The following is a 114,236-nucleotide window of genomic DNA, read 5'->3' on the forward strand; positions in this document are numbered from 1 at the left end:
CGGCGCAAGGCCGGGGCGACCCCGGTGGCCGCCGGTGCCGGCGCGCCGGGCGGCAAGGGCAAGCAGGCGGCGACGTACATCATCGCGGCCGTGGTCGCGGCGGCGGTCGTCGGTGCGATGTCCTTCCTGCACAACGGCTCGTCCTCGTCGACGACCCAGAAGGTGGGCCTGTCGCTGTCGACCCTGAACAACCCCTTCTTCGTCCAGATCAAGGCGGGCGCTCAGCAGGAGGCCAAGAAGCTGGGCGTGGACCTGACCGTCACCGACGCGCAGAACGACGCCTCGCAGCAGGCCAACCAGCTGCAGAACTTCACCAGCTCGGGCCTCGGTTCGATCATCGTCAACCCGGTGGACTCGGACGCGGCGGGCCCGGCGGTCCGCGCGGCGAACAAGGCCGACATCCCCGTCGTCGGCGTCGACCGCGGGGTGAACAAGGCGGACACGGCCGCACTCGTCGCCTCCGACAACGTCGCGGGCGGCGAGCTGGGCGCCAAGGCGCTCGCCGAGAAGCTGGGCGGCAAGGGCAAGATCGTGATCCTGCAGGGCCTGGCCGGTACGTCCGCGAGCCGCGAGCGCGGCGCGGGCTTCGCCGAGGGCCTGAAGGCCTACCCCGGCATCCAGGTCGTCGCCCAGCAGCCCGCGGACTTCGACCGCACCAAGGGTCTCGACGTGATGACGAACCTGCTCCAGGCGCACCCCGACATCCAGGGCGTCTTCGCCGAGAACGACGAGATGGCGCTCGGCGCGATCAAGGCGCTCGGCTCCAAGGCGGGCAAGTCGGTCTCCGTCATCGGCTTCGACGGCACCCCCGACGGTCTGAAGGCGGTTGAGGCGGGCACCCTGTACGCGTCCGTCGCCCAGCAGCCCAAGGAGCTCGGCCGGATCGCGGTGGACAACGCGCTGAAGGCCGCCGAGGGCAAGAAGGTCCAGGAGACGGTGAAGGTGCCGGTGAAGGTGGTCACCAAGGAGAACGTGGCCGGGTTCGGCGGCTGACCGTCGCCGCCCGGCGGACGGCAGGCGGTACGGGCGGATCCCGACGGGATCCGCCCGTACCCGCGCACCAACTCACCTATACAGGGAGACAGTTCATGTACGACTACGACCTTCTGGTCGTGGGATCGGCCAACGCCGACCTGGTGATCGGGGTCGAGCGGAGGCCCGCGGCCGGGGAGACGGTGCTCGGCTCCGACCTCGCCGTCCACCCCGGCGGCAAGGGCGCCAACCAGGCGGTCGCCGCCGCCCGCCTCGGGGCCCGTACGGCCCTGCTGGCCCGGGTCGGCGACGACGCGCACGGCCGGCTGCTGCTCGACTCGCAGCGGGAGGCCGGCGTCGACACCGTGGGCGTGCTGGTCGGCGGGGCGCCCACCGGGGTCGCGCTGATCACGGTGGACCCGTCCGGGGACAACAGCATCGTGGTCTCGCCGGGGGCCAACGGCCGGCTCACCCCGGACGACGTGCGGGCCGCCGGAAGCCTCTTCCAGGCCTCCCGGGTGGTCTCGGCGCAGCTGGAGATCCCGCTGGAGACGGTCGTGGAAGTCGTACGGAATCTGGCTCCCGACAGCCGCTTCGTACTGAACCCCTCGCCGCCGCGCCCACTGCCCGCCGAGGTCCTCGCGGCCTGCGACCCGCTGATCGTGAACGAGCACGAGGCACGAGTGATCGTCGGCACGGCTCTCGGGGACTCCCCCGAGGACTGGGCGACGGCCCTGCTGGCCCTCGGCCCGCGCTCGGTGGTCGTCACGCTCGGCGCGGAGGGCGCGCTCGTGGCCTCCGCGGACGGCGTCGCCCGAGTGCCGTCGGTGAAGGTCGAGGCAGTGGACACGACAGGGGCGGGCGACGCGTTCACGGCGGCGCTGGCCTGGCGGCTGGGGCGGTCGGAGTCCCTGTCCGACGCCGCCGCGTACGCCGCCCGGGTCGGGGCCGCCGCCGTCACCCGCCCCGGCGCCCAGGAGTCCTTCCCCACCGCCGAGGCGGTCGTGTCCCTGTGAAGAAGGCCGGAATCCTGAACCGTCATCTCGCGGGCGCCCTCGCCGAACTGGGGCACGGGCACGAGGTCCTGGTGTGCGACGCGGGGATGCCGATACCGGCGGGGCCGCGTGTGGTGGATCTGGCCTTCCGGGCCGGGGTGCCGTCCTTCGCCGAGGTGCTCGACGGGCTGCTGGACGAACTGGTGGTGGAGGGCGCGACGGCCGCCACCGAGGTCCGTGACGCGAACCCGCGGGCAACGGCGCTGCTGGAGGGACATTTCCCCACCCTGGAGCTGGTCCCGCACGAGAAACTGAAGGCGCTGTCGGCACACGCGCGCCTGATCGTCCGCACCGGCGAGGCGCGGCCGTACGCGAACGTACTGCTGCGCTGCGGAGTGTTCTTCTGAGCCGCCGCCGAACGGCCTGCAAAAAACTTCGAGGGGCCCGGTCCGTCGACCGGGCCCCTCGGCTTTCCCCTCCGTATCAGAACCCCCGCGATCCCCCCAGATCCCCCTCCAGAAGTCCTGATGCCAAGTACGACCCGCGAGGTGGGGGAAGGGTTGCACGGTCTTCTGAGAAATTTTTCCGACCCTCGGACGGCGTGCCCAGGTCCTCCGACGGCGTGCCACCGACCTCAGGCGGCGTGTCCGAGGAACCGGTCCACCGTCTCCGCCAGAACCTCCCGCCCGTCCCGAGCCCACAGCGCGTCGTTGAAGAGCTCGACCTCGATCGGGCCGTCGTAGCCCGCCGCCTCCACGTAGGAGCGCCACTCGCGCATGTCGATGGAGCCGTCGCCGAGCTGGCCGCGGCCGTTGAGAACGCCCTCGGGCAGTGGGGTGGTCCAGTCGGCCAGCTGGAAGGTGTGGATACGGCCGGAGGTGCCCGCGCGGGCGATCTGGGCGGGGGCCGTGTCGTCCCACCAGATGTGGTACGTGTCGACGGTGACGCCCACCTGATCCGCGGGGAAGCGTTCCGCGAGGTCCAGGGCCTGGGCCAGGGTCGATACGACGCAGCGGTCGGCGGCGTACATGGGGTGGAGGGGTTCGATGGCCAGGCGTACGGCGCGCTCGGCCGCGTAGGGGCCCAGCTCGGCCAGTGCGTCGGCGATGCGCTCCCGGGCGCCGTGCAGGTCCTTGGAGCCGGCCGGCAGACCGCCCGAGACCAGGACCAGGGTGTCCGTGCCGAGGGTCGCCGCCTCGTCGATCGCCGCCCGGTTGTCGTCCAGGGCACGGGCGCGCTCGGCCGGGTCGATCGCCGTGAAGAAGCCTCCCCGGCACAGGGTCGTCACCGCGAGGCCCGCGTCGCGGACCAGCTTGGCGGTCGCCTCGACGCCGTACGACTGGACGGGCTCGCGCCAGAGACCGACGCCCGGTACGCCCAACTCCAGGCAGGCTTCGACCAGTTCGGGCATCGACAGCTGCTTGACCGTCATCTGGTTGATGGAGAAGCGGGCGAGACTCATGGGGTCACTCCGTACAGGGCGAGCAGGGTCTTCATGCGCGCTTCGGCCAGCTCCGGGTTCGGGAACAGGCCCAGGCCGTCGGCCAGTTCGTAGGCACGTGCGAAGTGCGGGAGCGAGCGGGCCGACTGCAGCCCGCCGACCATGGTGAAGTGTTCCTGGTGTCCGGCCAGCCAGGCCAGGAGGACGACGCCCGTCTTGTAGAAGCGGGTCGGGGTCTGGAAGAGGTGGCGGGACAACTCGACCGTGGGGTCGAGGAGTTCGCGAAAGCCCTTGGCGTCGCCCGTGTCCAGGACCCGTACCGCCTGCGCGGCCAGCGGGCCCAGCGGGTCGAAGATGCCGAGCAGGGCGTGGCTGAAGCCCTGCTCGTCGCCCGCGATCAGCTCGGGGTAGTGGAAGTCGTCGCCCGTGTAGCAGCGCACGCCGTGCGGGAGCCTGCGGCGCAGGTCGATCTCCCGCTGGGCGTCCAGCAGGGAGACCTTGATGCCGTCGACCTTGTCCGGGTGGGCGGCGATGACCTGCAAGAACACCTCCGTGGCCGCGTCCAGGTCGCTCGACCCCCAGTAGCCCTCGAGGGCCGGGTCGAACATCGGGCCCAGCCAGTGCAGGATCACCGGGTCGGCGGCCTGGCGGAGCAGATGGCCGTAGACGTCGAGGTAGTCCTCGGGGCCGGAGGCAGCCGCCGTCAGGGCCCGCGAGGCCATGAGGATCGCCTGCGCGCCCGACTCCTCGACGAGGGCGAGCTGCTCCTCGTACGCGGCCCGGACCTGCGCCAGGGACGCCGGGCCCACCAGCTGGTCCGTGCCGACGCCGCACGCGATGCGGCCGCCGACCGCCTTCGCCTCGGCGGCGGACCGGCGGATCAGCTCCGCCGCGCCCGCCCAGTCCAGGCCCATCCCGCGCTGCGCGGTGTCCATGGCCTCGGCCACGCCCAGCCCGTGGGACCACAGGTGGCGGCGGAAGGCGAGGGTCGCGTCCCAGTCGACGGCGGCGGGCGCGTCGGGCGAGACGTCCGCGTACGGATCGGCGACGACGTGCGCGGCCGAGAAGACCGTGCGGGAGGTGAAGGGCGCGCCGGTGGTGAGGGCGAGCGGGGCGATGCGCGGCTCGTACGACCGCAGTCGGCCCGTCGCGTCCGGGAGTTGGATGGTCACAGGGCGATCTCCGGTACGTCGAGACGGCGGCCCTCCGCCGAGGACTTCAGGCCCAGTTCGGCGAGCTGGACGCCGCGGGCGCCGGCGAGGAGGTCCCAGTGGTAGGGGGCGTCGGCGTAGACGTGGCGCAGGAAGAGTTCCCACTGGGCCTTGAAGCCGTTGTCGAACTCGGCGTTGTCGGGGACCTCCTGCCACTGGTCGCGGAAGGAATAGGTGGCCGGGATGTCCGGGTTCCAGACCGGCTTGGGCGTGGAACTGCGGTGCTGGACACGGCAGTTGCGCAGCCCGGCGACGGCCGAGCCCTCCGTGCCGTCGACCTGGAATTCGACCAGCTCGTCGCGGTTGACGCGTACGGCCCAGGAGGAGTTGATCTGGGCGATGGCGCCGCCCTCCAGCTCGAAGATGCCGTACGCGGCGTCGTCGGCCGTGGCGTCGTACGGCTTGTCCTGCTCGTCCCAGCGCTGCGGGATGTGGGTGGCGGTGAGCGCCTGGACGGAGGTGACGCGGCCGAACAGCTCGTGCAGGACGTACTCCCAGTGCGGGAACATGTCGACGACGATGCCGCCGCCGTCCTCGGCGCGGTAGTTCCAGGAGGGGCGTTGGGCCTGCTGCCAGTCGCCCTCGAAGACCCAGTAGCCGAACTCCCCGCGGATGGAGAGGATCCGGCCGAAGAAGCCGCCGTCGATGAGGCGCTTGAGCTTGAGCAGCCCGGGGAGGAAGAGCTTGTCCTGGACGACGCCGTGCTTGATGCCGGCGGCGTGCGCGAGCCGGGCCAGCTCCAGGGCGCCGTCGAGGCCGGTCGCGGTCGGCTTCTCGGTGTAGACGTGCTTGCCGGCGGCGATGGCCTTCTTGATCGCCTCCTCGCGGGCGGAGGTGACCTGCGCGTCGAAGTAGAGGTCGACGCTCGGGTCGGCGAGGACCGCGTCCACGTCCGTCGACCAGTGCTCCAGGCCGTGCCGCTCGGCGAGCGCCTTCAGGGCGTGCTCGCGGCGGCCCACGAGGACGGGTTCGGGCCACAGCACGGTGCCGTCGCCCAGGTCGAGGCCGCCCTGGTCGCGCAGGGCGAGGATCGAGCGGACGAGGTGCTGGCGGTAGCCCATGCGTCCCGTCACGCCGTTCATGGCGATACGCACCGTCTTGCGTGTCACGTCATTCCCTTCGTACGCGGGTTCCGCGCCGCGTACGCCCCACGGTGAGCGTGAGTCCCACGGTAAGTGTGAGGCTCCACTGGTGAGCGCGACAGCAAGCGCTTTCTATCCAAGAAGAAGCTAGCCTCTGTCCAGCCGATTGGACAAGACCATGCGGGCGACGAGATGTTCGACCCTCCGGACGGCTGGACGCGGGGGGCGTACGCGCGGTCGGATGTACCCGCATATGACAGCCGAGCTCGAGGACGTACGACGGCCATGCTTGAGGACGTATGGCAGCCGTCCTTGGGGATGTACGACAGCCGTGCTCGAGGACGTATGACAGCCGTCCTTGAGGACGAGACAACGAGATGCGTGACCGGAGGACGACGAGATGACCGTGACCCTGGCGGACGTGGCGGCGCGTGCGCAGGTCTCGCCCGCGACCGTGTCCCGGGTGCTGAACGGGAACTATCCCGTCGCGGCGTCCACGCGTGAGCGGGTACTGCGCGCGGTGGACGAGCTGGACTATGTACTGAACGGGCCCGCGAGTTCGCTGGCCGCGGCGACGTCCGACCTCGTCGGGATCCTCGTCAACGACATCGCCGACCCCTTCTTCGGGATCATGGCGGCCGCGATCCAGTCGGAGATCGGCGGCCCCGGGGGGCGCGCGGGCGGGGAACGGCTCGGAGTCGTGTGCAACACCGGCGGCTCCCCGGAGCGTGAACTCACCTACCTCACGCTCCTTCAGCGCCAGCGCGCCGCCGCGGTCGTCCTGACCGGCGGCGCCGTCGAGGACACCTCGCACGCCTCCGCCGTCGCCGCGAAGCTGCGCAAGCTGGCCGAGGCGGGCACCCGGGTCGTCCTGTGCGGACGGCCGCCCGCGCCCGAGGCCGTCGACGCGATCGCGCTCACCTTCGACAACCGCGGGGGCGGTCAGCAGCTCACCGAGCATCTGATCGGGCTCGGACACCGGCGGCTCGGCTACATCGCGGGACCCGAGGAGCGGACGACGACCCGGCACCGGCTGGAGGGGCACCGGGCCGCGCTGGCCGCGCACGGCATCGAGGACGATCCGCAGCACACCGTGTACGGCCGCTACGACCGCCGTTCCGGCTACGAGGCGACCCTCGAACTCCTCCGCCGGGACCCGTCGTTGACGGCCGTCGTCGCCGCGAACGACACGGTGGCGCTCGGCGCCTGCGCCGCGCTGCGCGACTCCGGCCTGCGCATCCCGGACGACGTCTCCGTCGCGGGCTTCGACGACCTGCCCTTCAGCATCGACGCCGTGCCCGCGCTCACCACGGTGCGGCTACCCCTCTCCGAGGCGGGCGCCCGCGCCGGGCGGATCGCCATGGGACGCGAGGAGCCGCCGCCGGGCGGGATCGCCACGGTGCGGGGGGAGTTGATGGTGCGGGGGTCCACTGGGGGACCGCGCGCCTGACCGCGCACCCCCGGGCCGACGGGCCCAAACGTTTTCTTCGCCCCCTCCGCCCCTGCTCTCTCTCTCCCCCCCCCCGCTCTCGGCTTCGCTCGAGCGGGGGACCCCCATCGTCCCTGGGGGCTGCCGCCCCCAGACCCCGCCAGAAGATTGCGCAGTTCCCCGTGAAGGGGCGCGGGGAACTGCGCCCGTCCCTTGACCTCAAGTCCGCTTGAGCTGCGAGGGTCGGCCCATGACCACGCAGACCCAGCCCGCGGAAACCTCCCACGCAGAGATCCGCACCCTCATCCACCAGCTCTTCCGCACCCTCGACGAGCGCAAGTTCGCCGCAGCCTGGATCCTCGACTTCGTCACCGAGGACGTACGCATGGAGACCCCCCTCGGCGCCACCGAGGGCCCCGACGCCGCCCGCGCCACGGAGGAGGCGCTGGCGCGTTACGACCGTACCCAGCACATGGCCGCCGGGATCCTCACCGACGTCGACACCGAGGCCGGACGGGCCATCGCCTCCTGGAACGCGCTGATGACCCACGTCCACCACGACGCCACCCTCCGGGAGCGTGGCGCGGACGCCGACCCGTTGTTCACGGTCGGCGGCCACTACGAGGCCGACCTGCGCCGCACCCCCGCCGGCTGGCGCTTCAGCCGGGTCGCGATCCGGGCGATCTGGACGAAGGGGCAGCCGCCGCTGGGCATCAACGACTGACGAAAGAATCCGGGCGAAAGATCCAGACGGAAGATCCAGAGGGAAGACCTGGACGGAAGACCTGGACGGAAGATCTGCACGCGGGAGCGATGATTTCCGCACCCTGCGCCGGTCTTCTCTGCCGTAATCGCCCGCGCGACGAACAGGAGCACCTCCCATGCGCATCGTGGTCAGCGAATTCATCAGCATCGACGGCGTCGTACAGGCACCCGGCGGCCCTCAGGAGGACACCGACGGCGGCTTCGCGCACGGCGGCTGGACGCACCCGTACTTCGACCCGGAGGTCGTCGGCGGTGCCTTCGCCGACGGTCTGGGCAGGGCCGAGGCGCTGCTGTTCGGGCGGCGTACCTGGCAGACGATGGCCGCGGCCTGGCCCGAGCGGGCGGGCGATCCGTTCGCGGACCTGATGAACTCCCTCCCCAAGTACGTGGTCTCCACGACGCTCGGCGAAGGCGACGTGACGAGCTGGAGCAACACCACGCTCATCCCCGGCGACGAGGCCGTCGCCCGCGTCCGGGAACTGCGCGCGGCCGACGGCGGCGACCTGGCGATGATGGGCAGCCCCACGCTCGTGCGCACCCTCCTGCGCGAGGGCCTGGTCGACGAGCTGCAGCTCATCCGGATGCCGGTCATCCTCGGCGGCGGCAAGACGATCTTCCCCGAGGACGGCGTGAAGCGTCCGCTCGAACGGGTCTCCACGGTCGCCGGCAAGACGGGGGTGGAGGTGTGTGTCTACCGGCCGGCCGACGAGGCGTAGAGGGGTAGGCGGCGCGCTGGTGTCCGTTCTATGCTCGGAGCAACGGTATCTCTGACTGAGTCAACCATCCGGGTCGACCCTCCGGACCGACCAGCTGGAGCCCCGACCATCAGAGCCGACCTTCCGGGGCCGATCATGACTGTCCAGGACATCCGCTCCTTCAACCGCTTCTACACGAACGTCATCGGCGCGCTCGACTACGGCCGTCACCTCTACGCCCCGTACACGCTCACGGAGTCCCGCGTCCTCTACGAGCTCGCGCACTCCCCGCGAACGGACGCGGTCGACCTGCGTACCGAACTCTCGCTGGATTCGGGCTACTTGAGCCGCATCCTCAACAAGTTCGAGCAGGACGGGCTGGTCGAGCGGGCCCCGTCCGAGAAGGACCCGCGCCGCCGTCGGATCACCCTCACCGCGCGCGGCCGCGACGCCGCCGACCTGCTCGACGAGCGTGCCCGGGAAACCGTCGGTTCGCTGCTCGCCTCCGTGACCCCCGCCGACCGGGAGCGGCTCGCCGAGGCGATGCGCACGGTGCGGACGATCCTGGGCGACGGCCGGGTCCCCCGCCCGGAGGACGTCGTGCTGCGCGAGCCCGGCCCCGGTGACCTCGGCTGGATCGTGCAGCGCAACGCCGCGCTGTACGGGGCCGAGTACGGGTGGAACACCGACTACGAGGGCCTGGTCGCGAGGATCGTCGCCGACTTCGCCGAGGATCACGATCCGCATCTGGAGCGGGTGTGGATCGCCGAGCTCGACGGACGGGCCGTGGGGTGCGTGATGTGCGTACGGGACGACGCGCCCGGCACCGCCCGGCTCCGCCTGCTCCTTGTCGAGCCGGACGCGCGCGGGCTCGGCATCGGCGACCGGCTCGTCGAGGCCGTCGTCGACTTCGCGCGCGGAGTCGGCTATCGCGACCTCGTCCTGTGGACCAACGACGTCCTCTCCGCCGCCCGCCGTATCTACCAGCGCCACGGCTTCGTCCTCGTGTCCGAGAAACCGCACCGCTCCTTCGGCGCGGATCTCGTGGGCCAGGACTGGCGGCTGGATCTGCACGGCACGCACGAGTGACGAGTAGGGTCCCTGATCATGAAGCTGGCGTTCTCCACCCTCGGTGTGCCCGGGCTCCCCATCCCCGACGTCGTACGACTCGCCGCCACGCACGGCTATCACGGCGTGGAGCTGCGGGCGCATCCGGAGGAGCCCGTGCACGCGGGCATCGGTGCGGCCGAACGGGCCGACGTGGCGGCGGAGTTCAAGGCGGGCGGGATCGAGGTGCTGGGGCTCGCGGGGTACGCGCGGGTCGCGGCGCCGGGGGACGACGAGCCCGTGATCGACGAGATCCGTCGGCTTCTGGACCTCGCACGCGACGTGGACGCCCCGTTCGTACGGGTCTTCCCCGGCGCCGGCACGGACCAGAGCCCGGAAGAGGCCGACGCGACGGCCGCTCGCCGCCTCGGCACGGCCGCCGAGTACGCCGCCGACCTGGGCGTACGGATCCTGCTGGAGACCCACGACTCGCACCGCACAGGCGCCGACGCGATCAGGGTCCTGGGCCTGGTCGGCCACCATCACGTGGGCTCGCTCTGGGACGTGATGCACACCTGGCTGGGCGGCGAGCAGCCGTCGTCGACGTATGCCGCGCTGTCCCCGTACCTCGGATACGTACAGGTCAAGGACATCGCATCCGCCGAGGACACGACCCCGCTGCCGCTGGGCACCGGTGTCCTGCCGCTCGCCGAGTGCGTCGAGGTCCTCTCCCGCCACGGCTGGGACGGCTGGCTGTGCTGGGAGTACGAGAAGCGGTGGTACGAGGCGGCGGCGCCGCTTCCCGGGCTGCTGGGCGCCGGGCGCGAGCACCTCTGCCGTCTGCTGAACGACGCCGCGTGAACCAAAAGCATCACAGAGTTAACTCGAAAACCGTCGGTAGGGGATTGCTCACGCAACCCCGGCGCGAGACCTTTCTCCCTCAAGTAGCCATAACTCTGGGGGGAGTTGGCATATGCAGGGCACTGTCGACGGATTCAGATACGGCGCGGTCACTCCTGTGGCGGCCTATCTCATCGCGTGCCTGGGGAGCGCTCTGGGGCTGCGTTGTGTCGTCCGGTCCGTGCACAACGAGCAGTCGTGGAAACCCGGCTGGCTCGCGCTCGGGGCGACATCGATCGGCTGCGGCATCTGGACGATGCACTTCATCGCCATGATCGGCTTCCGGGTCGAGGAGAGCCGCACCCGGTACGACGTCCGTCTGACGGTGCTGAGCCTCGTCGTGGCGATCGTCGTCGTCGGCGTAGGCGTCTTCGCCGTGGGGTATCGCGGCGCCGACGGCGCCACCCTGGCCACCGCGGGCATCGTCACCGGTCTCGGCGTGGCCGCCATGCACTACATGGGCATGGCGGCGCTCCAGCTGAACGGCTACATCCAGTACGACATGGTCACGGTCGCTCTCTCCGTGGTGATCGCGATCGTCGCCGCGACCGCCGCGCTGTGGGCGGCCGTCTCGATCCGGGGATTCCTCGCGGCCCTGGGAGCCAGTCTGGTCATGGGCATCGCCGTGTCCGGCATGCACTACACCGGCATGGCCGCCGTCGGAGTCCACCTCCACAACACGACCGGTGGGTCGTACGTCGGCGACTCGCCCACCTCACTCCTGCTCCCCATGCTCATCGGCCCGATCGCCTTCCTGATCCTGGCCGGAGTGGTGGTGATGTTCGACCCCCTGCTGGTCCTGGGCGACGGGGAGTGGAGTCGCCCCACCCCGCGACAGTGCGCCGGGGCCGGCGGGGCCGAGCCCCCCGTATCGCACTCCGCATCACTCTTCGAGCCCTCGACCAACCGTGTCCGGCGCCTCCCGGGCCGACGCGAGGCCGACCCGCGCATCGAGGAGTGGTGAGCCCTAAGAGCCCCACGAGCCCTACGCCGGGCGAGCCGTGAGCGGCGCCGTCCCGTCGAGGCACCAGTCCAGCACAGCGGGCCAGGAGCCGTAACCGGCATCCAGGTCCAGGTGCGCGGCCCCGGGGATGATCTCGGTCGGTACGCCCAGGGGGTCGCCGTAGACGGTGCGGGCGCCTTCCGGACAGTACGGGTCGTCGTCGCCGGCGACGAGCCGTGTGGGCCCGGGCAGCTGGATGCCGTCGAGCGGCGGTGGGGCGAACTCCGCGATCTCCGGGTGCCGTACGAGGACGGATGGGGACGGCGGGGCCACGAGGAGCGCCCGGTCGACGTCGAGGCCGGGCACACCGCGCGCGGCGGCGTGCAGCCACAGCACGGCGGACGCGCTGTGGGCGAGTACGACACGCTCGGCGCCGGTCGGCCGGTCGAGGTGACGGGCCAGTTCGCCGAGCCACACCTCCAGGTCGGGGTCGTCGGGATCAGGCAGCTGCGGGTACGTGACGTGATGGCCCAACTCCGTCAGCCGGTCGGCCAGCCAGTGCTGCCAGTGGTCCTTCGGGCGGTGGTTCTGCCAGCCATGGAGGATCAGGAAGTGCTTGGTGGTCATGAGGCGATGGTTTCCGATCACCGGCACACAGGTCCAGTTAATCTTTCCGCGTGGAACAGATAAGTGAGACCTTCACTGTCGATCTGCGCCGCCTGACCGTCCTGCGCGAACTCCGGCGTCGCGGCAGCCTGGCGCGAACGGCAGAGGCCCTGCATCTGACCCCCTCCGCGGTCTCCCAGCAGATCGCCGCGCTGGCCCGCGAGGCGGGCGTACCGCTGACGGAGCGCGACGGCAGAGGCGTACGGCTGACCGGACAGGCGCGCGTCCTGCTGGCCCACGCCGATCTGATCGCCGCCCAACTGGAGCGGGCGCGGGCCGACTTGGCGGCGTACGGGGAGGGCGGGCGCGGGTCGGTCACCATCGGCTGCTTCTCCAGCGGGATACTCGGTCTGCTCCCCGACGCTCTGCGCACGCTGGCCGCGCGACTGCCTCACGTCCGCGTCGACGTCGTCGAGGCCGAGCCGCCGGACCTGTTCACCGCGCTCGACTCGGGCCAGGTCGACGTCGCCGTGGCCGTCGACTTCGCCGCCGCGCCGCCGCACACCGACCGGCGCTACACCCGCACCGACCTGTTCGCCGACGTCCTGGACCTCGCCGTCCCGGCGGATCACCGCCTCGCGGGCCGCGACCGGGTGACTCTGCGCGACCTCGCCACCGACGCCTGGATCGTCGGGGACGCGCGCAGCTGCTGCGGCGCCGTCACCCGTTCCGTCTGCGCGGCCGCCGGGTTCACGCCGGACATCCGGCACGCCGTCAACGACTGGGGTGCGCTCGCCGCGCTCGTCGAGGCGGGCCAGGGGGTCGCGCTGATCCCCCGCCTGGTCCAGCCGCTGTACGCCCATCGCCGCCTCGCGCTGCTGTCCACCGAGGGTGCGCCGCCGTCCCGGAACGTCTTCGTGGCCGTACGCACAGGGTCGGAGCGCGATCCTGTGCTGGCCGCCGTTCGGGATCAACTACGCACCACGGCCGCCGACTTGGTCGGCTGAGCACCCAGGCCCCGACGGTGGCGTTGAGCTCCGGCCAGGGGGCCGACCCGACAGCCCCCGTGACAAGCCCCCGGCGGCTCATCGCTACGTGCGGGACAGGAACCCGCCCACCCGCTGCTCCAACCGCCCCCGGCACTCCGGCCACTCCTCCGCCGTAATCGAATAGATCGCGGAGTCACGCAACAGGCCCTCCTCGCCCGGGGCCCAGGAGCGGGACCAGTTGCGCAGGACGCCCTCGAAGCGGGCGCCCGTGCGCTCGATCGCGGCGCGGGAACGGCGGTTGCGCGCGTCGGTCTTGAGGTCGACGCGGGCCACGCCCCACTGCTCGAAGGCGTGGCCGAAGAGCAGCAGCTTGGACTCGGCGTTCGCGCCGGTGCCCTGGGCCGAGCGGGCGAGCCAGGTGAAGCCGACCTCGATGGCGTCGAGGCGGTCGTCGCCACGCCAGGAGCGGGGCTCCCAGTAGGACGTGGCGCCGATGGCGCGTCCCGTGGACGTCAACACCTGGGCATACGGAGCTAGTTGACCCCTCGCGGCGCGGGCGAGCTGCGCGTCGATGTACTGCCCGACCTCGGCGGCCCGGGGCACCCAGGTGAACTCGTACGAACCCCTGTCCTCCTCGGCCGCGACGGCCAGGTCGGCGGCATGACGATGGCCCAGCGGCTCCAGACGTACGAGCTCGCCTTCCAGGACCGGTCCCTCGAGATGGAAAGTCACCGGCCGAAGTGTTCCGTACGAGATCGTGGCCGTCGAACGAAATTCCCGGCGCCTCGAGCCTCCGGATTCAGCGGCACCAGCCGAGGACGAGATCCTCGAAACCGGGGAACTCCCGCCCGGCCGCCGCGACGACATCCGTCGCCGACTCCCGTGCCCCCGGCGCGTACCGTTCGGCGACGGCGAGCAGCGCCGGGTCGGGGGCCGCGCTCTGCCCCGGGTAGTCGACCGCTTCCATGGGACCGACCCCGTCGGCGAGGACCCGCAAGTAGCCCGCCAGGTCGCTCGCCACCACGCCCAGACTGCCCTCGGAGCCGAAGAAGACGACCGGCTGGTCGACGAGTTCGCGCTCCGGGCGGACACGCCAGAACGCCGCGTAGCCGCCGGTCCCGTCCTGTCCGAACACCCGGAACGCGTCCCCGTCCAGCTCGGAGTTCCCGGTCCAGGCCCGCAGCCAGTCGGTGGTCTCCTCGGCGGTCAGGAAGTCGCCCCACGGCTCGTAGTCGATGCCGTTGCCGTCGTCGTAGTCGAACGCGGCCTCGCTCAGGGCGGCGAGCGCGGGCGGGAAGCGGCGGTCGCCGGTGGGGCTCATGTGTTCCGTCGTCGCGCCGTCCCGGCAGTACACGTCCGCCTCCTTGACCGCGGGGCCCTGCGGGCGGCCGTCGACGTGCCAGGTGTCCGGGGTCCGCCCGACGCGATACCCGAGCCGGGTCAGGCCCTCCGCGAAACCCTCGGTGTCGTCCGAGCGGAGCGGGCGCAGCAGGGTGGTGACCCCGTCGGCCGCCGCCGCCAGGAAGAGGGCGCGGGCGGTGATGGACTTGGAACCGGGGATGTCGACTACGGCCATGCCCTCATGCTGGCTCCCTGACCTGCTCCCTCGCCGGAACGTCCGCCAAGTGGACCTTCGGTGCGGACGCTCCAGGGGCACTGGTCCTCGGTGTCGGAGCACGGCTGAGGCCGGCTGGAGCCGAGGTCGGGGCAGGCGGCTCACCATCCCCGCCCGAAACCCCCGTCCCAACTTCCGGAGTTACCCGGAAACCGGGGAACCCGGAGCAGCTGCCCTTCGTCCAATCCGCATGCTGTCGGATGAGTCTCCGCAGTGCGGTGTCGGCCTCGCTGCTGGCTGCGAACGCTGACCACCCTCTCCGCCGCCTGCGGCCGGCAGCACGCCGTCACCGGCGCGCCCCCCTCCAACTGCGCCGGTGGCGGCCCCAACGCGGGTTACTGTGCACACTCTTGACTGGAAGAAACTTCCCGGATATTCGTGACTCCTCGGAAGTTTCCTTCATGAGGGAAGGAGCGCTCGTGCGCGACTCCAGCACGGGAAGCACCGCAAGACCGTCGAGACCGGCCGGGCCATCCCGACGTACCGTTCTCGCCGCCACCGCCGGCGCCACCGCGGGCGTCACCGCCGCCCTCGCCGCCGGCGGAAGCGCGTACGCCGGCGACGACGTCGACCGGCACGACGACAAGGAACTCCGCGCCCTGATCTCCCGTATGACGCTGGAGGAGAAGGTCGGCCAGCTCTTCGTCATGCGGGTGTACGGCCATTCGGCCACCGCGCCCGACCAGGCCGACATCGACGCCAACCTCAAGGAGATCGGCGTCAGGACGGCCGCCGAGCTGATCGCCAAGTACCGCGTCGGCGGGATCATCTACTTCGCCTGGGCGCACAACACCCGCAATCCGCACCAGATCGCGGATCTGTCGAACGGGATTCAGAAGGTCAGCCTGGACCAGCCGCGCGGGCTGCCCGTCCTCATCTCCACCGACCAGGAGCACGGGATAGTGGCTCGCGTGGGCAAGCCCGCGACGCTGTTCCCGGGCGCCATGGCGCTGGGTGCGGGAGGTTCGCGGGAGGACGCCCGCACGGTGGGCCGCATCGGCGGCGCCGAGCTGCACGCCCTCGGCATCCGCCAGGACTACTCCCCGGTCGCCGACGTGAACGTCAACCCGGCCAACCCGGTCATCGGCGTGCGCTCCTTCGGCGCCGACCCGGACGCGGTGGCCGGCCTGGTGGCGGCCGAGGTGAAGGGGTATCAGGCGTCCGGGGTCGCGGCGACCGCCAAGCACTTCCCGGGGCACGGCGACACGGCCGTGGACAGCCACTTCGGCTTCCCGGTCATCACGCACAGCCGGGAGCTGTGGTCGACCCTCGACGCCGTGCCCTTCCGGGCGGCCATCCGCGCAGGCATCGACTCGATCATGACCGCGCACATCATGGTCCCGGCACTCGACCCGTCCGGCGACCCGGCCACGCTCTCCCGCCCGATCCTCACCGGCATCCTGCGCGAGGAGCTCGGCTACGACGGAGTCGTGGTGACGGACTCGCTCGGCATGGAGGGCGTACGGCAGAAGTACGGCGACGACCGCGTCCCCGTGCTCGCCCTCAAGGCCGGTGTCGACCAGCTCCTCAACCCGCCCTCCCTGGACATCGCGTGGAACGCGGTGCTGAATGCCGTGCGCGGCGGCGAGCTGACCGAGGCCCGCCTCGAGGAGTCGATCCTGCGGGTGCTCCGCCTCAAGGCGAAGCTGGGGCTGCTGAGCGACCCTTACGTCACCGACGGCGGCGTCGACCGCGCTGTCGGCATCCCGGCGCACCTCAGGGCGGCCGACCGGATCGCCGAGCGCACGACGACCCTGTTGGTCAACAAGGAGGGCCTGCTGCCGCTGTCCCGCCGGCGCACCCCGAAGGTGCTCGTCGTCGGCGCCGACCCCGCCTCCCCGTCGCTCTCCGACGGACCGCCCACCACCGTCCTCGCCGGCGCCCTGACCGAGCTGGGCTTCACGGCGACGGCCCTGTCCACCGGCACCGCACCCTCGACGGCGACGATCGCCCGGGCGGTCGCGGCGGCGAAGGACGCGGACGCGGTGGTCGTCGGGACGTACAACGTGACGGCGACCGGTTCCCAGAAGACCCTCGTGGAGCAGCTCGTCGCCACGGGTGTCCCGGTCGTCGCGATCGCCATTCGCAACCCGTACGACGTGGCTCAACTCCCCTCCGTGGGCGCCTACGTGGCGACGTACTCCTGGACGGACGTGGAACTGCGCGCGGCCGCCCGGGCGATCGCGGGCCGCGTCGACCCGCACGGCAGGCTGCCGGTACCGGTGCAGCGGGCGGACGATCCGACGAAGGTGCTGTACCCGATCGGGTACGGGTTGACGTACTAGCAAGTGCTGTAGCCGATCGGGTACGGGTTGACGTACGAGACGTACGTCGCACACCCGGCGCACCACCCCCAAGTAGCGCAAAGCACCCCGCACGTCTGGCGTGTGCCCGCTGTGGCGGGTCACGCTGGACCGGGGTATCGGGGGGAAGCCATGCGAGCCAGCGCGTCGGGTCGGCGTTCCATCGGGGCGCTGTGCGCGCTTCTGCTTGCTCTGGCCGTGCTCTGCGGTTGTCAGCGCTGGTCGTCCGGCTCCGATTCCGGGGACGGCGCGCCCAGCGCTGGAGCGACACCGACGCGGCCCTCCGGCTACGGCGCGGTGTTCCTCGGCGTCGACGAGTGCAGCTCCTTCGGGACGACCAGCTTCACGGAGGTGCCCTGCACGAGCGAACGGGCCGCCGCACGGGTGATCGCCCGCTACGACGGCAAGGTCGCGGACGGCCCGTCCTGCCCCGCGACGACGGACTTCGTCCTGCACATCAGCCAGACCGCACCCGCCTCGGACGAGGACGGCGACGGCGCGGTCCCCCAGGGCTACGCCTGCATGCGCAAGCTCGAACCCCCGCACCCCGGCGACCCGGGCGGCGGCGGAGGCCCCCGCACCATCGTCGGCGACTGCGTCTACAGCGCGGGCAGCGGCCAGGTGCGCGAGACGGCCTGCGACGGCAAGGGCAAGAAGCCCCCGGAGTACAAGGTGACGTCAGCGGTCACCGCCCGGGCGAAATGCCCGGCGTCCACGGCCCTGTACGTCCAACTGGGCGGCAGCAAACCCGTGGGCTGCGCGCGCCCGGTGTGACCCTCGGGGCGGGACATCACTCAGCGGGCTCATTCGCACAGCCCACTCCGGGATGCGGCATATGCCAGAAATGAGCATGCTGGTCAAGATCCCGGACGACTGAACACGAGAGGCAGAGGAGGCGTTTTGGCACCTCTGACTCGGATTCCGTTGGAAGGCGGGGGCTGCGTACTGGTCGAGTCACCGGCCGGCCCGGAGGGGCCGGTGAAGGCCGGTCGCATCAGCGATGCCGTTCACGAACTGCCGGGGACTCTGCAGGAGTCCCTGGAGCCGGTCACGGAAGCGGCCCGGGCCACGCTCGACCAACTGCGCAAGGCTCGGCCCGACGCGATCACGGTCGAGTTCGGTGTCGATCTCGCGGTCGAGGCCGGGGCCGTGATCACCAAGAGCCGCGCCAACTGCCACTTGCAGGTGACCGTGTCGTGGAAGAGGGAGAGCCCCGACCGCTCTCGTGCGGACGGGAGTGCGGGCTGATGGCTGATCCCGTGGACAGCACCGAGAGCCCGGCGGGCGGCGGCCTTGCGTCGGACCTCCTCGCTGCGGTGGCCCAGATCCTCGGACCGGACGGGAGGGTGGCCGGCGCCGGTTTCCTGGTGGACGAGGGCGTCCTGGTCACCTGTGCGCACGTCGTCCAGGCGGCGGGGGGCGGCCCGGGAGAGCAGGTGCGGCTGTCCTTCCCGCATGTGGAGGGTGCGGACGGGGTGGAGGGGCATGTCCTGGACGAGCTGTGGCGGGCCCCGGACGACGAGGACGTGGCCTTCATCCGGCTGAGCGGTGCGTCGGCGGGCATGAGGACTCTGCCGCTGGGCTCCGCGGAGGGGTCCCGGGGCCACCAGGTGCGCTCGTTCGGGTTTCCCGCCCAGGCCCCGCCCGACGGCCACTTCGGCTTCGGCGTGGCCGGAGCCCTGTTGCCGGCCTCGGACGGCACGGGCGCGCATCTGCAGCTGACCGCCGCCAATGACCTCACCACCGGGTTCAGTGGCGGGCCCGTCCTCGACGAGGTGACCGGCCTGGTCATCGGGATGCTCACCGAGATCGCCGCTCCCGACGAATACGAGCGGGGGCAGGGCATCGCGTACGTCACCCCTACGCAGGTGCTGCGGGAGATCCTGCCGGAGCTTGCCGAGCAGGATGTGTGCCCCTACCGGGGACTGGAGCCGTTCACTGCGGAGCAGGCCCGGTGGTTCGAAGGCCGCAAGGACGCGGTACGGCAGGTCGTGACGAACCTGGCTCTGCAACGGCGGCTGACGCTGCTGCTCGGGCCGTCCGGGTCGGGCAAGTCGTCCTTGATCCAGGCGGGTGTGCTGCGGGCGCTGACCGCGGGCGCGCTGCCGGGCAGTGACCTGTGGCTGCCGGTGCTCGCCCGGCCCAGGCAGGACCTGCTGGCGGAGATCGAGCGGGCGGGGCTGCCCGGGGCCATCACCGACGGGATCGCCGCGGCGGTCACCCGTCGATTCGCGGCCGAACCCGCCCACCAGCGCATCCTGCTGATCATCGACCAGTTCGAGGAGCTCTTCACCCAGACCACCAATGGCCACCGGCGGAGCCTCACGGCAGTCGCGGACCAGATCGCCACTGCGGTCGAGTCGCACGCCGACCTCAGTGTGATCCTGGTCATGCGCGACGACTTCTACCCCCAACTAGCCGCTCTGGCACCCAGGTTGCTGGACGCGGCGATGCCAGGCCTCCTCAACGTGCCCGGCACCCTGAGCCAGCAGGACCTGCACGACATCATCACCCTGCCCGCCCAGGACGTGGGCCTCCATTTCCAACCAGGGCTGCCGGAGCGGATCATCACCGACGTCCTGGCCATCACTCCGGAGGCAGCAACGACGCGGCAGGCACCCGTCACCGTGCTGCCCCTGTTGGAGCTGACGCTCAGCCAGCTATGGCTTCGGCGGCAGGACGGATACCTCACCCATGAGGCGTACCGTCGCATCGGAGCGGTCAGCGGCAGCCTGACCACGTGGTGCGACAGCGCCCTCGATGACCTGTCTGACGATCAACGGCGCATCGCACGGCGCACCCTGACCTCCCTGGTACACCCCGCCGACCGCAGCCGCCGCATCCCGGCCGTCCGCGCGCAGGTCCCCCTCGACGAACTCCGCGACCTGGCAGCCGACCCCGGCGACTCCCCCGACGGTGACGTCGACGCCGTCATGGACACCCTCACATGCCATCGCATCATCACCACCCAGACGCTCCGCGACCCCCAACGCCCCGACGCCCCTCCCGGCGAGCCGGTGGCCGAACTGATCCATGACGCGCTCGTCCGTGACTGGGGCACACTGCGCGAGTGGGTCAGGCAGGATCATCGTTTCCACGAATGGCTGGACCGCACGCACGAACGGAGTGCCCGCTGGGCGGAGAAGAACGACGCCGGTGACCTGCTCGGGGGGACGGCACTCGAGGAGGGCCTCGAATGGTCGCGGCGGCGCCGGCTGCCGGGCGACATCACGGCCTTTCTCCGCGCCAGCAAGCAGCGCCAACAGGCGGCCATCCGGCGCAGCAGGCGCCTCAACACCATCCTTGCGGCACTGCTGGTACTCGCGCTCCTCGCCGCAGGGGGCACCCTCTGGCAGTGGCGGACGGCGGTCGACGAACGGCAAGCAGCACTGTCCCGGCAGCTCGCCGCCCAGTCCGACACGCTCATCGGCGCAAACCCTGAACTCGCCTCGCTGTTGGCCGTCCAGGCGTACCGCACCAGCCACACTCCCGAGTCCATCGAAGGCTTGCGAACCGCTGCGGCCCTCCCATTGCATCGGCGTCTGGCCGGCCACACCAAGACGGTGTGGTCGGTGGCGTTCAGCCCCGACGGCCACACCCTCGCCACCGCCGGTGGCGACCACACCGTACGGCTGTGGAACGTTGCCACCGGCAAAACCCGCACCACCCTGATTGGCCACACCGGCGAGGTGACTTCGCTGGCGTTCAGCCCCGACGGCCACACCCTCGCCACCGCCAGCTCCGATGGCCCTGTGCAGTTGTGGAACGTCGCCAGTGGCAAGATCCGCACCACCCTGACCGGACACACCAGCGCGGTGTGGTCTGTGGCATTCAGCCCCGACGGCCACACCCTCGCCACCGCCAGCACCGACCACACCGTACGACTATGGAACCTCGCCACCGGCAAGACCCGCACCACCCTGACCGGACACACCGGCGAAGTGTGGTCTGTGGCATTCAGCCCCGACGGCCACACCCTCGCCACCGCCAGCGCCGACAAGACTGCCCGACTGTGGGACGTCACCGCCGGCAAGACCCGCACCATCCTGACCGGACACACCGGCACGGTGTGGTTGGTGGCGTTCAGCCCCGACGGCCACACCCTCGCCACCGGCAGCGCTGACTTGACCGCGCGGCTGTGGAACGTCTCCACCGGCAAGACCCGCACCACCCTGATCGGCCACACCAACACGGTGGCGTCGGTGGCGTTCAGCCCCGACGGCCACACCCTCGCCACCGGCAGCGGCGACCACACCGTACGGCTGTGGGACGTCACCACCGGTGCCACCCGCACGTCCCTGATCGGCCACACCAACCAGGTGGAGTCGGTGGCGTTCAGCCCCGACGGCCACACCCTCGCCACCGCCGGCGACGACCACACCGTACGGCTGTGGGACGTCACCACCGGTGCCACCCGCACGTCCCTGATCGGCCACACCAACACGGTGTATTCGGTGGCATTCAGCCCCGACGGCCACACCCTCGCCACCGCCAGCGCCGACAAGACTGCCCGACTGTGGGACGTCACCACCGGCAAAACCCGCGCCACCCTGACCGGACACACCGGCGAGGTGACTTCGGTGGCGTTCAGCCCCGACGGCCACACCCTCGCCACCGCCGGCGCCGACAAGAGTGCCCGACTGTGGGACGTCACCGCCGGCAAAACCCGCACCACCCTGACCGGACACACCGACGCGGTGCAGTCGGTGGCGTTCAGCCCCGACGGCCACACCCTCGCCACCGCCAGCATCGACTACACCGTACGACTGTGGGACGTCACCACCGGCAAGACCCGCACCACCCTGACTGAGCACGCTGGCCCAGTGTATTCAGTGGCGTTCAGCCCCGACGGCCACACCCTCGCCACCGCCAGCGGCGACTACACCGCGCGACTGTGGAACGTCGCCACCGGCAAAACCCGCACCACCCTGACCGGACATACCGACACGGTGTGGTCGGTGGCGTTCAGCCCCGACGGCCACACCCTCACCACTGCCAGCGCCGACTACACCGCGCGACTGTGGAACGTCGCCACCGGCAAGACCCGCACCACCCTGACCGGACACACCGGCGAGGTGACTTCGGTGGCATTCAGCCCCGACAGCCACACCCTCGCCACCACCAGTGCGGACACGACTGTCCGGCTGTGGGACGTAGCCACCGGCAAAACCCGCACCACCCTGATCGGACACACCGACACGCTGCAATCGGCGGCGTTCAGCCCGGACGGCCACACCCTCGCCACCACCAGTGCGGACAAAACAGCGCGCGTGTGGGACGTCACCCTCCCCAAACCTTCCGCAGCGATCCAGAAAATCTGCCGCGCCGTCAACCGCGACCTCACCCCACAGGAACGGACGGCCTACCTCCCTGGCCAATCAGTAGGCCCCGTATGCCCGTCACACCACTAGGCCAGCCACTGGCGGCGGAGTCCGGCGATGCCGACCCCGCCGCCAGTGGCTGTCGAACCGGCGTTACGGACGCAGCGCGGGCTCGCGTTCCACGTCCCGCACGTCCAGCTTCGCGTCATACCGCGCCAGCGGCTTCGCCGCCGACGGATCCGACTGGACCGCGGTGGAAGCGACGCCCGCCCACTCCAGGACGCGGGCGGTGGCGAGCGCCTTCTCGTCGGCGACCAGGCCGGCGACATTCGCGCCGTGGTTCAGACCCGGCGCCGTGAAGACGTACGAGTCGCGTGCTCCCGAGCCGAGGCGGAAGCGCTCCGCGCCCCACGGGTCGTTCTGGCCGTAGACGAAGAGCATGTGGTTCGCGTGGTGGCGGACCCAGGTGTCCACGTCGCGCATCGCCCACGGCTGGAACTTCATCGGGATGGAGCGCGGGACGAAGTTCCGCGGCGGCTGGTAGCCGTACTTGATGTACTTCTTCTCGATGTAAGGGAAGTGGATCGTGGGAGCTCCGAGCTGGGTGCCCGCCTGGTAGTAGTACGGCGTGTACGTCTCCAGGCCCTGGTCGGTGTAGGCCGAGAAGCCGGAGATCGTGTCCACCGAGTCCCAGATCTGATCGTCCGTCGCGTGCGCCGCGTCCGCCGGGATCGCGTCGCAGTCCGTGAGCAGGCTGTACTGCCAGAAGCCCCACACGTAGTCGAGCACGACCGCCTCGTACGCCTTGTCGAGGCTGCCGATGGTCGTGAACGTGTAGCCGTTGTCGGCCGCGTACGCCTCGTACTTCTTCTCCAGCGGCTCCCGGCGTACGAGCGCCTCGCGCTGGACCGCGTTCAGCTTGTCGCGGCACTCCTTGGTGCCGACCTGTCCGAAGAAGCGGTCGTACGCCGAGTCCTCGTCGTTCACCACGTCGTTGGGGGCGACGTACGCGACGACGCCGTCCATGTCCCGCGGGTAGAAGCGCTCGTAGTACGTGGCGGTCATGCCGCCCTTGGAGCCGCCCGTGGAGACCCACTTCTGGTGGTAGATCGGCTTGAGGGCCTCGAAGATACGGTGCTGGTCGCTGGCCGCCTGCCAGATGTCGAGCTTGGACCAGTCGGCCGGGTCGGGCCGGGACGGAGTGAAGAAGCGGTACTCCATCGAGACCTGGTTGCCGTCCACGATCTGGGTCGGCTCGCGGCGGCTGGGGTTCGTGGAGACGTTGTAGCCGCCGGTGTAGAAGACCGTCGGGCGCGAAGTGTCCTTGTGCAGCACGGTGATCCGCTGCTGGAACGTGCCCTTGGACGGGTGCCGGTGGTCGATCGGCTGGGTGTAGTTGAGGACGAAGAACCGGTAGCCGGTGTACGGCTTCTCCTGGATCAGGCTCATGCCCGGTATCGCGAGGAGCCGGTCCTTGATGTCGACGTCACTGCTTGCGGTGCCGGTGGTGGCCTCCGGCTGGGCGGCGGTGGCCGCCCCGGCCGTGCTCAACGTGCCTATGAGCACCGTGAGCGCCAGCAGCCATCTGAGCGCCTTGCGCATGCACCCTCCCCTGGGAATACGCAGATGTCCGCCGGAACCTAGCGGAGCAACTGCCGTGACACCAGGGGAGGTTGGGCAATCCTGTGAATTTGCCCTGATCCGGTCCGGGACTCAGCAGAGAATCCAGCCCGTGCTCACCGAGCCCGAGCCGACCGAACCCTTGATCCAGACGCAGCGGTGGCCGGCGTGCACGGTCACCGGGCCCGCGTGATGCGTGAAGCGCCCCGAGTCGACCACCGGCCGGCTGCCGCGCGCCTGCACGCTGACGGACATCGACTTGCGGCCCCCCTGAGTCTTGGGGAAGGTCACGGCGCAGACGTAACCGCTGCGCTTGTAGACCTGCACGTACCCGGTCGAGAAGGGCAGCGTGCGGACCTTGTGTCCCGAGCAGTAGGAGGTCGCCGCCTGCGCGCTGCCGGGGCTCGCGAGCGCGAACAGCCCGGACGCGGCCAGCACGGCCACGCCGAGCGCCAACCGTCGGCGTATCGCACCACTGTCCACTGTCGTCCCTCCCGCAGCAATCAGCGTACTGGTGTACGGACGCACGACGTACGTCGGATGGTTGCGTTCACCCTCGGCTCATCCGGGAGAGTTTTTTCCGTGTTTGGGGCAACCGTGCATGTTTACCCGGTGTCCAACTGGTCACAGGCGAAAGGCGGTAGTCCATGTCCGGCACGAAGCCCGCACGCACGAAGCTCTCCCGTAAGCCCTCCCGTACGACCATCCGCGTACTCGTCGCGGCGGCCCTCCTCACCGCGGCTGGCGCCTCCGTACCGGCGGTCGCCAGCTCCACCAGCCCGCCCCCGGCCCGCAGCGGCGCCAACGGTCCCGTCTACGACCGGGTGGCCGACTTCTACGGCGCCTACATCGACGCGGTGACCGACTCGGGATCCGGTCACCTCGACTCCCAGCTGCGCACCTTCTACCTGACCTCCGACCTCCGGTCGCGCCTGGCCAAGTGGGAGAACCGCGCGCACGCCGACGGTGTGCTGCGCGCCCAGGACGTGCCGCGTGCCTGGAAGGTGACGGCCGGGGACAGCGGAATGGGGCACACCTGGTCGACAGTGCGGCTGACGTGGGGCTCCGCCCAGCATCCGACGTACACGTATCTGACCGTTCAGTCGGACCTGGCGACGAAGAAGATCTCCGACATCAAGGCGAAGTCCTGACGGCGGTCGCGCGGTAGACCGCGGTCGCGCGGTAGACCGACGGACCTCAGGCGGTAGAAGCCACCGGTTCCTCCTGCTCCGGCGTCCCCACAAACGTCCGCCACAACTCGGCGTAATGTCCGTCCAGTTGGAGCAGCTCGTCGTGGGTGCCGTCCTCCGCCACCCGGCCGTGGTCCATGACCACGACCCGGTCCGCGCGAGCCGCCGTCGTCAGGCGGTGGGCGACCACCAGCGTGGTACGGCGGCCCGCCACGCGGTCGGTGGCCTGGTTGACCAGGGCCTCCGTCGCCAGGTCCAGCGCGGCGGTGGCCTCGTCGAGGAGCAGGACGTCCGGGTCGACGAGCTCGGCGCGGGCCAGGGCGATCAGCTGGCGCTGGCCCGCGGAGAGGTTGCGGCCGCGCTCGGCGACCTCGTGGAGGTAGCCGCCGTCCAGCGTGGCGATCATGTCGTGCGCGCCGACCGCGCGGGCCGCGGCCTCCACCTCGGCGTCGGTGGCGGCGGGGCGGCCGTAGGCGATGGCGTCACGGACCGTGCCCTGGAAGAGGTACGCCTCCTGGGGGACGACCCCGAGCCGGTGCCGGTACGAGGTCAGCTCAAGCGACCGCAGATCCGTACCGTCGACCGTCACCCGGCCGCCCGTCGGGTCGTAGAACCGGGCGACCAGCTTCACGAGGGTCGACTTGCCCGCGCCGGTCTCCCCGACGAAGGCGACGGTCTGCCCGGCGGGGATGTGCAACGACACGCCGCTGAGGGCCTCTTCGGCCTCGTCCGCGGATCCGTACGCGAAGTCGACGTCCTCGAAGGCGATTTCGCCCCGAAGGGAGAGGACCTCGAGCGGCTCCTCGGCGGCCTTCGTCGAGGTCGGCTCCTGGAGCAGCTCCTGGATGCGGCCGAGCGAGACGGTGGCCTGCTGGTAGCCGTCGAAGACCTGCGAGAGCTGCTGCACGGGCGCGAAGAAGAGGTCGATGTAGAGGAGGTACGCCACGAGGGCGCCGGTCGTCAGGGTGCCGGAGTCCACCCGGTGGGCGCCCACGATCAGCACGGCCGCCGCGGCCACCGACGACAGCAGCTGCACGAACGGGAAGTAGACGGATATCAGCCACTGCCCGCGGATGCGCGCCTGGCGGTAGCTGTCGCTGCCCTCCGCGAATCGTCGCCCGCCCGAGCGCTCACGCCGGAACGCCTGCAGGATCAGCAGCCCGGACACCGATTCCTGGAGGTCGGCGTTGACCACCGACACGCGCTCGCGGGCGAGTTCGTACGCCTTCACGCTCGCCCGGCGGAAGAAGAACGTGCCGATGATCAGCGGCGGCAGCGTCACGAAGACGACCAGCGCCAGCTGTACGTCGATCACCAGCAGCGCGCCCATGATGCCGAAGAAGGTGACGACGGAGACGAACGCGGTGACCAGGCCGGTCTGCAGGAAGGTCGACAGCGCGTCGACATCGGTCGTCATCCGGGTCATGATCCGACCCGTCAACTCCCGCTCGTAGTAGTCGAGTCCGAGGCGCTGCAGCTGGGCGAAGATCTTCAGGCGGAGCGAGTACAGGACCCGCTCCCCCGTCCGTCCCGTCATCCGCGTCTCGCCGATCTGCGCCGCCCACTGGACGAGCACGGTGACCAGCCCGAGCGCGGCCGCGGCCCACACCGCGCCGAGCGCCATCTGGGTGACGCCCTTGTCGATGCCGTGCCGGATCAGCACGGGCAGCAGCAGGCTCATGCCCGCGTCGACGGCGACGAGGCCCAGGCTCACCAGGAGGGGAAGTCCGAAGCCGCGCAGCAGCCGCCGCAGTCCGTACGAGTCCTCCGGCGTGACCGCGCGCGCCTCGTCGATGCCGGGGGCGTCGGTGGCCGGCGGCAACGCCTCGACCTGGGCCAGGAGTTCGGGGGTGGCGGGCATCCCGGCGAGCGCGTTGTCCTTCGGCTCCCGGTCGCCGGTCCACAGATGCGGCGTGACACCGCGCTCGGCGTCGAACTCGGCGTCCAGTTCGTCCCGTACGGAGGTGTCCTCCTGCGGTGCCGTCGGATGAGCGTGTCCCGGGGAGACCCCGCCCAGCTCGTCCGGGTCGGTGAGCAGCCGCCGGTACAGCGGGGACCGCTGCTGGAGCTCTTCGTGGGTGCCGATGGCGGCGAGGCGCCCGCCGTCGAGCACGGCGATGCGGTCGGCGAGGTTGAGCGTGGAGCGCCGGTGCGCGATCAGGAGGGTGGTGCGGCCCTCCATGACCCCCTTGAGGGCCTCGTGGATCTCGTGCTCGACGCGGGCGTCCACGGCGGAGGTGGCGTCGTCGAGGACGAGCAGCCGCGGGTCGGTGAGGATCGCGCGGGCGAGGGCGACGCGCTGCCGCTGGCCGCCGGAGAGGGTGAGGCCGTGCTCGCCGACCTTGGTGTCGTAGCCCTCGGGCAGCTCGGCGATGAACCGGTCGGCCTGGGCGGCGCGGGCGGCGGTCTCGATCTCCTCCTGGGTCGCCTCGGGGCGGCCGTACGCGATGTTGGCGCGCACGGTGTCGGAGAAGAGGAAGGAGTCCTCGGGGACGAGCCCGATCGCGGCGCGCAGCGAATCCTGCGTCAGCTCGCGCACATCGTGGCCGCCGACGAGGACGGCGCCGTGCGTGACGTCGTAGAAGCGCGGGAGGAGGAGGGAGACCGTGGACTTCCCGGAGCCGGAGGAGCCGACGACGGCGAGGGTCTCGCCGGGCCGGATCTCGAACGACAGCCCGTCCAGTACGGGCCGCCCCGCCTCGTAACCGAACGACACGTCGTCGAACTCGACGGTCGCGGGCGCGTCGGCGGGCAGCGTCTTCGTCCCGTTCTGGATCGACGGCTCGGTGTCGATGAGTTCGAGCACGCGCTCGGCACCGGCGCGGGCCTGCTGCCCGACCGTGAGGACGACGGCGAGCATCCGGACGGGCCCGACGAGCTGTGCGAGATACGAGGAGAACGCCACGAACGTACCGAGCGTGATCTGCCCGCGCACGGCGAGCCAGCCGCCCAGCGCGAGCATCGCGACCTGACCGACGGCGGGGACGGCCTGGAGGGCCGGGGTGTACTTGGCGTTGAGCCGGATGGTCCGCAGCCGCCCCGCGAAGAGCCGCCGCCCGACCTCCCTGAGCTTCCCGGTCTCCTGCTCCTCCTGCCCGAAGCCCTTCACCACGCGTACGCCGCTGACGGCGCCGTCGACCACGCCCGCGACGGCGGCGGCCTGCGCCTGCGCGTACCAGGTGGCGGGGTGCAGCTTGGAGCGGCTGCGCTTGGCGACGAACCAGAGGGCGGGGGCGACGGCGAGCGCCACGAGGGTGAGCGGGAGCGACAGCGCGGCCATGATCCCGAGCGAGATCAGGAAGAGGAGGATGTTCCCGATCGTCATCGGGAGCATGAAGAGCAGGCCCTGGATCAGCTGAAGGTCGCTGGTGGCGCGGCCGACGACCTGTCCCGTGGACAGCTCGTCCTGGCGCCTGCCGTCGAGCCGGGTGATCGTCTCGTACATCTCCGTACGAAGATCGTGCTGGACGTCGAGGGCGAGGCGGCCGCCGTAGTAGCGGCGGATGTAGGTGAGGACGTAGACGACGACGGCGGCGGCTATGAGGGCGCCCGCCCAGACAGCCATGCTCCGGGTGTGATCCCCGACCACGTCATCGATGATCACCTTCGTGATCAGCGGGACCAGCGCCATGACGGCCATGCCGGCCAGCGACGAGCCGAGCGCGAGGACGACGTCCTTCGGGTACCGCCATGCGTAGCCGGCCAGTCGCCGTGCCCAGCCGGCTCCCTGTTCCCGCCGCGCCCGGCCCCGCATTTCCCCCTGCTGCGCTGCCACGCCGGTGCCTTCCGTAGATCTCACTCCGCCGGAAGGCACCAACGCCAAATGAAGCGGATTTCATCCCTCCGCAATATTCGCCCCCCTACGGCAGCCGGACCCGCAGGGAGTAGAAGCGGGTGATCTGGACCGGGTTCTGGTTGTCGTCGCTGACCAGGAGGAGGTTCAGACGGCCGTGGGTGCGGCCGGTGACCGCCAGGCCCTCGATGTTGTCGAGGAGTGGATTGGGCTGGGGCTGCTTGGCCTGGGCGCCCAGTGAAGGACAGTTCACGAGGTCGGCGAGGAGGGTCTTGCGGGCGAGCCGTACGCCGTCCTGACCGGTGAGGGTGTCGACGCCGCTGGTGTCCGTGGCGTGCCGCGGGTCCGCCAGGTAGAGCCGGACCGTGTTGCCGACGCCCGACGTGAAGCCGCGCTCTAGGACGAGGAGGCGCCCGTCGGGGGTGGCGGTGACCTCGGAGACGCCGAGACCGCTGTCGGTGCGGTAGCCGTACTGGGCGGACAGGCGGAAGTCCTCGCGGACGGTGTGCCGGTCCCAGGTCTGGAAGCGGACGATGCCGGTGGTGTCGCCGGACAGCGCGCCCTCCATGGCTGCGAGCAGCCTGTGCCCGCCGGGCAGCAGGGTCAGCCCCTCGAAGGTCTGGTTCGAGGTGGCGCGGCCCGCGGGAGCGACCTTGAGGGCGTCCGGCACGGGGAGGCTGCCGACCAAGGTGCCGTCCGGCTCGTAGCGGCGTACGGACGGCTCGGTCTCGGAGGTGACGAGACGGGTGCCGATGGGGGTCCCCCCGCTCGAGCGGAGCCGAGAGTGGGGGAGGTCGACGACCAGCCCCTCGGAGTCGAGCGCGGCGCCCTTCTCGTCGGCGAGCGGGACGACACCGGTGGGCCGGAGGGTCCTGCGGTCCAGCGTGAAGAGCGAGGACCGGTCGGACAGCGCGGCTATCCGCCCGTCGCGGTCCACGGCGAGCGCGGAGAGGTTGCCGACGAACGTGCCCTCGTACGTCGTCTTGTCGAGCGCGTCGGAGAAGCTCTCGATGGAGACGGAGGGCGAACAGGCGTTGCCCGCAAGGGCGTTGACCGGAGTGGCGGCGGACAGACAAGTGGCCGCCGCCAGCCCGGCGCTGACGGTCGCGAGTACGGATCTCAGGCGCATGGCCGTCACCGTAGAGCGAGTTGATGCCGTCGAGATGGATTCCCCGTGAAGCGTCAGCCGCCGGACGGCACCGCCGGGAACGCCTCCTGCGGCGTGGCCGTCGGCGTGTACCGCTGGGCGCTCGTGGTCACCGGCACGAGGTCCTTGTGGATGGCCCTGGCGACGCCCTGGATGGTGGCGACGCCGTAGTCCATGGTGCTGTTCCCGTGCGTGAGCACGGAGATCATGTAGTCGTGGCCACCACCGTTGAAGGTGCCGATGCTGTGCACCCGCCAGCCGTGCGTGGACCGCGACAGCCAGCCGTTCTTGACGTGCACGGAGACGGAGGAGGGCGCCCCGGCGGGCGTGCCCCACCTCTGGGAGGAGATGACGTTCCCCATCAACTTCAGGATGTACGCGCGGGAGTTGTCGCTCAGCACGGTGTTCTTGGCGGTGACGAGGGCGAGCAGCTTCTGCTCGTCGCGGACGGTGATCTGGGTGAGACCCCAGTAGCCGTTCGCGCCCGGCACGGTCTGGGTCATCCCGGCGGCGGCGATGAATCCCTTGATCTTGGTCATGCCGAGCTGGCGCCACAGGGTGGTGGTCGCGTTGTTGTCGGACTTGGTGATCATGGCGGTGGCGAGGGTCGCCTCGCGATCCGTGAGATACCGATTGTGCTTCTTGGCGTCCCACAGCAGCGTGGCGAGAACGGTCACCTTCACGACACTGGCCGAGTCGAAGGCGGTGCTGCTCCGCAGGGAGCACGTGGTCTTGGTCGTCCGGTCGTAAAGACCGACGGCGATCGTCCCCCTGCGGTTCGCGAGCGCCGCGGTGATGTCCCTCTGCAGCTTCGTGGCCAGGCCCGCCTGGGCCGACGTACAGCTGACCGTCGGTGTCGTCGCGGCGGCGGCGGGCGTGGCGGCTGCCACGAGCGGCACGATCACTCCGGCGCCGAGGCTCGCTGCGAGCACACGGGTACCCCGGGATTTCCGGTGAGTCATGAAGGCTTCCCATCCCCTTGAACCGATACGAATGCGCCAAGGGCGCACTCGCCTCCCTTGACTCACAGGGCCGGCCGAAAGTTGTACGTGCGTTCCCGGGGCGGGGGTTCGGACCGCTCGGACTTATCGGGGCCACCGGGTGGGGCCACCGGGGCGGCCGCTCTCTTACCCGTATCTCACCCACGCACAGCTCACCCCCAGGCAGAGCACAGCCCGCGCCCATCGGGCGTATGCATGGTGCACTGGTGACATCTGCCACCGACCCACTGTCCCCGGCCCCCGGCCGCTCCGTGGCCCCCGGCGTACCGACCGCCGCGCCGCCCCAGGGGCCGTCCCCCACACCCACCGCACCCCGCTGGTCGCTCCCCGCGCTGATCGCGATCACGGTGCTGGCCGGAGTCCTGTACTCCTGGAACCTCTCCTCCTCCAGCCTGAACAGCTTCTACAGCGCGGCCGTGCTCAGCGGTACGCACAGCTGGAAGGCGTGGTTCTTCGGCTCGCTCGACGCGGGCAACTTCATGACCGTCGACAAGCCACCGCTCGTGCTCATGGTCATGGGCCTGTCCTGCCGGGTGTTCGGCTACGGCACCTGGCAGATGATGCTGCCGCTGATCGGGGCCGCGCTCGGCACGATCTGGATCCTGCACGCGTCCGTGAAGCGGGTGTTCGGACACGCCGCCGCGGCGATCGCCTCGCTCGTGCTCGCGCTCACCCCGATCACCGTCGCCATCAACCGCGACAACAACCCCGACTCGCTGCTGGTCCTGCTGATGGTCGGCGGCGCGGCGCTCGCGCTGCGCGCCGTGCAGAACGACAAGCTGCTGCCGCTGATCGGCTCGGCGGTCTGCTTCGGACTCGCCTTCAACACCAAGATGCTCCAGGGCTACATCGCCCTGCCCGCCGTCTTCGCGGTGTACCTGTACGCGTCCCGGCTCGGCCTGGTGAAGCGGATCGTGAACCTGCTGCTCGCGGGCGTCGCCCTGGCCGTCTCCAGCTTCTGGTGGGCGGCGGCCGTGTCGCTGGTGCCCGCGTCCGAGCGGCCGTACATCGGCGGTTCGACGGACGGATCCGCCTGGAACCTGATCATGGGCTACAACGGCCTGGGCCGGGTCTTCGGCGGCGAGGGCAACGGCGGAGGCGGCGGGGGCGGGGGCGGCGGTTTCTCCGGGACCGCCGGCCTCGGCCGGATGTTCAACGACATCCTGGGCGGCCAGATTTCGTGGCTGCTGCCCTTCGCGGGCATCGCGCTCGTGGGCGGTCTGGTGCTGTGCGGGCGGGCGCCGCGCACCGACCTGACGCGTGCCGCGCTGGTGCTCTGGGGCGGCTGGACCGCGCTGCACTATCTGACCTTCGCCATGGCCGAAGGCACCATGCACCCGTACTACACGACCGCCCTCGCGCCCGGTGTCGCGGTGCTGTGCGGAGGCGGCGGCGTCATGCTGCTGCGCGCCTTCCGTGCCGACAAGCGGTGGGTGTGGGTGCTGCCCGTCGCCCTGGGCGCCACCGGCATCTGGTCGATCGTGCTGCTGCGCCGGGCCTCCGGCTGGAACACCTGGCTGTGGCCGACGATCGCGGTGGTCATGGCGCTGGCGATCGCGGGTCTGCTGGTCTTCCGCTCCGGCCGGCGCGTCCAGTTGTTCACGGCCTCCGTGGCCGCAGCCGTCGTCGCGTCCGTCGCCGGTCCGGCCGCGTACGCCGCTTCGGTGCCCTCGGGCTCGGGCGGCGGCATGATGGGCGGCACCAACCCGACGGCCGGGCCGACCACGGGCAGCGGCGGTTTCGGCGGCGGCCGGGGCGGCTTCGGCGGCGGAAACGGCGGTCCCGGTGGCGGTGAGATGCCGGGCGGCACCCAGCAGGGCGCCCAACAGGACGGCGCGAACGGTCAGATGGGTACGCCGCCGAGCGGTGCCCCCGGCGGCGCTCAGCAGGGCGGCGGCGAGCTGCCCGGCGACGGCGAGAACGGTGCCTTCCCCGGCGGCGGGCAGGGGGGCGGCGAGACGGGTACGCCCCCGAACGGCACCGGCGGGACCAGCGGCACCACCGGCCAACGCGGCGGCTTCGGCGGCGGTATGGGCGCAGGCATGGGCGGCGGCGCGAACAGCGAGCTGATCACGTACCTGAAGAAGCACCGGGACGGCGCCAAGTGGCTGCTCGCGGTGTCAGGTTCGCAGAGTGCCGCGCAGCTGATCGTGAGCAGCGGGCAGCCCGTCATCTCCATGTGGGGCTGGACCGGCACCGACAAGGCGATGACACTCGCCAAGCTCAAGGAGCTGGTGAAGAAGGGCGAGTTGCACTACATCCAGCTCGGCGGCGGCATGGGCGGCGGTGGCATGGGCCAGGGCGCCTCGGACAGCGTCAGCTCCGAGGTCACGGCCTGGGTGCAGAAGCACGGTACGGCGGTGAAGGAGAGCGCGTACAGCAAGAGCACGACCTCCTCGACCGGCTCCGACTCCGGCTCCGGCTCCGGCTCCGAGTCCGACTCGCAGACGCAGAACGGCCAGTCGTCGTCGCTCTACCGCCTGGACCCGTCGGACCTCGACTGAGCCAGACCGAACCCCCGTTCACACTGCGGCCCTTGACCGATCAGCCCTCGGTCAGGGGCCGCATTGGTATCCCAAATCACGCGCGCTACGCGCGACTTGCCGGATCCCGACACACAACCGACCCCTCCCGTTCATTCACGGAAACACATGTCCATGTCACGCTCCGGTTGGCCGCTCATTCAACCCGCGTAGAACGGACGCCCCCACATGCCCGCCACGCACATACGCCGCTGGAAGACGCTGGCGCTGACCACCTCCGCCGTGCTCGTCGGCCTCACCATGCCGGCGGTGACCGCCACTCCGGCGAGCGCCACGACGACCGCGTACGACACCACGTACTACAAGAACGCGGTCGGCAAGACCGGCACGAGCCTCAAGTCCTCGCTGCACACCATCATCAGCAGCCAGTCGAAGCTCTCCTACTCGGCGCTCTGGGACGCGCTGAAGGTCACGGACCAGGACCCGAACAACAGCGGCAACGTGATCCTGCTGTACTCCGGCCTCTCCCGCAGCAAGACCCTCAACGGCGGCGACGTCGGCGACTGGAACCGCGAGCACGTGTGGGCGATCTCGCACGGCGACCTCACCACCTCGACGGGCCCCGGCACCGACCTCCACCACATCCGCCCCGAGGACGTGCAGGTCAACGGCATCCGCGGCAACAAGGATTTCGACGAGGGCGGCAGCGCCTTCACCAACGCCGGCGGCAGCCTCACCGACTCCGACTCCTTCGAGCCGCGCGACGCGGTCAAGGGTGACGTGGCCCGGATGATCCTCTACATGGCGGTCCGCTACGAGGGCGACGACGCCTTCGCCGACCTGGAGCCCGACGACAAGGTCGCCAACGGCAGCACCCCGTACATCGGCAGGCTCTCGGTCCTCAAGCAGTGGAACGACGAGGACCCGCCGGACAGCTTCGAGGAGCACCGCAACCAGGTCATCTACGACACCTACCAGCACAACCGCAACCCGTTCATCGACCACCCGGAGTGGGTGGAGGCGATCTGGTAGACCGCCACCACCGGTGGCCGGGCCTCAGTCCAGGTGGGTCGGGGCGAACATCCGCAGTACGGCCGGGAGCAGCACCACCGAAGGCCCGGGCGTGGCAAGCGCCTTCGCCAGGTCCTGCTCCAGCGTCCCGGGGGTCGTACGGACCCCCGGGACGCCGAACGACTCCGCGAGGGCGACGTAGTCCGGGCGGGCCAGCTCCGTCGCCGTCGCCTGGCCGAACGTGTCGGTCATGTACTCGCGCAGGATGCCGTAGCCGCCGTCGTCGACGATCAGCCAGGTGACGTTCAGGTCGTACTGCTTCGCCGTCGCCAGCTCGGCGATCGAGTACAGCGCGCCGCCGTCGCCGGAGACCGCGAGGACCGGGCGGGTGGGGTCGGCGGCGGCCGCCCCGAGCGCGGCGGGGAAGCCGTAGCCGAGGCCGCCCGCGCCCTGGGCGGAGTGCATGGTGTTCGCGCCGCGCGCGTCGAAGGCGGACCACGCCCAGTACGCGAGGATCGTCATGTCCCAGAAGGACGGGGAGTCGTCCGGGAGGGCCCGGCGTACCGACGCCAACACGTCCTGTTCCAGGGTGAGTTCCTGGGATGCGATGCGCTCGGCGACGTTCCCCAGCACCGTGCGTACCCGGTCCGCCGCCGTCGGGTCCGTCCGCTCCTCCACCGTCTCCAGCAGCGCCGACAGCGCGAGGCGCGCGTCCGCGTGGATGCCCAGCGCCGGGTGGTTGGACTCCAGCTTGCCGAGGTCGGCCTCGATCTGGATGACCCGGCCGCGGGGCTTGAACGTGTGGTAGTTCGAGGAGAGTTCGCCGAGGCCCGAGCCCACCACCAGGAGGACGTCCGCGTCCTCCAGGAAGTCGGTGGTGTGGCGGTCCTCCAGCCAGGACTGGAGGGAGAGCGGGTGGTTCCAGGGGAAGGCGCCCTTGCCGCCGAAGGTGGTGACGACGGGGGCGCTCAGCCTTTCGGCGAGCTGACGGAGCTTTCCGGACGCGTCCGCGCGTACGACACCGCCGCCCGCGATGATCGCGGGGCGCGAGGCACGCGAGAGCAAGTCGGCGGCCACCGCGGTCAGTTCGGGGCGCGGGACCACGTCCTCCGGGGTCGCGTCCATCGCGGTCACCACCGGCAGGCGGGTCTCGGCGAGGAGGACGTCCTGCGGGATCTCCAGCCACACCGGGCCGTGCGGAGCGGTCAGCGCCGACTCCCAGGCGGCCGCGATGGCGGACGGGATCTGCGACTGCGTCCGAACGGTGTGAACCGACTTCACCACACCCCTGAACGACGCCTGCTGGTCCGGGAGTTCATGCAGATAGCCGTGGCGGCCGCCGCCGAGTCCCGCGGTGGGGATCTGGCTGCTGATCGCGAGGACGGGGGCGGAGGCCGCCGCCGCTTCCTGGAGCGCGGCCAGCGAGGTCAGCGCCCCGGGGCCGGTGGAGAGCAGCAGCGGGGCCGCCTCACCGGTGATCCGCCCGTACGCGTCCGCCGCGAACCCCGCGTTGTTCTCGACGCGCAGGCCGACGTACTGCAACGAGGACCTGCGCAGCGCGTCGAACATGCCCAGCGCGTGCTGGCCGGGCAGACCGAAGACCGTCGTCGCGCCGAGACCGGCGAGGGTCTCCACGACCAGGTCTCCGCCGTTGCGGCCGGGGGGAGGGTTCAGCGCGGCCTCCGTCTGTGCCGCCGACGGACGGAGAACCAGGTCGTGGTCGTGAGTCACTTCGCGCGGGCCTCGGCAATCTGGCGGGACATGATGGTGGTCAGTTCGTACGCGGTGTGCGACGCGGCCACCGCCGTGATCTCGGCGTGGTCGTACGCGGGCGCGACCTCGACGACGTCGGCCGAGACCAGGTTGCAGGACGCCAGCCCGCGCAGGATCTCCAGGAGCTCGCGGGAGGTCATGCCGCCCGCCTCCGGCGTGCCCGTGCCGGGCGCGTGCGCCGGGTCGAGGCAGTCGATGTCGATGGAGATGTAGAGCGGGCGGTCGCCGATGCGCTGGCGCAGCTGGTCGGCGACCTCGTCGGCGCCGCGGCGGTAGATGTCCGCCGAGGTGACGATGCCGAAGCCCATCTTCTCGTCGTCGGTGAGGTCCTGCTTGCCGTAGAGCGGACCGCGGGTGCCGACGTGCGAGAGGGCGGAGGTGTCGAGGATGCCCTCCTCGACGGCGCGACGGAACGGGGTGCCGTGGGTGTACTCGGCGCCGAAGTACGTGTCCCAGGTGTCGAGGTGCGCGTCGAAGTGGAGCAGCGCGACCGGGCCGTGCTTCTTGGCGACCGAGCGGAGCAGCGGCAGCGCGATGGTGTGGTCGCCGCCGAGGGTCATCAGGCGGGCGCCGGTGCCGAGCAGTTCGTCGGCGGCGGCCTCCACCGTCTCCACGGCCTCGTTGATGTTGAACGGGTTCGCCGCGATGTCACCGGCGTCCGCGACCTGCGCGAGGGCGAAGGGGGAGGCGTCCTGCGCCGGGTTGTAGGGGCGCAGCAGCCGGGACGCCTCGCGGATCGCGTTGCCGCCGAAGCGGGCGCCCGGCCGGTACGAGACGCCGGAGTCGAACGGCACACCGACCACGGCGACATCGGCGGTGCCGACCTCGTCGAGGCGCGGCAGCCGGGCGAAGGTCGCGGGGCCCGCGTACCGCGGGATGCGGGACGAGTCGACGGGGCCGCGGGGCGTCTCGTTGCTGCTCATGGAATTGCCTTCTTTCCTACGCTTCGTCGCGTATGTACAACTGATACGACTCTACTGGTGAACCGGGGCCGGTTCGGACACGGGTTCGGCGGCGACCCGGCCCGCGAGCCGCTCCCGCCAGGCCGCCAGCACCGCCGCGTCGGTCGCGGGCGTGGCCAGCGAGACGACGACGTACACGGCCAGCGAGGACAGCAGCCCGTAGTAGACGGGCTCGTTCGCGAGGATGCCGTAGGTCGCCATCAGGCCGATGACCGCGAGGCCGCCGACGACGACGGAGGCGAGCGCGCCCTGCGCCGTGCCGCGCTTCCACAGCAGTCCGCCGAGGATCGGCACGAGCAGACCGCCGACGAGCAGGTTGTACGCGACGGTCAGGGCCTCGACGACGTTGTTGAGCGCGATCGCCGTACAGATCACCGCGACGCCCATGATCAGGATGAAGGCGCGGTTGCCCCTGACCTCGTCGTGGTCCTCGCCGTCGCGCTTCACGGCCCCGCGCAGTCGCGACCAGATGTCGTTGTTGGCGACGGTGGCGCAGGCGATGAGGGCGCCGGAGGAGGTGGACATCACCGCGGCGAGGGCGGCGGCGAGCACCAACCCCCTTACGCCGACCGGGAGTTCGTCCTTGACGATGGTCGCGAAGGCGGTGTCGGCGCTGGGCAGCTTCGGGTAGAGCACCTTGGCGGCCGTACCGATGACGGCGCCGGCGAGTGCGTACACCAGGCAGTAGGTGCCGGCGACGGTGCCGCCCCACTTCGCCGTGGTGTCGCTGCGGGCGGTGAACACGCGCTGCCAGATGTCCTGGCCGATCAGCATGCCGAACGTGTAGATCAGCACGTATGTGAAGATCGTCTCGCCGCCGATGCCCAGCGGGTCGAAGTACTCGGTGGGCAGCTTGGCCTTCATCTCACTGAACCCGCCGGCCTTGATGACGGCGATGGGAAGCAGGAGCAGCAGCACACCGACGGTCTTGACGACGAACTGCACCATGTCGGTGAGGGTGATCGACCACATGCCGCCGAGCGTCGAGTACGCGACGACGATCGAGCCACCGAGGACGATCGCGAGCGTCCGGTTCATGTCGAAGAGGACGTCGAAGATCGTGGCGTACGCGATGGTCGAGGTGACCGCGAGCATGAGGGTGTACGCCCACATGACGACACCGGAGATGACACCGGCCCGGCCGCCGTAGCGGAGGTCCAGCATCTCGGAGACGGTGTAGACCTTCAGACGGGCTATGCGGGCGGAGAAGAAGACGGAGAGGGCGAGGAGCCCGAGGCCGATGGTGAACACCATCCAGGCGCCCGAGAGCCCGTACTGGTACCCCAGCCCGACGCCACCGATGGTGGACGCGCCGCCGAGGACGATGGCGGCCATGGTCCCGGAGTACATGGCGGGCCCGAGCCGCCGCCCTGCCACGAGGAACTCACTCTTGGACTTGGCGCGGCGCATGCCCCACCAGCCCATGGCCAGCATGCCGGCCAGATAGACGACGATCACTGTGTAGTCGACGGCCATGTGGGGCCCTCCTTCGCGCACTCTCGGTGGCGTGTCGTGCAGATGGATCCGGGGACGCGGCCGGGAGCGTTGCTGTCCGGCCGGGAGACCGGCAGCGGATCGCGGGGACATACGCCCGTACCCGCGGCTGCCGACGGCACTGACCCTAGGTGGCCGGAAAGCGACTCTGAAGTGTACGTTTCATCCACTGCCGCTGAACCGGATGGAGGGAACGTCCACCATGCCGGACACATCTGCCCCACCTGTCCCCCCGACCCCACCGGTCCCCCTTTCCGCTCTCCTGGCCCGGGAGGATCTGGGCCTGCGCCAGATCGCCGGCCCGCTGGACGAGGCGACGGTGATCCACTGGGCGCACACCTCGGAGATGGCCGACCCGTACCCGTATCTGCTGGGCGGCGAGCTGCTCCTGACCGCCGGGGTCCACATCCCCGAGGCGGCGGGCTCGGGCACGTACTTCGACGACTATGTGTCCCGCATCGTCGCGGCGGGCGGCGCGGCCCTCGGCTTCGGCCTGGCCCCGGTCCACGACACGGTCCCGCGGGCGCTGGTCGCGGCCTGCGACGCGTACGGCCTGCCCCTCCTGGAGGTCCCGCCCCAGACCACCTTCTCCGGCGTGGCCCGCGCGGTCTGGCAGCTCATGGCCCAGGCCCGCCTGGCGGAACTGCGCCGTGTGACGGAGGCCCAGCAGAGCCTGGCGGCGGCCGCGGCCCGCCCGGACCCGGTACCGGCGGTGCTGCGTCAGCTGGCCCAGCGGGTGGGAGGCTGGGCTGTGCTGTACGGGCCGGACGGGGTGGAGCTGGCCGGCGCGGGGAGGGTGGCTGAGGCGGCCCCGCCCGGGAGTACCCCCGTAGCGCGGACGCTCGCCGAGCTGGCCGCTGTCGTGCGACCCGGGGAGGGGAGAACCGCTCCCTCCTCGGCCACCGACACCGTCGGCGGTGTCCATCTCGCCGCCTACGCCCTCGGGGCCGGGCAGGGCTTCGTGCTCGGCGTCGGGGCTCCGCACCGTGAATCCGGGGACCACACCATCGCCTCCGTCGCGGCGGTGCTGCTCTCGCTGCTCACGGGGGAGCACCAGAGCGGGAGCGGGGCGGCGCGGCTCGCGGCGCTCGTGCGGGTGCTGCTCGGGGCCTGTCCCGAGGACGTGGCGCCGCTCCTCGGGGGCGAACGATGGGTCGTCGTGCACGCGCGCCCAGCAGGGGACGGCCCCGCACCGGACGCCGTCGCCGCGTCCGCGCTGGGGGCGGCGCTGGGTTCCGCGCTGGTCGACGCGGGCGGTGACGTCGTACGGGTCCTCGTGCCCGGCGACCGTGAGCCCACCGCGCAGCCGGGCTGGACGTGCGGGGTCAGCGCGCCGGTCGGCCCGCACGAGTGGGCAGCCGCCGACACCCAGGCGGCCCGCGCCCTGGCCCGCGCCCGCGCGACCCGGTCGCCCCTGGTCCGCCACGGCGAGCGCCCCGCCCTCGCGGACCTCGTCCCCCCGGCCGACGCCGAGGCCCACGCCCGCACCCTCCTCGCCCCCATCGCCGCCACCCCCGCCCTCACCGAGACCCTCCGCACCTGGCTCTCCCTCCACGGCAGTTGGGACCGCACAGCCGTGGCCCTCTCCGTCCACCGAAACACCGTCCGCCAACGCATCGCGCGGTGCGGGGCGTTGCTGGCCGCGGACCTGGACGATCCTGATGTGCGGATGGAGTTGTGGTTCGCGTTGCGGGAGGGGTGACGGGGTGCGGGACGGCAGGGGGGAGGGCCACGGGGCGACGGGGCGGAGGGCAGCGAGGCCGCCAGGCCGCGAGGCCGCAAGCCCGCCAGGCCGCAAGCCCGCCAGGCCGCCAGGCCGCCAGGCCGCGAGGCCGCAAGCCCGCCAGGCCGCAAGCCCGCCAGGCCGCGAGGCCGCAAGCCCGCCAGCCCGCAAGCCCGCGAGGCCGCGAGGCCGCGAGGCCGCGAGGCCGCGAGGCCGCGAGGCCGCGAGGCCGCGAGGCCGCGAGGCCGCGAGGCCGCGAGGCCGCGAGGCCGCGAGGCCGCGAGGCCGCGAGGCCGCGAGGCAAGCTTTCCAAGTGACCGAGTCGGGTGGGTGGGTGGGAAGCGCCGCCGCGGAGCGGCGGGAAGCGCCCGCACCAGGCGGCAGTGACAAGGCACCCAGGCCCAGCGGGAGGCACCGTCGCGGAGCGGCGGGGAGCCGCGCACCGGGCCGCGGTGGCAAGGCGCCCGGGCCCAGTTGAGGAGGCACCGTCGCGGAGCGGCGGGAAGCGCCCGCACCAGGCGGCAGTGACAAGGCACCCAGGCCCAGCGGGAGGCACCGTCGCGGAGCGGCGGGAGCGGCGCACCGGGCGGCGGTGACAAGGCACCCAGACCCGGGGGGAAGCAACGCCGCGGAGCGGCGGGAGCGGCGCACCGGGCGGCAGTGACAAGGCACCCAGACCCGGCGGGAAGCAACGCCGCGGAGCGGCGGGAGCGGCCGCACCGGGCGGCAGTGACAAGGCACCCAGACCCGGCGGGAAGCAACGCCGCGGAGCGGCGGGAGCGGCGCACCGGGCGGCAGTGACAAGGCACCCAGACCCGGCGGGAAGCAACGCCGCGGAGCGGCGGGAGCGGCCGCACCGGGCGGCAGTGACAAGGCACCCAGACCCGGCGGGAAGCAACGCCGCGGAGCGGCGGGAGCGGCCGCACCGGGCGGCAGTGGCAAGGCACCGGGGGCCCACCCGGCCCCGTACCGCCGAGTGACCCGTGTCCCACGGTTCAGGACACCCGCCCGACGAGCGGAGCGCACCGGCACAATGGGGGGCATGCCGATACCCGGGACCCCCAGCCGCGCCGAGCTCGTCGACCACCTCGTAAGGACCCGTATCGCGGGCGACGTGGCCACGCCCCGCGAGAACAACCTCTCCCACTACCGCAAGCTCGCGAACGGCGACCGCAACTTCTGGCTCGGCCTGGAGCTCGGTGACCGCTGGACCGACGAGCAGGACGTACTCGCGGTGATGGCGGAGCGGTGCGGCGTCAGCGACGACCCGGAGTACCGGTACGGGCAGGACACCATCGACCCGGAGCTGACGGTGGACGCCCTGGAGCGTGCCGCGGCCCGGCTGCGCAAGGCGGCGGACGGCGAGCAGCGGGTGCTGTTCGCCACCGGCCACCCCGGCGGTCTCCTCGACGTGCACCGCGCCACCGCCACCGCCCTGCGCGCCGCCGGCTGCGAGATCGTCGTCATCCCGGACAACCTGCAGACGGACGAGGGGTACGTCTTCCAGTTCGCGGACGTCGCGGTCCTGGAACACGGCGCGACGCTGTGGCACACCCACTCGGGTGAGCCGATGCGCGCGATCCTCACCGGCCTGGAGCGCGAGGGCCGCCCGCTGCCCGACCTGGTCGTCGCCGACCACGGCTGGGCGGGCTGCGCCGGCCAACTCGGCCTGGACTCCATCGGCTACGCCGACTGCAACGACCCCGCCCTGTTCCTCGCCGAGGCCGAAGGCACCGTCCAGGTGACGATCCCTATGGACGACCACGTCAAGAGCCCCCGGTTCTACGACCCGATGACGTCGTACCTGCTCGCGGCAGCGGGACTCGTATAAGCCCCGCAAGCCCGGTCCAAGTCCCGCCCAGGTCTCGTCCAGGTCCCGCCCCGGTCCCGTCCAAGTCCCTTCCGGATCCCGGCGATCGGCGCTAGATCCCGGCGATCGACGCGGGGGCACGCTCCACGCGGGCGAGCCCCCGGATCACGTCCACCGCCCCGTGCCGGCGCACCGCCAGGCGGGCGAGCAGCTCGACCACGGGCGCGGTGACGCGATCGGGGAACTCCGGGGTCGGCAGACCCACGCTGCACGCCAAGTCATCGGCGTGGACGACCAGTTCCATCAGGCGGGTGAGCAGGAAGTCGTCGAGGTCGAGGGACCAGTCGCCCCACGACTTCATCCGGACCGCCCGCCCGGCGGGCACCCGCGGAAGCTCGGCGCCCAGCCACCCGACCGCCTCCCGCGCACGCGCGAGGAGCGCCCCGTGCCCCTCGACGGCCGTCGCCTCGCCCCCTTTACGGATCCGCACATTGACCGCGCCGTCGACACCGGCGTCCAGCCAGGTCACCCGCTCCACGTAGTACTCCCGCAGGGACACCACCGGCTCCCCGGGCTCCGGCTCCTCGAGCAGCTCCGGAAGGGCCAGTTCCTGCCAGGCGGTGTGCCCGGCCAGGCCCCCGACGCTGAAGTCCCGCAGCGCGCTGGGCTTCTCCCACGCGGCCGCGACGGCGGGCTCGGCGACCAGCTCGACCACGGTCCCGGCCGCCTCCAGGAAGACCTCCCGGATCCGTCCCCCGCGCCAGTTCCACGACTCTTCCATACGGCTCATACCGCCCCCTCGGGTCCGCGACGTGAGGCGGGCCCCCTCGGGTCCGCGACGTGAGGCCGCCGATCCTCGCACCCGCACCACCGACCGGCCCAGATCCAATCCCGCACAACTGGACCACGGGACCGCCGGACCGCCGGACCACGGGACCACCTCAAACGGCTTTCACGGCCAGGGATTCAGCCCCTCCGTCCGCCGCTGCGCATAGCCCGGCGTCGGATCCAGATACACCCGGCTCACCGCCGGAAACGCCTCCCGCAGCCGCTGTTCCGCCTGCTCGCAGGCCCACTCGATCTGGGCCGCGGTCGACACGTCCCTGAAGTCGACCTTGGCCGCGACCAGCGCCTCCCGCGGCCCCTGCACCAGCGTCGTCAGCTCCAGTACGGCCTCCACGTGCTCCACGGCCAGCAGTTCGGCCCGGATCCGCTCCCGCGTCGGCTTGGGCAGCGGCCGCCCGATCAACAGCTCCGCGTTGGAACGGCCCAGCACCCAGGCCACGTACAGCAGGAGTCCGCCGATGCACAGCGACGCGATGCCGTCCCAGACGTCGGAGCCGGTGAGCTGGCCGCCGAGCAGGCCGCCCGCGGCGAACAGGAGACCGATCAGCGCGGCCGAGTCCTCCATGACCACGGCCTTCACAGCGGTGTCCGGCGTGTGGCGCAAGTACCTCTTGAAGGGCGCCCCGATGCGCTCCGCCTCGCCCCGCGCCTGCCGTGCCCCGGTCCGCAGCGAGTAGCCCTCCAGCACGAACGCGACCGCGAGCACGATGTAGGAGACCAGAGGGTCGCCCAGCTCCTCGCCCGCCACGAGAGTGTGGATGCCGTCGTAGATCGAGAACACCGCGCCGCCGACGAAGGTCGCGACCGCCGCGAGCAACGCCCAGATGTACCGCTCCGGGCCGTAGCCCAGCGGATGGTCCTCGTCCGCCGGTTTCTCGCTGCGCTTCAGCGCGGTGAGCAGCAGCACCTCGGTGACGGTGTCGGCGACGGAGTGCGCGGCTTCGGACAGCATCGCGCTGGATCCGCTGATCACCCCGGCGACGGCCTTCGCCAGCGCGATCCCCAGATTGGCGACGGCGGCGACGATCACCGTGAAGGTGCTCTCGCCGCCGCCGTTCTGCTCCGCCGCTTCAACCATGCCTCAGTCTTACCTGGGGACCCGGACCACGCCCTCCTGGATCACCGAAATGGCCAGCCGGCCGTCCTGCGTGTAGATGCGCGCCTGGCCCAGTCCCCGGCCACCCGACGCGGACGGCGACTCCTGGTCGTACAGCAGCCATTCGTCGGCGCGGAACGGGCGGTGGAACCACATCGCGTGGTCCAGCGAGGCCCCGACGACGTCACCGGTCACCCAGCCGCCGCGCCCGTGCGCGAGCAGGATGGAGTCCAGCAGTGTCATGTCGGAGACGTACGTGGCGAGGACGACGTGCAGGAGCGGGTCGTCGACCAGCTTGCCGTTCGTGCGGAACCACACCTGGGAGCGCGGCTCACGGACCTCGCCGACGGTGCCGTACGGGGGCGCGTCGACGTAGCGCAGGTCGACGGACTCGCGGGCCTCCAGGAGGCGCTCCACGACGTCGTGGTCCGAGAAGACGTCGGCGTACAGCGGCAGCAGTTCGGCGGCCGTGGGCAGCGTCTCCGGGTCGGGTGCGGGCGGCATCTCGGCCTGGTGCTCCATGCCCTCCTCGTACGTCTGGAAGGACGCGGAGAGATGGAAGATCGGCTGTCCGTGCTGGACCGCGACCACCCGGCGCGTGGTGAAGGAACGGCCGTCGCGGATGCGGTCCACCGAGTACACGATGGGCGCGCCGGGGTCCCCCGCACGCAGGAAGTACGCGTGCAGGGAGTGCGCCAACCGGTCCTCGGGGACCGTGCGCCCCGCGGCGACCAGCGCCTGCGCCGCCACCTGACCGCCGAAGACGCGGGGGACGACGGCGGACTTGGACTGGCCGCGGAAGATGTCCTGCTCGATCCGCTCGAGGTCGAGTAGATCGAGCAGGGACTGAAGTGCCTGACTCATGCCGTCAGTTGTATCGTGAACTTTTTTCGCGGACCTTACAGGCCCATGTCCTTGGCGATGATCGACTTCATGATCTCGCTGGTGCCGCCGTAGATGCGGTTGACGCGGTTGTCCGCGTACAGGCGGGCGATCGGGTACTCGTTCATGAAGCCGTAGCCGCCGTGCAGCTGGAGGCAGCGGTCGATGACGCGGTGCGCGACCTCGGTGCAGAACAGCTTGGCGCTGGCGGCCTCGGCCGGGGTCAGCTCGCCCGCGTCGAGGGCCTCCAGGGCACGGTCGGCGACCGCCTCGGCGGCGTCCACCTCGGCCTGGCAGGCGGCCAGCTCGAACTTGGTGTTCTGGAAGGAGGCGACGGGCTTGCCGAAGACGGTGCGCTCCTGGACGTACTCCTTGGCGAACCGGACGGCCGCCTTGGCCTGCGCGTAGGCGCCGAAGGCGATGCCCCAGCGCTCGGAGGCGAGGTTGTGGCCGAGGTAGTAGAAGCCCTTGTTCTCCTCGCCGAGGAGGTCCTCGACCGGGACCTTGACGTCGACGAACGCCAGCTCGGCGGTGTCGGAGGTCTTCAGGCCGAGCTTGTCGAGCTTGCGGCCGATGGAGTAGCCCTCGGCCTTGGTGTCCACGGCGAACAGGGAGATGCCGAAGCGGCGATCCTCGGCGGTGGGCGCGGAGGTGCGGGCGCAGACGATCACGCGGTCGGCGTGGACGCCGCCGGTGATGAAGGTCTTGGAGCCGTTGAGGACGTAGTGCGTGCCGTCCTCGGAGAGCTTCGCGGTGGTCTTCATGCCCGCGAGGTCGGAGCCGGTGCCCGGCTCGGTCATCGCGAGGGCCCACATCTCCTCGCCGGAGACGAACTTCGGCAGGAAGCGCTTCTTCTGCTCGTCGGTGGCGAGCATCTTTATGTACGGCAGGCCGAGCAGCACGTGCACACCGGAGCCGCCGAACTGGACACCGGCGCGGGCGGTCTCCTCGTACATCACGGCCTCGAACTTGTACGAGTCGATGCCGGCGCCGCCGAACTCCTCGTCCACGCGGATGCCGAAGACGCCGAGCTCGGCGAGCTTGTAGTAGAAGTCGCGCGGCGCCTGGCCCGCGGCGAACCACTCGTCGTAGACGGGGACGACCTCGGCCTCGATGAAGGCCCGGAGGGTCTCCCGGAACGCCTCGTGGTCCTCGTTGAACACAGTACGGCGCACCGCCGCCACCTCCACCTGGGGTTTCTGTCTAAGCGCTTGCTCAGATATCAGGTTACCCGTCGGTCACGACGGTCGTCCAGAGCAACCAGTGCGACCGGTGAGAGACGCTCGTCACGCCGTCCCGCCGTCCACCCCAACCGCCCGACTCGGCCGGACGAGGGCCCAGGTCACCCTCCTCCTGGGGCTCCGCCCCAGCCCCCGCCGGGGCTCCGCAGCGCCCGCCGCGGGCTCAGTCCGTCCCGGCCGCAGCGAATGCCCCCCGCGCCATCCGGTGCAGCAGCGCCGCCATCGTCCCGCGGCCCGGGAGCGCCCCCGGCCGCCCCAGGTGCGGCGTCGAGTTCAGCAGGCCGAAGACCGAGTGCACCGCGGAGCGGGCGGTCGGCTCGGCAAGGGCCGGGTACACCTCGCGCACGACCTCCACCCACAGCTCGACGTACTGCCGCTGGAGCTGGCGTACGAGCTTGCGGTCGCTGTCCCGGAGGCGGTCCAGCTCGCGGTCGTGCAGGGTGATCAGGGGGCGGTCGTCGAGCGCGAAGTCGATGTGCCCCTCGATGAGCGAGTCGAGGAGCGCCTCGGGGTTTCCGTCGGCCTCCGCCACCCGGCGCTTGCCCCCCGTCAGCAGCTGTCCGCTGATCCCCACCAGCAGCTCGGCGAGCATCGCGTCCTTGCCGGCGAAGTGCCGGTACAGACCGGGGCCGCTGATGCCGACGGCCGCTCCTATCTCGTCCACGCCGACACCGTGGAAGCCACGCTCGGCGAAGAGCCGCGCGGCCTCCTTGAGGATCTGCTCGCGGCGGGTGGGGGCGTCGGTTCTGGTGGCCATGGAAGCAATTCTAGACAGGGAGGTTAGCGGTCGTTAACCTGAAGGAAATGCGTTAACGCTCATTAACTGGTGGACCACTGGTGAGGGGACCGCAGGATGCACGAGGCACCGGAGCTCCACAGCGCGGCAGATCCCGCGTCGGAGGCCTGGCGGGCCAACGAGGCGGCGCACCGCGCGCTGGGCGAGGAGCTGCGGCAGAAGCTGGCCGCGGCCCGGCTCGGCGGCGGTGAGCGGGCCCGCGCGAGGCACACCGCGCGCGGGAAGCTGCTCCCGCGCGACCGCGTGGACACCCTTCTCGACCCCGGTTCACCCTTCCTGGAGCTGGCTCCCCTGGCCGCCGACGGGATGTACGACGGGCAGGCCCCGGCCGCCGGCGTCATCGCCGGGATCGGCAGGGTCAGCGGGCGCGAGTGCGTGATCGTCGCCAATGACGCCACCGTCAAGGGCGGCACGTACTACCCGATGACGGTGAAGAAGCACCTGCGCGCCCAGGAGGTGGCCCTCGAGAACCGCCTCCCCTGTGTGTACCTCGTCGACTCCGGGGGCGCCTTCCTGCCCATGCAGGACGAGGTCTTCCCCGACCGCGACCACTTCGGGCGGATCTTCTACAACCAGGCGCGGATGTCGGGCGCCGGCATCCCGCAGATCGCGGCCGTCCTCGGGTCGTGCACGGCGGGCGGCGCGTACGTCCCGGCCATGAGCGACGAGGCCGTGATCGTGCGCAATCAGGGCACGATCTTCCTCGGCGGCCCTCCCCTGGTGAAGGCCGCCACCGGCGAGGTCGTCACGGCCGAGGAGCTGGGCGGCGGCGAGGTCCACGCGCGCGTGTCGGGCGTCACCGACCATCTCGCGGAGGACGACGCCCACGCGCTGCGGATCGTACGGAACATCGCCGCCACGCTTCCCGCGCGCGGACCACTGCCCTGGTCGGTCGAGCCGACCGTCGAGCCGAAGGTGGACCCGTACGGGCTCTACGGGGCGGTGCCGGTCGACTCCCGCACCTCCTATGACGTACGCGAGGTCATCGCGCGCGTGGTCGACGGTTCGCGTTTCGCCGAGTTCAAGGCCGAGTTCGGGCAGACCCTCGTCACCGGCTTCGCCAGGATCCACGGGCACCCGGTCGGGATCGTCGCCAACAACGGCATCCTGTTCTCCGAGTCCGCCCAGAAGGGCGCCCACTTCATCGAGCTGTGCGACCAGCGCGGCATCCCGCTGGTGTTCCTGCAGAACATCTCCGGGTTCATGGTCGGCCGCCAGTACGAGGCCGGTGGCATCGCCAAGCACGGCGCCAAGATGGTGACGGCCGTGGCGTGTACGAGGGTCCCCAAACTCACGGTCGTGATCGGCGGCTCGTACGGCGCGGGCAACTACTCGATGTGCGGCCGGGCGTACTCGCCGCGCTTCCTGTGGATGTGGCCCAACGCCAAGATCTCCGTGATGGGCGGCGAGCAGGCCGCGTCGGTCCTCGCGACCGTCAAGCGCGACCAGTTGGAGGCGCGCGGCGAGTCCTGGCCCGCCGAGGAGGAAGAGGCCTTCAAGGACCCGATCCGCGCGCAGTACGAGCACCAGGGGAATGCCTACTACGCGACGGCCCGGCTCTGGGACGACGGCGTGATCGACCCGATGGAGACCCGGCAGGTGCTGGGTCTCGCCCTGACCGCCTGCGCCAACGCGCCCCTGGGTGACCCCCAGTTCGGCGTCTTCCGGATGTGAGGGACCTCTGACCATGTTCGACACCGTTCTTGTGGCCAACCGGGGCGAGATCGCGGTCCGGGTGATCCGTACGCTGCGGTCGCTGGGCGTGCGCTCCGTGGCCGTCTTCTCCGACGCCGACGCGGACGCCCGGCATGTGCGCGAGGCGGACACGGCGGTCCGGCTCGGCCCGGCGCCGGCGGCCGAGAGCTATCTGTCCGCGCAGCGGCTCCTGGAAGCGGCGGCGCGGACGGGAGCGCAGGCCGTGCACCCCGGCTACGGCTTCCTCGCGGAGAACGCGTCCTTCGCGCGCGCGTGCGCCGACGCGGGGCTCGTCTTCATCGGGCCTCCCGCCGAAGCGATCTCCCTGATGGGCGACAAGATCCGCGCCAAGGAGACGGTGAAAGCGGCCGGGGTGCCGGTCGTTCCCGGCTCCTCGGGCAGCGGGCTCACGGACGCGGAGTTGGCCGACGCGGCCCGCGAGATCGGCATGCCGGTGCTCCTGAAGCCCTCGGCGGGCGGCGGCGGCAAGGGCATGCGACTCGTGCGGGACGCGGCGCTGCTCGCCGACGAGATCGCCGCCGCCCGACGCGAGGCCCGTGCATCCTTCGGCGACGACACCCTCCTCGTCGAGCGCTGGATCGACCGTCCCCGGCACATCGAGATCCAGGTCCTGGCGGACGGCCACGGCCATGTCGTGCACCTGGGTGAGCGCGAGTGCTCCCTCCAGCGCCGCCACCAGAAGATCATCGAGGAGGCGCCGAGCGTGCTCCTCGACGCCGGCACGCGCGCCGCGATGGGCGAGGCGGCGGTCCAGGCGGCCCGCTCCTGCGGTTACCGGGGCGCGGGCACGGTGGAGTTCATCGTGCCGGGCGGCGACCCGTCGTCGTACTACTTCATGGAGATGAACACCCGCCTCCAGGTGGAGCACCCGGTCACCGAACTGATCACGGGGATCGACCTGGTGGAGTGGCAGCTCCGGGTGGCGGCGGGCGAGCAACTGCCGTACGAGCAGCAGGACATCAAGCTCACAGGGCACGCCATCGAGGCGCGCGTCTGCGCCGAGGACCCCGCGCGCGGGTTCCTGCCGTCCGGCGGCACGGTGCTCGCGCTGCACGAGCCGCAGGGCGACGGCGTACGCACCGACTCGGGGCTGAGCGAGGGCACGGAGGTCGGTTCGCTCTACGACCCGATGCTGTCCAAGGTCATCGCGTACGGCCCCGATCGCGCGACCGCGCTGCGCAAGCTCCGGGCGGCCCTCGCGGACACGGTCACGCTGGGGGTGCAGACGAACGCGGGGTTCCTGCGGCGACTGCTGGCCCATCCGGCGGTGGTGGCGGGCGAGTTGGACACGGGGCTGGTCGAGCGGGAGGTCGAGGGGCTGGTCCCGGGCGATGTGCCCGAGGAGGTGTACGCGGCAGCCGCGTTGCTGCGCCAGGCGGCCCTCTCCCCCGACCCCGCTCCCGCCCCTTCCCGAAGCCGGCAGCCCCGTCCCCTGACCCCCGAGTGGGTGGATCCCTTTTCCGTGCCGAGCGGCTGGCGCCTGGGCGGTCAACCCGCCTGGACGGCACACCACTTGCAGGTGCCGGGCCACGATCCCGTGACCGTCCGCGTGCGCGGCACGGCGGACGGAGGCGTCGAGCTGCTGCTCGACGACGAGAAGCCGCCCCTCCCGGGGGCCGGGGCTCTCGCCCCGGCCCCGGGAGAGCAGACCGCACCCCGGTTCACCTTCCGGTTCGACGGCGTCACGCACACCTTCGCCGCCCTGCCGGCAGGCACCTGGCTCGGCCGCGACGGCGACGCGTGGCACGTGCGCGACCACGACCCCGTGGCCGCCTCCCTCACCGGCGCCGCCCACGCCGGAGCCGACTCGCTCACCGCTCCCATGCCCGGCACGGTGACCGTCGTGAAGGTCGCGGTCGGCGATGAAGTGACCGCCGGGCAGAGCCTGTTGGTTGTCGAGGCGATGAAGATGGAGCACGTCATCTCCGCGCCGCACGCCGGGACCGTCAGCGAGCTGGACGTCACACCGGGCACGACGGTCGCCATGGACCAGGTGCTGGCCGTGATCGCACCCCATGAGGAGGCGGAATGACCGTTCAGGGACTGCCCATGGTCGTACCGGCCCAGGACCTGCCCGCCCAGGTGCGGATCCACGAGGTCGGCGCGCGCGACGGGCTGCAGAACGAGAAGGCGACCGTGCCGACCGAGGTCAAGGCGGAGTTCGTCCGGCGCCTCGCCGACGCGGGCCTGACCACGATCGAGGCCACCAGTTTCGTGCACCCCAAGTGGGTGCCCCAACTGGCGGACGCGGAGCAGCTGTTCCCATTGATCAGCGACCTGCCAGGGGTGCGTCTGCCCGTCCTCGTGCCGAACGAGCGAGGCCTCGACCGCGCCCTCGCCCTCGGCGCCCGCCGTGTCGCCGTCTTCGCCAGCGCGACGGAGTCCTTCGCCAAGGCCAACCTCAACCGGACCGTCGACGAGGCCCTGGCCATGTTCGAGCCGGTGGTGGCCCGGGCCAAGGCGGAGAAGGTGCACGTCCGCGGCTACCTCTCCATGTGCTTCGGCGACCCCTGGGAGGGTGCCGTCCCCATCCATCAAGTCGTGCGGGTCTGCAAGGCACTCCTCGACATGGGCTGCGACGAGCTGAGCCTCGGCGACACGATCGGCGTGGCGACGCCGGGCCACGTCCAGAGCCTGCTCGCCGAGCTCAACGAGGAGGGCGTGCCGACCAGCGCGCTCGGCGTGCACTTCCACGACACATACGGCCAGGCGCTCGCCAACACCCTGGCCGCGCTGCAGCACGGCGTCACGACCGTCGACGCCTCCGCGGGCGGCCTCGGCGGCTGCCCGTACGCGAAGTCCGCGACCGGCAACCTCGCCACCGAAGACCTCGTATGGATGCTCCAGGGCCTCGGTATCGACACCGGGGTCGACCTCGGCCGCCTCACCGCCACAAGCGCGTGGATGGCCGGACAACTGGGCCGACCCAGCCCGTCCCGCACCGTCAAAGCCCTCTCCCACCAGGAGTGATCCCCATGTCCCTCGACCACCGCCTCTCCCCAGAACTCGAAGAACTCCGCCGTACGGTCGAGGAGTTCGCGCACGACGTCGTGGCACCGAAGATCGGCGACTTCTACGAACGGCACGAGTTCCCGTACGAGATCGTGCGGGAGATGGGCCGCATGGGCCTGTTCGGGCTGCCGTTCCCGGAGGAGTACGGCGGCATGGGCGGCGACTATCTCGCCCTCGGCATCGCCCTGGAGGAGCTCGCCCGGGTGGACTCCTCCGTGGCCATCACCCTGGAGGCGGGCGTCTCGCTCGGCGCCATGCCGATCCACCTCTTCGGCACCGAGGAGCAGAAGCGCGAGTGGCTCCCCCGGCTCTGCTCCGGCGAGATCCTCGGCGCCTTCGGGCTGACCGAGCCGGACGGCGGCTCGGACGCGGGCGCGACGCGTACGACGGCGCGGATCGACCCCGAGACGAACGAGTGGGTGATCAACGGCACGAAGTGCTTCATCACCAACTCCGGTACGGACATCACGGGTTTGGTGACGGTCACTGCGGTCACCGGCCGCAAGCCCGACGGCAAGCCGCTGATCTCCGCGATCATCGTGCCGTCCGGCACCCCGGGCTTCACCGTGGCCGCCCCGTACTCGAAGGTGGGCTGGAACGCCTCGGACACCCGTGAGCTGTCCTTCTCCGACGTGCGCGTACCGGCCGCGAACCTGCTCGGCGAGGAGGGCCGCGGGTACGCGCAGTTCCTGCGGATTCTCGACGAGGGCCGGATCGCCATCGCGGCGCTGGCGACGGGTCTGGCCCAGGGCTGTGTCGACGAGTCGGTGAAGTATGCCAAGGAGCGGCACGCGTTCGGCCGGCCGATCGGCGCGAACCAGGCGATCCAGTTCAAGATCGCCGACATGGAGATGAAGGCCTACACGGCCCGCCTGGCGTGGCGAGACGCCGCGTCCCGCCTGGTGAGCGGGGAGCCTTTCAAGAAGGAGGCCGCCCTCGCCAAGCTGTACTCGTCCACGATCGCCGTCGACAACGCCCGCGACGCCACCCAGGTCCACGGCGGCTACGGCTTCATGAACGAGTACCCGGTCGCCCGCATGTGGCGCGACTCCAAGATCCTGGAGATCGGTGAGGGCACGAGCGAGGTGCAGCGGATGCTGATCGCACGGGAGTTGGGGCTGGTGGGCTGACCGCGGGGCGCCCCGCCCTCTGGACAAGTAGTGAGGTTAGGCTAACCTACCTTCGAACTTGTCCGGCGGGCGCTCCGCCCCGTGCCGAAAGCAGTCACACTCATGTCCAACGCCCGTGCCACCCACCTCACCCGTCGCGGCATCCTCGCCGCGGGCGGCGCCCTCGGCCTCGGTGCCGTCCTCGCCGCCTGCGGCGACGACAACGACTCGAAAAGCGGTGGCTCGGACTCGACCAAGGCCGCCGAGAAGTCCGGTCCCTGGACCTTCAAGGACGACCGCGGCACGACGGTGAAGCTGGACAAGATCCCGGCGAACATCGTCGCCTTCACCGGTGTCGCCGCCGCGCTGTACGACTACGGCATCGAGGTCAAGGGCGTCTTCGGCCCGACAAAGACCAAGGACGGCAAGGCCGATGTCCAGGCCGGCGACATGGACATCAGCAAGGTGACGGTCCTCGGCAACGAATGGGGTCAGTTCAACATCGAGAAGTACGCGGGCCTCGCCCCCGACGTCCTGATCTCGACGATGTTCGACGACGCGGGCACCCTCTGGTACGTCCCCGAGGAGTCCAAGGCCAAGATCCTCAAGCTGGCCCCGAGCGTCGGCATCTCCGTCTACGACGTGCAGATGCCCAAGCCGCTTGAGCGCATGCTGGCGCTCGCCGAGTCGCTCGGCGCCGATGTGAAGTCCACGAAGATCACCGAGGCGAAGAAGAAGTTCGAGACGGCCGCCGAGCGCCTGCGCAAGGCCGCCAAGTCCCGCCCGGAGATCAAGGTCCTCGCCGGCTCCGCGAGCCAGGACATCTTCTACGTCTCCGGCTCCAACCTCTCCATCGACCTGGAGTACTTCAAGGCCCTCGGCGTGAACCTCGTCGAGCCGTCGGCCAAGGCCCTGAAGGCCAGCGGCGGCTGGTTCGAGAACCTGAGCTGGGAGAACGTCGACAAGTACCCGGCCGACATCATCATCATGGACGACCGCACCTCGACCATCCAGCCGGCCGACATCACCGAGGCCACCTGGAAGAAGCTGCCCGCCGTCAAGGCCGGCCAGGTCGTCGCGCGCACGCCCGAGCCGATCCTGTCCTACGACAAGTGCACCCCGATCCTCGACAACCTCGCCGAGGCCATCGAGAAGGCCAAGAAGGTCGCCTGACACTCCCTGCCGTGATCCCCTGACGATGACTCAGGAGCACTTATGACGACGGCCGTAGCCGCCCCGTTCCGTTTCTTCTCCCTCCAGGTCGTACGGACGAGGCGGCTCGGCCCGTCTCTGCTCCGGGTGACCTTCGCGGGCCCCGATCTGCACGCGTTCCACTCCGACGGACGCGACCAGAGCCTCTCGCTCTTCCTGCCGCACCCGGGCCAGCCCGAGCCCGTCATCCCCATCGAGCTGGGCGACGGCTGGTGGCAGGGCTGGCGCGAACTCCCGGACGACGTACGGGCGGTGATGCGCTCGTACACCCTGCGCGCCCTGCGGCGGAACCCCGACGAGATCGACATCGACTTCGCGCTGCACGGCGTGGAACCGGGGGCGGCGACGCCCGCCGGGCCCGCGTCGCTCTGGGCATCCCGAGCGGCCGTCGGCGACCGCGTCGTCCTGCTCGGCCCGGCGATCGAGGACAACCGGGCGATCCGCTTCCGCCCACCCGAGGACACCGACCTGGTCGTCATCTGGGGCGACGAGACCGCCGCACCCGCCGCCTCGGCCATCCTCGAATCGCTGCCGGAGGGCACCCGCGTCCGCGCCTGGCTGGAGGTCCATCACGCAGGCGACATCCAGGACTTGGTGACCTCGGCCGACGCCGAGATCACCTGGCTCGTGCGCGCCGACGGGTCCCCCATGGCCGTCGACACCGTGCGAGCCGCCCAACTTCCGCCCGCCGAGGCGCCGTACGCCTGGATCGCGGGCGAGTCCGGTCAGGTGAAGGAGTTGCGCCGCCATCTCGTGCGCGAGCGCGGGATCGACCGCAGGCGGGTCACCTTCGTGGGCTACTGGCGGCGCGGGCTGAGCGAGGAGCAACTGCGCGAAACAGAGTGAGCCGTAGGGGCGCGCCGTTGTCGAGAGCGCATGGGGGTCCCTCCCGCTCGAGCGAAGCCGAGAGTGGGGGAGCGCGGACGCCCGAAGGGGTGAGCACGGTCGCGCTCTCGGCACCGGTGCGCCCCGGAGGCGAACGACCAAAAGGGGGGAGTGACGCCGGTCACGGGAGGGGCGGGTTTCGCGGATATTAACTTAGGTTAGGCTAACCTAAGTTGAAGTCCTCGACTTCCGCCCCCTCTCCTGTCCCGCACGGACTGTCCCCACCGGAGGACCCCCACATGCGCTCGCACCTGCTCAATGACACGACTGCGGAGCACTACCGCCGCTCCGTGACGGAAGGCGTAGAGCGGGTGGCGGCCAAACTCGCCACCACCGAACGGCCGTTCACCGGCATCACGGTCGACGCCCTCGCTCCCCGCATCGAGCAGATCGACCTGAACCGCCCGCTGCACGACACCACGGCGGTCCTCGACGAGCTGGAGGAGGTCTACCTCCGGGACGCGGTCTACTTCCATCACCCGCGCTACCTCGCGCACCTCAACTGCCCGGTCGTCATCCCGGCCGTGCTCGGCGAAGCCGTCCTCTCCGCCGTCAACTCCTCGCTGGACACCTGGGACCAGTCGGCCGGCGGCACCCTCATCGAGCGCAAGCTCATCGACTGGACCAACGAGCGCATCGGCCTCGGCCCGGCCGCCGACGGGGTGTTCACCAGCGGCGGCAGCCAGTCCAACCTCCAGGCTCTGCTGCTGGCCCGTGAGGAGGCCAAGTCCGACGGCGTCGCCAAACTGCGGATCTTCGCCTCCGAGGTCAGCCACTTCAGCGTCAAGAAGTCGGCGAAACTGCTCGGCCTGAGCCAGGACTCCGTCGTCTCGATCCCCGTCGACCACGACAAGCGCCTGCAGACGGTCGCCCTCGCCCACGAACTGGAGCGCTGCAAGCGCGACGGCCTGGTCCCCATGGCCGTCGTCGCCACCGCGGGCACCACCGACTTCGGCTCCATCGACCCGCTTCCTGAAATCGCCGAGCTCTGCGCCCAGTTCGGCTCCTGGATGCACGTCGACGCCGCCTACGGCTGCGGACTGCTCACCTCCCTGAAGAACCGGGACCGCCTCGTCGGCATCGAGCGCGCCGACTCCGTCACCGTCGACTACCACAAGTCCTTCTTCCAGCCGGTGAGTTCGTCCGCCGTGCTCGTCCGGGACGCCTCCACCCTGCGCCACGCGACCTACCACGCGGAGTACTTGAACCCCCGCCGCATGGTCCAGGAGCGCATCCCCAACCAGGTCGACAAGTCCCTGCAGACCACCCGACGCTTCGACGCGCTCAAGCTGTGGATGACGCTGCGCGTGATGGGCGCCGACGGCATCGGCGAACTCTTCGACGAGGTCTGCGCCCTGGCGGAGGAGGGCTGGAAACTGCTCGCCGCCGACCCGCGCTACGACGTCGTGGTCGAGCCGTCCCTCTCCACCCTGGTCTTCCGCTACATCCCGGCCGCCGTCACCGACCCGGCCGAGATCGACCGCGCCAACCTGTACGCCCGCAAGGCCCTGTTCGCGACCGGTGACGCCGTCGTCGCGGGCACCAAGGTCGGCGGCCGCCACTACCTGAAGTTCACCCTGCTCAACCCCGAGACCACGACGGACGACATCGCCGCCGTGCTCGATCTGATCGCCGGCCATGCCGAGCAGTACCTGGGAGAGTCCCTTGACCGCGCATCCTGAAGCAACGAACACGACCTACGACTTCGTAGGGATCGGTCTCGGCCCCTTCAACCTCGGCCTCGCCTGTCTCACCGAGCCCATCGCCGAACTCGACGGCGTCTTCCTGGACTCGAAGCCGGGCTTCGAGTGGCACGCGGGCATGTTCCTCGACGGCGCCCACCTCCAGACCCCGTTCATGTCGGACCTGGTCACCCTGGCCGACCCGACATCGCCGTACTCCTTCCTCAACTACCTGAAGGAGAAGGGCCGGCTGTACTCGTTCTACATCCGCGAGAACTTCTACCCGTTGCGGGTCGAGTACGACGACTACTGCCGCTGGGCCGCCGACAAACTCACCAACGTCCGCTTCAGCACGACAGTGACCGAAGTGATGTACGACGAAGGGGCCGGTCTCTACCTCGTACGGACCGAGGCCGGCGAAACGTTCCGCGCCCGCCATCTGGTCCTCGGCACCGGCACCCCGCCGTACATCCCCGACGCCTGTGCGGGCCTGGGCGGCGACTTCATCCACAACTCCCGCTACATGCAGCACAAAGCGGAGTTGCAGCGCAAGGAGTCGATCACACTGGTCGGCAGCGGTCAGTCCGCCGCCGAGATCTACTACGACCTGCTCAGCGAGATCGACGTCCACGGCTACCGGCTGAACTGGGTCACCCGCTCCCCGCGCTTCTTCCCGCTGGAGTACACCAAGCTCACGCTGGAGATGACCTCCCCGGAGTACATCGACTACTACCACGCGCTGCCGGAGCAGACCCGCTACCGCCTCACGGCCCAGCAGAAAGGCCTGTTCAAGGGCATCGACGGCGATCTGATCAACGAGATCTTCGACCTGCTCTACCAGAAGAACCTCGGCGGCCCGGTCCCCACCCGTCTGCTCACCAACTCCTCGCTGAACACGGTCACTTACCGGGACGGCGGCTACGAGCTGGGGCTGCGCCAGGAGGAGCAGGAGAAGGACTACGAGCTGCGCTCCGAGGGCCTGATCCTCGCCACCGGCTACAAATACGCCGAGCCGGAGTTCCTCAAGCCCGTCCACGACCGGCTGCGCCACGACGCACAGGGCAACTTCGACATCGCCCGCAACTACTCGATCGACACCACGGGCCGGGGCGTCTTCCTCCAGAACGCCGGCGTCCACACCCACAGCATCACCTCCCCGGACCTGGGCATGGGCGCGTACCGCAACTCGTACATCATCCGAGAGCTGCTCGGCACCGAGTACTACCCCGTCGAGAAGACGATCGCGTTCCAGGAGTTTGCCGTATGAGCACCACGAGCCGTATGACCACCACCGACATCGGCACGTTCACCATCCGCCCCCTCGACCCCACCGAGGACGCCGAGCTGCTGCACGGCTGGGTCACCCATCCCAAGGCCGCCTTCTGGATGATGCAGGAGGCGAAACTGCCCGACGTGGAGCGTGAGTACATGGCCATCGCGGCCAGCGAGTACCACGACGCGTTCCTCGGGCTGCTGGACGGCGAGCCCGTCTTCCTCATGGAGCGCTACAACCCGGCGCACGTCGAGCTCGTCGGCCTGTACGAGCCGGAGCCCGGCGACGTCGGCATGCACTTCCTCGTCGCGCCGAGCGACACACCCGTGCACGGCTTCACCCGGGCCGTGATCACCGCCGTGATGGAGCACCTGTTCGCCGACCCGGCGACCGCGCGCGTCGTCGTCGAACCCGACGTACGCAACAAGGCCGTGCACGCCCTCAACGAAGCCGTCGGCTTCATACCCGAGCGCGAGATCCAGAAGCCGGAGAAGAAGGCGTTGCTGAGCTTCTGCACCCGGGAGCAGTTCCGGAAGGCGGCGGCCGCATGAGCCTCGCCGACGCCGTCGCCCACCTCTCCCCCGAGCGCTGGGCCCGCGCCAACCGTCTCCTCGTCCGCAAGGCGCTCGCGGAGTTCGCCCACGAGCGGCTGATCACGCCGGAGAGCCTCCCGGACGGCCGCTACGAGGTCCGCAGCGACGACGGTCTCACCCGCTACCGATTCACCGCCCGCCTCCGCTCCCTCGACCACTGGCAGGTCGACGCCGAGTCGATCACCCGGCACCGCGACGGCGGCGAACTCCCCCTCGCCGCCCTCGACTTCTTCATCGAGCTGAAGAAGTCCCTCGGCCTGAGCGACGAGGTCCTGCCGGTCTACCTGGAGGAGATCTCCTCCACGCTCTCGGGCACCTGCTTCAAGCTCACCAAGCCGCAGATCCCGGCCGCGGAACTCGCCAAAAGCGGCTTCCAGGCCATCGAGACCGGTATGACCGAGGGCCACCCCTGCTTCGTCGCCAACAACGGGCGGCTCGGCTTCGGGGTGCACGAGTACCTCTCGTACGCTCCCGAGACCGCGAGCCCGGTCCGCCTGGTGTGGCTGGCCGCGCACCGCTCGCGAGCCGCCTTCACGGCGGGAGTCGGCATCGACTACGAGTCCTTCGTGCGCGAGGAGTTGGGTACCGAAACGGTTCAGCGGTTCGCGGAGACACTGAAGAGCCAGGGCCTCGACCCCGACGACTACCTCCTCATCCCCGTCCACCCCTGGCAGTGGTGGAACAAACTCTCGGTGACCTTCGCGGCCGAGGTCGCCCAGCGGCACCTCGTCTGCCTCGGCGAGGGCGACGACGAGTACCTGGCCCAGCAGTCGATCCGGACCTTCTTCAACCACTCCAACCCCGAGAAGCACTACGTCAAAACGGCGCTCTCGGTCCTCAACATGGGCTTCATGCGCGGGCTTTCCGCCGCCTACATGGAGGCGACCCCGGCGATCAACGACTGGCTGGCCCAACTCGTGGAGAACGACCCTGTGTTGAAGTCGACCGGCCTGTCGCTCATCCGCGAGCGCGCCGCGGTCGGCTACCGCCACCTGGAGTTCGAGGCCGCCACGGACCGCTACTCCCCGTACCGCAAAATGCTCGCCGCCCTGTGGCGCGAGAGTCCGGTGCCCTCGCTCCAGGAGGGCGAGACCCTGGCGACCATGGCGTCCCTCGCGCACGTCGACCACGAGGGCGCGTCCTTCGCGGGCGCGCTGATCGAGCGGTCGGGGCTGACGCCGGTGGAGTGGCTGCGCCGTTATCTGCGCGCCTACCTCACACCGCTGCTGCACAGCTTCTACGCGTACGACCTCGTCTACATGCCGCACGGCGAGAACGTCATCCTGGTCCTCAAGGACGGCGCCGTACAGCGCGCGATCTACAAGGACATCGCCGAGGAGATCGCGGTCATGGACCCGGACGCGGTGCTGCCGCCCGCGGTCGAGCGGATCCGCGTCGAGGTCCCCGAGGACAAGAAACTCCTGTCGATCTTCACGGACGTCTTCGACTGCTTCTTCCGCTTCCTCGCCGCGAACCTCGCCGACGAGGGGATCCTCGACGAGGACGACTTCTGGCGGACGGTCGCCGAGTCCATACGCGAGTACCAGGACGCGACGCCCGAACTCGCCGACAAATTCCGGCAGTACGACATGTTCGCACCCGAGTTCGCGCTGTCCTGCCTCAACCGCCTCCAGCTGCGCGACAACAAGCAGATGGTGGACCTGGCCGATCCGTCGGGCGCGTTGCAGCTGGTCGGCAACCTGAAGAACCCGATCGCGGGTCTGTGAAGCAATCCCTTCGGGGGTCCGAAGCCGGGTGGGGCTCAGGAGACGGTCCTCCTGGGCCCCACCTACGTCACCGGGACGCGGGCCAGGGCACCTGGGGCGACCGGTAGTACCCGATCCCCAGCGCCTCCCACCGCGGCCCCTGCGCCGCGAGCCGCACCTTGTACGTGTCCCAGTCGTGCGTCGACGCGGGCGACCAGCCGAGCTCGGCGGCGCCGGGCAGCCGCGGGAACGTCATGTAGTCGATGTGGGCGGAGTTCAGAATCGTCTCCGTCCACAACGGCGCCTCCACTCCCCGGATCGCCGAACTCGGGGCTCCCGGCAGGTAGTTGCCCGGGTCCCAGTCGTAGGACCGCTTCACCTCGACCAGGCCTGCCCAGTCCTGCCCCAGCGGGGTGTCGGCGGTGTACTTCATGTCGAGGTAGAGCCGGTCTGCGGGCGACAGGACGAGCCCCGTCCCGTTCTGCGCGGCCTTCGCGACCTGCGCCTTCTCCTCGGCGCTGGTGTCGTCGAGCCCCCAGTACTGCGCGATGGCGCCCTTCGCCGGGGTGGCCCCGGTCAGCTGGTGCCAGCCGATCACCGTCTTGCCGTACTTGGCGACGATGGGCTGCACCTTGTCCATGAAGGCCACGTAGTCGGCGTGACTGGTGGAGTGGGCCTCATCCCCTCCCACGTGGATGTATGTGCCCGGCGTGATCGCGGCCAGCTCCCGGATCACGTCGTCCACGAAGTCGTACGTCACCGGCTTCGCCACGCACAGCGAGCTGAAGCCGACGTCCGTGCCGGTGTAGAGGGACGGCGCGACCCCGTCGCAGTTCAGCTGGGCGTACGAGGCGAGCGCGGCGTTGGTGTGCCCCGGCATGTCGATCTCCGGGACGACCTCCAGATAGCGCGAGGCGGCGTACTGGACGATCTCCTTGTACTGGGCCTTGGTGTAGTAGCCGCCCTGTCCGCCGCCGACCTGCGTGGAGCCGCCGTACGTGGCGAGGCGCGGCCACGAGTCGATCGCGATGCGCCAGCCCTGGTCGTCGCTCAGGTGCAGATGCAGCTTGTTGACCTTGTAGAGGGCCAACTCGTCGATGTAGCGCTTGACTTGGGAGACGGTGAAGAAGTGCCGGGAGACGTCGAGCATCGCGCCTCGGTAGCCGTAGCGCGGGGTGTCCTTGATGGTGCCGCCCGCGACCAGCCAGGGTCCGGGCTGCGGGGAGTTCTTCTCGACGGAGGCCGGGAGGAGCTGGCGCAGGGTCTGGACGCCGTGGAAGAGCCCGGCGGGCTTGCCGGCCGTGATGGTGACACCGTCCCGGCCACTGTCCAGGCGATACCCCTCGTCGCCCAGTCCCGTGCCGCCGAGCCGGAGCCGAATGGATCCCCCGTCGTGCGAGGTGACCGGCAGCCGGTAGCCGGTGGAGGGACGCAGGATGTCCGCGAGGTACTCGCCGACCCGGCGGGCCTCCCGCGAGTCGTCGTCGATACGGATACGGGTGTCACTGGTGATGCGGTACGCGGGTCCGCTCGCGTGGACCGAGGCGGGGGCCGGGACCACCTGCCCCAGAGGGGTCGCGGTCCGGTCGGCCGCGGGGGGTGCCGCGCCGACGGCAGAGATACCGGCGGCCGCCACGAGCAGCAGCGTAACAAGAAGGCGGGGCGTTCTGTGGTGCTGTCTCACATGCGCTCCCTTCGAATGGCCCTTCGCACGGGCCCTGCGGATGATCCTGCGCACGGCCCTGCAAATTGGTAAAGACCACTCTCCCGCAGACCCGGTGAAACAATCCCCCTCATGGCGGAAATCATCCAGAGGGACGGCACGTGGACCTTCGACGGCGACGCACTGCGGCTGACACCGGGGCGCGACAAGAACGTCAGTCTGCTCCGCAAGACCCTGGGTGAACTGACCGTCCCGCTCGGCGCGTTGGCGAGCGTCTCCTTCGAGCAGGGCAAGAAGACCGGGCGGCTGAGGCTCAGGCTGCGCGACGGCGCCGACCCGCTGCTCCAGGCGACGGGCGGCAAGCTCGCCGAGCCGAACGACCCGTACCAGCTCACTGTCGAGTCCGACCGCTACGGCGTCGCGGAGTACTTCGTGGACGAGGTGCGCAACGCACTGCTCCTCGACCAGGTGCCGTCCGACCCCGTCGACGGCTACCTGCTGCCCGGCCCCTCCGTGCCGCTGTCCGCCTCCGCGGGTGACGGCACCGCGAGCTTCGACGGCGAGCACGTACGCCTGGAGTGGAACTGGAAGACGGAGGACGCGAAAGCCGCGGCGGGCGCCCGCGCGCTCGCTCTGAGCGACATCACGGCAGTCGAGTGGCACCCCGCGGTCGGCCTGGAGAACGGCTGCCTGCGGTTCGTCGTGCGCGGCGCGGAGACCAAGGCCCCGCCGAAGTACGACCCCAACTCCGTGGAACTGTGGGGCTTCAAGAAGGACCCGCTGATGGCCCTGGTCGCGGCGGCCGTGCAGGCGCGGCTGCCGCATCCGACGGCGCCGACCGACCGGGAGCCGGTGAAGGAACTGCCGCGGGCGCCTGAGCCCCCCACCGAGGCCGACCACGACGCCCTCCTGCGCCGCCTGCGCGAGCTCGGCGACCTGCACAAGGAGGGCGTCCTGACGGACGAGGAGTTCGCGCTGGCCAAGCAGGCGGTCCTCAGGCGCATGTAGCGCGGGTGAGAACCGCCTGCCGGTCGGGCCGTACGCCCCGCCTTCCGGGCGTACGCGTGGCCCTACTTGGCCCGGCGCGCCACCGTGAAGTGGTCGACCTCTTCACCGGTCTCGGCGATGCCGCGCACCTTCAGGGTGGCCAGGTGCCCCTTCGACGCCGGGGTGACATCCACGCGCAGGAACGAGTAGTTGAGGTAGCGCACCCGCGACCAGGCGACCGTCTCGTTCTGCTTGCCGTCCTTCTGGTTGATGAAGGAGGCCACGGACTCGACCTCGTTCTCGTGGCCCTCGTACGACTGCGGGGCGGAGAACGCGTACAGGCTGCGCCCTGCCGCGCCCGCCGTCACATAGACGACGCCGTCGGTCTCGGGGTACGCCGTGCCGCCGATCGGCAGCTTCTTGGTGACCGCGTTGCCCTTGATGACGTCCGTGCGCTCGTACTGGTGGTTGTGGCCGTTGATCACCAGGTCGACGGTGTACTTCTCGAACAGCGGCACCCACTCCTGTCGCACGCCCCCCTCCGAGGCGTGCGCCGTGGAGGTGCAGTAGGCGCAGTGGTGGAAGAAGATCACGACGAAGTCGACGTCCTTGGACGCGCGGAACTTCTTGAGCTGCGCCTCCAGCCACTTCGTCTGGGTGCCGCCGGAGATGCCGAGGTTGGCCGGGATCTCGAAGGACACGTCGTTGGCGTCCAGCGAGATGATCGCCGTGTTGCCGTAGACGAAGGAGTAGACGCCGGGCAGATTGGCCTTGTCGGGGCCGTTGTCCGGCAGGCTCCAGCGGGCCTCTTCGCCGCCGTAGCCGTTGGGCGAGTACCAGGCCTCCATGTCGTGGTTGCCGTACGCCGGCATCCACGGGACCTGCTTGGCGACCGTCTCGGTCTGGGCGAGGAACTGGTCCCAGATGCGCGAGTCGAAGCCGGTGTCCTCCTTCTTGCCCGCGCCGGCCGGGTCGGCGTACGCGATGTCGCCGGCGTGCAGGTGGAAGGCCGGGTTCTGGCCGAGCAGCAGGGCGTCGTTGGCGAGGCCGTGGTAGCCGACGCCCTCGTCGCCGAAGGCCGTGAAGGTGAACGGCTCGGCGTGCGAGGGAGCGGTGGTGAAGGTGCCGAGGGTGCCCAGCAGGTGGGGCTCGGCCGGGTCGAAGCCCGCGTGGCCGACGCCGTAGTAGTAGGTCTTGCCGGGGCGCAGGTGGGTGAGCTTGGCGTGCACGTAGTACTGCGTGTGGTCGCCGCTCGCGCCGACGCCGGCCGGGGTGTAGAGGGTGCGGACCTCGGCCTCGATCTTGCGGGAGAGGTCCCAGGGGTGGGCGCCGATGCGTATGAACGGCTTGTCGACCGCCGTCGGGACCTGCCAGGAGACGGTCATCTCGGTGCGCGGGTCGGCGCCGTAGGCGAGGTGGCGGCCGAAGGGGGCGACGAGCGCGCCGTCGACCTTCTCCGTCGACGTCGAAGCCGCCGTCCGCTGCGACGGCACCGCGGCCTGCGCGACGGCGCCCGGTACGAAGGCGCCGCCCGCGACGGCGCCCAGGGTCACGGCGCCGCCTCTGATCATGTTGCGCCGCGAGAACTTGGCGCGAAGATACTCGTGCTGCTCGGCCATGCTCATTCGCTCGGCGAGCTTCTCCGGTACGCCCATGCGTGGAGTGTCCATGGCCACAGAAGTTGCTCCCGGCAATCGACGCGGCGCAAGACACAGGATGGACAGCTTCCAAACAGCCCCCCATAAGAGTTTCAACAGCCATCTGCCCGATATCGGGCACGATTCTTGCGAATCGGCTCCGCTTACCTCAGGATCAACGGGTGCACGACGAACTTGTTGATCATCTGACGCGGTCCTCGCCCCTGAACCGGGGCGAGGCGCTGCGGGTGATCCAGGACGTGCTCGCCTATTTCGACGAGTCGACCGAGGACTACGTCCGCCGCCGCCATCGCGAGCTCCAGGGCCAGGGCCTGGTGAACGCGGCGATCTTCGAACGGATCGAGGCGGACCTGAAGTACCGGGCGGTCGCACCGCCCGAGCTCACGCTCAGGCAGCTGCGGCGCATTGTCTACGGCTGACCGCCCCGGCTACGACCGACGCCGGGCGAGCACTCATCAATAGAGGGGACAGAAGGACCGTATATGTGCGGAATCGTGGGATATATCGGAAAGCGTGATGTGGCGCCGCTCCTGCTGGAGGGCCTGCAGCGCCTGGAGTACCGCGGCTACGACTCGGCGGGCATCGTCGTCACGACGCCCAAGTCGGCCGGCCTGAAGATGGTCAAGGCCAAGGGCCGGGTCCGCGACCTGGAGGCCAAGGTCCCCGCGCGCTTCAAGGGCACCACCGGCATCGCCCACACCCGCTGGGCCACCCACGGCGCCCCCTCCGACGTGAACGCCCACCCGCACATGTCGGCCGACAGCAAGGTCGCGGTCGTCCACAACGGCATCATCGACAACGCCTCCGACCTGCGGAAGAAGCTCGAGGCCGACGGCATCGAGTTCCTCTCCGAGACCGACACCGAGGTCCTCACCCACCTCATCGCCCGCTCGCAGCAGGAGAAGCTCGAGGACAAGGTCCGCGACGCCCTGCGTGTGATCGAGGGCACGTACGGCATCGCGGTCCTGCACGCCGACTTCCCCGACCGCATCGTGGTGGCCCGCAACGGCTCCCCGGTCGTCCTCGGCATCGGCGAGAAGGAGATGTTCGTCGCCTCCGACATCGCCGCCCTGGTCACCCACACCCGGCAGATAGTGACCCTCGACGACGGCGAGATGGCCACCCTCAAGGCCGACGACTTCCGTACGTACACCACCGAGGGCACCCGTACGACGGCCGAGCCGACCACCGTGGAGTGGGAGGCGGCGTCGTACGACATGGGCGGCCACGACACGTACATGCACAAGGAGATCCACGAGCAGGCCGACGCCGTGGACCGCGTGCTGCGCGGCCGCATCGACGACCGGTTCTCGACCGTGCACCTCGGCGGCCTGAACCTGGACGCCCGTGAGGCGCGCCAGATCCGCCGCGTGAAGATCCTCGGCTGCGGCACCTCGTACCACGCGGGCATGATCGGCGCCCAGATGATCGAGGAGCTGGCCCGCATCCCCGCGGACGCCGAGCCGGCCTCCGAGTTCCGCTACCGCAACGCCGTGGTCGACCCCGACACGCTGTACGTCGCCGTCTCCCAGTCCGGTGAGACGTACGACGTCCTGGCGGCCGTCCAGGAGCTCAAGCGCAAGGGCGCGCGGGTGCTGGGCGTGGTGAACGTGGTGGGCAGCGCCATCGCGCGCGAGGCCGACGGCGGCATGTACGTCCACGCGGGCCCCGAGGTCTGCGTCGTCTCCACCAAGTGCTTCACGAACACGACCGTCGCCTTCGCGCTGCTCGCCCTGCACCTCGGCCGTACCCGTGACCTGTCGGTCCGCGACGGCAAGCGGATCATCGAGGGCCTGCGCAAGCTGCCCGGCCAGATCTCCGAGATCCTGGAGCAGGAGGACGAGATCAAGAAGCTGGCCGAGCAGTACGCCGAGGCCCGCTCGATGCTCTTCATCGGCCGCGTACGGGGCTACCCGGTGGCCCGTGAGGCCTCCCTGAAGCTCAAGGAGGTCTCGTACATCCACGCCGAGGCCTACCCCGCCTCCGAGCTCAAGCACGGCCCGCTGGCGCTCATCGAGCCCGCGCTCCCCACGGTCGCGATCGTCCCCGACGACGACCTCCTGGAGAAGAACCGCGCCGCCCTGGAGGAGATCAAGGCCCGCAGCGGCAAGATCCTCGCGGTCGCCCACCAGGAGCAGGAGAAGGCCGACCAGACGATCGTCGTCCCGAAGAACGAGGACGAACTGGACCCGATCCTCATGGGCATCCCGCTGCAACTCCTCGCCTACCACACGGCGTTGGCACTGGGCCGCGACATCGACAAGCCCAGGAACCTCGCCAAGTCGGTCACGGTGGAGTAAAGATCCACAAGATCACAGAAGCGACATTTGAGGAACCCCCGCGGCGAGCAATCAAGTCCGCGGGAGCGGCGCCGGTTCAGGCGCCAAAGCTGAACGATCCCCTGTGTGTGCCACCTTCACACAGGGGATCGTTCTTTCAAGGGCCAGGGCCGCCCAATACCCCGGCCCGCGCCTGCTTCAGCCGGTGGCCGTCACCCCCCGGCCGGCGGCGCGTCCGGGCAGTGCGGTGGGCCAGTTGGCGAGCGCCGCCGTGGCCCCGTACCAGGCCAGCAGCCCACCGGCCGCGGCGAACCAGCCCGCGACCTTGGCGAGACCGCTGGAGTCGCCGAACTGCCCGATGGCCAGCAGGAGAAGGGCCACGAAGAGCAGCCCGTACGTGCCTCGTGCGAGCGTCGAGGCGCCGGAGGCCGCGACCGTCAGGCTGAGTGCGACGAGCGCGAACAGGAGCAGGAAGAGACCGGCCGCGTTGGCGGAGACCTGCGCGTCGGACGTGACGCCCCAGGTGAACCAGAGCGCGCCGAGTGCGGAGAAGGCCGTACCGGTGAAGGCGTCACGGTCGCGGAAGGCGAACAGACCGGCGACGAAGAGCGCGATGCCACCGACGTAGGTGGCGAGAGAGACGGAATCCGCCGCTGTGACGCCGTCGATCACTTCGGTGTGACCGAGGCCGAAGGCCAGCAGGGTGAGTCCGAGCGCGAGTTGGCCGAGGGTCGATGTTGTGGTGCTTCCCGCAGAGACGTCATTGTCCACGGCGGGCTCCCTTCATGCATGTGCAGTTGTGCTGCGTGGTACCGGCCGTGCGGTTGGTCCGGCGACCGGTATGTACCCTTCACAAGGGCACAAACCACCTCTACGCGCGAGTAGATTTGCGCTGCGGCAAAAGGGAGTTGACCCTGCCCACGGCTCATCTCACCTGGGACAACGTCGAGTTACGGAATGACAACACCTCAGGAACGTCGGACCGCGTGGATCACGGGGCGACGATCACTGGGTGGATCACGGAATGACGATCACCGGGCGCTGCGCGCGCTTGGCGAGGCGTCCGGCCACCGAGCCGAAGATGCGCCCGACGATGCCGTGCGTGGAGCCGACGACGATCGCGTCCGCCTCGTACTCCCGCCCCACCTCTTCGAGTTCGTGACAGATGTCACCGCCGCGCTCGACGAGGATCCACGGCACCTCGGCCAGATATTCGGCACAGGCGAGTTCGAGTCCGAGCACCTCGGTGCGGTGGTCCGGCACGTCGACAAAGACCGGTGGCTCACAGCCGGCCCACACCGTGGTGGGCAGCCGGTTGGCGACATGCACGATGATCAGGCCCGAGCCGGAGCGGTGGGCCATCCCGATCGCGTAGGCGAGGGCGCGCTCGCTGGACGTAGAGCCGTCGAAACCGACGACGACGCCATGCTTGAAGGCGGGATCGCAGGACTGGCGGGGTTCTTCCGCCGCCAGGGGCTCGGCCGCCGTGGGATCGGCGAGCGGGCGCTTGCGGTCCGCGGGATCGAAGAATTCGTGACCGGCCATGGGTATCTCGGCGTTTGGATCCTCGTGGTGGGGACGACAACGATCGGCAGAGCTGTGTCCGGGAATCATCTTCCCAACCCCATACCCCCAAGGGTACGGCGGCACGCCTCCTCTGCCCAGATCCCGCGCGCGCTGTGCGGCGTTCCCCGGAGCATGCATGAGAGGGCGCCCGTAACGCAATGGTTGCTGCCCCGTACAGGCGGTTTGCACAGGGTTCACCCAGGGACGGAGCCTTTCCTCGCGGGAAGGGGGCCTTTCGTCGTCGTACACCGGTGGCCAGGCAGTGACCGGCCGGTCGAACACGCGTTGAACCGGTGAGCCACCGCCATGGAGAGCATGGAGAGCACTGGAGTACTAGGGAGCACAACGTGCCCGGACCCGAGACCGCGCCCCACCACTCCCCCGGAGCCCACTCCGCGCCACCCCCCGTGCCGGACACGGCAAGCGCCGTGGTGCGCTGGGCGGCCTTCAGCTGTGTCCTCGTCCCGGTGGTGCTCCTCTGGTACGGCACCTCGCTGGCCGGTGCGGCCGGTACGGCCCTGGGCCTGGCGGCCGTCACCGGGGCCTGCCGGGTGCTGCTGAGGCAGTCCGAGCGGGGCGCGGCGCAACTGCGGGCCGAGGAGCGGGCCCCGCAGCGCGGCCGGCACGTCAGGGACAGCGCGGGCGTCACGGGCGGCGCGCACGTCAGGGACAGCGCGGGCGTCATGGGCGGCGCGCACGGCAGGGGCGGCGCGGGCGTCATGGGCACCGGGCGCGGCAGGAGTGGCGCGGGCGCCGCGGGCGGCGCGCACGCCCGCAGTGGCGCGGGGGCTCACAGAGGTGGTCGGCACGGTGGGGGAAACAAGCCGGTCGACTGACCGGTTCACGCGCACGCGCCCGCTTCTTTTCAGCCAACTTCTGCATATCGCGCATCCCTTGGTCGAACGACCCTCCAACCCCCGTTCGACCTGCGCTGAAAGGGCCACAGGGGGCGCGCGCACCCTACGTGGATTGGCCACTGCGACGAGGCGCACTTCCCTGCACGGCCCGCGAGTGCAACGCTTCGTGATCGAATGCTTCACGCCAAGTTGCCATGTCGACATTCCGCCGAGTGGAGAACTGGTCACCTTGGCGCCACAGGACACAGTAGATTCGATCTTGTCTTACGGCGGGGGACTCGTGCAGGACCGAGGGGAAACGTGCAGGAGCGACACAACCGAGGAGCCGCGACCACCGAGGGGGGCTTAGCAGTATGAGCCACGACTCCACTGCCGCGCCGGAAGCCGCGGCCCGGAAACTTTCCGGGCGACGCCGCAAGGAGATCGTCGCGGTGCTGCTGTTCAGCGGCGGCCCCATCTTCGAGAGTTCCATACCGCTGTCGGTGTTCGGGATTGACCGCCAGGACGCCGGCGTGCCGCGCTATCGACTCTTGGTATGCGCCGGCGAGGAAGGCCCACTGCGGACCACAGGGGGCCTGGAACTCACCGCACCACATGGCCTGGAAGCGATCTCCAGGGCAGGCACGGTGGTCGTGCCCGCCTGGCGGTCGATCACCTCGCCGCCACCGGAGGAAGCGCTCGACGCACTGCGCCGTGCGCACGAGGAGGGCGCCCGCATAGTCGGGCTGTGCACCGGCGCCTTCGTCCTGGCGGCGGCAGGCCTGCTGGACGGCCGACCGGCGACGACCCACTGGATGTACGCACCGACGCTGGCCAAGCGCTACCCGTCGGTGCACGTCGACCCACGAGAGCTCTTCGTGGACGACGGAGACGTCCTGACATCGGCGGGTACGGCGGCCGGAATCGATCTCTGCCTCCACATCGTGCGGACGGACCACGGCAACGAGGCGGCGGGCGCGCTGGCCCGGCGTCTGGTGGTCCCGCCACGCCGCAGCGGCGGTCAGGAGCGCTACCTCGATCGATCTTTACCGGAGGAGATCGGCGCCGACCCCCTCGCGGAGGTCGTCGCCTGGGCGCTGGAGCACCTCCACGAGCAGTTCGACGTCGAGACCCTGGCGGCACGCGCGTACATGAGCCGCCGCACCTTCGACCGCCGGTTCCGCTCGCTCACGGGGAGCGCTCCTCTGCAGTGGCTGATCACCCAGCGCGTCCTGCAGGCACAGCGCCTCCTGGAGACCTCCGACTACTCGGTCGACGAGGTCGCGGGCCGCTGCGGCTTCCGCTCGCCGGTCGCGCTGCGGGGTCACTTCCGGCGCCAGCTCGGATCGTCCCCGGCCGCGTACCGGGCGGCGTACCGGGCCCGCAGGCCGCAGTCCGACCGTTCGCCGGAGGCGGACGGCTCCCCGGGGCCGGCCGGTCCACCACCCGCGCTGCCCCAGGAGAGCCCGGTCCCGATGCAGACCCGCCGCACGGCGGCGGCCAGCGCCCTCGGCCCGTCCGCATCGTCGGCGTCTCTCTCCACGGACACGGGCAAGCCCGGCCCGGAGCTGTACGCGGCGGGCAGGCCCAGCCTGCCGGGGCAGCGGAGCGCGCCGTAGTACGGCCGTAGTGCGAGAAGGGAAAGGGGTCCGCGCCATGGGCGCGGGCCCCTTCTCCCGTGGTACGAGCCCTCGCCCGGGCGCACGGGCGGGTCCAGTCGGCCGGAGCGAGCCGTAGGGTGAGACACATGAACGATCGCATGGTGTGGATCGACTGCGAGATGACCGGGCTCTCGCTGTCGGATGACGCGCTCATCGAGGTGGCCGCGCTGGTCACCGACTCGGAGCTGAACGTACTCGGCGAAGGCGTGGACATCGTGATCCGCCCGCCGGACGCCGCGCTGGAGACGATGCCGGACGTGGTGCGCCAGATGCACACCGCCTCCGGCCTCCTCGACGAGCTGGCCGCGGGCACGACCCTGGCGGACGCCGAGGAGCAGGTCCTCTCCTACGTACGTGAGCACGTCAAGGAGCCGGGCAAGGCCCCGCTCTGCGGAAACTCGGTGGGCACCGACCGCGGCTTCCTGCTGCGCGACATGCCCACCCTCGAGGACTACCTCCACTACCGCATCGTGGACGTCTCCTCCATCAAGGAGCTGGCCCGCCGCTGGTACCCCCGGGCGTACTTCAACAGCCCGGAGAAGAACGGCAACCACCGCGCCCTCGCCGACATCCGCGAGTCCATCGTCGAGCTCCGCTACTACCGCGAGGCGATCTTCGTCCCCCAGCCCGGCCCCGACTCGGACACCGCCCGCACCATCGCGGCGAAGCACGTCCTGCCCGCCGAATAGGCTTTTGCCGGGGCCCGCCCGGGCCCCCACAAAAGCCGTGCGCGAGCACCCCTTCGGACCCTGTACACTTTTTCTCGGCCGGTCAGGGAAACCAAGACCGGTCGTGGTGGGTGTAGCTCAGCTGGTAGAGCACCTGGTTGTGGTCCAGGATGTCGCGGGTTCAAGTCCCGTCACTCACCCTTGATGAACAGGGCCCGGCCTGCGACAGCAGGCCGGGCCCTGTTTCGTGTCACGGCCGACGTCCCTCGGCGGCTCGCCAGGCCGTCGCGAAGTCGTGGACGTTCTCGAAGCGGTCGGCCGGGTCGGTGCGCGTGGCGCGGACGATCACCGTCTGCTGGGCCGGGGTGCCGCGCCAGGCGCGTTCCTCGTCACCCGCGTCCAGGAGGAGGCGGGCGGTGCGGCCCAGGGTGAAGACGGTCGTGCGGGTGTCGATGACCGCGCCGCGGACGAACTCCTCGGGGGCCATGAAGCGCCGTGAGCCCGGCAGGCGTTCTTCCTCCAGGACGAACGGGCCCGGACGGTACTCGTCGAGGTCGACCAGGTGGATCGCGTCGCGGGCGAAGTCGTACAGGAGGGCGCCGTCGTAGAAGTCGACCGCGACATGGCCGGCGGCCTCCACCGCGAGATGGGCGTCCAGGATCCGGTCGAAGGCGCGCAGTACGCGGCCCGTCGGCAGGGCGCGGAAGCGGGCCATCGGGCTGTCCGGGCTCGTGCGGCCGCGGGAGCCGCCCCGAGTGGCGTGGTACAGCACCTCGCCCTCCCGCCAGGGCATCACCACCGCCCAGCCGCCACCCCGTACGGCGATCCGGTGGACCTGCGGGACGATCGCCGAGTGCCGTACGGCCCGGTGGAAGGCCCAGCCGCGCGCGAGCGAGTGGCGCGCGCGATCCGTGACCGCCTCCTTGACGAACCAACGCGCCCCGTCGAGCAGCCGCACCCCGTACGACACGCACCCCGAGTCCTGCTCCCCGAACGCCCTGAACACCTCGCCCACCCGACCCAAATACGGCTCCACGGCGGGCACTTCGTCGATTCCCAGCAAGGGGTGCAGGACCATGTCGCCAGAGTGCCTCACCAGGGTGCCGTCATGTGGAAAGACGCGGCGGGTGAGGTGGCGGTCGAGGCGAAGTTCAGGGATCCCGTCGGGGCGGACGCGCCGGCCGACACAGAGCTGCGGCTGGGGTGTCGGCTGCCCGCCGAGTTGACCGGGCTGCTCCGGGAGACGAACGGCATCGTGGATCCGTACGGGGTCGACGTCGTCTGGTCGCTGCAGCAGATCGTCGAGCGGAATCTTCTCTTTCGGTCGGACCCGTCGTTCGCCGGGCTGTACATGCCCTTCGAGCCCCTGCTGTTCTTCGGCGACAACGGCGGCGGTGATCAGTTCGCGTTCGTGCGGACGCCGCCGCGCGCGGACATCTTCGTATGGGATCACGAGGACGACAGTCGGCGGTGGGTCGCCCGGGACCTGCGGGACTACCTCGGACGGGCGCTCACCGCCTACGGGGACGACTGGTACCGGTGGACGGACACACGGCGCCTTCCGGCACCCGGCACCTCATGAAGAAGCGCGCACCACCAGCTCCGCGGGCAGCACCAGCTGCCGCTTCTCCAGCCCCCGCGACACCGCCGGGCGGCGGTCCGCGATCTCGCCGAGGAGGAGATCGATCATCGCGCGGCCCATCTCCTCGATCGGCTGGCGGACGCTGGTCAGCGGCGGGTCCATGTGCCGGGCGATGGCGGAGTCGTCGTAGCCGATCAGTGCCACGTCGTCCGGTATGCGGCGACCCGCCTCGCGCAGCACCTGGCGGGCGCCGGCCGCCATGACGTCGGAGCCGGCGAAGACCGCGTCGAGGTCGGGGCAGCGCTCCAGGAGCAGGGTCATCGCGCGGCGGCCGCCGTCCTCCGTGAAGTCGCCGGGAACGATCAGCCGGTCGTCGGCCTCACGGCCCGCGTCGAGCAGCGCCTCGCGGTAGCCGTCGACTCGGCGCTGGGCGCCGAAGACGTCGAGGCGGCCTGCGAGGTGCACGATCCTGCGGCGGCCCTGGGCGATCAGGTGCTCGACGGCCGCGCGGCCTCCGCCGTAGTTGTCGGAGTCGACGGACGGCAGCGTCTCGTCCGCGGAGCGGCGGCCGCTGATCACCGCCGGGATCTCCAGCTGGGAGAGGAGGTCGGGGAGAGGGTCGTTCGCGTGGACGGAGACGAGCAGGACGCCGTCCACGCGGTGCGCCGCCAGGTACTGGGCCAGCCGCTGCCTCTCCCTGTCGCTGCCCGCGAAGATCAGGAGCAGTTGCATCTCGGTGTCGGAGAGCTCGGCCCCCACGCCCCGGAGCATGTCCGAGAAGTACGGTTCGGCGAAGAAGCGGGTCTCCGGTTCGGGGACGACCAGGGCGATGGCGTCCGTGCGGTTGGCGGCGAGGGCTCGGGCCGCCGTGTTGGGGACGTAGCCGAGTTCCGCGACGGCCGCCTCGACGGCGGCGCGGGTCGCGTCGCTGACCCGCGGGGAGCCGTTGATCACCCGGGACACCGTCCCGCGGCCCACTCCGGCCCGCGCGGCGACCTCCTCAAGCGTCGGCCGCCCCCCGCTCCGGCCCCGCGCTCCGTGGCCTGCCATGGTCCGCCTCCCGTCGACACCGCGTGTGGCCTGGAATCTAACAGTCGTTTCCCGGCACCGGCCGGGGGCTGCGACCGCCATGGGGTGTTTTCGCCCCCGCCGCTGCCCTGCCCGTACTTGGAGCCCGCGGTGGAGCCGCTCATGGATGCAGCGCCCCCAGACCTCCGTATCGTGCCGACGCGCTTGTCCTCAAATGCCGGACAGGCTAAAAGACTTCACCTAGCTAACAGGCCGATAACTGAAGACATATCTCCGCGCCTCCACCCTTGACACCCCCGCCCGGACCGACGACTCTTCAACACATCACCTGTGGGAGCGCTCCCACAGTACCTGACACATACACATCCCGCACGTTCCCCGCCCGAGCCGCAGCGAGAAACAACGGGCCCAACAGAGCAGTTGGCCGGGGGGTCGGCACGTCAGGCAACAGGAGGACGCAATGCGCACGAGTACCCGTCGGTCCCGCAGGCTGGGGGCCCTCGCGGCCGTCGCCGCGCTGACCACAGGGCTGCTGGCCGGCTGCGCCAACGACTCGGATGACGGCTCGTCGAACTCGGACGGCGGCGGCAAGGGCGGCGGTGGCAAGACCACGCTGACCATCGGCACCTTCGGTGTCTTCGGCTACAAGCAGGCCGGCCTCTACGACGAGTACATGAAGCTCCACCCGGACATCACCATCAAGGAGAACGTCACCACCCGTACCGACGTGTACTGGCCCAAGACGCTCACCCGTCTGCAGGCCGGTTCCGGCACCGACGACATCCAGGCGATCGAAGTCGGCAACATCACCGAGGCCGTGCAGACGCAGGCCGACAAGTTCGTCGACCTCGGCAAGGACGTCGACAAGTCCCAGTGGCTGGACTGGAAGAACGCCCAGGCCACCACCAAGGACGGCAAGCTGATCGGGCTCGGCACCGACATCGGCCCGATGGCGATCTGCTACCGCAAGGACCTGTTCCAGAAGGCCGGCCTGGAGACGGACCGCACCAAGCTCGCCGAGCAGTGGAAGGGCGACTGGTCCAAGTACGTAGACCTCGGCAAGGACTACATGAAGAAGGCGCCGAGCGGCACCAAGTTCGTGGACTCCGCCTCCTCGGTCTACAACGCGGCCCTCGGCGGCGAGAGCGAGCGGTACTACGACAAGGACGGCAACGTCATCTGGGACAAGTCCTCGGGCGTGAAGAAGTCCTGGAACACCGCGATGGAGGTCGCGACCAGCAACATGTCGGCGAAGCTGAAGCAGTTCGACCCGACGTGGGACCAGGGCTACGCCAAGGGCACCTTCGCGACGGTGGCCTGCCCGGCGTGGATGATCGGCTACATCGAGCAGAAGTCCGGTGCGTCGGGCAAGGGCAAGTGGGACGTGGCGGCGGCTCCGACAGCGTCCAACTGGGGCGGTTCGTTCATCGGCGTGCCGACGGCGGGCAAGCACCAGAAGGAGGCCGTCGCGCTGGCGAAGTGGCTGACCGCCCCCGAGCAGCAGGCCAAGGTCTTCGGCAAGCAGGCGAGCTTCCCGTCGACCCCGTCGGCTTACGCGAGCCTGAAGCCGCAGGCCGACACCACGGCGTACTTCTCGGACGCGCCGATCACGCAGATCTTCTCCGACTCGGCGAAGACCATCCCGACGCAGATCTTCGGCGCGAAGGACCAGCCGATCGGCACGGCCATCACCGACGTCGGCATCCTTCAGGTCGAGCAGAAGGGCAAGACCCCTGACCAGGGCTGGAACGCGGCCAAGTCGGAGATCAAGGACGTGCTCGGCCAGTGACCAGCTCCAAGCAGGCTCTCGCGCAGACCGCGCCGAGCGCCGACGCCGCGCCCGGTGACCAGCCGGGCGCGGCCCGCCGCGCTCACGGTCGCGGTACGCCGCCCCCGGGCACGAGCTCCTGGCGCAGCCGGCTGTACCGCTGGGACATGAAGGCGTCGCCGTACGCGTTCATCGCCCCGTTCTTCATCGTCTTCGGGGCCTTCGGGCTCGTGCCGCTGCTGTACACGGCCTGGTACTCGCTGCACAACGTGCAGTTGTCCGGCCTGGACCACCAGACCTGGGTGGGCCTGGACAACTACCAGAACCTGCTGTCCTCGGAGTTCTTCTGGAACGCCCTGGAGAACACCTTCACCATCGGTGTGATCTCGACGGTGCCGCAGCTGGTCATGGCGATCGGGATCGCGCATCTGCTCAACTACCGGCTGCGCGGCTCGACCGTGTGGCGGGTCGTGATGCTCACCCCGTACGCCACCTCGGTGGCGGCGGCGACGCTGGTCTTCACGTTGCTGTACTCGTGGGACGGCGGCATGATCAACTGGCTGCTGCACTTCGTCGGGGTCGACCCGATCAACTGGCGCGAGTCCGACTGGGGCGGTCAGTTCGCCGTCTCCTCGATCGTGATCTGGCGGTGGACCGGCTACAACGCGCTGATCTATCTGGCGGCGATGCAGGCGATCCCCACCGATCTGTACGAGTCGGCCGCACTCGACGGGGCGGGCCGCTGGCAGCAGTTCCGCCATGTGACGGTCCCGATGCTCCGGCCGACGATCCTGTTCACGGTGGTGGTCTCCACGATCGGCGCGACCCAGCTCTTCGGTGAGCCCCTGCTGTTCGGCGGGGTGAGCGGCTCGAAGGGCGGCTCCGCGCACCAGTACCAGACGCTCGGCCTGTACATGTACGACCAGGGCTGGGGCATCGGCAACCTCGGTAAGGCGTCCGCGATCGCCTGGACGATGTTCCTGATCCTGCTGATCGTCGCCGCGATCAATCTTCTGATCACCCGACGGCTGAGGAAATCCCAATGACCACAAGTGAACTGACGCTCCCCGAGGCGAAGGGGAGCCGCGCGGACGGCGGGAGGTCCGGACGTCGCCGCATGCTCGGCGCGGGCAAGCAGCTGCACGCGGGCCCGGTCACCTATGTCGTCCTGACGGTTCTCGCGCTGGTCTCGCTGGCGCCGCTGCTGTGGACCGCGATCGCGGCCTCACGCAACAACGAGCGGCTCGCACAGACACCGCCGCCGCTGTGGTTCGGCGGGAACCTGTTCAAGAACCTCCAGACCGCGTGGGACCAGGCCGGGCTCGGCACCGCGATGGTCAACTCCGTGATCGTCGCCGGGACCATCACCTTCGGTACGGTCCTGTTCTCCACGCTCGCCGGGTTCGCCTTCGCCAAGCTGCGGTTCAGGTTCTCCAGCACCCTGCTGCTGCTCACCATCGGCACGATGATGATCCCGCCGCAGCTGGCCGTCGTACCGCTGTACCTGTGGATGAGCGACCTGGGCTGGTCCAACCAGCTGCAGACGGTCATCCTGCCCACCCTCGTGAGCGCCTTCGGCACGTTCTTCATGCGGCAGTACCTGGTGCAGGCGCTGCCCACCGAGCTGATCGAGGCGGCGCGGGTCGACGGAGCGAGCAGTCTGCGCGTCGTATGGCACGTGGTCTTCCCGGCGGCGCGGCCTGCGATGGCGGTGCTCGGGCTGCTGACCTTCGTGATGGCCTGGAACGACTTCCTCTGGCCGATCATCGCGCTCAATCAGCAGAACCCCACCGTCCAGGTGGCCCTGAACGGCCTCGGCACCGGCTACATCCCCGACCAGTCGGTGATCATGGCCGGCGCGCTGCTCGGCACACTGCCGCTGCTCATCGCCTTCATCCTGTTCGGCAAGCAGATCGTGGGCGGCATCATGCAGGGCGCGATCAAGGGCTGACCCTTCCGTCTTCAGGGGGCCGGGTCATCGCCGCCCCGGCCCCCTTCCTCCCCCTCCCCTCCTCCGACTCGTCGGTCTCCACGACCCCCAATGGGAGCGCTTCCATGCCTGAGCCCGTTACCCCCGTGACCTTTCCTCCCGCCTTCCTCTGGGGCGCGGCGACCTCCGCGTACCAGATCGAGGGGGCGGTGCGGGAGGACGGCCGCACGCCCTCGATCTGGGACACCTTCAGCCATACGCCGGGCAAGACGGCGGGCGGCGAGACCGGTGACGTGGCCGTCGAGCACTACCACCGCTACCGCGACGACGTGGCCCTGATGGCGGAGCTGGGCCTGACGGCGTACCGCTTCTCGGTCTCCTGGCCGCGCGTGCAGCCGACGGGGCGCGGGCCCGCCGTGCAGCGCGGTCTGGACTTCTACCGGCGGCTCGTCGACGAGCTCCTCGCCCACGGCATCAAGCCCGCCGTCACCCTCTACCACTGGGATCTCCCGCAGGAGCTGGAGGACGCGGGCGGCTGGCCGGAGAGGGACACGGCGCTGCGCTTCGCCGAGTACGCGCAGATCGTCGGCGACGCGCTGGGCGACCGCGTCGAGCAGTGGATCACCCTCAACGAGCCCTGGTGCAGCGCGTTTCTGGGGTACGGCTCCGGGGTGCACGCTCCTGGCCGTACGGACGCGGCGGCGTCGCTGAAGGCGGCACACCACCTGAACCTGGCGCACGGGCTCGGCACTTCCGCCCTGCGCGGCGCGATGCCCGCCCGCAACACGGTCGCGGTGAGCCTCAACTCCTCGGTGGTCCGGCCCCTGTCGCAGGACCCGGCGGACCTGGCGGCGGTGCAGCGCATCGACGACCTCGCCAACGGCGTCTTCCACGGCCCGATGCTGCACGGCGCGTACCCGGAGACACTGCTGGCGGCGACGTCGTCGGTCACCGACTGGTCGTACGTCCTGGACGGCGACCTGGCGGCGATCAACCAGCCGCTCGACGCGCTCGGCCTCAACTACTACACGCCGGCGCTGGTGTCGGCGGCAGACGCCACCGCGGCGGGCCCGCGCGCCGATGGTCACGGCGCGAGCTCGTACTCCCCCTGGCCCGGCGCGGACGACGTCGCCTTCCATCAAACCCCGGGCGAGCGTACGGAGATGGGCTGGACGATCGACCCGACGGGCCTGCACGACCTGATCATGCGCTACACGCGGGAGGCGCCGGGCCTTCCGCTGTACGTGACGGAGAACGGCGCGGCCTACGACGACAAGCCGGACCCGGACGGCCGCGTCCACGACCCCGAGCGGATCGCGTACCTGCACGGCCACCTGTCCGCGGTGCGCCACGCCATCACCGACGGCGCGGACGTCCGCGGCTACTACCTCTGGTCCCTGATGGACAACTTCGAGTGGGCGTACGGCTACGGCAAGCGCTTCGGCGCGGTGTACGTGGACTACGCGACCCAGACCCGTACGCCGAAGTCGAGCGCCCTCTGGTACGGGCAGGCGGCGCGGACGGGGACGCTGCCGCCGCCGGCGGCCGCCGAGTAGACCATGTGACGGGGGATGGCGGGGGGCGGGGCGCGGCACCTGAGGGGGTGCCGCGCCCCGGTTGTGCGTGTGCGTCCACGACGAGTGGACCCCGGTCAGCGGGTCAGGCCCGCGACGATGGTGGTGAGCGTGCACTCGACCACCGCATCGCGCTGGTCGGCGGGGAGCAGGGCCAGCGGTCCGTCGAGGATGAGCAGGGACAGGCCGTGGACGGCCGCCCAGGCGGCGACCTCGGCCGCGGGCCGGTTCTCCGGCCGCATCCGGCCGGTGGTCACCAGCGTGTCGAGTGTGTCCGAGAGTTCTCTGAACGCCGCGAACTCCGGGCTGCCGTCGGGCGCTTCGAGGCCGGTGAAGTCGCTCTCCTCCGCCGCGGACGTGCGACAGAAGGCGGTGCGGTAGAGCCCGGGGTGCTCGATGGCGAACCGGACATACCCGCGCCCGATCGCCTCGGTCCTGCGCACGGCTTCCTCACCCGGGTCGTCGAGCCCGGGCAGCACGCGCACGGCTTCGGACATCGAGGCGGCGAGCGCCTGCTGGCCGTGGATCTTCACGGCCTCCAGGAGTTCTCCTTGGCCGTTGAAGTGGCGGTACGCGGCGGTGGGTGACACTCCGACGCTGCGGGCCGCCTCACGCAGGACGACACGCTCGGGGCCGCCTTCGGCCGCGAGTTCGACTGCGGCCTCGATCAGCGCGTTGCGGAGGTCGCCGTGGTGGTAGCGGGACTTGCCGCCCGTGATCGACTCCATGATCCCCATCCTGCCCGAATCCCGAGCCCGTCCCGCCGGGATCCATGAACCGAACCTGCGGATCCCGCACCCCCCGTCCTTCCGGGATCCATGACCCCATCCTGCCCGAAGTTGACGCCATTAACATCTCCATGTTGACGCCGTTAACTTCCTATGCCAGTGTCGATGTTAACGCCGTAAACATCGCGGCGTACACATCCGGAGGCGATCACCGTGTTCGACCGCATCGCCGAGCTGGCCCTCCACCGGAGCCGGCTCGTACTGACACTCACCGTGGTGGCCGTGGTCGCCATGGGAGCCATTGGCTTCGGGGCCTTCGGCAAGCTCCTCGGCGGCGGCTTCGAGGATCCGAGCGCGCCCTCGGCCCGCGCGCAGCAGCTCATCGACGACAAGTTCGGCGGCGAGAGCAACCTGGTCCTGCTGGTCCGGTCCGACAAGGACGGCGGCGGCATCGACTCCCCCGCCGTGGAGCGCGCGGGGCAGTCCCTCACCTCTCGGCTCAAGGGCGAGTCCACCCTGGCGAACGTGATCTCGTACTGGGACACCGGCAGCTCGGCACTGACCTCCCGGGACGGTCGGCAGGCGCTGGTCCTGGCCCACGTGAAGGGTGACGACACCGAGCAGGGCGACAACGCCTCGTTGATCATCAAGGAGTACACCGGCGACCGGAACGGACTGACCGTGCGGGCCGGCGGTGAGGCCGCGGTCGGCGACGAGGTGCCCACACAGGTCGCCAAGGACCTCGCGGTGGCCGAGTCGATCGCCGTACCGCTGATCCTGATCCTGCTGGTGATCGCCTTCGGCAGCGTCGTCGCGGCGCTGCTGCCCCTGGTCATCGGGCTGATCGCGATCGTCGGCACCTTCGCCGAGCTCTACGTGCTCGGCAGCCTCACCAACGTGTCGGTGTTCTCGATCAATCTCACCACCGCGCTCGGCCTGGGCCTCGGCATCGACTACGCGCTGCTGATGATCAGCCGGTTCCGCGAGCACCTCGCCGAGGGAGCCGACGTCCCCGACGCACTCCGGCACACGGTACGGACGGCCGGGCGGACCATCACCTTCTCCGCCGCGACCGTCGCCGCCGCACTCGCCGCGCTGCTGGTCTTCCCGCAGTTCTTCCTGCGCTCCTTCGCCTACGCGGGCATCGGCGTGGTGGCCATCGCCGCCGTCAGCGCCCTGCTCGTGATCCCCGCGCTGCTCGCCGCGCTGGGCCACCGGATCAACAACGGCCGACTGCCCTGGGCGCAGACGGTACGGAGCGCCGAGGCCCCCCTTTGGGCCCGGCTGTCCCGCACGGTCATGCGCAGGCCCGCCCTGACCGCACTGCCGGTCCTCGCCGTGCTGCTGCTCGCCGCGAGTCCGCTGCTCGGCGTCACCTTCGGCACACCGGACGAGCGGGTGCTGCCCAAGAGCGCGCAGAGCCGCCAGGTCGCCACCGCGGTGCAGCACGACTTCACCGGCAGCGACGAGTCGGCGGTGCAGATCGTCACGACGGGGCCGGTCGCCACGGCCGACCTGCGCACATACGCGACCGCTCTCTCGCGGCTCCACGGCGCGGCCCGGGTCGAGACCTCCGCCGGTACCTACACCGACGGCCGGTCCGCCCAGCCCGGTCCCGCGGCCGCCGCGCTGAGCCGTCCCGACGCCCAGCGCATCACCGTCGTCACCGGCCTGACGCCCAAGTCGGACGAGGCGCAGGACCTGGTCAAGGCCGTACGGGCGGTGGACGCGCCCGGCGGAACGGAGGCCCTGGTCGGCGGCACCGACGCACGCCTCGTCGACTCCAAGGCATCCATCGCGGACCGACTCCCGTACGCCATCGGCCTTGTCGCCGGCACCACCTTCCTGATCCTCTTCCTCTTCACCGGAAGCGTGGTGCAGCCCCTGCGGGCGCTGGTCCTCAACGCCATCAGCCTCACCGCGGCCATCGGCGTCATGGTGTGGATCTTCCAGGACGGCCACCTGGCCTCCCTGCTCGGCTTCACCCCGCAACCCATGGACACGTCCATGACGGTGCTCATGTTCTGCATCGCCTTCGGCCTGTCCATGGACTACGAAGTCTTCGTCACCAGCCGCATCAAGGAACTCCACGACGCGGGCGCCGACACGGAGACCGCCGTCACCAGCGGCCTCTCCCACACCGGCCGGATCGTGACCATGGCGGCCGGCCTCCTCGCGGTGAGCTTCTTCGCCTTCGGCACGGCCCACGTCAGCTTCATCCAGATGTTCGGCCTCGGCAGCGGTCTGGCGATCCTGATCGACGCGGTGGCGGTGCGCGGGGTGCTCGTCCCGGCGGCCATGCGGCTCCTGGGCCGCTCGGCCTGGTACGCCCCGAAGCCACTGCGCGCGGTGCACGGCAGGCTGGGCCTGACCGAGGGCGCGGAGGAGCGTTCGCCGGCCAAGGCCTGACAGCCCTCACCCAGAGGCCACGCCCCACCTCGGACCTGGTTGCGTTGCCGCGGCCTGGTCCGTGCGCGCACACGCCCCGGGCGCCGGCGCGATGGCCACCACCACACCCGATGCCCTGGTCGGACTCCTCGGGGCCGTCAAATCTTGCCTGTTCACCGGGCGTTGAGCTTGCTGAGACCGGTCGGTCTCGAGGGACGCGGCCCCCGTCGCAACCGAGAGCGCCGGCCGAGGCGCGCACCCCAGCAGTTGGCGCAGGTCGCCGCCCGTGCCGGTCCATGAACCCGGCCACGATGGCGGAGCAGGTCCCGACGAGCATCGGGACCTGGAAGGCCTCGGCACGGACGCGGCGAAACGCGTGCGGGCCAGGGCGAGTGTCTCCGGCTCGTACGTGACACGCGAGCCGTACGCCCGCGCCGGCTCCTTCAGGGCCACAACCAAACCCGAAGCGCGCCCCGGCCGGGTGGGGGGATAGCCGGCCGGGGCGCGCAACCCCCGTTTCGGTGATGGCTACTTGTAGGCGCCGAAGGCCTTCGAGAAGGCGCCCGCGTCCTGGACGATCGACGAGCAGGTCGCGTCGGCGGAGTTCTTCGCGCCGCCCGGGCACTGCTTGTCGCGGGTCCCGGACCACATCGACAGCCAGCCGAGGCCCTTGGACTTGGCGAAGGTCACCAGCTGCGAGGCGTCGTCGACCTTGAAGATCTCGGACGCAACGTCGTTCACGCCGATCATCGGGGTGATGGCGACGGCCTTCCACGCCGCACTGTCCGACAGCCCGAGGACGCTTTTGACCTGCGCCTGCGTGGCCGTGGCGGCCTGCTCTGCGTAGGTGCCCATGTCACCGCTGTACGAGGCGCCGTAGTCCATCGCCATGACGTTGACGGTGTTGATCTTCACGCCGTTCGACTTGGCGTTGGACAGGAGGTTCACGCCGTCCTGGGTGAGTCCCTCGGGCATGACCGGGAGGGTGAAGGACACGTCCAGGTTCGGGTGCTGCTGCTGGAGCTTCGCGATGGCCTTCGCTCGGTTCGTGTTCGCGGTCGTGTTCGGCAGCGCGCCGCCCTCGACGTCGAAGTCGACCTTCGTGAGGTTGTACGCGTCCACGACCTTCCCGTACGCCGTCGCCAGCGCGTCCGCCGAGGAGCAGGTCGTCGCCAGCTCCGAACCGGAGGCCCCGCCGAAGGAGACCCGGACGTCGCCGCCCTTGGCACGCAGCGCGCCGATCTGCGACGCCACCCCGTCACTGGCGAGGTCGGACACACCGCCCCACTTGGGGGTGCAGCCGCCGCCGTCGGTGATGAAGGCCAGGTTGTAGTCCTTCACGCCGGTGGCCGTGGCGCTCGCGACCAGGTCGAAGGCCGGATAGAGGGAGGTGTCGACGTAGGGCGCGAAGCCCGCGGTGGTGGTGCTGCCGCTTCCGGAGGTCTCCGAGGCGGAAGGAGTCGGCGTCGCGGTCGGGGTCGCGCTCTGCGAGGTGGTGGCCGTGGCGGTCGGGGTGGGCTTCGCGGTCGACGTCGGCGTCGGGGTCGCCGACTCCGTGGGGCGGCCACTCGGCTCGGGCGTCGCGCCGTCGTCCACCGAGCACTTGGCGCTGTCGATGAGACAGCCCGTCGGGTCCGCGGTGCCGTTCACGACGAAGCCGACGGTGACGGACTCGCCGGCCTTCAGGCCGTCCTTGTCCCAGGACGGCGGCTTCACGGTGACGTGCTGCCCGCTCACGCTCGACTCGCCGTTCCACAGCGAGCTGAGCTTGGCGCCGGACGGCAGGTCGAACTCCAGCGTCCAGTCCCCCTTCACCTGGCTGCTGTCGTTCGTGATGACGTACTGCGCGGTGTAACCCGTCGACCAGTCACTGGTCTTGGTGTACGCGGCGCCGACGCCGGCCGCCTGCGCGGTCCCGGTGAACAGGATGGCGCCACCGCCGACCACGGCCGCGGCGACGATGCCGCCTATCGCCTTGTTCCTGCCACTGACCTTGCGCCGGTGCGTGCTGCTCATCGCGTGCCTGCCTTCGCGGTTTCACGGGGGTTCACAGGGGATTCCCAGGGGTGGGTGCGGCAGCACGCTAGCGATCCGGAATCGGGCAAACCGCTTCATCCGGACGTCGGTTGAGGATCTTAGGGTGCGCTTAAGGAAGCCATCGGGGGCGGTTAAAGGTAGAGACCAATTGGGGCGACCGATGGGACGACCGATGGGGGACGCGGCGGAATGCCCGAAGTCGCCGCGGAGCGGCGGGAGTCCGGTCCTGCGGATCAGGCAAAAAGCGCGGGCGGGCGGGAAACCCGCCGCGGAGCGGCACAGAGAACCGCCGCGGAGCGGCACAGAAGAACGCCCGCGCGGCGAAGGCGGACACCAGCAAGGCCCGGCGGGCCAAAGCGCAGACACCAGCGACGCCTGGCGCCACCGAAGCGCAGACACCAGCGAAGCCCGGCGCCACCGAAGCCCGGACACGAGCCGAAGCCCAGGCGGCGAACGGCACACGTCAGCCAAAGCCCGCGCAGCGAACCGCACACGTCAGCCGAGGCCCGCGCAGCGAACCGCACACGCCAGCCAAAGCCCGCGCAGCGAACCGCACACGTCAGCCGAGGCCCGCGCAGCGAAACGTCAGCGCACGCCCGCCCCGCGGCGTCGCCGGCGTACGGTCCCACGGTGCCCCCGCCGGAGAGGCGCCCCCCGCCCGTCCAGTTGGATCCAGATCCGCACCTCGGTCCCGCCCAGCACGGACGAACCGATGCGTACGTCCCCGCCCGTCGACTCCGCGAGCCGCCGCACGATGTCGAGGCCGAGCCCCGTCGACCCGTCGCTCCCGGAACCGCGGCCGCGCGCCATGGCCGCCTCGGGGTCCACGATCCCTGGGCCCGCGTCCGACACCAGCACGATCACGGCGTCCTCGCCGTTGTGCACATCGACCGCGAAGGCCGTGCCCTCCGGGGTGTGCCGGAAGACATTGCCGAGGAGCGCGTCGAGCGAGGCGACCAGGTCGGCGCGGGCGACGGGTATGCGGACCGGCCGGTCGATCCCGGCCACCCGCACCTTGCGGCCCTCGTCCTCCGCGAGCGCCGACCAGAAGTCCATCCGCTCGCGCACGACTTCGGACGCGTCGCACCCGGCGCCGACGCCTATCGCCGCGGTCTGCGGCTTGGCCTCCCGGGCGGTCCGGATGATGGTGTCGACCTCGCGCTCCAGCTGCGCGACGGCGGCCCGGGTCTGCTCGGCGGCGGGTCCATCGCCGAGCGAGGCCGTGTTGAGCCGCAGCACCGTCAGCGGAGTACGCAGACGATGGGAGAGGTCCGCCGCCAACTCCCGCTCATTCGCGAGCAGTTGTACGACCTGATCGGCCATCGAGTTGAACGCGACCGCCGCCAGCCGCAGTTCCGTGGGCCCCTCCTCGGGCACCCGCGCCCCCAGCTTCCCCTCCCCCAGCTCGTGCGCGCTCTCGACCAGGCGCTGCGCGGGCTGCACCATCCGTACGCCCAGCCGGTCGGCGACCGCGACCGAGCCGATGATGAGCGCGACGCCGACCGCGGCGAGCACCGCCCAGGCCGTGCCGACGCCGTTGCTTACCTCTGACTCGGGGACGTACACCTCGACGACCGCGATCTCGCCGGAGCTCAGCGCGACGGGCTGGAGCAGCGTGGAGCCGCCGGGGACCTCCGTGGTGGAGGCGCGGCCCAGCTTCCGGGTCGTGGTGATGTCCTTGCCGACGGCGCGCTGCTTGCCGATCTCGACCGCGGCGGCGCCGTCGGCGGCGGGTATGTGCACGGCCATCCCCGAGTCGGAACCCGCGGAGGCGACGACCCGCTCCAATTGGTCCCTGTCGGTGGTGATGGAAAGCGCGGGCGCGATGGCCGCCGCCTCCCGCTCGGCGTTCGAGAACGCCCGGTCCCGCGCCATCTCCTTGATCACGAGACCCAGCGGGACCGCGAAGGCGACCACGACCATCGTGGTCACCGCCACGCACACCTTGACCAGCGCCCACCTCATGACGCCCACCCCTCGCCCGGCGCCCACCTCATAGCGGCGGCTCCAGCTTTACGCCGACCCCCCGCAGGGTGTGCAGATAACGCGGTCGCGCCGCCGTTTCGCCCAATTTCCGCCGCAGCCACGACAGATGGACGTCGATGGTCTGATCGTCCCCGTATGCCTGCTGCCACACCTCGGCGAGCAGCTCCTTGCGCGCTACGACGACGCCGGGCCGCCCGGCCAGGAAGGCGAGCAGGTCGAACTCGCGTCGCGTGAGATCCAGCCGTACGCCGTCCAGCTCCGCCTGGCGCCGCAGCGGGTCGATGGCGAGCCCGCCGACCCGGATGACCGTCGACGGCGGCGCGTCCCCGGCGCTCGTGCGCGAGCGGCGCAGCACCGCCGCCATCCGCGCCGACAGGTGCTCGACCGAGAAGGGCTTGGTGAGGTAGTCGTCCGCGCCGTCGTTCAGCAGGCGGACGATCTCCGTCTCGTCGTCCCGCGCGGTGGCGATGATCACAGGGACATCGGTGATTCCGCGCAGCATCTTCAGCGCCTCGGACCCGTCCAGATCGGGCAGACCGAGGTCGAGGATGACGACGTCGAAACGGAAATGGGCGACCTCGCGCAGCGCCTCAAGGGCGGTGCCGACACTGCGCACGGTGTGCGCGGCATCGGTCAGATGCCGGATGAGGGCCGAGCGTACGAACTGGTCGTCCTCGACCACGAGCACACTTGCCATGGGCGGCACCGTACGCCATGCGGGCGAGGCGCTCCGGGCCCTGTGGACAACTCGGTTCGCCACCATGTGGACAACCTGGGCTGTGACGCACCCATGAGACACCCGTGGGGCTCGTGGTGCAGTATGGCCGCGATGCGCAGAGCACTCGTACACGTACTCGCTTGGTCGCTCGCCACGGGCGCGGCGGTCACGCTGTCGTGGTGGGGTGTCCACACGGTGATGGCGGGGACGGCGTACGACCCGCCGCGCGCCCTGCCCATCACGGCGGGCGACGCGACGACGCAGGAGTCGAAGCCGCTCGCCTCCTCGACGCGGCGGGCCGAGCCGTCCAAGAGCCCGTCGAGCAAGCCGCCCACGAGCCGGAAGCCGAGCCCGACGCCCTCCAGGTCGACGCCCCCGAGCCTCTCCCCCTCCCCGACCTCGTCCGGGCAGATCAAGAGTTACGACACCGACGGCGGCCGTGCCGTCTTCGACCTCGGCAAGACGTCCGCGACGCTGGTGTCCGCGACGCCGGGCGCCGGCTGGTCGATGCAGGTGTGGAAGACGGAGACCTGGATCCGCGTGGAGTTCGCCTCGGGCGCGGACCGGGTGTCGGTGTTCTGCACCTGGCACGACGGACCGCCGCACGTGGAGATCGGGACGTACTAGACCCATTGGGCCTACTGGGCCTACCGGACGTACTGGCCGGGCCTGCCGGTCGGTCCGGGCCTGCCGGTCAGCGGAAGACCGACGGGGGCGGCGCCGGTGACGCCACCGCCGCCGCGTCCGTGACCGGGGTCGCGCCTCCGGTGAAGTCGGTGAGCTGCTTGCCGTGTTCGACCCGTCCAGGGTGCGGGTCGGAGGCCGCGCGGCGGGTGAGTTCGGCGATCGGCAGCGGATGGCCGGAGGCCACGAGGACCGCGTTTCCGAAGCGCTTGCCGCGCAGCACCGTCGGGTCGGCGACCAGGGCGAGTTCGGGGAACGCGACCGCCACCGTGGCGATCTGGCCGCGCAGGTGGGCGAGCGGGGGCCCGTCCGCGAGGTTCGCGGCGTAGACACCGCCGGCCTTCACCACCCTGCGTACCTCCATGACGAATTCGACGGACGTCAGATGCGCCGGCGTCCGCGCCCCGCTGAACACATCCGCGATCACCAGGTCCGCCCAGCCGCCAGGCACCTTCGCGAGCCCTTCGCGGGCGTCCAGGGAGCGCACCCGGATGCGGGCGTTCGGGTCCAACGGCAGCTCGCGGCGGACCAGTTGGACGAGGGCCGCGTCGCGTTCGACGACCTGCTGGGTGGAGCGGGGGCGCGTGGCGGCGGTGTAGCGGGCGAGGGTGAGGGCGCCGCCGCCGAGGTGCACGGCGTGCACGGGCTTGCCGGGCGGGGCGACGAGGTCGATGACATGGCCGAGGCGGCGCTGGTACTCGAAGCTCAGGTAGGCGGGGTCGTCGAGGTCGACGTGCGACTGCGGGGCACCGTCGATCAGCAGGGTCCAGGCGCGCGCCCGGTCCCGGTCGGGGATCAGCTGGGCGAGCCCGCCGTCGACCGGCTCGACGACGGCTTCGGCGGACGCCTGCCCGCGGCGCGCGCTCCGCCCCGCCTCGCGCCCGTCGTCCGACCGCTTGTTCCTCGCCCTTGCCATCCCGCCATTATCGGGGCGTACGGGCGGGTCGGCTCAGCGGCGGCTTCCTGAGCCCTTCGGCGGCTCACTGGCAGTTGTCCGCCGCCTCGATGAGCCGGGCCGCCTCCCCCAGCGCGGCCCGCAGTACGGCCGGGTCGGTCGCGAGGTCCGCCTCGCCGGGCGGCAGCAGCCAGTCCGAGCCCTCGACCGGAGGTTCCGGGGCCAGGCTGAGGCCGCGGCCGTTGGTCTGCGTACAGGTACTGCCCGGCACGTCCCAGGCGTCGGCGGTGCCGGGCGGCACCAGGAAGCCGAGGGTGTCGCAACCGTCGTCGTGGAGCACGGGTCCGACGGCGTCGCAGGAGCCGCGGCGGAGGATGTCGACCGCCTCCAGGCCCTGTCGCGCGGGAACGGTCACCAGGTCGCACTCGGCGACCGGCTGTGGCGGGGCGCTGCACTCCGGGGACGGCCTGTGCTGCGCGGTCGACAGCGATGTACGGAACTCGGTGCTCTGCCTGGTCTCCATCCCGGCCTCCAACGGAACCCCTCCTCGTGACGAGTGGGTCGGGAGTTCGGGCGGCTCCCGGTCCGCAGGGTTCAACGCGCCAGGTCGTCAACGGCTACGGCGGAACACCGCCGCAAAGGATGGCAGTTCATGGCAGATCGTGGATGAGATATCCGGTTTGTAGCCAAACCCAACGTGGCGACGTCGTCACAGCAGGTACGTTCTTGCCCCGCCGGAAGCAGGGCACCCACTGGGCACAACCCGGGTAACTCGCCTTGAATCCGGCATGGTTCGACGGTTCGCAAGAGAGGGCCCGGCCATGGCGTCGTCAACGGTGACCTCGTCCCAGTCCCCCCGGCCACCGCGGCCGAATCTCGCCTTCCGGCGGCTGCGCGGACTGCGCTCGCCGGGCGAGTTCGCCGCGGCGGTGCGGCGGGCCGCGCGCGAGATCGGCGAGCGGGTCAGCTGCGACGCGCGCTACATCGGGCGCGTCGAAGCGGGCGAGATCCGCTGTCCCAACTACGCGTACGAGCGGGTGTTCCTGCACATGTTCCCCGGCCGCACGCTGACCGATCTGGGTTTCGCGCCCCGCTCGTCGGTACGCGGGCGCGGGGCGCGCGACATGGACGAGGCGCCCCCTCCGCACACCACGAGCCTCTCGCACGCCTCGCATGAGACGGAGGGGGCGTACGCGACGTATGAAACGCCGGACCCGCAGCACATCCAGATCCCGCACGACCTGCACCACATCCAGATTCCGCACGACCCGCACCACATCCACTTCCCGCACGACCCGCACCACACCCAGATCCCGTACGACCCGCATGACACGTACGACGCGTACGACCCGTACGAGGACCACGATCAGAACCACGAGGAGAGCGACGTGCAACGTCGCGCATTCATGACCGGAGGCACCGCCACCGTGGCGGCGGCCTCACTGGGGCCCTTCGCGGTCGCGTTGGGCTCCACCGCCGCGGCCGCGGAACGGCGCGTCCACCGGGCGGGTACGTCCGAGGCGGGCGCCCTCGAGGAGGCCGTACGAAAGATCCGGCTGCTCGACGACCGGCACGGGGCCGATGGCCTCTACCGGCGCGCGGCGGCACCGCTGCGGACGGCGTACGCGCTGCTCGACGCGGGCACCACCCGGCAGTCGACCACCGACCGGCTGTACGCCGGGGCGGGCGAACTGGCCATCTCGGTGGGCTGGTTGGCGCACGACTCCGGGCGCTTCGACGACGCGCGCTCGCACTACGCGGAGGCCCTCGCGACCGCCCGGATGTCGGGCGACCCGGGCCTGGAGGCGCACGCCTTCTGCAACACGGCGTTCCTGGCGCGCGACGCGGGGCGCCCGCGCGAGGCCGTGCGCGCGGCACAGGCGGCACAGCGCGCCGCGCGCCCCCTCGGCTCGCCGCGTCTGCTCTCCCTGCTCGCGCTGCGCGAGGCGGGCGGCTGGGCCGGGCTCGCCGACCGCACCGGGTGCGAACAGGCGCTGGCGCGCGCGCAGGCACTCTACGAACGGGGCCCTTCGGAGATGGATCCCGAGTGGATGACCTTCTACGGAGAGGCCGAACTGGAGGGTCTGGAGGCGCAGTGCTGGTCGATGCTGGGCGACTGGCCCCGGGCGGCCCGCCACGCGCGCCGTGCCGCCGAGCTCCAGGACCCGCACTTCACCCGCAACATCGCCCTCTACACCGCCGAACTCGCCGACGACCTCGCCCGCGGCGGCCGCCCCGACGAGGCCGCCCTCGCCGGCCTGCGCGTCCTGGACCTCCTCGGCGAGGTCCAGTCCTCCCGCATCCAGACCATGCTGGCGGGAACGGCCCGCGTACTGCTCCCACACCGCAGGGCCTCGGGCGTCTCGACGTTCCTGGAACGCCACGCGTCCTTGCCGCGCACGGCGTAAGGGCCGTCGGGGCGGGACTTTGCTTCCGCCGTGCCCGGCGTGGGTGCTGGGCGGGGGCGGGTCGCGCAGCCCGGCGCTCATGGGGTGCCGCCTTCTTCGGGACGGGTGCCGCCCTGGCGGCACGCATGCCCGCCGCTGCCTCAGCTGCTACCCCGCCAGATGACCGCAGTCGTTCCACGTCTCGATCGCGGGCTCCCCGTAGGCCCACCCCAGCACCGACAGCGAGGTCGGATTGAGCCGGATCCGGGCCGCGAAGTCGAGGGGAAGGCCCAGCCAGCGAGCGCCTATGGAGCGCAGGATGTGCCCGTGGGCGAAGACCAGGACGTCACGGTCCTCGGCCCGGGCCCAGGCGACGACGGCGTCCGCGCGCGCGGAGACCTGCTCCAGGGTCTCCCCCTCGGGGACGCCGTCGCGCCAGATGAACCAGCCCGGGCGCACCCCCTGGATCTCGGCCGGTGTCATGCCCTCGTACGCGCCGTAGTCCCACTCCATGAGCGTGTCCCAGGTCGTCGCACGCTCCCCGAACCCGGCGAGTTCGCACGTCTCACGCGCGCGTGCCAGCGGACTGGTGCGCACCTCGACCCCGGAGAGGCCGTCGAAGGGTGCCCGGTGCAACCGCTCTCCCAGCAGCTTGGCGCCGCGTCGGCCCTCCTCCAGGAGCGGGACGTCGGTCCTGCCGGTGTGCTTGCCGGACAGCGACCATTGCGTCTGTCCGTGCCGGGCCAGCAGGATGCGCGGTGCCATGAAGAAGTGCCTTTCCGGAGCGGGAGACGGGACCACAGGCGCGAGTGCGAAGTGGGTCACTCCATCATCGCTCACGGGCGCATCGGGCAACCCGTCGGGCGATCTCCGCGTCTTTGAGGACCGGGGGCGCCCCTTCAGGGCGTTCACATACACCGTAAAATCCGATGTGGCCACGGATCGTCGTCAGCAGACTGAGCAGACCGGCGGGTCACCGCAAGCAGATGGGGGAGGGCGATCGGATGCCGCAGACCGATGCACCGCGCACCGAGGCGGCACCTCGCGCCCGGCTTCGCCGGTGGACGGACCTGCGCAATTCCGCGGCTCCGCACGCCCGGCTCCGCTGGTGGACCGAGTTGCCGCTGATCGTGTTGGTGTACGCGTCGTACTCGGCGGGCCGGCTGCTCGCCCGGGGCGACACCTCCAGCGCCGTCCACCACGGCCTGGAGATCCTGCGCATCGAGAAGTTCTTCCGCCTCAACGCCGAGCACCCGCTGAACCGGCTGTTCACCCGCGAGGCCTGGCTGGGCGTGCCCGCCGACTTCTGGTACGCGTCGCTGCACTACTTGGTGACGCCCGCGATCCTGATCTGGCTCTTCCGCTCCCGGACCGTGCGCTACCGCGCGGCGCGGACCTGGCTGATGACGTCCACGTTCATCGGCCTGATCGGCTTCACGCTGCTGCCGACCTGCCCGCCCCGGCTGCTCTCCCCCGGCCACGGCTTCGTCGACACGATGGCGCAGTACAGCTCGTACGGCTGGTGGGGCGGCGAGGCGAGCGCGCCGCGAGGTCTGGGCGGCATGACGAACCAGTACGCGGCGATGCCGAGCCTGCATGTGGGCTGGGCGCTGTGGTGCGGAGTGATGCTGTGGCGGTACGGCCGCACGCCTGCCGCCAAGGTCGCGGGTGTCGCGTATCCGCTGCTCACCACGATCGTCGTGATGGGCACGGCGAACCACTACTTCCTCGACGCCGCCGCGGGGGCCTGTGTGATGGGGGTCGGGCTGCTGCTGACCCCGTTCGTCATGCGGCTCGCGGACCGGCTGAGGACACTGCTGGGCGCCCGTTTCCCGAGGGTCGCGGGTGCCTCGCGGGGCGCGGGTTCCTCAATTGTCAGTGCGGGGTGCCAGACTTCGACGGGTGAGCGAATTCCCCGACAGCGCGAGTCCCGAACCGGGCCAGGAGCAGCCGAGCCGGGTGCCTCTCCCACGGATGCGGGGGACGGCGCTCCGGCAGCGGCTCGCTGAGCTGCGCGGCCCGGCGGTACCGCCCAAGGCCCTCGACGCGCGCGCCCTCGCGGCGCTCGCCGCGAACCCCGGGTGCGATCGACGCGCGCTCCTGGACGGTGCGGGCGTCGACAAGGCGAAGCTGGCGGGCGCGCTGGGCTCGCCGTCCGCCTTCGGGCAGTCCCAGTTCGCCTTCATGCGGGGCAACGCGTTCGAGGCACGGGTCAAGGCCGACGGCGGCGCGGAGCTGCTGCGGCTCGTGCACGAGAAGCTGGACCCCGGCGCCGAGCCGCCCACGGCCGGTGTCGTCCCCGACCTGAGCGCCGTCGGCCCCGAAGGACGCGCGGCGCGTACGGCGCTGGCGCTGCGCGAGGCCACCGCGGCCGGCGTCTGGACGCTGCTCGACCACCCGATGCTCGCGCTCGACGTCGCGGGCTCTCCCGCCTTCCTGGAGCCGGACGCGGTGGTCGTGCACCCCGACGGCGGCTGGACGGTCGTCGAGATCAAGTCCTTCCCGATGCTTGACGGTTCGGCGGACCCGGCGAAGGTGGGCGCGGCCGCACGCCAGTCCGCGGTGTACGTCCTCGCCCTGGAGGAGGTCGCCGCGCGCCTCGACCCCGTCCCCGAGGTCCGCCACCGGGTCCTGCTGGTCTGCCCCAAGGACTTCTCCAACCTGCCGACCGCGTCCGCCGTCGACATCCGCAAGCAGCGCGCGGTCACCCGCCGCCAGCTCGCGCGTCTCACCCGCGTCGAGGACATCGCCGCTGCCCTCCCCGAGGGCACCTGCTTCTCCCCCGACCTGCCCACCGCCGACCTGACGACCGCCGTCGAATCCGTCCCGGCGACCTACGCCCCCGAGTGCCTCTCCGCCTGCGAACTGGCCTTCCACTGCCGGGACCGCTCCCGCACCGAGGGCGCGGTGACGTCCCTGGGGCGCTCACTGCGCGCGGAGCTGGGCGGGCTGACGACGGTGGGGGACGTGCTGGCGGCGGCTCACGGTGAGGCCGGGGATCCGGACGACCCGGCGGTCGCGGCATTGAGGAGAGCGGCGAGGCTGCGGGCCGAGGCGCTGGGAGCCCAGGCGTCGGCAGTGCAGGAGGGGGTCGTATGTCGCTGATCGCCACCCTCGCCCGGCTGGAGGCCGTCGAGAGCGGGCGGGCCCAGGCCGCCGCCACCGTGCGGCACCGCCATCTCACCGAGCGGCCGCTGGTGTTCGTGCCGCTGATCACCGCCGGTGAGGCCGGGGCCCCGCTGGGAGCGCTCGTCGGGACGGAGCGGGACATGCCCCGGCTGCTCGTCGTGCCACAGCCCCGCGACCGGGATCTGCGGTTCGCGTTTCTCGCGGAGCTGGCGGACGTCGTACTGCCGTACATCGACACGTACGCGGACGTGGTCGAGGCGGCCGAGCGCAACGAGACCGATCCGGAGACCGGGAAGCGGGTCAAGGTCGAGGTCGAACTGTGCGCCGACGCCCCGCAGTTGATCGTGCCGAGCCGGGCGGGCATCGAGTTCGTACGGCTGCTCGGGCGCTCCATGCGCTTCAGGCGCACCGCCGAGCAGGAACCCGAGACGCCCCATCCGGCGCCGCCCCGGGTGCCGTTGCTCGGGCGGTGGCTGACGCACTACGGGGAGCGGGCCCGGGTGCCCGGCTCCTCCCTCCTCCTCGCCCTCACCGACGTACTGTCCCGGCACTGGGCCACCGGGCAGAGCAGCCTGGAGGACCAGCACCTGGGCGCGCTGCTCGCCTGGATCGACCCGCCGGAAGGCGGGTCGGGCGCGGAGGCCGCGCTGCGGGCCGAGCTGCGGCGGGACTCCCGGGGGCAGCTCGTCTGCCCGCCCGCAGGACCCGCCACCGACCCCGCCTTCGACAACGCGCTGCTGGCCCCCGCCATCGAGCGCTACGACCGCGCGCGTACGGCACTCGCCGCCGCCGAGGACGGCATCCAGGCGGACGACCGGCTCGGCGCGCTCACCTCCGCGGAGCGGGAGATCCGTGCTCTCGTCGAGAGTGTCACCCGGCCCACCTGGGACGCGGTGTGGCGCGGACTCGACCTGCTGCGCGCGCTCCCCGAGGGCGCGCACGCCGCCGACCGCTGGACCCGCGACCGCTGGTCGTTCACCAGCCACCGGGACCGCGTCGTCGCCGGCGAACCGCCGCAGCCGCGCCGCGACGACGCGGTCACCGCGGCGAACAAGCTCGCCACGCGCGAGCGCGAACAGGCCCGCGTGGAAGCCCAGGAGGCCCTCGACGACCCGCTCGTCATGGCGGGGCGGCGGCTCGCCGGAGAGGCGTTCGCGGGCGAGGTCACGGATGTCGTGATGGCGTACAGCGAGGGCAAGCGGCCCAGCCCGCGCCCACTGGTGACGGTCCGCACGGAGGACCGGCCGCATCTGGGGAAACGGGCCAAGGTGTACCGGTCGTTGGGAGGAAAGCCGCAGGCCGCGGAGTTCGTGGGATACGACGGGTCCGAGGATTCCGGGGGTGCCGCTGTAGTGCTGCGGATCGTCGACAAGATGGGCCGCGGCAAGGAGCCCGAGGCCGGGTCCGTGCCCGAGAAGGGGGACCTCGTCTGCTTCACGCTCTTCGAGCACGAGCAGCGCGGCGGCGCGAAACTGCCCGACCCGGAGGAGACACCGTGGACCCACGGGGGGCCGCCGGGTGAGGCGACGGCTCCGGACGCCGACCCGGTGACCGAGGAGGACGTCCTGTGAGCCCGGCGACTGAGGTGGACATCTCGTGGAGCCCTGCGACCGAGGTCCTGCGGAGCCCCGCGACCGAGGCGGACGTCCCGCGGAGCCCTGCGACCAAGGTCCTGCGGAGCCCCGCGACCGAGGCGGACGTCCCGCGGAGCCCTGCGACCAAGGTCCTGCGGAGCCCCGCGACCGAGGCGGACGTCCCGCGGAGCCCTGCGACCAAGGTCCTGCGGAGCCCCGCGACCGAGGCGGACGGCCCGTGGAGCCCTGGGACCGAGGTCCTGCGGGGCCCCGCGACTGAGACGGACATCCGGTGCGGCCCCGCAGCCGAGGAGGACGTCCGATGAGCCACGTGACCGAAGAGGACGTTCCCGTGAACCCCGTCGCCGCTTTCGACCCCGGTGGCGAAGCCACCCGCGCCACCGAGGCGATCCTGCGCGACACGCTGCACGGCTCGCACCGCGGAGTCGTGGTCGACTCCCCGCCCGGCGCCGGGAAGTCGACGCTCGTCGTACGCGCGGCGCTGGAACTGGCCGCCGCCGGGCGCCCGTTGATGGTCATCGCGCAGACCAACGCCCAGGTCGACGACCTTGTGCTGCGGCTCGCCGAGAAGGATCCCGAGCTGCCCGTCGGGCGGCTGCACAGCAGTGACTCCGACCCGTACGACAAAGCGCTCGACAGCCTGGAGAACGTGCGCAAGTCCACCAAGGCGGCCGACCTGGCGGGCCTCGACGTCGTCATCTCGACCGCCGCCAAGTGGGCTCACGTCAAGGGCGTCGAGCCGTGGCGGCACGCGATCGTCGACGAGGCGTACCAGATGCGGTCGGACGCGCTGCTCGCCGTGGCCGGGCTCTTCGAGCGGGCACTGTTCGTGGGCGACCCCGGCCAGCTGGACCCGTTCGCGATCGTCGGCTCCGAGCAGTGGGCCGGGCTGTCGTACGACCCGTCGGCGTCGGCGGTGACGACGCTGCTCGCCCACAATCCGGAGCTGCCGCAGCATCGGCTGCCGGTGTCGTGGCGGCTGCCCGCGTCGGCGGCGCCGCTGGTCTCGGACGCGTTCTATCCGTACACGCCCTTCCGCAGCGGGACGGGACACGGCGACCGGCGGCTGAACTTCGCCGTCCCGTCGGACGGTTCGGGTCCCGACCGGGTCATCGACGAGGCGGCGGAGGCCGGTTGGGGGCTGTTGGAGCTGCCGGCCCGGCACACGCCTCGTACGGATCCCGAGGCGGTGCGGGCCGTGGCCCAGGTCGTACGCCGGCTGCTGGACCGGGGTGGCGCGGCCACGTCGGAGCGGGCGGACGATCCGGTGCCGCTGACGGCCGACCGGATCGCCGTCGGTACGGCACACCGGGACCAGGCCGCGGCCGTACGGGCCGCGCTGTCGGACCTCGGCGTGGCGGACGTCACCGTCGACACGGCCAACCGGCTTCAGGGGCGGGAGTTCGATGTGACGGTCGTGCTGCATCCGCTGTCGGGGCGACCGGACGCGACCGCGTTCCACCTGGAGACCGGGCGGTTGTGCGTCCTCGCCTCCCGGCACCGGCACGCGTGCATCGTGGTGTGCCGGGCGGGGGTGACCGAGCTGCTGGACGATCATCCGTCGACGGAGCCGGTGCAGCTCGGGGTCACGGTGAAGTTTCCTGATGGGTGGGAGGCGAATCACGCGGTGCTGTCCCATCTGGGGGAACATCGGGTGGCTTGGCGGCCATAGATCCTGGGGATCCATGCCCGGTGGGCCCTGCGGATCCCTGCCCGGTCCGGCCCCCCGGTCCCACTTGCGCGGGCGGGGGACAATAGAGGGTGGCCCACCCACGAGGGGGGCGGGCCCCTGAACCGTACGAGGAGGAGAAGACATGGCGGAGCCCACGCCGCGTCGGAACGAACCGCGGCTACGCCCCGCGCCCCTGCTCTTCGAGCCCGCGGAGGCCGCCGGGGATCCGGAGCATTTCTTCGATCTGGAGTCGATCGATGATCCGCTTGCGCTGCTGGATCGGGCCACGGAGCTGACGCAGGCCTTTCGCGCCGCGGCGGACCGGGCTGTCGAGTTCCAGGCGATCGCCGCGGCGCAGCTCGCCGATCCTCGGCGGTTCGACCGGCTTACGCCGGCTGCCATTGGGGAGCGGGCCGAGTGGACCGAGGATTACGCGAAGAAGATGGTGGAGTTCGGACGGGATCTGTTGCGAGGGGTGGAGGGGAACGGGCATGGGCACGGGGTGAGTGATCTCGCCTGACCCCGGGTGCACCGCCGAGTTTTTCGCCCCCGCCGCCCCTACCCATTCCCGTACCTGGGGGCTGTGCCCCCCAGACCCCCTGGGTTGTTCTTTTGGTGCGGAACGGTGGGGGCTTGTCGCGCAGTTCCCCGCGCCCCTGACGGGGCGCGGCGAGGCGAAGAAACCCCTCGTCATCCCGTCGCCGCGTCGATCACCTCGTCCAGTACCTCTCGCGACCGGACCAGGTCCGCGATCGTGCGGTCGATGCGGTCGCGCTCGGCGGCGAGGTCGGCGACCAGCCGGGGCGTGGCGATGGCGGAGGGGCCGCCGTCGGCGTCGCGCATGCAGGGGAGGAGCTGGGCGATCTTCTTGCTGGTCAGCCCGGCCGCGTAGAGCGCCTGGATGCGGATGACCCGGTCCACCGCCCAGTCGCCGTAGTCGCGATGTCCACCCGGCGTCCGCCCGGCCCGCAACAGCTCCTGCGTCTCGTAGTAGCGCAACGACCGCTCGCTCACCCCGGTGCGCCGGGCCAGTTCACCGATCCGCATGTTCCACCTCGCCTGCCGACAAAGGGGCCTAGAAGTTGACACTGATGTCAACTTTTACCGTACCCGCATGACGCATACGGCAGCAGTTACGGCAAGCGCCCCGCGGCTCTTCGCACAGCGCGCCTCCACCGGACTGATCATCGCCGAGAGCGCCGCCAGGGCCTCCTTGGCCGCCGAGCGTCACAAGATTCGCTGGCATATGCCAGCGGGGCAAGATACTCCCCCTCACCCCCTCCTGTCCCGATTTCCGGCAACCCTTCGAGACGGAACGCTTACCGCCGGTAGATGTAATCGGCATGAGCAGCACACGGAACCCGGCAAGCACCTCCCCCCACGGCCCCGGCGCACCGTTGCCCGACCGGTTCGACATCGCGGGCGTCACCTCCGAGGGCGCCGCCTGGCTCGCCTCGGCAGAAACGTGTCCGCGCAGCACGCTCGCCCTCTGGGCGGAACGCCCGAACGCCCCGGTCGTCCTGCCCTGCGGCAGTACGTTCGACGTCGTCAACGCTCCGGCGATCTTCGGGCGGCGGATGCTCGACCGGTTATGGGACGACGGGCCCGGCTCCGGCCCGGTGGCGGCGTACCGCGGGCGGATGCTGCTGTTGGCCGCGCCCGGTACGGCTCAGCGGCTGCCGTCACTCCTGGAGTGGGAGGAGTGGGGTTCCCGCGGCGCCGAGGGCCAGGAGGGCACCGGGCACGTGGGGCGGTGCGGAGCGGTGCCTCCGCTGCTCTGCCACGGCACGGGGGACGCGGTCACCGTCCCCGCGCTGAGCACCGACGGCACCGGACCGAACGCCACCGGCACCGGGCCGAGCGCCGCCGCCCGCCTGGAATCCCGCTGGCTCGTCGCCCCCGACACCCGGCATCCCTGGCTTCCCGGCCCCGAGATCCTGCTCTGGGCGGCCGTCCGGGCGGCCCGCGGGGCCGCCTCCGCCGCGGTGCGGATATCGATTTTTCCTCCCGCCGATCAGGATGCTAAGGTCTACGACGTCAGCAGGCGCCGCTAGCTCAGTTGGTTAGAGCAGCTGACTCTTAATCAGCGGGTCCGGGGTTCGAGTCCCTGGCGGCGCACGCTAGCGATGGCGAGGCATGTTCGCGGAAACGCGAACGAGCCTCGCCATCGTTGTTTTGCGCGGCTTCGCCGCGTGTTGTGGGGGCTCCGCCACGCATACCCCCGTGAGGTCGGCCCGGTGACGGGAGTCGCAAGGGGCCGGCTCACCCCGTCGTGATCTTCACCGTCCACGCCCCCGAAACCGTCCGGTCCTCCACCTCGATCCGGACCTTCTCGCCCGGCACGGTGTAGCTCTCCCCGAGTGCCACCGGCGCGTCCGCGAGTGGCGGGTAGACCGAGTCCTCCCAGCAGGACTCGGTGTGGGGGTGTGCGTCGAGGACCTCGATCGGGCCGCCGCCCGACTCGGCCTCGCTGCGGACGCGGTAGACGAGGACGCCCTGCGAGCACGTCGTACCGTCGTTGCCCGCCGAGCCGCGCACCTCGAAGGCGAGCGCGCTGTCGGCGCCGGTGGGGACCACCGCCAGCTTGGTGCCCCGGCCGGAACCGAAGGCCTGCGGACCCGGGGCATCCGCGGCACCAGGCGAACCCGACGCCCCCGGCGGCACCGAGGACCCGGGCGAAGCCAAGGGCCCGGAGGAGGCCAAGGACCCGGACGAAGCCAAGGACCCGGACCGACCCAAGGACCCCGACGCCCCCAGGGCCCGCAGCGAACCTGAGGCCCACGACGAACCCCGGTCCTTCGACGAACCCCGGGCCTTCGACGAGCCCGAGGCGCGCGACGAGCCCAGGGCTCGCGACGGCCCCGACGCCCCAGCCCCGGCCGCGCCCACCACCCCCGGCCCCGCCCCCAGCGGCTCCAGCGTCAGCAACGTACTGCCGGTGCCTCGCACGCACGCCACCTGGTGCGGTTCCAGCCAGCCCAGCTTCCACTTGTGCCAGCCGAACAGGTCGGGGGCGAGTCCGAACTGGCTGCCCATGAGATCCCAGTCGCCGACGTAGGTGTCCCAGTCGCCCTTGCCGTCGGAGGGGCGGTGGTAGAGGTCGGGCAGGTCGAAGACGTGGCCGGTCTCGTGGGCGAGGACGAGGCGGTCGGGCGGGTGCTTCTCGAAGAGCGTGACGACGCGGCGGATGTCCTTGCCGTCGGCCTGCAGGGGTGTGTCGAGGTTCACGACCTTCGTGGCGTCGGAGTCGACGCCCGGCGCGTCCGGGTCGGCCACGAAGTAGACGATGTCGTAGCGAGAGAAGTCGACCTGCCGGTCGGCCGCGGCGAGCGCGTCGCGCAGATAGGCGGTGCGGTGCGCGGAGTTCCAGTCACGCTGTATGGCGTACGACTTGGAGGTGTGCGGCATCCGGATCCAGTCGCGCACGGGATGCGGGCGCACCGTGAACTTTCCGTACGAGGCGCGCTCGAAGAAGTCGCTGGTGGTCGGGAAATAGTCGGCGGTCAGCTCGGCGGGCGTGGTCCGTGGCGTGGAGTCCGGGAAGGACAGGAAGACCATCACCGCGTCGAGCGGGCGGGTGGGGCGCACATACGCGGAGTTCCAGGTGTCGACGCCCTCCGAGTGGTGTGCCTCGGTCCGCTCCAGGGCGCACGGGGCCGAGCGGGGTTCGGCGAGCGCGGGGCCCGGCATCAGGGAGGTCGCGGCGAGCGCGGTCATCGAGGTGAACACGGCCGCGGTGCTGCGCCAGCGTGGCGTCCCGTCACGGGTGAGGCCCCGCAGGGTCTCACGGGTGAATCCCTGAAGAGCCTCACGGGTGAGACCCCTCAGGGGGAACGGACGCGGCACGTCGACCTCCGGATGCGGACTTCGGGACACCGCACCCAGCCTGGGCGAGTTTGTATTACTTCGCCCTGTTTGTCTGCACCAGAAGGGTGAGTGGCCACGTGACGCCGACACCCCGAACACTCACGGAACGTCACATGCGATCGGCCAGGGAAGGAACCCGTCCAGATGGAGGCAGAAACGATCTGTCAGAACCGGCAGTTGTTCCGGGACACTGGACAGTGGCTGCAACTCCCCGAGGCCACCCTCTATGATCGGCACACTTTCCTGCACGGACACGGCTTGTTCGGCCGTCCAGCACCGGCCGACCACCCCGAAAGACCCATACGAAGAACGAGTGCACTGCGGGAGCGAGCGGTGAGCGGAACGTCCGAAGGGCCGGCGCCCGCGGCAGACCTCGTCCGGCCGGCCGTCACAGAGCGTCACATCGGCACATCTCCTCGTATGTCCGCCGGGGCGCCTCCCGGTGCATCTGTCTCCCCCGGGTCACCTCCTGACCCGTACGCCTCTGCCGGAACGCCCCCCGACACGCCCGTACCCGACGGAACGTCACCCCGTGGCTTCCAGGCCGCCTTCGCCACCGCGCCCCTCGCCATGGCCGTCGTCGACCGCGACGGCCTGGTCGTCACCGCCAACGAGTCGCTGGGCACGCTGCTCGGCGGCGGCGCGGACACGCTCACCGGGCGGATCGCCGCCGATCTCGTGGACCTGGCGTCCGACGCCCGCACCTGGCACTCGTACCGCGAGGTGCTGCGCGGCCGGCAGGCCCGGCTGCGCTGCACCCGGCGCCTCAAGCACCCCGACGGGCACTCCCTCTGGGTCCAGGTGACGGTCGCGCCGCTGCCCCCGCAGGAGCAGGCCGTGCTGCTGTCCGTCGCCGACATCAGCGCCCGGCGTGAACTCCAGGCACGGCTGCGCCACTTGCAGATGCACGACCCGGTGACCCGGCTGCCCAACCGCACCCTGTTCTTCGAGCGCCTCTCGGCCGCCCTGGAGGCGGAGGCGTACGAGGAGGGCGGCACCGGCCGGGTCGGGCTCTGTTATCTGGACCTCGACGGGTTCAAGGCGGTCAACGACACGCTCGGCCACCGCGTCGGGGACCGGCTGCTCGCGGCCGTCGCCGAACGCCTGACGCGCTGCGCCGACGAGGCGGGTTACGCGAGAGCGGCCACCCCCCTGGTGGCGAGACTGGGCGGCGACGAGTTCGCGCTCCTCGTCGAGGACTCCACGGGAACGGACCAGTTGGCGGACCTCGCCGAATCCGTCCTGAAGGCGCTCCAGGCGCCGTTCGACCTCTCAGGTCAGCGGCTGTCCCTCTCCGCGTCGATCGGGGTTGTCGAGCGGCGCGCCGCCGGGACCAGCGCGACCGGTCTGATGCAGGCCGCGGACACGACGCTGTACTGGGCGAAGGCCGACGGCAAGGGCCGCTGGACCCTCTTCGACCCGGAGCGCAATGCCCACCGGATGACCCGCCAGGCACTGTCCTCCACCCTCCGCGCGGCCGTCGAGCGCGGTGAATTCGCCCTGGAGTACCAGCCGTTGGTGGGCATGGAGGACGGCGGCGTACGCGGTGTCGAAGCCCTGGTCCGCTGGAACCACCCGCAGTTCGGAACGCTGACGCCGAATCGGTTCATCGGATTGGCCGAGGAAGACGGTTCGATCGTGCAGCTCGGCCGCTGGGTGCTCGCCACCGCCTGCCGGCAGGCCCGCCGCTGGCAGCTGGACCACCCGGACGCGCCACCGATCTTCGTCAGCGTGAACGTGGCGGTGCGCCAGGTCTGGGACTCCGACCTGGTCGCCGACGTGGCGGACATCCTCGCGGAGACGGGCCTCGCCCCGCACCTCCTCCAGCTGGAGCTGACGGAGTCGGCGGTGATGGGCTCGGCCGGCCGGCCCCTCCAGGCCCTGCAGGCCCTCAGCGACATGGGCGTCCGCATCGCCATCGACGACTTCGGCACCGGTTACTCGAACCTGGCCTACCTCAGCCGCCTCCCGGTCTCCGTACTGAAGCTGGACGGCTCCTTCGTACGGGGCTTCCAGTACGAAGACGCGGGGGCTCACCCCAATCCCGCCGACGAGGTCATCGTCGAGGCCCTCATCCAACTCGCCCACCGGCTGGGCCTGACGGTCACCGCCGAGTGCGTGGAGACCGCCTCGCAGGCCTCCCGTCTGCGCGGCATCGGCTGCGACACCGGCCAGGGCTGGCTGTACTCGCGGCCGGTGGCGCCGGATCGTATCTCCGCACTATTGACGGCGACCGACTGCCGCCAGGCCTGAGATCCGCGCAGGCCTGAGGTCCGCGTAGGCCTGAGGTCCGAACGGGCCTGAGGTCCGAACGGGCCTGAGACTACTGAGGCTTCGGCAACCCGTATGCGTCCGCGATGAGTTCGTACGAGCGCAGGCGTACGTCGCCGCTGTGGGCGTTGCCCGTGATCATCAACTCGTCGGCGCCGGTGCGCTTTTGCAGGTCGTCGAGGCCGGAGCGGACCTCGTCTGCCGTGCCGTGAATGACGTTGGCGTTCCAGCTGGTGATGAACTCCCGCTCCATGGGGCTGAATGCGTACGCCTCCGCCTCCTCGGGTGTCGGGACCAGACCCGGGCGGCCGGTGCGCAGGCGGACCATGTTCAGGGCGGCGGCCATGACCTGTCGGCGGGCTTCCTTCTCGTCGTCCGTGGCGAGGGCGGAGACGCCGATGAGGGCGTAGGGGGCGGACAGGACCGCCGACGGCTGGAAGGACTCGCGGTAGAGGTCCAGCGCCGGGATGGTGTTCTGGGCCGAGAAGTGGTGGGCGAAGGCGAAGGGCAGGCCCAGGACTCCGGCGAGGCGGGCGCTGAAACCGGAGGAGCCAAGGAGCCAGATCGGGGGGCGGTGCGGGGACTGTACGCCGCCGGGGGACGTCGACTGGACGGGGCCGGGGACCGCGTGGATGCGGGCGTAGGGGTGGCCGTCGGGGAAGTCGTCGTCCAGGAAGCGGGTGAGCTCCGCGAGTTGCTGGGGGAAGTCGTCGGCGCCCTCGCCCAGGTGGTCCGTGCGGCGCAGGGCCGCCGCGGTCGCGCCGTCCGTGCCGGGGGCTCGGCCGAGGCCCAGGTCGATGCGGCCCGGGGCCATCGCCTCCAGTGTGCCGAACTGCTCCGCGATGACCAGGGGGGCGTGGTTAGGGAGCATGACGCCGCCCGAGCCGAGGCGGATGCGGGTCGTGTGGGCGGCCAGGTGGGCCAGGATCACGGCGGGCGAGGACGATGCCACGCCCGGCATCGAGTGGTGTTCGGCGACCCAGTAGCGGTGGAAGCCGCGGGACTCTGCGAGGCGGGAGAGTCTGACGCTGGTGCCCAGGGCGTCGGTCGCGGTGCGGCCCGCTCCGACGGTGACCAGGTCCAGGACCGACAGGGGTACGGGGGCGGTGCCCGTCGCCGTGCCTCGGATCTCGTCCGTCTCGTCCACCGGGGTGCCTCCTGATGCGTGCGCGATGTTGTCCGCCGGGTACGAACAGGAGGCGGTCTCCGTTTATTCCCGGGTGCGGCGCCGCGTGGGGCTGGGGGTTTTGTTTCGCCCCCTCCGCCCCTACCCGTCCCGTCCCTGGGGGCTGCGCCCCCAGACCCCCCTAAAAGATCGCGCAGTTCCCCGCGCCCCTAAAAGGGGCGCGGGGAACTGCGCGAGCAACCCCCACGCACCCGCAGCCGAAAGGCTGGTCGGGACGGGTAGGGGCGGAGGGGGCGAAAAACCCCTCACACCTGCACGATCGGCTCCCTCGTGAAGAGCGTCCCCAGCTCGGGGGCGTTCACGCGGCGGTCGGCCAGGCGCAGGGCCTCCCAGACCGTGACCTGGTTGGCGGTGAGGACGGGCTTGGACAGGGCCTTCTCCAGGGCCAGGATGTGGGACGCCGTATGGAGGGCCGTGTCGGGGAGGAGGATCGCGTCCGCGTCGGGGTGGTCGGCCTCGCGGGCGAGGGCGAGGATCTGCTCGGGCCCCCAGGTGGCGACCTCCGCGGCGGTGATGACACCGGCGCCGCTCACGGCGACCACCTCCACCCCCGCGTCCTTCAGGAACGCGGCGAAGAGCGCGGCCACATCCTCCGGATAGGTCGCCGCGACAGCGACCCGCCGCGCACCGATCTCCGGCACCGCGTGCGCGAAGGCGAAGGACGTGGAGGAGGCGGGCAGCCCCGCGGCCCGGGCGAGGGCACGCACCTGGTCATGGGCGCCCTGCCAGCCGTACACGAAGCTGCCGCTGGTGCAGGCCCACACGATCGCTTCGGCACCGGAGAGGCGCAGCTCCTCCACGCCCGCCGCGAGCCGCGACGCCGAGCCCATCTCGAGGAGCGCGTCCACCCGGTGCGCGTCCTCGCCGATATCCGTGTGGACGAGGGGAAGGCGGATGTCGCTGCCGAGCAGCTGCTCCATGCGCGGGTAGTCGTCCTCGCCCGAGTGACCGGGGTAGAGGAATCCGAGTGCGGTCATGCCCAACCTTCCTGTTCTTCCGGCAGTACGGGCCCTTCCGGCAGTACCGGCCCACGACGAGCGGACTCGTCGAGCAGAGCCTGATAGGGACCCACGGCCCGGGTACCCAGCTGACGCAGCGCCGCCCACATCGTCACCTGGTTGGCCGAGAGAACCGGGATGCGCAGTTCCGCCTCCAACTGGGGGATGACGTCGTACGTCGGAAGGTTGGTGCAGCTGATGAAGAGCGCGTCCACCTCGCCCCGTACCGCCCGGTGGGCCATCTCCACCACATCGCGGTACGGGACCTTCCAGATGTGCCTGGTCAGGCCCATGTAGGCACGGCCCCGCACCGCGATGCCCGCCTCGGCCACGTACTCCTCCAGGGACTGGGTCACCGAGACCGTGTACGGGGTCACCAGCGCGATACGGCGGGCGCCCAGCTCCTGCAGCGCGGAGAGGAGAGCGCCGGACGTGGTGAGCGAGGCGACCCCGCCCGCCCGCGTCATCGCCTCGCACATCGCGCGCTCCCCGGCGACGCCTCCCACGAAGCTGCCGGAGGTGCAGGCGTACGCGACGACCTCGGGCGCCACCGCGTTCAGGGCGCGTACCGCGTCGCCGAGCGTCTCGTGTTCGGAGACCAGGCGGGCCAGGTCCAGGCTGACCTCGACCGGCACGAACGGCGTGCGGGTGAGGTGCAGGGAGACGTCGTCCGGCACCCAGCGCCACAGCTCCCGGTCGAGAGCGAAGTCGAAGGGGGCGACAACGCCGATGCCGCGCTGCGGCCGGGGGCCGCCCAGAAAGGAGACATCCATGGCAGGCACCGGCCTCACAAAGGGAAACGGGTGGGCAACGGACCGTACGCGGGCCCGTGTTGACGAAGGTAGGTTCGGGTGCGAGCGTGGTCAATCCGCGCATCTCAGACGGCTCTGGTCCACCATCGCCCCTCGGAAGGCCCACCTTCAACCCTCAGAAAAGCGGACCCGCATTGCGAAACGGTTTCCCCCCATGACCGCCCGTATGTCCTCTCCCCCGACCCAGCCCCTGCCCCGGACGACCCTCCTGGTCCTCGACGCCGACCCCCTCCCCCGTCTCGGCAGACTCACCGGTCGGGTGCGGATCGAGCACGCCGACGAGTCCACGCTGGCCGAGCGGCTGCCGTACGCGGACGTCCTGCTGGTCTGGGACTTCACCTCGGACGCCGTACGCCGTGCCTGGCCCGGCGCGGGTCCGCGGCCGCGCTGGGTGCACACGGCGAGCGCGGGCGTGGACCATCTGATGTGCCCCGAGCTCGCCGCGTCCGACACGGTGGTGACCAACGCGCGCGGGGTCTTCGACCAGCCGATCGCGGAGTACGTCGCCGCGCTGGTGCTGGCCATGGCGAAGGATCTGCCGCGGACCTGGGATCTGCAGCGGCAGCGGGAGTGGCGGCACCGCGAGTCGCAGCGCGTGGCGGGGACCCGTGCGTGCGTGGTCGGCTCCGGGCCGATCGGGCGGGCGGTCGTCAAATCGCTCAAGGCGCTGGACGTCACGACGGCCCTGGTGGGGCGCGCCGCGCGCAGCGGTGTCCACGGCCCGGAGGAGCTGGACCGGCTGATGGCGCGCGCCGACTGGGTGGTGTGCGCGGCGCCGCTCACCGAGGCCACGCGCGGCATGTTCGACGCGCGGCGCTTCGGGATGATGCAGCCGTCGGCGCGCTTCATCAACGTCGGGCGCGGGCAGCTCGTCGTCGAGGACGCGCTCGCCGAGGCGCTGTCGAAGCGGTGGATCGCGGGTGCGGCCCTCGATGTCTTCCAGCACGAACCGCTCGGCCCCGACAGCCCGTTGTGGCAGGTGCCCGGGCTGATCGTGTCGCCGCACATGAGCGGGGACACGGCCGGCTGGCGGGATGAACTGGGCACGCAGTTCGTGGAGTTGTACGAGCGCTGGGCGGCGGGAAAGCCGCTGCCTAACGTCGTCGACAAGAAGCGTGGGTACGTGCCGGGACACTGAACTCCCTTTGGAGGGGCCGATGTCGGAACTCACCGAGCTGACCGCGCTACGACTCGTCGATGGCTACCACAAGGGCGAATTCAGCCCCGTGGACGCGACACGCGCGGCCCTGGACCGGGCCGATCGCATCCAGCCCGCCGTGAACGCCTTCGTACGCCTCGACGCGGACGAAGCCCTCACCCGGGCCGGGGAGTCGGCCGAGCGCTGGCGGCGCGGCGAGCCCGCGGGCCTGCTGGACGGCGTCCCGGTCACCGTCAAGGACATCCTCCTCATGCGCGGCACACCGACCCTGCGCGGCTCCAGGACCACCGATCCGCAAGGGCGCTCGGACGAGGACGCGCCGTCCGTGGCCCGGCTGCGCGAGCACGGCGCCGTCTTCCTCGGCAAGACGACGACGCCCGAGTTCGGCTGGAAGGGCGTCACGGACTCGCCGCTGTCGGGGGTGACACGCAATCCGTACGACGTCTCGCGCACCGCGGGCGGCTCCAGCGGCGGCAGCGCGGCGGCCGTCGCGCTGGGCGCGGGCCCGCTGTCCCTCGGCACGGACGGCGGCGGCAGTGTCCGTATCCCGGCCGCCTTCTGCGGGATCTTCGGGCTGAAGCCGACGTACGGGCGAGTGCCGCTGTATCCGGCGAGCGCCTTCGGAACCCTCGCGCACGTGGGGCCGATGACCCGGGACGCCGCCGACGCGGCGCTGATGCTGGACGTGATCAGCGGGCCCGACGCACGGGACTGGTCCGCGCTCGGGCCGGTCGGAGGGTCCTTCGTGGACGCGCTGGAGGGCGGGGTGCGGGGGCTGCGGGTCGCCTATTCGCCCTCGCTGGGCGGGCAGGTCGCGGTCCGTCCCGGCGTCGCGGCGGCGGTGCGGCGGGCGGTGGAGCGGCTCGCGGGCCTCGGCGCGTACGTCACCGAGGCCGACCCCGACTTCACCGACCCGGTGGACGCCTTCCACACGCTCTGGTTCAGCGGGGCGGCCCGCGTGACCCAGCACTTCGGGCCCCACCAGCGGGAGTTGCTCGACCCCGGCCTCCGCGAGATCTGCGGCCTCGGCGCCCGCTTCGGCGCGCTGGACTACCTCGCCGCGGTGGACGTCCGCATGGAGCTCGGGCGGCGGATGGGCCGCTTCCACGAGTCGTACGACGTCCTGGTGACGCCCACCCTGCCGCTGACGGCCTTCGAGGCGGGCGCCGAGGTCCCCAAGGGCTCCGGGCAGCGTCGATGGACGGGGTGGACCCCGTTCACGTACCCCTTCAACATGACGCAGCAGCCCGCCGCGACGGTCCCCGTCGGGGTGGACGCGGACGGCCTGCCGGTCGGTCTGCAGATCGTGGCCGCCCGGCACCGGGACGACCTCGTCCTGCGGACGGCGCACACGCTGTACGAGGCGGGAGCCGCGGGAGTGGCTTCCCCGACCGCGACCGCAACCGCGACCCCGACCTCGCCACCGGCGTCGGCGTCGGCGCCCTAGCCCCGCCGGAAGCTGAGCGTCTCGCCCAGCGCGCCCGAGCGCCACAGGTCGTTGCAGGCCTCGGCCATCGCGTCGAGGCCCTCGACCACCTGGCCCCAGACGATGCCCGGCACCCAGCCCACATCGCCGTTGAGGAGCAGGTTGTTGCGTTCGTAGAAGAGGGCGAGGTCGACGACGGTGGTGCCGGGGCGTACGTCGGTGTCGTAGCCGTAGGCCTTGGTGCCCAGCTCCGTGCCCGCGAAGGCGAAATAGCAGAGGTCTCCGGGAATAGGGGTAACTGTCGGATTTTCCAGGGGTGGCTCCGATTTCGCGAAAGGCGGGAAAAGGGCGTAGATCTCATTGCGCGCGTATTTCGCGTGGTAGACGTCGCCGCCCAGCGGGAGCGCGTCCCACACCGCCGCGCAGGTGATCGGCGCCCGGTCGTCGAGCAGCTTTGCCGTGCAGTGGACTCCCCGCTTGACCAGCGAGACTTCGATATAGCGATCGGCCATGCACTCCATGGTCCCGCCGGGGTCAAGGGGGCGTCGGCGGCACACGGGGCTGAAATCGATCCGAATACATCGCATGGTCCCGGGTAGCCGCGCGGCCATGGCTCCACCACTTGGGAATGACACAGAGAAACGAGGGCCGAGCCGGCGTTCGCTGCTCGCGGGCGCCTCCGCGCTCGGTGCCGTCGGGGCGCTGGGCGCCGCCGGGTGCACCCGGGTCGCCACGGCGTCCGACAACGGCGGTGATCTCCTCGACCGGCTGAAGGCGCAGGGTGTCGTACGACTCGGCATCGCGGGCGAGATCCCCTTCGGCTACATCGACAAGAACGGCGAACTGACCGGCGAGGCGCCCGAACTCGCGAAGGCCGTCTTCAAGCGGCTGGGGGTCGATCGCGTCCAGCCGGTCCCGACCGAGTTCGGCTCGCTCATTCCTGGGCTCAACTCGCAGCAGTTCGACGTCGTGTCCGCCGGGATGTACATCAACCCCGAGCGCTGCCAGCAGGTCATCTTCGCCGACCCGGACTATCAGATGCTGGACGCGTTCATCGTGCGCAAGGGCAATCCGAAGGGGTTGCACGACTACAAGGACGTCGTCGCGAAGAAGGCCAAGTTCGCGACGGGCACGGGGTACGCGGAGATCCAGTACGCGGTCGAGGCCGGGTACAAGGAGAGCGACATCCTGATCGTGCCGGATCAGGTGGCCGGGCTGAACGCGGTCGAGGCGGGGCGCGTCGACGTCTTCGCGGGGACCGCGCTGACCACCCGGGAAGTGGTCAAGAAGTCCCGCAAGGCGGAGAGCACGAAGCCCTTCGCGCCCCTGGTGAAGGGCAAGCCGCACGTCGACGGCGGCGGCTTCGCGTTCCGCTCGGCCGAGACGAAGCTGCGGGACGCCTTCAACGTGGAGCTGAAGAAGATGAAGGACAGCGGCGAACTCTTCCGCATTCTCAAGCCCTTCGGTTTCACCAAGGCCGAGATGACCGACATGACCGCGAAGGAGCTCTGCCGCGGATGACCTCGGGACTCTGGGAACTCGTACTCAAAGGGATCTGGATCACCGTCCAACTGCTGGTCTTCAGCGCCCTGTTGGCCGGTGCCGTCTCCTTCGTGGTCGGGATCGCGCGCACCTCGCGGCGGTGGATCGTCCGCTTCCTCGCGGGCTTCTACACCGAGGTGTTCCGCGGCACCTCCGCGCTGATCATGATCTTCTGGGTGTACTTCGTGCTTCCGCTCGCCTTCGGCTGGCAGCTCGTCCCGATGTGGGCGGGCACGCTGGCGCTGGGGTTGACGTACGGGGCGTACGGCGCGGAGATCGTGCGCGGCGCCCTGAACGCGGTCGACCCCGCTCAGCGCGAGGGCGGTATCGCGCTCAGCTTCACGCCCTGGCAGCGGATGCGGCTGATCCTGCTGCCGCAGGCGGTGCCCGAGATGATCCCCTCCTTCTGCAACCTGCTGATCGAACTGCTCAAGGGCACGGCCCTGGTCTCGATCATGGGGATGGGCGATCTGGCGTTCAGCGGCAATCTGGTGCGGCTCGCGTTGCAACAGAGCGCGGAGATCTACTCGTACGTCCTGCTCATCTACTTCGTCATCGCCTTCCTGCTCACCCGGATGATGCGCGGCCTGGAGAAGCGGCTGAAGGCCGGGATAGGCAAGGAGCCGGAACGCGGGGTGTCCCAGCGTGAACTGCGCCGGGCCCAGGCGACCGGTGTGGGCGCGGCGAGCGGAGGTGCCGCATGACCTGGGACTGGAGCGCGGTCGGCGACTTCATGCCGCACTTCTGGGACGGGCTGCTGGTCACCCTGCAGGCGCTGGCCCTCGGTTCGCTGATCTCGTTCGCCCTCGGCCTGGTGTGGGCGTTGCTGATGCGCACGCCGACGCGGTGGGTGCGCTGGCCGGTCGGGGTGGTGACGGAGTTCATCCGCAACACCCCGCTCCTGGTGCAGCTGTTCTTCCTCTTCTATGTGCTGCCCGAGTGGAACATCACGTTCTCCGCGCTGACCACCGGTGTCGTCGCGATCGGGCTGCACTACTCGACGTACACGATGCAGGTCTACCGGGCCGGCATCGAGGGCGTGCCGCCCGGCCAATGGGAAGCGGCCACGGCACTCAGTCTGCCCGTGCGGCGCACCTGGACCGCGGTGATCCTGCCGCAGGCGATCCGCCGCGTGGTGCCCGCGCTGGGCAACTACGTCATCTCGATGCTCAAGGACACACCGATGCTGATGGCGATCACCGTCCTGGACATGCTCGGTGAGGCGCGGCTGTATTCGCAGCAGCACTTCCAGTTCACCGAGCCGCTCACGGTCATCGGCGTGGCCTTCATCCTCATTTCCTATCCGGCTTCCCTCCTCATGCGAGCCCTGGAGCGACGTCTTGTCCGCTGACACCCCCCTGATGAAAGACCCCGACGCGCACGCCAACCCCCCGGTGGACGGCGCCGAGCTGATCCGTTTCGACAAGGTCACCAAGCGGTTCGGGAGCAACACCGTCCTGGACGGGCTCGACTTCCGCGTCGACTCGGGCAAGCACGTCACCCTGATCGGCCCGTCCGGTTCGGGCAAGACGACGATCCTGCGGATGCTGATGACCCTGACCAAGCCGGACGAGGGCACGATCTCGGTCGCCGGGGAGCAGCTCTTCCCGGCGGGCGAGAAGCAGATCCGCGAGGTCCGCAAGAAGATCGGGATGGTCTTCCAGCAGTTCAATCTGTTCCCGAACATGAGCGTGCTGAGGAACATCACCGAGGCGCCCGTCACCGTCCTCGGCCTGTCCAAGGACGAGGCCGAGGCGCGGGCCCGCGAGCTGCTCGACCTGGTGGGCCTCGCGGACAAGTGCGACGAGCGTCCGAGCCGGCTGTCCGGCGGCCAGCAGCAGCGCGTGGCGATCGCGCGGGCGCTGGCGATGCGTCCGCAGGTGCTGCTCCTGGACGAGGTGACGTCCGCGCTCGACCCTGAGCTGGTCGCGGGTGTCCTCGACGTCCTCCGTGACATCGCCCACACCACCGACATCACGATGCTCTGTGTGACTCACGAGATGAATTTCGCCAGGGACATATCGGACCAGGTCCTGATGTTCGATTCCGGCCGCGTCATCGAGGCCGGTTCACCGGAGAAGATCTTCAGCGATCCGGAGCACGACAGGACCCGGGAATTTCTCAGCGCGGTTCTGTGACTGCGAGGAGTGAACGCGGACCGGCACCGCAAGGTGCGAGGTCCGGCACGTGGGGCATGCCCTGTGTGCCATGACGTTGGCATATGCCAGAGTGGCGCGCTCCTGTTGAGAGGGTTGGAGCGCGCCATGAATCTCGTCAACACACGCTCACAGCAAGCCCTTTGGTGGTTATCGTGGAGGGAGCCCGGCTGTCCGGGCTGTGTCTTGTTTGAGCCGGGTCCATGAAGCGCAGGGGGAAACCGTGGCGCTGATGCACGAGCCGACCGCGCCGTACCACTCGGCCCAGGACGCCCTCCGCGTCCTGGAGACGGTGTCGCGGCATTCCACCGGTGTCACCGACGCCGAACTCGCCCGCCAGACCCGCCTCGGCACGGAGCGCCTGACCACGCTCCTGCGGATGCTGCGCCGGGAGGGCTACGTCGAGCAGATCGCCGACGGCGCGTACGTCACCGGTGTCGCCCTGAACCGGCTCGGTTCCGCCCACGGCCGCGACCAGGCGCTGCGCGAGAAGCTCCAGCAGACCATCGACCGGCTGCGCGACTCGGTCGGCGCCGCGATCTACATCAGCCGCTACATCGACGGTGAGGTGCACGTCACCCAGTGCGCCGCGAGCCCCTCGACCCCCGCGGTCAACGAGTGGGTCGACTTCCGCTCCTCCGCCCACGCCAGCGCGGTCGGCAAGAGCCTGCTCGGCCAGCTCGACCACAACGGCCGGCGCGACCACCTCGCCCGCCACAAGATGGCCCGCCTCACCTCGCGCACCATCACCAGCGAGCGGCTCCTGCTGTCCCGGCTGGAGGCCCAGCCGCCCACGGTGCCGATGCTCGACCTCCAGGAGTACGCCGTCGGCACGGTCTGCGCGGCCGTCCCCATCACGGCGGGCTCCTCCGTCGGCTGCCTCGCCCTGTCCCTGCCGGTAGAGCACGCCCACCGGCTCCGGCAGGCCGCGGACACGCTGAACCGCGGGGCGACCCCGGTCCTGCTGTCCCTGGCGATCTAGGCCGCCGTCCCCGGCGATCCGGGCCGTCTGTTCCCGGCGATCCAGAT

At 70.8% G+C, this 114,236-nt stretch carries 96 protein-coding genes, 2 tRNA genes and 1 pseudogene (1 of these 99 running past the window's edge); 60 read left to right on the top strand and 39 right to left on the bottom strand.

The features are described from left to right. The 3 genes from AB5J53_RS18325 to rbsD all read left to right on the top strand — a co-directional run. Positions 1-993 carry the 3' portion of a substrate-binding domain-containing protein gene (locus AB5J53_RS18325; RefSeq protein ID WP_369246736.1) on the top strand. Its footprint begins 960 nt before the window's first position, so 993 of the gene's 1,953 nt are visible here — the last part of the coding sequence; the start codon falls outside the window, past its left edge; the stop codon is at positions 991-993. A gap of 95 nt (positions 994-1,088) precedes the next feature. After that, the gene (locus AB5J53_RS18330) at positions 1,089-1,988 is read left to right on the top strand and encodes a ribokinase (protein ID WP_369246737.1); all 900 of its coding nucleotides are present in this window, start codon (positions 1,089-1,091) and stop codon (positions 1,986-1,988) included. Next, positions 1,985-2,374 carry a D-ribose pyranase gene (gene rbsD / locus AB5J53_RS18335; RefSeq protein ID WP_369246738.1) on the top strand — a complete coding sequence of 130 codons (390 nt, stop codon included), beginning with the start codon at positions 1,985-1,987 and terminating at the stop codon, positions 2,372-2,374. The genes AB5J53_RS18330 and rbsD overlap by 4 nt, the downstream gene beginning before the upstream one ends. Before the next feature lie 227 nt (positions 2,375-2,601). Here the strand turns inward: rbsD and AB5J53_RS18340 are convergent, their stop codons facing one another. The 3 genes from AB5J53_RS18340 to AB5J53_RS18350 are packed head-to-tail and all read right to left on the bottom strand — an operon-like array spanning position 2,602 to position 5,728. Then, on the bottom strand, positions 2,602-3,429 hold the full coding sequence (locus tag AB5J53_RS18340; RefSeq protein ID WP_369246739.1) for a sugar phosphate isomerase/epimerase family protein: 828 nt from the start codon (positions 3,427-3,429) through the stop codon (positions 2,602-2,604). Continuing rightward, positions 3,426-4,580: a dihydrodipicolinate synthase family protein gene (locus tag AB5J53_RS18345; protein ID WP_369246740.1), complete on the bottom strand. Its 1,155-nt coding sequence runs from the start codon at positions 4,578-4,580 to the stop codon at positions 3,426-3,428. The genes AB5J53_RS18340 and AB5J53_RS18345 overlap by 4 nt, the downstream gene beginning before the upstream one ends. Next, the gene (locus AB5J53_RS18350; RefSeq protein WP_369246741.1) at positions 4,577-5,728 is read right to left on the bottom strand and encodes a Gfo/Idh/MocA family protein; all 1,152 of its coding nucleotides are present in this window, start codon (positions 5,726-5,728) and stop codon (positions 4,577-4,579) included. Before AB5J53_RS18350 ends, AB5J53_RS18345 begins: the two co-directional genes overlap by 4 nt. Before the next feature lie 373 nt (positions 5,729-6,101). On the opposite strand from AB5J53_RS18350, the gene AB5J53_RS18355 reads away from it, so the two are divergent. The 6 genes from AB5J53_RS18355 (at position 6,102) to AB5J53_RS18380 (ending at position 11,501) form a co-directional block, all read left to right on the top strand. Then, on the top strand, positions 6,102-7,151 hold the full coding sequence (locus AB5J53_RS18355) for a LacI family DNA-binding transcriptional regulator (RefSeq protein WP_369246742.1): 1,050 nt from the start codon (positions 6,102-6,104) through the stop codon (positions 7,149-7,151). Positions 7,152-7,380: 229 nt separating this feature from the next. Then, positions 7,381-7,854, top strand: a complete 474-nt coding sequence (locus AB5J53_RS18360) for a nuclear transport factor 2 family protein (protein ID WP_369246743.1) — start codon at positions 7,381-7,383, stop codon at positions 7,852-7,854. 157 nt (positions 7,855-8,011) lie between these two features. Further along, on the top strand, positions 8,012-8,611 hold the full coding sequence (locus AB5J53_RS18365) for a dihydrofolate reductase family protein (protein WP_369246744.1): 600 nt from the start codon (positions 8,012-8,014) through the stop codon (positions 8,609-8,611). Positions 8,612-8,746: 135 nt separating this feature from the next. Further along, positions 8,747-9,679 (top strand): GNAT family N-acetyltransferase, encoded by a 933-nt coding sequence (locus AB5J53_RS18370; RefSeq protein ID WP_369246745.1) that lies wholly within the window; start codon positions 8,747-8,749, stop codon positions 9,677-9,679. Between the two features lie 18 nt (positions 9,680-9,697). Then, the gene (locus AB5J53_RS18375; RefSeq protein WP_369246746.1) at positions 9,698-10,498 is read left to right on the top strand and encodes a sugar phosphate isomerase/epimerase family protein; all 801 of its coding nucleotides are present in this window, start codon (positions 9,698-9,700) and stop codon (positions 10,496-10,498) included. A 112-nt stretch (positions 10,499-10,610) separates the two neighbouring features. Continuing rightward, positions 10,611-11,501: an MHYT domain-containing protein gene (locus tag AB5J53_RS18380; RefSeq protein ID WP_369246747.1), complete on the top strand. Its 891-nt coding sequence runs from the start codon at positions 10,611-10,613 to the stop codon at positions 11,499-11,501. 21 nt (positions 11,502-11,522) lie between these two features. Here AB5J53_RS18380 and AB5J53_RS18385 read toward each other — a convergent pair whose 3' ends face one another. Next, positions 11,523-12,107, bottom strand: a complete 585-nt coding sequence (locus AB5J53_RS18385) for an RBBP9/YdeN family alpha/beta hydrolase (protein ID WP_369246748.1) — start codon at positions 12,105-12,107, stop codon at positions 11,523-11,525. 50 nt (positions 12,108-12,157) lie between these two features. On the opposite strand from AB5J53_RS18385, the gene AB5J53_RS18390 reads away from it, so the two are divergent. Continuing rightward, a complete protein-coding gene (locus tag AB5J53_RS18390) occupies positions 12,158-13,093 on the top strand; it encodes a LysR family transcriptional regulator (protein WP_369246749.1) in 936 nt (311 codons plus the stop codon). Between the two features lie 84 nt (positions 13,094-13,177). On the opposite strand, the gene AB5J53_RS18395 is transcribed toward AB5J53_RS18390, so the two are convergent. The 3 genes and pseudogenes from AB5J53_RS18395 to AB5J53_RS18405 form a co-directional block, all read right to left on the bottom strand. Next, positions 13,178-13,807 carry a GNAT family N-acetyltransferase gene (locus AB5J53_RS18395; RefSeq protein WP_369246750.1) on the bottom strand — a complete coding sequence of 210 codons (630 nt, stop codon included), beginning with the start codon at positions 13,805-13,807 and terminating at the stop codon, positions 13,178-13,180. A 67-nt stretch (positions 13,808-13,874) separates the two neighbouring features. Next, positions 13,875-14,396, bottom strand: a complete 522-nt coding sequence (locus AB5J53_RS18400) for an SMI1/KNR4 family protein (RefSeq protein WP_369252306.1) — start codon at positions 14,394-14,396, stop codon at positions 13,875-13,877. Positions 14,397-14,402: 6 nt separating this feature from the next. Then, positions 14,403-14,651: pseudogene (locus AB5J53_RS18405) on the bottom strand (3-phosphoshikimate 1-carboxyvinyltransferase); the annotation flags it as partial. A 458-nt stretch (positions 14,652-15,109) separates the two neighbouring features. Here AB5J53_RS18405 and AB5J53_RS18410 point away from each other — a divergent pair. From AB5J53_RS18410 to AB5J53_RS18425, 4 genes are all read left to right on the top strand, one after another. Beyond that, positions 15,110-16,975 carry a glycoside hydrolase family 3 protein gene (locus AB5J53_RS18410; protein WP_369246751.1) on the top strand — a complete coding sequence of 622 codons (1,866 nt, stop codon included), beginning with the start codon at positions 15,110-15,112 and terminating at the stop codon, positions 16,973-16,975. Between the two features lie 150 nt (positions 16,976-17,125). Continuing rightward, positions 17,126-17,767, top strand: a complete 642-nt coding sequence (locus AB5J53_RS18415) for a hypothetical protein (protein WP_369246752.1) — start codon at positions 17,126-17,128, stop codon at positions 17,765-17,767. A 126-nt stretch (positions 17,768-17,893) separates the two neighbouring features. Beyond that, positions 17,894-18,241, top strand: coding sequence for a CU044_2847 family protein (locus AB5J53_RS18420; protein WP_369246753.1), 348 nt, complete (start codon positions 17,894-17,896; stop codon positions 18,239-18,241). Further along, positions 18,241-22,404 (top strand): trypsin-like peptidase domain-containing protein, encoded by a 4,164-nt coding sequence (locus tag AB5J53_RS18425; RefSeq protein ID WP_369246754.1) that lies wholly within the window; start codon positions 18,241-18,243, stop codon positions 22,402-22,404. Before AB5J53_RS18420 ends, AB5J53_RS18425 begins: the two co-directional genes overlap by 1 nt. 63 nt (positions 22,405-22,467) lie before the next feature. On the opposite strand, the gene AB5J53_RS18430 is transcribed toward AB5J53_RS18425, so the two are convergent. Both AB5J53_RS18430 and AB5J53_RS18435 read right to left on the bottom strand, forming a co-directional pair. After that, complete coding sequence (locus tag AB5J53_RS18430) at positions 22,468-23,916, bottom strand: S28 family serine protease (RefSeq protein WP_369246755.1); 1,449 nt, start codon at positions 23,914-23,916, stop codon at positions 22,468-22,470. Positions 23,917-24,027: 111 nt separating this feature from the next. Then, positions 24,028-24,417: a hypothetical protein gene (locus AB5J53_RS18435; protein ID WP_369246756.1), complete on the bottom strand. Its 390-nt coding sequence runs from the start codon at positions 24,415-24,417 to the stop codon at positions 24,028-24,030. Positions 24,418-24,581: 164 nt separating this feature from the next. On the opposite strand from AB5J53_RS18435, the gene AB5J53_RS18440 reads away from it, so the two are divergent. Continuing rightward, entirely contained in the window at positions 24,582-25,085 is a 504-nt protein-coding gene (locus AB5J53_RS18440; protein ID WP_369246757.1) for a hypothetical protein, read from the top strand. A 46-nt stretch (positions 25,086-25,131) separates the two neighbouring features. On the opposite strand, the gene AB5J53_RS18445 is transcribed toward AB5J53_RS18440, so the two are convergent. The 3 genes from AB5J53_RS18445 to AB5J53_RS18455 form a co-directional block, all read right to left on the bottom strand. Next, complete coding sequence (locus AB5J53_RS18445; RefSeq protein WP_369252308.1) at positions 25,132-28,878, bottom strand: ABC transporter ATP-binding protein; 3,747 nt, start codon at positions 28,876-28,878, stop codon at positions 25,132-25,134. Between the two features lie 106 nt (positions 28,879-28,984). Continuing rightward, a complete protein-coding gene (locus AB5J53_RS18450) occupies positions 28,985-30,046 on the bottom strand; it encodes an esterase-like activity of phytase family protein (RefSeq protein WP_369246758.1) in 1,062 nt (353 codons plus the stop codon). Positions 30,047-30,099: 53 nt separating this feature from the next. Continuing rightward, positions 30,100-31,026, bottom strand: coding sequence for a serine hydrolase (locus tag AB5J53_RS18455; protein ID WP_369246759.1), 927 nt, complete (start codon positions 31,024-31,026; stop codon positions 30,100-30,102). 245 nt (positions 31,027-31,271) lie between these two features. Here AB5J53_RS18455 and AB5J53_RS18460 point away from each other — a divergent pair, with 245 nt between their 5' ends. Both AB5J53_RS18460 and AB5J53_RS18465 read left to right on the top strand, forming a co-directional pair. After that, a complete protein-coding gene (locus tag AB5J53_RS18460; RefSeq protein ID WP_369246760.1) occupies positions 31,272-33,569 on the top strand; it encodes an ArnT family glycosyltransferase in 2,298 nt (765 codons plus the stop codon). A 207-nt stretch (positions 33,570-33,776) separates the two neighbouring features. Beyond that, positions 33,777-34,580, top strand: coding sequence for an endonuclease I family protein (locus AB5J53_RS18465; RefSeq protein WP_369246761.1), 804 nt, complete (start codon positions 33,777-33,779; stop codon positions 34,578-34,580). Between the two features lie 24 nt (positions 34,581-34,604). Here AB5J53_RS18465 and AB5J53_RS18470 read toward each other — a convergent pair whose 3' ends face one another. The 3 genes from AB5J53_RS18470 to AB5J53_RS18480 are packed head-to-tail and all read right to left on the bottom strand — an operon-like array spanning position 34,605 to position 38,770. Then, positions 34,605-36,290 (bottom strand): thiamine pyrophosphate-binding protein, encoded by a 1,686-nt coding sequence (locus AB5J53_RS18470; protein ID WP_369246762.1) that lies wholly within the window; start codon positions 36,288-36,290, stop codon positions 34,605-34,607. Further along, positions 36,287-37,255 (bottom strand): agmatinase, encoded by a 969-nt coding sequence (gene speB, locus AB5J53_RS18475; RefSeq protein WP_362510292.1) that lies wholly within the window; start codon positions 37,253-37,255, stop codon positions 36,287-36,289. The genes AB5J53_RS18470 and speB overlap by 4 nt, the downstream gene beginning before the upstream one ends. A 51-nt stretch (positions 37,256-37,306) precedes the next feature. Then, positions 37,307-38,770, bottom strand: coding sequence for a sodium:solute symporter (locus AB5J53_RS18480; RefSeq protein ID WP_369246763.1), 1,464 nt, complete (start codon positions 38,768-38,770; stop codon positions 37,307-37,309). A gap of 220 nt (positions 38,771-38,990) precedes the next feature. On the opposite strand from AB5J53_RS18480, the gene AB5J53_RS18485 reads away from it, so the two are divergent. Next, on the top strand, positions 38,991-40,490 hold the full coding sequence (locus AB5J53_RS18485) for a PucR family transcriptional regulator ligand-binding domain-containing protein (RefSeq protein ID WP_369246764.1): 1,500 nt from the start codon (positions 38,991-38,993) through the stop codon (positions 40,488-40,490). A gap of 1,063 nt (positions 40,491-41,553) precedes the next feature. Further along, complete coding sequence (locus AB5J53_RS18490) at positions 41,554-42,342, top strand: phosphatase (RefSeq protein ID WP_369246765.1); 789 nt, start codon at positions 41,554-41,556, stop codon at positions 42,340-42,342. Between the two features lie 91 nt (positions 42,343-42,433). Here AB5J53_RS18490 and AB5J53_RS18495 read toward each other — a convergent pair whose 3' ends face one another. The 5 genes from AB5J53_RS18495 to AB5J53_RS18515 all read right to left on the bottom strand — a co-directional run bounded on the left by AB5J53_RS18495 (position 42,434) and on the right by AB5J53_RS18515 (position 47,143). Further along, entirely contained in the window at positions 42,434-43,111 is a 678-nt protein-coding gene (locus AB5J53_RS18495; RefSeq protein WP_369246766.1) for a maleylpyruvate isomerase N-terminal domain-containing protein, read from the bottom strand. 162 nt (positions 43,112-43,273) lie between these two features. Next, the gene (locus AB5J53_RS18500) at positions 43,274-44,245 is read right to left on the bottom strand and encodes a cation diffusion facilitator family transporter (protein WP_369246767.1); all 972 of its coding nucleotides are present in this window, start codon (positions 44,243-44,245) and stop codon (positions 43,274-43,276) included. A 9-nt stretch (positions 44,246-44,254) separates the two neighbouring features. Further along, complete coding sequence (gene tesB, locus AB5J53_RS18505) at positions 44,255-45,127, bottom strand: acyl-CoA thioesterase II (protein WP_369246768.1); 873 nt, start codon at positions 45,125-45,127, stop codon at positions 44,255-44,257. A 35-nt stretch (positions 45,128-45,162) separates the two neighbouring features. Next, on the bottom strand, positions 45,163-46,320 hold the full coding sequence (locus tag AB5J53_RS18510) for an acyl-CoA dehydrogenase family protein (protein WP_369246769.1): 1,158 nt from the start codon (positions 46,318-46,320) through the stop codon (positions 45,163-45,165). A gap of 229 nt (positions 46,321-46,549) precedes the next feature. After that, positions 46,550-47,143: a TetR/AcrR family transcriptional regulator gene (locus AB5J53_RS18515; protein ID WP_369246770.1), complete on the bottom strand. Its 594-nt coding sequence runs from the start codon at positions 47,141-47,143 to the stop codon at positions 46,550-46,552. A 96-nt stretch (positions 47,144-47,239) separates the two neighbouring features. On the opposite strand from AB5J53_RS18515, the gene AB5J53_RS18520 reads away from it, so the two are divergent. The 10 genes from AB5J53_RS18520 to AB5J53_RS18565 all read left to right on the top strand — a co-directional run bounded on the left by AB5J53_RS18520 (position 47,240) and on the right by AB5J53_RS18565 (position 60,391). After that, complete coding sequence (locus AB5J53_RS18520; RefSeq protein ID WP_369246771.1) at positions 47,240-48,856, top strand: carboxyl transferase domain-containing protein; 1,617 nt, start codon at positions 47,240-47,242, stop codon at positions 48,854-48,856. Positions 48,857-48,869: 13 nt separating this feature from the next. Further along, positions 48,870-50,930, top strand: coding sequence for an acetyl-CoA carboxylase biotin carboxylase subunit (locus AB5J53_RS18525; protein WP_369246772.1), 2,061 nt, complete (start codon positions 48,870-48,872; stop codon positions 50,928-50,930). Further along, positions 50,927-51,868: a hydroxymethylglutaryl-CoA lyase gene (locus AB5J53_RS18530; protein ID WP_369246773.1), complete on the top strand. Its 942-nt coding sequence runs from the start codon at positions 50,927-50,929 to the stop codon at positions 51,866-51,868. Before AB5J53_RS18525 ends, AB5J53_RS18530 begins: the two co-directional genes overlap by 4 nt. Before the next feature lie 5 nt (positions 51,869-51,873). Beyond that, positions 51,874-53,040 (top strand): acyl-CoA dehydrogenase family protein, encoded by a 1,167-nt coding sequence (locus AB5J53_RS18535; RefSeq protein ID WP_369246774.1) that lies wholly within the window; start codon positions 51,874-51,876, stop codon positions 53,038-53,040. 102 nt (positions 53,041-53,142) lie between these two features. Further along, a complete protein-coding gene (locus tag AB5J53_RS18540) occupies positions 53,143-54,192 on the top strand; it encodes an ABC transporter substrate-binding protein (protein WP_369246775.1) in 1,050 nt (349 codons plus the stop codon). 42 nt (positions 54,193-54,234) lie between these two features. Beyond that, positions 54,235-55,077 (top strand): siderophore-interacting protein, encoded by an 843-nt coding sequence (locus AB5J53_RS18545; RefSeq protein WP_369246776.1) that lies wholly within the window; start codon positions 54,235-54,237, stop codon positions 55,075-55,077. Between the two features lie 278 nt (positions 55,078-55,355). Continuing rightward, positions 55,356-56,798 carry a lysine decarboxylase DesA gene (desA, locus tag AB5J53_RS18550; RefSeq protein WP_369246777.1) on the top strand — a complete coding sequence of 481 codons (1,443 nt, stop codon included), beginning with the start codon at positions 55,356-55,358 and terminating at the stop codon, positions 56,796-56,798. Next, positions 56,782-58,065 carry a lysine N(6)-hydroxylase/L-ornithine N(5)-oxygenase family protein gene (locus AB5J53_RS18555; RefSeq protein ID WP_369246778.1) on the top strand — a complete coding sequence of 428 codons (1,284 nt, stop codon included), beginning with the start codon at positions 56,782-56,784 and terminating at the stop codon, positions 58,063-58,065. The genes desA and AB5J53_RS18555 overlap by 17 nt, the downstream gene beginning before the upstream one ends. Further along, positions 58,062-58,622: a GNAT family N-acetyltransferase gene (locus tag AB5J53_RS18560; protein WP_369246779.1), complete on the top strand. Its 561-nt coding sequence runs from the start codon at positions 58,062-58,064 to the stop codon at positions 58,620-58,622. Before AB5J53_RS18555 ends, AB5J53_RS18560 begins: the two co-directional genes overlap by 4 nt. Further along, the gene (locus AB5J53_RS18565; protein ID WP_369246780.1) at positions 58,619-60,391 is read left to right on the top strand and encodes an IucA/IucC family siderophore biosynthesis protein; all 1,773 of its coding nucleotides are present in this window, start codon (positions 58,619-58,621) and stop codon (positions 60,389-60,391) included. The genes AB5J53_RS18560 and AB5J53_RS18565 overlap by 4 nt, the downstream gene beginning before the upstream one ends. 67 nt (positions 60,392-60,458) lie before the next feature. On the opposite strand, the gene AB5J53_RS18570 is transcribed toward AB5J53_RS18565, so the two are convergent. Further along, positions 60,459-62,054: a beta-N-acetylhexosaminidase gene (locus tag AB5J53_RS18570; RefSeq protein WP_369246781.1), complete on the bottom strand. Its 1,596-nt coding sequence runs from the start codon at positions 62,052-62,054 to the stop codon at positions 60,459-60,461. 111 nt (positions 62,055-62,165) lie between these two features. On the opposite strand from AB5J53_RS18570, the gene AB5J53_RS18575 reads away from it, so the two are divergent. Beyond that, complete coding sequence (locus tag AB5J53_RS18575; RefSeq protein ID WP_369246782.1) at positions 62,166-63,041, top strand: DUF4429 domain-containing protein; 876 nt, start codon at positions 62,166-62,168, stop codon at positions 63,039-63,041. A gap of 62 nt (positions 63,042-63,103) precedes the next feature. Here AB5J53_RS18575 and AB5J53_RS18580 read toward each other — a convergent pair whose 3' ends face one another. Further along, positions 63,104-64,675 (bottom strand): purple acid phosphatase family protein, encoded by a 1,572-nt coding sequence (locus AB5J53_RS18580; protein WP_369252310.1) that lies wholly within the window; start codon positions 64,673-64,675, stop codon positions 63,104-63,106. A 164-nt stretch (positions 64,676-64,839) separates the two neighbouring features. On the opposite strand from AB5J53_RS18580, the gene AB5J53_RS18585 reads away from it, so the two are divergent. Next, entirely contained in the window at positions 64,840-65,097 is a 258-nt protein-coding gene (locus tag AB5J53_RS18585) for a hypothetical protein (RefSeq protein ID WP_369246783.1), read from the top strand. 63 nt (positions 65,098-65,160) lie between these two features. Continuing rightward, on the top strand, positions 65,161-66,978 hold the full coding sequence (gene glmS, locus AB5J53_RS18590) for a glutamine--fructose-6-phosphate transaminase (isomerizing) (protein WP_369246784.1): 1,818 nt from the start codon (positions 65,161-65,163) through the stop codon (positions 66,976-66,978). Positions 66,979-67,155: 177 nt separating this feature from the next. On the opposite strand, the gene AB5J53_RS18595 is transcribed toward glmS, so the two are convergent. Further along, positions 67,156-67,728: an acetate uptake transporter gene (locus tag AB5J53_RS18595; RefSeq protein WP_369246785.1), complete on the bottom strand. Its 573-nt coding sequence runs from the start codon at positions 67,726-67,728 to the stop codon at positions 67,156-67,158. A 246-nt stretch (positions 67,729-67,974) separates the two neighbouring features. After that, positions 67,975-68,502: a universal stress protein gene (locus AB5J53_RS18600; protein ID WP_054232865.1), complete on the bottom strand. Its 528-nt coding sequence runs from the start codon at positions 68,500-68,502 to the stop codon at positions 67,975-67,977. A gap of 428 nt (positions 68,503-68,930) precedes the next feature. Here AB5J53_RS18600 and AB5J53_RS18605 point away from each other — a divergent pair, with 428 nt between their 5' ends. The 4 genes from AB5J53_RS18605 to AB5J53_RS18620 all read left to right on the top strand — a co-directional run bounded on the left by AB5J53_RS18605 (position 68,931) and on the right by AB5J53_RS18620 (position 71,888). After that, complete coding sequence (locus AB5J53_RS18605; protein WP_369252312.1) at positions 68,931-69,359, top strand: hypothetical protein; 429 nt, start codon at positions 68,931-68,933, stop codon at positions 69,357-69,359. A gap of 374 nt (positions 69,360-69,733) precedes the next feature. Continuing rightward, positions 69,734-70,978 carry a helix-turn-helix domain-containing protein gene (locus AB5J53_RS18610; protein ID WP_369246786.1) on the top strand — a complete coding sequence of 415 codons (1,245 nt, stop codon included), beginning with the start codon at positions 69,734-69,736 and terminating at the stop codon, positions 70,976-70,978. A gap of 128 nt (positions 70,979-71,106) precedes the next feature. Further along, on the top strand, positions 71,107-71,709 hold the full coding sequence (gene orn, locus AB5J53_RS18615; RefSeq protein ID WP_369246787.1) for an oligoribonuclease: 603 nt from the start codon (positions 71,107-71,109) through the stop codon (positions 71,707-71,709). Positions 71,710-71,815: 106 nt separating this feature from the next. Further along, positions 71,816-71,888 (top strand) — tRNA-His (locus AB5J53_RS18620). A gap of 50 nt (positions 71,889-71,938) precedes the next feature. On the opposite strand, the gene AB5J53_RS18625 is transcribed toward AB5J53_RS18620, so the two are convergent. Continuing rightward, positions 71,939-72,766, bottom strand: coding sequence for a serine/threonine protein kinase (locus tag AB5J53_RS18625; protein WP_369246788.1), 828 nt, complete (start codon positions 72,764-72,766; stop codon positions 71,939-71,941). 30 nt (positions 72,767-72,796) lie between these two features. Here AB5J53_RS18625 and AB5J53_RS18630 point away from each other — a divergent pair, with 30 nt between their 5' ends. Next, positions 72,797-73,270 (top strand): SMI1/KNR4 family protein, encoded by a 474-nt coding sequence (locus AB5J53_RS18630; protein ID WP_369246789.1) that lies wholly within the window; start codon positions 72,797-72,799, stop codon positions 73,268-73,270. Here AB5J53_RS18630 and AB5J53_RS18635 read toward each other — a convergent pair. Further along, a complete protein-coding gene (locus AB5J53_RS18635) occupies positions 73,265-74,320 on the bottom strand; it encodes a LacI family DNA-binding transcriptional regulator (RefSeq protein WP_369246790.1) in 1,056 nt (351 codons plus the stop codon). The genes AB5J53_RS18630 and AB5J53_RS18635 overlap by 6 nt on opposite strands. Before the next feature lie 439 nt (positions 74,321-74,759). Here AB5J53_RS18635 and AB5J53_RS18640 point away from each other — a divergent pair, with 439 nt between their 5' ends. The 4 genes from AB5J53_RS18640 (at position 74,760) to AB5J53_RS18655 (ending at position 79,553) form a co-directional block, all read left to right on the top strand. Then, entirely contained in the window at positions 74,760-76,088 is a 1,329-nt protein-coding gene (locus AB5J53_RS18640; protein WP_369246791.1) for an ABC transporter substrate-binding protein, read from the top strand. Further along, on the top strand, positions 76,085-77,113 hold the full coding sequence (locus tag AB5J53_RS18645; RefSeq protein ID WP_369246792.1) for a carbohydrate ABC transporter permease: 1,029 nt from the start codon (positions 76,085-76,087) through the stop codon (positions 77,111-77,113). Before AB5J53_RS18640 ends, AB5J53_RS18645 begins: the two co-directional genes overlap by 4 nt. Then, a complete protein-coding gene (locus AB5J53_RS18650) occupies positions 77,110-78,018 on the top strand; it encodes a carbohydrate ABC transporter permease (RefSeq protein WP_369246793.1) in 909 nt (302 codons plus the stop codon). Before AB5J53_RS18645 ends, AB5J53_RS18650 begins: the two co-directional genes overlap by 4 nt. Positions 78,019-78,122: 104 nt before the next feature. Then, positions 78,123-79,553, top strand: a complete 1,431-nt coding sequence (locus tag AB5J53_RS18655) for a GH1 family beta-glucosidase (RefSeq protein ID WP_369246794.1) — start codon at positions 78,123-78,125, stop codon at positions 79,551-79,553. 95 nt (positions 79,554-79,648) lie between these two features. Here AB5J53_RS18655 and AB5J53_RS18660 read toward each other — a convergent pair whose 3' ends face one another. Beyond that, entirely contained in the window at positions 79,649-80,299 is a 651-nt protein-coding gene (locus AB5J53_RS18660) for a TetR/AcrR family transcriptional regulator (protein WP_369246795.1), read from the bottom strand. Between the two features lie 213 nt (positions 80,300-80,512). Here AB5J53_RS18660 and AB5J53_RS18665 point away from each other — a divergent pair, with 213 nt between their 5' ends. Further along, positions 80,513-82,708: an MMPL family transporter gene (locus tag AB5J53_RS18665; RefSeq protein ID WP_369246796.1), complete on the top strand. Its 2,196-nt coding sequence runs from the start codon at positions 80,513-80,515 to the stop codon at positions 82,706-82,708. A gap of 507 nt (positions 82,709-83,215) precedes the next feature. On the opposite strand, the gene AB5J53_RS18670 is transcribed toward AB5J53_RS18665, so the two are convergent. From AB5J53_RS18670 to AB5J53_RS18680, 3 genes are all read right to left on the bottom strand, one after another. Continuing rightward, positions 83,216-84,703 (bottom strand): cellulose binding domain-containing protein, encoded by a 1,488-nt coding sequence (locus AB5J53_RS18670; protein ID WP_369246797.1) that lies wholly within the window; start codon positions 84,701-84,703, stop codon positions 83,216-83,218. 606 nt (positions 84,704-85,309) lie between these two features. Then, positions 85,310-86,689 (bottom strand): sensor histidine kinase, encoded by a 1,380-nt coding sequence (locus AB5J53_RS18675; RefSeq protein WP_369246798.1) that lies wholly within the window; start codon positions 86,687-86,689, stop codon positions 85,310-85,312. A 28-nt stretch (positions 86,690-86,717) separates the two neighbouring features. Continuing rightward, positions 86,718-87,407 carry a response regulator transcription factor gene (locus tag AB5J53_RS18680; protein WP_369246799.1) on the bottom strand — a complete coding sequence of 230 codons (690 nt, stop codon included), beginning with the start codon at positions 87,405-87,407 and terminating at the stop codon, positions 86,718-86,720. A 132-nt stretch (positions 87,408-87,539) separates the two neighbouring features. Between AB5J53_RS18680 and AB5J53_RS18685 the strand changes: the two genes are divergently transcribed. Continuing rightward, positions 87,540-88,055, top strand: coding sequence for a hypothetical protein (locus AB5J53_RS18685; protein ID WP_369246800.1), 516 nt, complete (start codon positions 87,540-87,542; stop codon positions 88,053-88,055). Positions 88,056-88,122: 67 nt separating this feature from the next. Here the strand turns inward: AB5J53_RS18685 and AB5J53_RS18690 are convergent, their stop codons facing one another. Both AB5J53_RS18690 and AB5J53_RS18695 read right to left on the bottom strand, forming a co-directional pair. Next, positions 88,123-89,028 (bottom strand): spermidine synthase, encoded by a 906-nt coding sequence (locus tag AB5J53_RS18690; RefSeq protein WP_369246801.1) that lies wholly within the window; start codon positions 89,026-89,028, stop codon positions 88,123-88,125. 64 nt (positions 89,029-89,092) lie between these two features. Beyond that, the gene (locus AB5J53_RS18695) at positions 89,093-89,530 is read right to left on the bottom strand and encodes a hypothetical protein (RefSeq protein ID WP_369246802.1); all 438 of its coding nucleotides are present in this window, start codon (positions 89,528-89,530) and stop codon (positions 89,093-89,095) included. Positions 89,531-89,828: 298 nt separating this feature from the next. Between AB5J53_RS18695 and AB5J53_RS18700 the strand changes: the two genes are divergently transcribed. Then, entirely contained in the window at positions 89,829-91,415 is a 1,587-nt protein-coding gene (locus AB5J53_RS18700) for a hypothetical protein (RefSeq protein ID WP_369246803.1), read from the top strand. 147 nt (positions 91,416-91,562) lie between these two features. On the opposite strand, the gene AB5J53_RS18705 is transcribed toward AB5J53_RS18700, so the two are convergent. Next, positions 91,563-92,159 carry a histidine phosphatase family protein gene (locus AB5J53_RS18705; RefSeq protein ID WP_369246804.1) on the bottom strand — a complete coding sequence of 199 codons (597 nt, stop codon included), beginning with the start codon at positions 92,157-92,159 and terminating at the stop codon, positions 91,563-91,565. Positions 92,160-92,398: 239 nt separating this feature from the next. On the opposite strand from AB5J53_RS18705, the gene AB5J53_RS18710 reads away from it, so the two are divergent. The 6 genes from AB5J53_RS18710 to AB5J53_RS18735 all read left to right on the top strand — a co-directional run bounded on the left by AB5J53_RS18710 (position 92,399) and on the right by AB5J53_RS18735 (position 98,310). Next, positions 92,399-93,403, top strand: coding sequence for a phosphatase PAP2 family protein (locus tag AB5J53_RS18710; RefSeq protein ID WP_369246805.1), 1,005 nt, complete (start codon positions 92,399-92,401; stop codon positions 93,401-93,403). After that, positions 93,354-94,499, top strand: coding sequence for a hypothetical protein (locus AB5J53_RS18715; RefSeq protein WP_369252314.1), 1,146 nt, complete (start codon positions 93,354-93,356; stop codon positions 94,497-94,499). The genes AB5J53_RS18710 and AB5J53_RS18715 overlap by 50 nt, the downstream gene beginning before the upstream one ends. Next, positions 94,490-96,094 (top strand): hypothetical protein, encoded by a 1,605-nt coding sequence (locus tag AB5J53_RS18720; RefSeq protein WP_369246806.1) that lies wholly within the window; start codon positions 94,490-94,492, stop codon positions 96,092-96,094. Before AB5J53_RS18715 ends, AB5J53_RS18720 begins: the two co-directional genes overlap by 10 nt. Beyond that, positions 96,091-96,423 (top strand): hypothetical protein, encoded by a 333-nt coding sequence (locus AB5J53_RS18725; protein ID WP_369246807.1) that lies wholly within the window; start codon positions 96,091-96,093, stop codon positions 96,421-96,423. The genes AB5J53_RS18720 and AB5J53_RS18725 overlap by 4 nt, the downstream gene beginning before the upstream one ends. After that, positions 96,420-97,790, top strand: coding sequence for an AAA domain-containing protein (locus tag AB5J53_RS18730; protein ID WP_369246808.1), 1,371 nt, complete (start codon positions 96,420-96,422; stop codon positions 97,788-97,790). The genes AB5J53_RS18725 and AB5J53_RS18730 overlap by 4 nt, the downstream gene beginning before the upstream one ends. A 142-nt stretch (positions 97,791-97,932) precedes the next feature. Then, on the top strand, positions 97,933-98,310 hold the full coding sequence (locus tag AB5J53_RS18735; RefSeq protein WP_369246809.1) for a hypothetical protein: 378 nt from the start codon (positions 97,933-97,935) through the stop codon (positions 98,308-98,310). 170 nt (positions 98,311-98,480) lie between these two features. On the opposite strand, the gene AB5J53_RS18740 is transcribed toward AB5J53_RS18735, so the two are convergent. After that, on the bottom strand, positions 98,481-98,837 hold the full coding sequence (locus tag AB5J53_RS18740; protein WP_369246810.1) for a MerR family transcriptional regulator: 357 nt from the start codon (positions 98,835-98,837) through the stop codon (positions 98,481-98,483). A gap of 296 nt (positions 98,838-99,133) precedes the next feature. Between AB5J53_RS18740 and AB5J53_RS18745 the strand changes: the two genes are divergently transcribed. Further along, the gene (locus tag AB5J53_RS18745) at positions 99,134-99,844 is read left to right on the top strand and encodes a bifunctional DNA primase/polymerase (RefSeq protein WP_369246811.1); all 711 of its coding nucleotides are present in this window, start codon (positions 99,134-99,136) and stop codon (positions 99,842-99,844) included. After that, positions 99,835-99,908: transfer RNA gene (locus tag AB5J53_RS18750), tRNA-Lys, on the top strand. The genes AB5J53_RS18745 and AB5J53_RS18750 overlap by 10 nt, the downstream gene beginning before the upstream one ends. A gap of 144 nt (positions 99,909-100,052) precedes the next feature. On the opposite strand, the gene AB5J53_RS18755 is transcribed toward AB5J53_RS18750, so the two are convergent. After that, entirely contained in the window at positions 100,053-101,636 is a 1,584-nt protein-coding gene (locus tag AB5J53_RS18755) for a M6 family metalloprotease domain-containing protein (protein ID WP_369252316.1), read from the bottom strand. A 354-nt stretch (positions 101,637-101,990) separates the two neighbouring features. On the opposite strand from AB5J53_RS18755, the gene AB5J53_RS18760 reads away from it, so the two are divergent. Next, the gene (locus tag AB5J53_RS18760; protein ID WP_369246812.1) at positions 101,991-103,910 is read left to right on the top strand and encodes a putative bifunctional diguanylate cyclase/phosphodiesterase; all 1,920 of its coding nucleotides are present in this window, start codon (positions 101,991-101,993) and stop codon (positions 103,908-103,910) included. A 70-nt stretch (positions 103,911-103,980) separates the two neighbouring features. Here AB5J53_RS18760 and AB5J53_RS18765 read toward each other — a convergent pair whose 3' ends face one another. From AB5J53_RS18765 to AB5J53_RS18775, 3 genes are all read right to left on the bottom strand, one after another. Further along, positions 103,981-105,075 carry an LLM class flavin-dependent oxidoreductase gene (locus AB5J53_RS18765; RefSeq protein WP_369246813.1) on the bottom strand — a complete coding sequence of 365 codons (1,095 nt, stop codon included), beginning with the start codon at positions 105,073-105,075 and terminating at the stop codon, positions 103,981-103,983. A gap of 284 nt (positions 105,076-105,359) precedes the next feature. Then, positions 105,360-106,091 (bottom strand): decarboxylase, encoded by a 732-nt coding sequence (locus AB5J53_RS18770; RefSeq protein ID WP_369246814.1) that lies wholly within the window; start codon positions 106,089-106,091, stop codon positions 105,360-105,362. Further along, positions 106,088-106,885: a decarboxylase gene (locus tag AB5J53_RS18775; protein WP_369246815.1), complete on the bottom strand. Its 798-nt coding sequence runs from the start codon at positions 106,883-106,885 to the stop codon at positions 106,088-106,090. The genes AB5J53_RS18770 and AB5J53_RS18775 overlap by 4 nt, the downstream gene beginning before the upstream one ends. Before the next feature lie 193 nt (positions 106,886-107,078). Between AB5J53_RS18775 and AB5J53_RS18780 the strand changes: the two genes are divergently transcribed. Beyond that, positions 107,079-108,062 (top strand): D-2-hydroxyacid dehydrogenase, encoded by a 984-nt coding sequence (locus tag AB5J53_RS18780; RefSeq protein ID WP_369246816.1) that lies wholly within the window; start codon positions 107,079-107,081, stop codon positions 108,060-108,062. A 19-nt stretch (positions 108,063-108,081) separates the two neighbouring features. Then, positions 108,082-109,530 (top strand): amidase, encoded by a 1,449-nt coding sequence (locus tag AB5J53_RS18785; RefSeq protein WP_369246817.1) that lies wholly within the window; start codon positions 108,082-108,084, stop codon positions 109,528-109,530. Here the strand turns inward: AB5J53_RS18785 and AB5J53_RS18790 are convergent. After that, a complete protein-coding gene (locus tag AB5J53_RS18790) occupies positions 109,527-110,021 on the bottom strand; it encodes a DUF3830 family protein (protein WP_369246818.1) in 495 nt (164 codons plus the stop codon). The genes AB5J53_RS18785 and AB5J53_RS18790 overlap by 4 nt on opposite strands. Positions 110,022-110,118: 97 nt before the next feature. On the opposite strand from AB5J53_RS18790, the gene ehuB reads away from it, so the two are divergent. The 5 genes from ehuB to AB5J53_RS18815 all read left to right on the top strand — a co-directional run bounded on the left by ehuB (position 110,119) and on the right by AB5J53_RS18815 (position 114,189). After that, on the top strand, positions 110,119-111,030 hold the full coding sequence (ehuB, locus tag AB5J53_RS18795; RefSeq protein WP_369246819.1) for an ectoine/hydroxyectoine ABC transporter substrate-binding protein EhuB: 912 nt from the start codon (positions 110,119-110,121) through the stop codon (positions 111,028-111,030). Next, complete coding sequence (gene ehuC / locus AB5J53_RS18800; RefSeq protein ID WP_369246820.1) at positions 111,027-111,755, top strand: ectoine/hydroxyectoine ABC transporter permease subunit EhuC; 729 nt, start codon at positions 111,027-111,029, stop codon at positions 111,753-111,755. The genes ehuB and ehuC overlap by 4 nt, the downstream gene beginning before the upstream one ends. Beyond that, complete coding sequence (ehuD, locus tag AB5J53_RS18805) at positions 111,752-112,402, top strand: ectoine/hydroxyectoine ABC transporter permease subunit EhuD (protein ID WP_369246821.1); 651 nt, start codon at positions 111,752-111,754, stop codon at positions 112,400-112,402. The genes ehuC and ehuD overlap by 4 nt, the downstream gene beginning before the upstream one ends. A 10-nt stretch (positions 112,403-112,412) precedes the next feature. Further along, positions 112,413-113,189 carry an ectoine/hydroxyectoine ABC transporter ATP-binding protein EhuA gene (gene ehuA, locus AB5J53_RS18810; RefSeq protein ID WP_369246822.1) on the top strand — a complete coding sequence of 259 codons (777 nt, stop codon included), beginning with the start codon at positions 112,413-112,415 and terminating at the stop codon, positions 113,187-113,189. Between the two features lie 241 nt (positions 113,190-113,430). Beyond that, positions 113,431-114,189 carry an IclR family transcriptional regulator gene (locus AB5J53_RS18815; protein WP_369246823.1) on the top strand — a complete coding sequence of 253 codons (759 nt, stop codon included), beginning with the start codon at positions 113,431-113,433 and terminating at the stop codon, positions 114,187-114,189. The last annotated feature ends 47 nt before the right edge of the window (positions 114,190-114,236 follow it).

The sequence above is a fragment of the Streptomyces sp. R41 genome (genome assembly GCF_041053055.1).
Classification (GTDB): Bacteria; Actinomycetota; Actinomycetes; order Streptomycetales; family Streptomycetaceae; genus Streptomyces.

What these genes read in the sequence shown, in the direction of transcription:
- AB5J53_RS18720 (WP_369246806.1), top strand. Translation starts at nt 94,490, where the DNA reads ATGTCGCTGATCGCCACCCTCGCCCGGCTGGAGGCCGTCGAGAGCGGG.
- AB5J53_RS18500 (WP_369246767.1), bottom strand. Translation starts at nt 44,245, where the DNA reads ATGGTTGAAGCGGCGGAGCAGAACGGCGGCGGCGAGAGCACCTTCACG.
- AB5J53_RS18705 (WP_369246804.1), bottom strand. Translation starts at nt 92,159, where the DNA reads ATGGCACCGCGCATCCTGCTGGCCCGGCACGGACAGACGCAATGGTCG.
- AB5J53_RS18375 (WP_369246746.1), top strand. Translation starts at nt 9,698, where the DNA reads ATGAAGCTGGCGTTCTCCACCCTCGGTGTGCCCGGGCTCCCCATCCCC.
- AB5J53_RS18655 (WP_369246794.1), top strand. Translation starts at nt 78,123, where the DNA reads ATGCCTGAGCCCGTTACCCCCGTGACCTTTCCTCCCGCCTTCCTCTGG.
- AB5J53_RS18730 (WP_369246808.1), top strand. Translation starts at nt 96,420, where the DNA reads ATGAGCCACGTGACCGAAGAGGACGTTCCCGTGAACCCCGTCGCCGCT.
- AB5J53_RS18635 (WP_369246790.1), bottom strand. Translation starts at nt 74,320, where the DNA reads ATGGCAGGCCACGGAGCGCGGGGCCGGAGCGGGGGGCGGCCGACGCTT.
- AB5J53_RS18330 (WP_369246737.1), top strand. Translation starts at nt 1,089, where the DNA reads ATGTACGACTACGACCTTCTGGTCGTGGGATCGGCCAACGCCGACCTG.
- AB5J53_RS18680 (WP_369246799.1), bottom strand. Translation starts at nt 87,407, where the DNA reads ATGGCAAGTGTGCTCGTGGTCGAGGACGACCAGTTCGTACGCTCGGCC.
- ehuD (WP_369246821.1), top strand. Translation starts at nt 111,752, where the DNA reads ATGACCTGGGACTGGAGCGCGGTCGGCGACTTCATGCCGCACTTCTGG.
- AB5J53_RS18710 (WP_369246805.1), top strand. Translation starts at nt 92,399, where the DNA reads ATGCCGCAGACCGATGCACCGCGCACCGAGGCGGCACCTCGCGCCCGG.
- AB5J53_RS18380 (WP_369246747.1), top strand. Translation starts at nt 10,611, where the DNA reads ATGCAGGGCACTGTCGACGGATTCAGATACGGCGCGGTCACTCCTGTG.
- AB5J53_RS18735 (WP_369246809.1), top strand. Translation starts at nt 97,933, where the DNA reads ATGGCGGAGCCCACGCCGCGTCGGAACGAACCGCGGCTACGCCCCGCG.
- AB5J53_RS18450 (WP_369246758.1), bottom strand. Translation starts at nt 30,046, where the DNA reads ATGCGCCTGAGATCCGTACTCGCGACCGTCAGCGCCGGGCTGGCGGCG.
- AB5J53_RS18365 (WP_369246744.1), top strand. Translation starts at nt 8,012, where the DNA reads ATGCGCATCGTGGTCAGCGAATTCATCAGCATCGACGGCGTCGTACAG.
- ehuA (WP_369246822.1), top strand. Translation starts at nt 112,413, where the DNA reads ATGAAAGACCCCGACGCGCACGCCAACCCCCCGGTGGACGGCGCCGAG.
- AB5J53_RS18360 (WP_369246743.1), top strand. Translation starts at nt 7,381, where the DNA reads ATGACCACGCAGACCCAGCCCGCGGAAACCTCCCACGCAGAGATCCGC.
- AB5J53_RS18560 (WP_369246779.1), top strand. Translation starts at nt 58,062, where the DNA reads ATGAGCACCACGAGCCGTATGACCACCACCGACATCGGCACGTTCACC.
- AB5J53_RS18515 (WP_369246770.1), bottom strand. Translation starts at nt 47,143, where the DNA reads ATGGCCACCAGAACCGACGCCCCCACCCGCCGCGAGCAGATCCTCAAG.
- speB (WP_362510292.1), bottom strand. Translation starts at nt 37,255, where the DNA reads ATGAGCAGCAACGAGACGCCCCGCGGCCCCGTCGACTCGTCCCGCATC.
- AB5J53_RS18775 (WP_369246815.1), bottom strand. Translation starts at nt 106,885, where the DNA reads ATGGATGTCTCCTTTCTGGGCGGCCCCCGGCCGCAGCGCGGCATCGGC.
- AB5J53_RS18770 (WP_369246814.1), bottom strand. Translation starts at nt 106,091, where the DNA reads ATGACCGCACTCGGATTCCTCTACCCCGGTCACTCGGGCGAGGACGAC.
- AB5J53_RS18455 (WP_369246759.1), bottom strand. Translation starts at nt 31,026, where the DNA reads ATGACTCACCGGAAATCCCGGGGTACCCGTGTGCTCGCAGCGAGCCTC.
- AB5J53_RS18640 (WP_369246791.1), top strand. Translation starts at nt 74,760, where the DNA reads ATGCGCACGAGTACCCGTCGGTCCCGCAGGCTGGGGGCCCTCGCGGCC.
- AB5J53_RS18430 (WP_369246755.1), bottom strand. Translation starts at nt 23,916, where the DNA reads ATGCGCAAGGCGCTCAGATGGCTGCTGGCGCTCACGGTGCTCATAGGC.
- AB5J53_RS18690 (WP_369246801.1), bottom strand. Translation starts at nt 89,028, where the DNA reads ATGGCAAGGGCGAGGAACAAGCGGTCGGACGACGGGCGCGAGGCGGGG.
- AB5J53_RS18525 (WP_369246772.1), top strand. Translation starts at nt 48,870, where the DNA reads ATGTTCGACACCGTTCTTGTGGCCAACCGGGGCGAGATCGCGGTCCGG.
- AB5J53_RS18600 (WP_054232865.1), bottom strand. Translation starts at nt 68,502, where the DNA reads ATGGCCGGTCACGAATTCTTCGATCCCGCGGACCGCAAGCGCCCGCTC.
- AB5J53_RS18790 (WP_369246818.1), bottom strand. Translation starts at nt 110,021, where the DNA reads ATGGCCGATCGCTATATCGAAGTCTCGCTGGTCAAGCGGGGAGTCCAC.
- AB5J53_RS18565 (WP_369246780.1), top strand. Translation starts at nt 58,619, where the DNA reads ATGAGCCTCGCCGACGCCGTCGCCCACCTCTCCCCCGAGCGCTGGGCC.
- AB5J53_RS18610 (WP_369246786.1), top strand. Translation starts at nt 69,734, where the DNA reads ATGAGCCACGACTCCACTGCCGCGCCGGAAGCCGCGGCCCGGAAACTT.
- AB5J53_RS18580 (WP_369252310.1), bottom strand. Translation starts at nt 64,675, where the DNA reads ATGGGCGTACCGGAGAAGCTCGCCGAGCGAATGAGCATGGCCGAGCAG.
- AB5J53_RS18385 (WP_369246748.1), bottom strand. Translation starts at nt 12,107, where the DNA reads ATGACCACCAAGCACTTCCTGATCCTCCATGGCTGGCAGAACCACCGC.
- AB5J53_RS18545 (WP_369246776.1), top strand. Translation starts at nt 54,235, where the DNA reads ATGACGACGGCCGTAGCCGCCCCGTTCCGTTTCTTCTCCCTCCAGGTC.
- AB5J53_RS18780 (WP_369246816.1), top strand. Translation starts at nt 107,079, where the DNA reads ATGACCGCCCGTATGTCCTCTCCCCCGACCCAGCCCCTGCCCCGGACG.
- AB5J53_RS18535 (WP_369246774.1), top strand. Translation starts at nt 51,874, where the DNA reads ATGTCCCTCGACCACCGCCTCTCCCCAGAACTCGAAGAACTCCGCCGT.
- AB5J53_RS18415 (WP_369246752.1), top strand. Translation starts at nt 17,126, where the DNA reads ATGCGAGCCAGCGCGTCGGGTCGGCGTTCCATCGGGGCGCTGTGCGCG.
- ehuB (WP_369246819.1), top strand. Translation starts at nt 110,119, where the DNA reads ATGGCTCCACCACTTGGGAATGACACAGAGAAACGAGGGCCGAGCCGG.
- AB5J53_RS18400 (WP_369252306.1), bottom strand. Translation starts at nt 14,396, where the DNA reads ATGAGCCCCACCGGCGACCGCCGCTTCCCGCCCGCGCTCGCCGCCCTG.
- AB5J53_RS18740 (WP_369246810.1), bottom strand. Translation starts at nt 98,837, where the DNA reads ATGCGGATCGGTGAACTGGCCCGGCGCACCGGGGTGAGCGAGCGGTCG.
- AB5J53_RS18445 (WP_369252308.1), bottom strand. Translation starts at nt 28,878, where the DNA reads ATGCGGGGCCGGGCGCGGCGGGAACAGGGAGCCGGCTGGGCACGGCGA.
- AB5J53_RS18485 (WP_369246764.1), top strand. Translation starts at nt 38,991, where the DNA reads ATGCCGGACACATCTGCCCCACCTGTCCCCCCGACCCCACCGGTCCCC.
- AB5J53_RS18695 (WP_369246802.1), bottom strand. Translation starts at nt 89,530, where the DNA reads ATGGAGACCAGGCAGAGCACCGAGTTCCGTACATCGCTGTCGACCGCG.
- AB5J53_RS18495 (WP_369246766.1), bottom strand. Translation starts at nt 43,111, where the DNA reads ATGAGCCGTATGGAAGAGTCGTGGAACTGGCGCGGGGGACGGATCCGG.
- AB5J53_RS18685 (WP_369246800.1), top strand. Translation starts at nt 87,540, where the DNA reads ATGCGCAGAGCACTCGTACACGTACTCGCTTGGTCGCTCGCCACGGGC.
- glmS (WP_369246784.1), top strand. Translation starts at nt 65,161, where the DNA reads ATGTGCGGAATCGTGGGATATATCGGAAAGCGTGATGTGGCGCCGCTC.
- tesB (WP_369246768.1), bottom strand. Translation starts at nt 45,127, where the DNA reads ATGAGTCAGGCACTTCAGTCCCTGCTCGATCTACTCGACCTCGAGCGG.
- AB5J53_RS18745 (WP_369246811.1), top strand. Translation starts at nt 99,134, where the DNA reads ATGAGCAGCACACGGAACCCGGCAAGCACCTCCCCCCACGGCCCCGGC.
- AB5J53_RS18440 (WP_369246757.1), top strand. Translation starts at nt 24,582, where the DNA reads ATGTCCGGCACGAAGCCCGCACGCACGAAGCTCTCCCGTAAGCCCTCC.
- AB5J53_RS18785 (WP_369246817.1), top strand. Translation starts at nt 108,082, where the DNA reads ATGTCGGAACTCACCGAGCTGACCGCGCTACGACTCGTCGATGGCTAC.
- AB5J53_RS18575 (WP_369246782.1), top strand. Translation starts at nt 62,166, where the DNA reads ATGGCGGAAATCATCCAGAGGGACGGCACGTGGACCTTCGACGGCGAC.
- orn (WP_369246787.1), top strand. Translation starts at nt 71,107, where the DNA reads ATGAACGATCGCATGGTGTGGATCGACTGCGAGATGACCGGGCTCTCG.
- AB5J53_RS18480 (WP_369246763.1), bottom strand. Translation starts at nt 38,770, where the DNA reads ATGGCCGTCGACTACACAGTGATCGTCGTCTATCTGGCCGGCATGCTG.
- AB5J53_RS18425 (WP_369246754.1), top strand. Translation starts at nt 18,241, where the DNA reads ATGGCTGATCCCGTGGACAGCACCGAGAGCCCGGCGGGCGGCGGCCTT.
- AB5J53_RS18650 (WP_369246793.1), top strand. Translation starts at nt 77,110, where the DNA reads ATGACCACAAGTGAACTGACGCTCCCCGAGGCGAAGGGGAGCCGCGCG.
- AB5J53_RS18660 (WP_369246795.1), bottom strand. Translation starts at nt 80,299, where the DNA reads ATGGAGTCGATCACGGGCGGCAAGTCCCGCTACCACCACGGCGACCTC.
- AB5J53_RS18530 (WP_369246773.1), top strand. Translation starts at nt 50,927, where the DNA reads ATGACCGTTCAGGGACTGCCCATGGTCGTACCGGCCCAGGACCTGCCC.
- AB5J53_RS18670 (WP_369246797.1), bottom strand. Translation starts at nt 84,703, where the DNA reads ATGAGCAGCACGCACCGGCGCAAGGTCAGTGGCAGGAACAAGGCGATA.
- AB5J53_RS18370 (WP_369246745.1), top strand. Translation starts at nt 8,747, where the DNA reads ATGACTGTCCAGGACATCCGCTCCTTCAACCGCTTCTACACGAACGTC.
- AB5J53_RS18520 (WP_369246771.1), top strand. Translation starts at nt 47,240, where the DNA reads ATGCACGAGGCACCGGAGCTCCACAGCGCGGCAGATCCCGCGTCGGAG.
- AB5J53_RS18340 (WP_369246739.1), bottom strand. Translation starts at nt 3,429, where the DNA reads ATGAGTCTCGCCCGCTTCTCCATCAACCAGATGACGGTCAAGCAGCTG.
- desA (WP_369246777.1), top strand. Translation starts at nt 55,356, where the DNA reads ATGCGCTCGCACCTGCTCAATGACACGACTGCGGAGCACTACCGCCGC.
- AB5J53_RS18630 (WP_369246789.1), top strand. Translation starts at nt 72,797, where the DNA reads ATGTGGAAAGACGCGGCGGGTGAGGTGGCGGTCGAGGCGAAGTTCAGG.
- AB5J53_RS18540 (WP_369246775.1), top strand. Translation starts at nt 53,143, where the DNA reads ATGTCCAACGCCCGTGCCACCCACCTCACCCGTCGCGGCATCCTCGCC.
- AB5J53_RS18490 (WP_369246765.1), top strand. Translation starts at nt 41,554, where the DNA reads ATGCCGATACCCGGGACCCCCAGCCGCGCCGAGCTCGTCGACCACCTC.
- AB5J53_RS18465 (WP_369246761.1), top strand. Translation starts at nt 33,777, where the DNA reads ATGCCCGCCACGCACATACGCCGCTGGAAGACGCTGGCGCTGACCACC.
- AB5J53_RS18675 (WP_369246798.1), bottom strand. Translation starts at nt 86,689, where the DNA reads ATGAGGTGGGCGCTGGTCAAGGTGTGCGTGGCGGTGACCACGATGGTC.
- AB5J53_RS18355 (WP_369246742.1), top strand. Translation starts at nt 6,102, where the DNA reads ATGACCGTGACCCTGGCGGACGTGGCGGCGCGTGCGCAGGTCTCGCCC.
- AB5J53_RS18625 (WP_369246788.1), bottom strand. Translation starts at nt 72,766, where the DNA reads ATGGTCCTGCACCCCTTGCTGGGAATCGACGAAGTGCCCGCCGTGGAG.
- ehuC (WP_369246820.1), top strand. Translation starts at nt 111,027, where the DNA reads ATGACCTCGGGACTCTGGGAACTCGTACTCAAAGGGATCTGGATCACC.
- AB5J53_RS18700 (WP_369246803.1), top strand. Translation starts at nt 89,829, where the DNA reads ATGGCGTCGTCAACGGTGACCTCGTCCCAGTCCCCCCGGCCACCGCGG.